General features: G+C 54.5%; 108 protein-coding genes and 1 other RNA gene (2 of these 109 running past the window's edge). 66 read left to right on the top strand and 43 right to left on the bottom strand.

Annotated elements, in window-relative coordinates; genetic code table 11:
- A protein-coding gene (locus tag IQ22_RS00830) for a penicillin-binding protein activator (RefSeq protein WP_145136602.1) crosses the window boundary here: on the bottom strand, positions 1–618 show its beginning. Its footprint begins 1,140 nt before the window's first position; the window shows 618 of its 1,758 coding nt (coding positions 1–618); its start codon is at positions 616–618; its stop codon lies off the left edge, out of view.
- A gap of 125 nt (positions 619–743) precedes the next feature.
- Here IQ22_RS00830 and rsmI point away from each other — a divergent pair, with 125 nt between their 5' ends.
- From rsmI to lpxC, 18 genes are all read left to right on the top strand, one after another.
- Positions 744–1,592, top strand: a complete 849-nt coding sequence (rsmI, locus tag IQ22_RS00835) for a 16S rRNA (cytidine(1402)-2'-O)-methyltransferase (protein WP_145136605.1) — start codon at positions 744–746, stop codon at positions 1,590–1,592.
- A gap of 40 nt (positions 1,593–1,632) precedes the next feature.
- Positions 1,633–1,988, top strand: an RNA gene (gene rnpB, locus IQ22_RS00840) — RNase P RNA component class A.
- A 299-nt stretch (positions 1,989–2,287) separates the two neighbouring features.
- Positions 2,288–2,743 (top strand): division/cell wall cluster transcriptional repressor MraZ, encoded by a 456-nt coding sequence (mraZ, locus tag IQ22_RS00845; protein ID WP_145136608.1) that lies wholly within the window; start codon positions 2,288–2,290, stop codon positions 2,741–2,743.
- Positions 2,740–3,684, top strand: coding sequence for a 16S rRNA (cytosine(1402)-N(4))-methyltransferase RsmH (gene rsmH, locus IQ22_RS00850; RefSeq protein ID WP_145136611.1), 945 nt, complete (start codon positions 2,740–2,742; stop codon positions 3,682–3,684). Before mraZ ends, rsmH begins: the two co-directional genes overlap by 4 nt.
- Positions 3,681–3,974, top strand: coding sequence for a cell division protein FtsL (gene ftsL / locus IQ22_RS00855; protein ID WP_145136613.1), 294 nt, complete (start codon positions 3,681–3,683; stop codon positions 3,972–3,974). Before rsmH ends, ftsL begins: the two co-directional genes overlap by 4 nt.
- Positions 3,974–5,722, top strand: coding sequence for a peptidoglycan D,D-transpeptidase FtsI family protein (locus tag IQ22_RS00860; protein ID WP_145137550.1), 1,749 nt, complete (start codon positions 3,974–3,976; stop codon positions 5,720–5,722). Before ftsL ends, IQ22_RS00860 begins: the two co-directional genes overlap by 1 nt.
- Complete coding sequence (locus tag IQ22_RS00865) at positions 5,722–7,188, top strand: UDP-N-acetylmuramoyl-L-alanyl-D-glutamate--2,6-diaminopimelate ligase (protein WP_145136616.1); 1,467 nt, start codon at positions 5,722–5,724, stop codon at positions 7,186–7,188. Before IQ22_RS00860 ends, IQ22_RS00865 begins: the two co-directional genes overlap by 1 nt.
- Positions 7,181–8,548 carry a UDP-N-acetylmuramoyl-tripeptide--D-alanyl-D-alanine ligase gene (locus IQ22_RS00870; protein ID WP_145136619.1) on the top strand — a complete coding sequence of 456 codons (1,368 nt, stop codon included), beginning with the start codon at positions 7,181–7,183 and terminating at the stop codon, positions 8,546–8,548. The genes IQ22_RS00865 and IQ22_RS00870 overlap by 8 nt, the downstream gene beginning before the upstream one ends.
- Positions 8,548–9,630 carry a phospho-N-acetylmuramoyl-pentapeptide-transferase gene (gene mraY, locus IQ22_RS00875; protein WP_145136622.1) on the top strand — a complete coding sequence of 361 codons (1,083 nt, stop codon included), beginning with the start codon at positions 8,548–8,550 and terminating at the stop codon, positions 9,628–9,630. Before IQ22_RS00870 ends, mraY begins: the two co-directional genes overlap by 1 nt.
- Before the next feature lie 7 nt (positions 9,631–9,637).
- Positions 9,638–10,984: a UDP-N-acetylmuramoyl-L-alanine--D-glutamate ligase gene (gene murD, locus IQ22_RS00880; protein ID WP_145136625.1), complete on the top strand. Its 1,347-nt coding sequence runs from the start codon at positions 9,638–9,640 to the stop codon at positions 10,982–10,984.
- Entirely contained in the window at positions 10,984–12,183 is a 1,200-nt protein-coding gene (gene ftsW, locus IQ22_RS00885) for a putative lipid II flippase FtsW (RefSeq protein ID WP_145136628.1), read from the top strand. The genes murD and ftsW overlap by 1 nt, the downstream gene beginning before the upstream one ends.
- Positions 12,173–13,243, top strand: a complete 1,071-nt coding sequence (gene murG / locus IQ22_RS00890) for an undecaprenyldiphospho-muramoylpentapeptide beta-N-acetylglucosaminyltransferase (protein WP_145136631.1) — start codon at positions 12,173–12,175, stop codon at positions 13,241–13,243. The genes ftsW and murG overlap by 11 nt, the downstream gene beginning before the upstream one ends.
- On the top strand, positions 13,236–14,690 hold the full coding sequence (gene murC, locus IQ22_RS00895; protein ID WP_145136634.1) for a UDP-N-acetylmuramate--L-alanine ligase: 1,455 nt from the start codon (positions 13,236–13,238) through the stop codon (positions 14,688–14,690). Before murG ends, murC begins: the two co-directional genes overlap by 8 nt.
- A complete protein-coding gene (locus IQ22_RS00900) occupies positions 14,687–15,634 on the top strand; it encodes a D-alanine--D-alanine ligase (RefSeq protein ID WP_145136637.1) in 948 nt (315 codons plus the stop codon). The genes murC and IQ22_RS00900 overlap by 4 nt, the downstream gene beginning before the upstream one ends.
- Before the next feature lie 3 nt (positions 15,635–15,637).
- Positions 15,638–16,498 carry a cell division protein FtsQ/DivIB gene (locus tag IQ22_RS00905; RefSeq protein ID WP_145136640.1) on the top strand — a complete coding sequence of 287 codons (861 nt, stop codon included), beginning with the start codon at positions 15,638–15,640 and terminating at the stop codon, positions 16,496–16,498.
- Positions 16,499–16,522: 24 nt separating this feature from the next.
- Positions 16,523–17,770, top strand: a complete 1,248-nt coding sequence (gene ftsA / locus IQ22_RS00910; protein ID WP_145136644.1) for a cell division protein FtsA — start codon at positions 16,523–16,525, stop codon at positions 17,768–17,770.
- 52 nt (positions 17,771–17,822) lie between these two features.
- The gene (ftsZ, locus tag IQ22_RS00915; protein WP_145136647.1) at positions 17,823–18,995 is read left to right on the top strand and encodes a cell division protein FtsZ; all 1,173 of its coding nucleotides are present in this window, start codon (positions 17,823–17,825) and stop codon (positions 18,993–18,995) included.
- Between the two features lie 108 nt (positions 18,996–19,103).
- Complete coding sequence (gene lpxC / locus IQ22_RS00920) at positions 19,104–20,015, top strand: UDP-3-O-acyl-N-acetylglucosamine deacetylase (RefSeq protein ID WP_145136650.1); 912 nt, start codon at positions 19,104–19,106, stop codon at positions 20,013–20,015.
- A 50-nt stretch (positions 20,016–20,065) separates the two neighbouring features.
- On the opposite strand, the gene IQ22_RS00925 is transcribed toward lpxC, so the two are convergent.
- Complete coding sequence (locus IQ22_RS00925) at positions 20,066–20,521, bottom strand: DciA family protein (protein WP_145136652.1); 456 nt, start codon at positions 20,519–20,521, stop codon at positions 20,066–20,068.
- Between the two features lie 206 nt (positions 20,522–20,727).
- On the opposite strand from IQ22_RS00925, the gene secA reads away from it, so the two are divergent.
- From secA to IQ22_RS00945, 4 genes are all read left to right on the top strand, one after another.
- On the top strand, positions 20,728–23,469 hold the full coding sequence (secA, locus tag IQ22_RS00930; RefSeq protein WP_145137553.1) for a preprotein translocase subunit SecA: 2,742 nt from the start codon (positions 20,728–20,730) through the stop codon (positions 23,467–23,469).
- Between the two features lie 89 nt (positions 23,470–23,558).
- Complete coding sequence (gene argJ, locus IQ22_RS00935; protein ID WP_145136655.1) at positions 23,559–24,776, top strand: bifunctional glutamate N-acetyltransferase/amino-acid acetyltransferase ArgJ; 1,218 nt, start codon at positions 23,559–23,561, stop codon at positions 24,774–24,776.
- A gap of 91 nt (positions 24,777–24,867) precedes the next feature.
- A complete protein-coding gene (locus IQ22_RS00940; protein ID WP_145136659.1) occupies positions 24,868–25,506 on the top strand; it encodes a glutathione S-transferase family protein in 639 nt (212 codons plus the stop codon).
- Entirely contained in the window at positions 25,503–26,450 is a 948-nt protein-coding gene (locus IQ22_RS00945; protein WP_145136662.1) for a Nudix family hydrolase, read from the top strand. The genes IQ22_RS00940 and IQ22_RS00945 overlap by 4 nt, the downstream gene beginning before the upstream one ends.
- Before the next feature lie 31 nt (positions 26,451–26,481).
- Here the strand turns inward: IQ22_RS00945 and IQ22_RS00950 are convergent, their stop codons facing one another.
- From IQ22_RS00950 to IQ22_RS00965, 4 genes are read right to left on the bottom strand one after another with little or no spacing between them, the layout of a single operon-like run.
- Entirely contained in the window at positions 26,482–27,531 is a 1,050-nt protein-coding gene (locus IQ22_RS00950; protein WP_145136664.1) for an ion transporter, read from the bottom strand.
- A complete protein-coding gene (locus IQ22_RS00955) occupies positions 27,524–28,114 on the bottom strand; it encodes a cob(I)yrinic acid a,c-diamide adenosyltransferase (protein ID WP_145136667.1) in 591 nt (196 codons plus the stop codon). Before IQ22_RS00955 ends, IQ22_RS00950 begins: the two co-directional genes overlap by 8 nt.
- Positions 28,115–28,127: 13 nt before the next feature.
- Positions 28,128–30,149, bottom strand: coding sequence for an ATP-binding protein (locus IQ22_RS00960; RefSeq protein WP_145136669.1), 2,022 nt, complete (start codon positions 30,147–30,149; stop codon positions 28,128–28,130).
- A 43-nt stretch (positions 30,150–30,192) separates the two neighbouring features.
- Positions 30,193–31,107 (bottom strand): putative 2-dehydropantoate 2-reductase, encoded by a 915-nt coding sequence (locus IQ22_RS00965; RefSeq protein WP_145136672.1) that lies wholly within the window; start codon positions 31,105–31,107, stop codon positions 30,193–30,195.
- 158 nt (positions 31,108–31,265) lie between these two features.
- Here IQ22_RS00965 and IQ22_RS00970 point away from each other — a divergent pair, with 158 nt between their 5' ends.
- A complete protein-coding gene (locus IQ22_RS00970) occupies positions 31,266–31,745 on the top strand; it encodes a YajQ family cyclic di-GMP-binding protein (protein ID WP_145136675.1) in 480 nt (159 codons plus the stop codon).
- 121 nt (positions 31,746–31,866) lie between these two features.
- Complete coding sequence (locus IQ22_RS00975) at positions 31,867–32,709, top strand: mechanosensitive ion channel family protein (RefSeq protein WP_145136678.1); 843 nt, start codon at positions 31,867–31,869, stop codon at positions 32,707–32,709.
- A gap of 45 nt (positions 32,710–32,754) precedes the next feature.
- Here IQ22_RS00975 and IQ22_RS00980 read toward each other — a convergent pair whose 3' ends face one another.
- Both IQ22_RS00980 and IQ22_RS00985 read right to left on the bottom strand, forming a co-directional pair.
- On the bottom strand, positions 32,755–34,485 hold the full coding sequence (locus IQ22_RS00980; protein WP_145136681.1) for an AmpG family muropeptide MFS transporter: 1,731 nt from the start codon (positions 34,483–34,485) through the stop codon (positions 32,755–32,757).
- A 30-nt stretch (positions 34,486–34,515) separates the two neighbouring features.
- Positions 34,516–34,875 (bottom strand): MGMT family protein, encoded by a 360-nt coding sequence (locus tag IQ22_RS00985; protein WP_145136684.1) that lies wholly within the window; start codon positions 34,873–34,875, stop codon positions 34,516–34,518.
- Between the two features lie 179 nt (positions 34,876–35,054).
- Here IQ22_RS00985 and IQ22_RS00990 point away from each other — a divergent pair, with 179 nt between their 5' ends.
- From IQ22_RS00990 to pncB, 8 genes are all read left to right on the top strand, one after another.
- Positions 35,055–36,068, top strand: a complete 1,014-nt coding sequence (locus tag IQ22_RS00990) for a DUF481 domain-containing protein (RefSeq protein WP_145136687.1) — start codon at positions 35,055–35,057, stop codon at positions 36,066–36,068.
- A 251-nt stretch (positions 36,069–36,319) separates the two neighbouring features.
- A complete protein-coding gene (locus IQ22_RS00995) occupies positions 36,320–36,766 on the top strand; it encodes an FxsA family protein (protein WP_145136688.1) in 447 nt (148 codons plus the stop codon).
- Between the two features lie 228 nt (positions 36,767–36,994).
- Entirely contained in the window at positions 36,995–37,288 is a 294-nt protein-coding gene (locus IQ22_RS01000) for a co-chaperone GroES (protein ID WP_145136690.1), read from the top strand.
- 46 nt (positions 37,289–37,334) lie between these two features.
- Positions 37,335–38,975 carry a chaperonin GroEL gene (gene groL, locus IQ22_RS01005; RefSeq protein ID WP_145136693.1) on the top strand — a complete coding sequence of 547 codons (1,641 nt, stop codon included), beginning with the start codon at positions 37,335–37,337 and terminating at the stop codon, positions 38,973–38,975.
- A gap of 562 nt (positions 38,976–39,537) precedes the next feature.
- Complete coding sequence (locus IQ22_RS01010) at positions 39,538–40,221, top strand: response regulator transcription factor (RefSeq protein WP_145136696.1); 684 nt, start codon at positions 39,538–39,540, stop codon at positions 40,219–40,221.
- Entirely contained in the window at positions 40,211–41,509 is a 1,299-nt protein-coding gene (locus IQ22_RS01015; protein ID WP_145136699.1) for a sensor histidine kinase, read from the top strand. Before IQ22_RS01010 ends, IQ22_RS01015 begins: the two co-directional genes overlap by 11 nt.
- 310 nt (positions 41,510–41,819) lie before the next feature.
- Positions 41,820–42,152: a lipopolysaccharide kinase InaA family protein gene (locus IQ22_RS01020; protein ID WP_145136702.1), complete on the top strand. Its 333-nt coding sequence runs from the start codon at positions 41,820–41,822 to the stop codon at positions 42,150–42,152.
- A gap of 330 nt (positions 42,153–42,482) precedes the next feature.
- Entirely contained in the window at positions 42,483–43,682 is a 1,200-nt protein-coding gene (gene pncB, locus IQ22_RS01030) for a nicotinate phosphoribosyltransferase (RefSeq protein WP_145136708.1), read from the top strand.
- A 38-nt stretch (positions 43,683–43,720) separates the two neighbouring features.
- On the opposite strand, the gene IQ22_RS01035 is transcribed toward pncB, so the two are convergent.
- The 6 genes from IQ22_RS01035 to IQ22_RS01060 form a co-directional block, all read right to left on the bottom strand.
- Positions 43,721–44,800 carry a DUF1513 domain-containing protein gene (locus IQ22_RS01035; RefSeq protein WP_145136711.1) on the bottom strand — a complete coding sequence of 360 codons (1,080 nt, stop codon included), beginning with the start codon at positions 44,798–44,800 and terminating at the stop codon, positions 43,721–43,723.
- A gap of 15 nt (positions 44,801–44,815) precedes the next feature.
- Positions 44,816–45,880 carry an imelysin family protein gene (locus IQ22_RS01040; protein WP_145136714.1) on the bottom strand — a complete coding sequence of 355 codons (1,065 nt, stop codon included), beginning with the start codon at positions 45,878–45,880 and terminating at the stop codon, positions 44,816–44,818.
- 10 nt (positions 45,881–45,890) lie between these two features.
- Complete coding sequence (locus IQ22_RS01045; RefSeq protein ID WP_145136716.1) at positions 45,891–47,309, bottom strand: di-heme oxidoreductase family protein; 1,419 nt, start codon at positions 47,307–47,309, stop codon at positions 45,891–45,893.
- A 92-nt stretch (positions 47,310–47,401) separates the two neighbouring features.
- The gene (locus tag IQ22_RS01050) at positions 47,402–48,742 is read right to left on the bottom strand and encodes an imelysin family protein (RefSeq protein WP_145136718.1); all 1,341 of its coding nucleotides are present in this window, start codon (positions 48,740–48,742) and stop codon (positions 47,402–47,404) included.
- A 221-nt stretch (positions 48,743–48,963) separates the two neighbouring features.
- Positions 48,964–49,545 carry a superoxide dismutase gene (locus IQ22_RS01055; protein WP_145136721.1) on the bottom strand — a complete coding sequence of 194 codons (582 nt, stop codon included), beginning with the start codon at positions 49,543–49,545 and terminating at the stop codon, positions 48,964–48,966.
- A gap of 173 nt (positions 49,546–49,718) precedes the next feature.
- Entirely contained in the window at positions 49,719–50,324 is a 606-nt protein-coding gene (locus IQ22_RS01060) for a LysE/ArgO family amino acid transporter (protein WP_145136724.1), read from the bottom strand.
- A gap of 327 nt (positions 50,325–50,651) precedes the next feature.
- On the opposite strand from IQ22_RS01060, the gene IQ22_RS01065 reads away from it, so the two are divergent.
- The 3 genes from IQ22_RS01065 to IQ22_RS01075 all read left to right on the top strand — a co-directional run bounded on the left by IQ22_RS01065 (position 50,652) and on the right by IQ22_RS01075 (position 53,499).
- On the top strand, positions 50,652–51,545 hold the full coding sequence (locus tag IQ22_RS01065) for a LysR family transcriptional regulator ArgP (RefSeq protein WP_145136727.1): 894 nt from the start codon (positions 50,652–50,654) through the stop codon (positions 51,543–51,545).
- Positions 51,546–51,557: 12 nt separating this feature from the next.
- A complete protein-coding gene (locus tag IQ22_RS01070) occupies positions 51,558–52,511 on the top strand; it encodes an NAD-dependent epimerase/dehydratase family protein (RefSeq protein WP_145136730.1) in 954 nt (317 codons plus the stop codon).
- A 94-nt stretch (positions 52,512–52,605) separates the two neighbouring features.
- The gene (locus tag IQ22_RS01075) at positions 52,606–53,499 is read left to right on the top strand and encodes a coiled-coil domain-containing protein (protein ID WP_145136733.1); all 894 of its coding nucleotides are present in this window, start codon (positions 52,606–52,608) and stop codon (positions 53,497–53,499) included.
- Positions 53,500–53,543: 44 nt separating this feature from the next.
- Here IQ22_RS01075 and IQ22_RS01080 read toward each other — a convergent pair whose 3' ends face one another.
- From IQ22_RS01080 to IQ22_RS01090, 3 genes are read right to left on the bottom strand one after another with little or no spacing between them, the layout of a single operon-like run.
- Positions 53,544–54,593 (bottom strand): alkene reductase, encoded by a 1,050-nt coding sequence (locus IQ22_RS01080; RefSeq protein ID WP_145136736.1) that lies wholly within the window; start codon positions 54,591–54,593, stop codon positions 53,544–53,546.
- 26 nt (positions 54,594–54,619) lie between these two features.
- A complete protein-coding gene (locus tag IQ22_RS01085) occupies positions 54,620–55,780 on the bottom strand; it encodes an MFS transporter (RefSeq protein WP_145136739.1) in 1,161 nt (386 codons plus the stop codon).
- 29 nt (positions 55,781–55,809) lie between these two features.
- Positions 55,810–56,106 (bottom strand): ArsR/SmtB family transcription factor, encoded by a 297-nt coding sequence (locus IQ22_RS01090; protein ID WP_145136742.1) that lies wholly within the window; start codon positions 56,104–56,106, stop codon positions 55,810–55,812.
- A gap of 394 nt (positions 56,107–56,500) precedes the next feature.
- Here IQ22_RS01090 and IQ22_RS01095 point away from each other — a divergent pair, with 394 nt between their 5' ends.
- The 7 genes from IQ22_RS01095 (at position 56,501) to IQ22_RS01125 (ending at position 64,093) form a co-directional block, all read left to right on the top strand.
- The gene (locus IQ22_RS01095; RefSeq protein ID WP_145136745.1) at positions 56,501–57,190 is read left to right on the top strand and encodes a YiaD family glycine zipper/OmpA-like lipoprotein; all 690 of its coding nucleotides are present in this window, start codon (positions 56,501–56,503) and stop codon (positions 57,188–57,190) included.
- A gap of 195 nt (positions 57,191–57,385) precedes the next feature.
- Positions 57,386–59,524, top strand: a complete 2,139-nt coding sequence (locus IQ22_RS01100; RefSeq protein WP_145136748.1) for a putative bifunctional diguanylate cyclase/phosphodiesterase — start codon at positions 57,386–57,388, stop codon at positions 59,522–59,524.
- Between the two features lie 202 nt (positions 59,525–59,726).
- Entirely contained in the window at positions 59,727–60,311 is a 585-nt protein-coding gene (locus IQ22_RS01105) for a YceI family protein (protein WP_145136751.1), read from the top strand.
- A gap of 22 nt (positions 60,312–60,333) precedes the next feature.
- Positions 60,334–61,494, top strand: a complete 1,161-nt coding sequence (locus IQ22_RS01110; RefSeq protein WP_145136754.1) for a phospholipase D-like domain-containing protein — start codon at positions 60,334–60,336, stop codon at positions 61,492–61,494.
- A gap of 51 nt (positions 61,495–61,545) precedes the next feature.
- A complete protein-coding gene (locus IQ22_RS01115) occupies positions 61,546–62,817 on the top strand; it encodes an acyltransferase family protein (protein ID WP_145136757.1) in 1,272 nt (423 codons plus the stop codon).
- An 80-nt stretch (positions 62,818–62,897) separates the two neighbouring features.
- Positions 62,898–63,482 (top strand): DJ-1/PfpI family protein, encoded by a 585-nt coding sequence (locus IQ22_RS01120; RefSeq protein ID WP_145136760.1) that lies wholly within the window; start codon positions 62,898–62,900, stop codon positions 63,480–63,482.
- 188 nt (positions 63,483–63,670) lie between these two features.
- Positions 63,671–64,093 (top strand): hypothetical protein, encoded by a 423-nt coding sequence (locus IQ22_RS01125; RefSeq protein ID WP_145136763.1) that lies wholly within the window; start codon positions 63,671–63,673, stop codon positions 64,091–64,093.
- A gap of 70 nt (positions 64,094–64,163) precedes the next feature.
- On the opposite strand, the gene IQ22_RS01130 is transcribed toward IQ22_RS01125, so the two are convergent.
- Positions 64,164–65,687 (bottom strand): fumarate hydratase, encoded by a 1,524-nt coding sequence (locus IQ22_RS01130; protein WP_145136766.1) that lies wholly within the window; start codon positions 65,685–65,687, stop codon positions 64,164–64,166.
- Positions 65,688–65,962: 275 nt separating this feature from the next.
- On the opposite strand from IQ22_RS01130, the gene IQ22_RS01135 reads away from it, so the two are divergent.
- Together IQ22_RS01135 and IQ22_RS01140 are read left to right on the top strand one after the other, a co-directional pair.
- Entirely contained in the window at positions 65,963–67,069 is a 1,107-nt protein-coding gene (locus IQ22_RS01135) for a GGDEF domain-containing protein (protein ID WP_158635393.1), read from the top strand.
- 1 nt (position 67,070) lies between these two features.
- A complete protein-coding gene (locus tag IQ22_RS01140) occupies positions 67,071–68,018 on the top strand; it encodes an iron-sulfur-binding ferredoxin reductase (RefSeq protein WP_145136772.1) in 948 nt (315 codons plus the stop codon).
- A 39-nt stretch (positions 68,019–68,057) separates the two neighbouring features.
- Here the strand turns inward: IQ22_RS01140 and pyk are convergent, their stop codons facing one another.
- The gene (pyk, locus tag IQ22_RS01145; RefSeq protein ID WP_145136776.1) at positions 68,058–69,509 is read right to left on the bottom strand and encodes a pyruvate kinase; all 1,452 of its coding nucleotides are present in this window, start codon (positions 69,507–69,509) and stop codon (positions 68,058–68,060) included.
- A 224-nt stretch (positions 69,510–69,733) separates the two neighbouring features.
- On the opposite strand from pyk, the gene IQ22_RS01150 reads away from it, so the two are divergent.
- Together IQ22_RS01150 and IQ22_RS01155 are read left to right on the top strand one after the other, a co-directional pair.
- Positions 69,734–70,123, top strand: coding sequence for a tetratricopeptide repeat protein (locus IQ22_RS01150; protein ID WP_145136780.1), 390 nt, complete (start codon positions 69,734–69,736; stop codon positions 70,121–70,123).
- Between the two features lie 91 nt (positions 70,124–70,214).
- Positions 70,215–70,574, top strand: coding sequence for a PilZ domain-containing protein (locus IQ22_RS01155; protein WP_145136783.1), 360 nt, complete (start codon positions 70,215–70,217; stop codon positions 70,572–70,574).
- A 12-nt stretch (positions 70,575–70,586) separates the two neighbouring features.
- Here IQ22_RS01155 and IQ22_RS01160 read toward each other — a convergent pair whose 3' ends face one another.
- Genes IQ22_RS01160 through IQ22_RS01185 form a run of 6 tightly spaced genes read right to left on the bottom strand, consistent with a single transcriptional unit; the run spans position 70,587 to position 77,358 of the window.
- Positions 70,587–71,918: a DUF58 domain-containing protein gene (locus IQ22_RS01160; RefSeq protein WP_145136786.1), complete on the bottom strand. Its 1,332-nt coding sequence runs from the start codon at positions 71,916–71,918 to the stop codon at positions 70,587–70,589.
- A 10-nt stretch (positions 71,919–71,928) separates the two neighbouring features.
- A complete protein-coding gene (locus tag IQ22_RS01165; protein ID WP_145136789.1) occupies positions 71,929–72,933 on the bottom strand; it encodes an AAA family ATPase in 1,005 nt (334 codons plus the stop codon).
- Between the two features lie 43 nt (positions 72,934–72,976).
- The gene (locus tag IQ22_RS01170; RefSeq protein ID WP_145136792.1) at positions 72,977–74,140 is read right to left on the bottom strand and encodes a DUF4350 domain-containing protein; all 1,164 of its coding nucleotides are present in this window, start codon (positions 74,138–74,140) and stop codon (positions 72,977–72,979) included.
- On the bottom strand, positions 74,137–75,690 hold the full coding sequence (locus IQ22_RS01175; protein ID WP_145136795.1) for a DUF4129 domain-containing protein: 1,554 nt from the start codon (positions 75,688–75,690) through the stop codon (positions 74,137–74,139). The genes IQ22_RS01170 and IQ22_RS01175 overlap by 4 nt, the downstream gene beginning before the upstream one ends.
- Positions 75,674–76,663, bottom strand: a complete 990-nt coding sequence (locus tag IQ22_RS01180; protein ID WP_145136799.1) for a stage II sporulation protein M — start codon at positions 76,661–76,663, stop codon at positions 75,674–75,676. The genes IQ22_RS01175 and IQ22_RS01180 overlap by 17 nt, the downstream gene beginning before the upstream one ends.
- Positions 76,660–77,358 (bottom strand): RDD family protein, encoded by a 699-nt coding sequence (locus tag IQ22_RS01185; RefSeq protein WP_145136802.1) that lies wholly within the window; start codon positions 77,356–77,358, stop codon positions 76,660–76,662. The genes IQ22_RS01180 and IQ22_RS01185 overlap by 4 nt, the downstream gene beginning before the upstream one ends.
- 297 nt (positions 77,359–77,655) lie before the next feature.
- On the opposite strand from IQ22_RS01185, the gene sbcB reads away from it, so the two are divergent.
- Positions 77,656–79,086: an exodeoxyribonuclease I gene (gene sbcB, locus IQ22_RS01190; RefSeq protein WP_145136805.1), complete on the top strand. Its 1,431-nt coding sequence runs from the start codon at positions 77,656–77,658 to the stop codon at positions 79,084–79,086.
- Between the two features lie 162 nt (positions 79,087–79,248).
- Here sbcB and mvaT read toward each other — a convergent pair whose 3' ends face one another.
- Positions 79,249–79,635 (bottom strand): histone-like nucleoid-structuring protein MvaT, encoded by a 387-nt coding sequence (mvaT, locus tag IQ22_RS01195; protein ID WP_145136808.1) that lies wholly within the window; start codon positions 79,633–79,635, stop codon positions 79,249–79,251.
- 234 nt (positions 79,636–79,869) lie between these two features.
- On the opposite strand from mvaT, the gene purU reads away from it, so the two are divergent.
- Both purU and IQ22_RS01205 read left to right on the top strand, forming a co-directional pair.
- Positions 79,870–80,721 (top strand): formyltetrahydrofolate deformylase, encoded by an 852-nt coding sequence (purU, locus tag IQ22_RS01200; RefSeq protein ID WP_145136811.1) that lies wholly within the window; start codon positions 79,870–79,872, stop codon positions 80,719–80,721.
- A gap of 12 nt (positions 80,722–80,733) precedes the next feature.
- A complete protein-coding gene (locus IQ22_RS01205) occupies positions 80,734–80,913 on the top strand; it encodes a hypothetical protein (RefSeq protein WP_145136814.1) in 180 nt (59 codons plus the stop codon).
- On the opposite strand, the gene gpgF is transcribed toward IQ22_RS01205, so the two are convergent.
- From gpgF to leuA, 7 genes are all read right to left on the bottom strand, one after another.
- Positions 80,876–81,877 (bottom strand): glucosaminyl phosphatidylglycerol flippase, encoded by a 1,002-nt coding sequence (gpgF, locus tag IQ22_RS01210; RefSeq protein WP_145136817.1) that lies wholly within the window; start codon positions 81,875–81,877, stop codon positions 80,876–80,878. The genes IQ22_RS01205 and gpgF overlap by 38 nt on opposite strands.
- Positions 81,874–82,638, bottom strand: coding sequence for an N-acetylglucosaminyl phosphatidylglycerol deacetylase (gene gpgD, locus IQ22_RS01215; RefSeq protein WP_145136820.1), 765 nt, complete (start codon positions 82,636–82,638; stop codon positions 81,874–81,876). The genes gpgF and gpgD overlap by 4 nt, the downstream gene beginning before the upstream one ends.
- Entirely contained in the window at positions 82,631–83,746 is a 1,116-nt protein-coding gene (gene gpgS / locus IQ22_RS01220) for an N-acetylglucosaminyl phosphatidylglycerol synthase (protein WP_244308849.1), read from the bottom strand. The genes gpgD and gpgS overlap by 8 nt, the downstream gene beginning before the upstream one ends.
- A gap of 265 nt (positions 83,747–84,011) precedes the next feature.
- Entirely contained in the window at positions 84,012–84,959 is a 948-nt protein-coding gene (locus IQ22_RS01225) for an aldo/keto reductase (RefSeq protein ID WP_145136824.1), read from the bottom strand.
- Positions 84,956–85,771: an EAL domain-containing protein gene (locus IQ22_RS23485; protein WP_425298830.1), complete on the bottom strand. Its 816-nt coding sequence runs from the start codon at positions 85,769–85,771 to the stop codon at positions 84,956–84,958. The genes IQ22_RS01225 and IQ22_RS23485 overlap by 4 nt, the downstream gene beginning before the upstream one ends.
- 3 nt (positions 85,772–85,774) lie before the next feature.
- Positions 85,775–88,465, bottom strand: coding sequence for a diguanylate cyclase domain-containing protein (locus IQ22_RS01230; RefSeq protein WP_342212443.1), 2,691 nt, complete (start codon positions 88,463–88,465; stop codon positions 85,775–85,777).
- Positions 88,466–88,670: 205 nt separating this feature from the next.
- Complete coding sequence (leuA, locus tag IQ22_RS01235) at positions 88,671–90,329, bottom strand: 2-isopropylmalate synthase (protein WP_145136827.1); 1,659 nt, start codon at positions 90,327–90,329, stop codon at positions 88,671–88,673.
- 280 nt (positions 90,330–90,609) lie between these two features.
- Here leuA and IQ22_RS01240 point away from each other — a divergent pair, with 280 nt between their 5' ends.
- From IQ22_RS01240 to IQ22_RS01250, 3 genes are all read left to right on the top strand, one after another.
- Complete coding sequence (locus IQ22_RS01240) at positions 90,610–91,104, top strand: DUF2946 domain-containing protein (protein ID WP_145136830.1); 495 nt, start codon at positions 90,610–90,612, stop codon at positions 91,102–91,104.
- Between the two features lie 89 nt (positions 91,105–91,193).
- A complete protein-coding gene (locus tag IQ22_RS01245; protein WP_145136833.1) occupies positions 91,194–91,664 on the top strand; it encodes a copper chaperone PCu(A)C in 471 nt (156 codons plus the stop codon).
- Between the two features lie 74 nt (positions 91,665–91,738).
- Complete coding sequence (locus tag IQ22_RS01250) at positions 91,739–93,118, top strand: PepSY-associated TM helix domain-containing protein (RefSeq protein WP_145136836.1); 1,380 nt, start codon at positions 91,739–91,741, stop codon at positions 93,116–93,118.
- Positions 93,119–93,265: 147 nt separating this feature from the next.
- On the opposite strand, the gene IQ22_RS01255 is transcribed toward IQ22_RS01250, so the two are convergent.
- Positions 93,266–93,487 carry a hypothetical protein gene (locus IQ22_RS01255; protein WP_145136839.1) on the bottom strand — a complete coding sequence of 74 codons (222 nt, stop codon included), beginning with the start codon at positions 93,485–93,487 and terminating at the stop codon, positions 93,266–93,268.
- 494 nt (positions 93,488–93,981) lie between these two features.
- Between IQ22_RS01255 and IQ22_RS01260 the strand changes: the two genes are divergently transcribed.
- From IQ22_RS01260 to IQ22_RS01295, 8 genes are all read left to right on the top strand, one after another.
- Positions 93,982–95,121 carry a transporter substrate-binding protein gene (locus IQ22_RS01260; protein WP_145136842.1) on the top strand — a complete coding sequence of 380 codons (1,140 nt, stop codon included), beginning with the start codon at positions 93,982–93,984 and terminating at the stop codon, positions 95,119–95,121.
- Positions 95,118–95,714 (top strand): ANTAR domain-containing response regulator, encoded by a 597-nt coding sequence (locus IQ22_RS01265; protein WP_145136845.1) that lies wholly within the window; start codon positions 95,118–95,120, stop codon positions 95,712–95,714. Before IQ22_RS01260 ends, IQ22_RS01265 begins: the two co-directional genes overlap by 4 nt.
- Positions 95,711–96,559, top strand: coding sequence for an ABC transporter permease (locus tag IQ22_RS01270; RefSeq protein ID WP_145136848.1), 849 nt, complete (start codon positions 95,711–95,713; stop codon positions 96,557–96,559). Before IQ22_RS01265 ends, IQ22_RS01270 begins: the two co-directional genes overlap by 4 nt.
- Positions 96,559–97,485: an ABC transporter permease gene (locus IQ22_RS01275; RefSeq protein WP_145136850.1), complete on the top strand. Its 927-nt coding sequence runs from the start codon at positions 96,559–96,561 to the stop codon at positions 97,483–97,485. The genes IQ22_RS01270 and IQ22_RS01275 overlap by 1 nt, the downstream gene beginning before the upstream one ends.
- 24 nt (positions 97,486–97,509) lie before the next feature.
- Complete coding sequence (locus IQ22_RS01280) at positions 97,510–99,117, top strand: ABC transporter substrate-binding protein (protein ID WP_145136853.1); 1,608 nt, start codon at positions 97,510–97,512, stop codon at positions 99,115–99,117.
- Positions 99,118–100,065, top strand: a complete 948-nt coding sequence (locus tag IQ22_RS01285) for an acetamidase/formamidase family protein (protein WP_145136856.1) — start codon at positions 99,118–99,120, stop codon at positions 100,063–100,065.
- 9 nt (positions 100,066–100,074) lie between these two features.
- Positions 100,075–101,805, top strand: coding sequence for an ABC transporter ATP-binding protein (locus IQ22_RS01290; protein ID WP_145136859.1), 1,731 nt, complete (start codon positions 100,075–100,077; stop codon positions 101,803–101,805).
- Between the two features lie 69 nt (positions 101,806–101,874).
- On the top strand, positions 101,875–102,342 hold the full coding sequence (locus IQ22_RS01295) for a LexA family protein (protein WP_158635394.1): 468 nt from the start codon (positions 101,875–101,877) through the stop codon (positions 102,340–102,342).
- 1 nt (position 102,343) lies between these two features.
- On the opposite strand, the gene IQ22_RS01300 is transcribed toward IQ22_RS01295, so the two are convergent.
- Both IQ22_RS01300 and IQ22_RS01305 read right to left on the bottom strand, forming a co-directional pair.
- The gene (locus tag IQ22_RS01300) at positions 102,344–103,183 is read right to left on the bottom strand and encodes an NAD(P)-dependent oxidoreductase (protein WP_145136865.1); all 840 of its coding nucleotides are present in this window, start codon (positions 103,181–103,183) and stop codon (positions 102,344–102,346) included.
- Positions 103,184–103,195: 12 nt separating this feature from the next.
- Positions 103,196–103,924, bottom strand: a complete 729-nt coding sequence (locus tag IQ22_RS01305; protein ID WP_145136868.1) for a haloacid dehalogenase type II — start codon at positions 103,922–103,924, stop codon at positions 103,196–103,198.
- Between the two features lie 99 nt (positions 103,925–104,023).
- Between IQ22_RS01305 and IQ22_RS01310 the strand changes: the two genes are divergently transcribed.
- Positions 104,024–104,614: an HAD family hydrolase gene (locus IQ22_RS01310; protein ID WP_145136871.1), complete on the top strand. Its 591-nt coding sequence runs from the start codon at positions 104,024–104,026 to the stop codon at positions 104,612–104,614.
- 22 nt (positions 104,615–104,636) lie between these two features.
- On the opposite strand, the gene ypfJ is transcribed toward IQ22_RS01310, so the two are convergent.
- Both ypfJ and IQ22_RS01320 read right to left on the bottom strand, forming a co-directional pair.
- Positions 104,637–105,494, bottom strand: a complete 858-nt coding sequence (gene ypfJ, locus IQ22_RS01315) for a KPN_02809 family neutral zinc metallopeptidase (protein WP_145136874.1) — start codon at positions 105,492–105,494, stop codon at positions 104,637–104,639.
- An 84-nt stretch (positions 105,495–105,578) separates the two neighbouring features.
- On the bottom strand, positions 105,579–106,052 hold the full coding sequence (locus tag IQ22_RS01320) for an OsmC family protein (protein WP_145136877.1): 474 nt from the start codon (positions 106,050–106,052) through the stop codon (positions 105,579–105,581).
- A 120-nt stretch (positions 106,053–106,172) separates the two neighbouring features.
- Here IQ22_RS01320 and IQ22_RS01325 point away from each other — a divergent pair, with 120 nt between their 5' ends.
- The gene (locus IQ22_RS01325; RefSeq protein ID WP_145136880.1) at positions 106,173–107,234 is read left to right on the top strand and encodes an SDR family oxidoreductase; all 1,062 of its coding nucleotides are present in this window, start codon (positions 106,173–106,175) and stop codon (positions 107,232–107,234) included.
- A 111-nt stretch (positions 107,235–107,345) separates the two neighbouring features.
- Entirely contained in the window at positions 107,346–107,627 is a 282-nt protein-coding gene (locus tag IQ22_RS01330; RefSeq protein ID WP_145136884.1) for a hypothetical protein, read from the top strand.
- 51 nt (positions 107,628–107,678) lie between these two features.
- Here IQ22_RS01330 and pdxY read toward each other — a convergent pair whose 3' ends face one another.
- Both pdxY and IQ22_RS01340 read right to left on the bottom strand, forming a co-directional pair.
- Positions 107,679–108,566 carry a pyridoxal kinase PdxY gene (pdxY, locus tag IQ22_RS01335; RefSeq protein ID WP_425298831.1) on the bottom strand — a complete coding sequence of 296 codons (888 nt, stop codon included), beginning with the start codon at positions 108,564–108,566 and terminating at the stop codon, positions 107,679–107,681.
- A 165-nt stretch (positions 108,567–108,731) separates the two neighbouring features.
- Complete coding sequence (locus IQ22_RS01340) at positions 108,732–109,166, bottom strand: DUF411 domain-containing protein (protein WP_145136891.1); 435 nt, start codon at positions 109,164–109,166, stop codon at positions 108,732–108,734.
- Between the two features lie 163 nt (positions 109,167–109,329).
- Between IQ22_RS01340 and IQ22_RS01345 the strand changes: the two genes are divergently transcribed.
- The gene (locus IQ22_RS01345; protein ID WP_208733586.1) at positions 109,330–109,758 is read left to right on the top strand and encodes a DUF4345 family protein; all 429 of its coding nucleotides are present in this window, start codon (positions 109,330–109,332) and stop codon (positions 109,756–109,758) included.
- Here the strand turns inward: IQ22_RS01345 and IQ22_RS01350 are convergent, their stop codons facing one another.
- Entirely contained in the window at positions 109,759–110,910 is a 1,152-nt protein-coding gene (locus tag IQ22_RS01350) for a YbfB/YjiJ family MFS transporter (protein WP_145136897.1), read from the bottom strand.
- 102 nt (positions 110,911–111,012) lie between these two features.
- Between IQ22_RS01350 and ptrR the strand changes: the two genes are divergently transcribed.
- A complete protein-coding gene (gene ptrR / locus IQ22_RS01355) occupies positions 111,013–111,888 on the top strand; it encodes a putrescine utilization regulator PtrR (RefSeq protein WP_145136899.1) in 876 nt (291 codons plus the stop codon).
- 98 nt (positions 111,889–111,986) lie between these two features.
- Positions 111,987–112,907: a Gfo/Idh/MocA family protein gene (locus tag IQ22_RS01360; protein WP_145136901.1), complete on the top strand. Its 921-nt coding sequence runs from the start codon at positions 111,987–111,989 to the stop codon at positions 112,905–112,907.
- A 29-nt stretch (positions 112,908–112,936) separates the two neighbouring features.
- On the opposite strand, the gene trmA is transcribed toward IQ22_RS01360, so the two are convergent.
- On the bottom strand, positions 112,937–114,025 hold the full coding sequence (trmA, locus tag IQ22_RS01365) for a tRNA (uridine(54)-C5)-methyltransferase TrmA (protein ID WP_145136904.1): 1,089 nt from the start codon (positions 114,023–114,025) through the stop codon (positions 112,937–112,939).
- A gap of 213 nt (positions 114,026–114,238) precedes the next feature.
- A protein-coding gene (locus IQ22_RS01370; protein WP_145136907.1) for an NCS2 family permease crosses the window boundary here: on the bottom strand, positions 114,239–115,343 show its 3' portion. It continues 191 nt past the right edge of the window; only the last 1,105 of its 1,296 coding nucleotides appear in the window; its start codon lies beyond the right edge, outside the window; its stop codon occupies positions 114,239–114,241.

The following is a 115,343-nucleotide window of genomic DNA, read 5'->3' on the forward strand; positions in this document are numbered from 1 at the left end:
TGTAAGGCTGACTAAGGCTAGCCAGCCATTGAGTTCGGTGTTTCCAGGGATTGCTTGTAGCTGCTCGGCTGGCAGGGCGGCTACCAAGCCCCAAATGGCTTCATGGTTATCGGCGATCTGCTGAGGGTCTTTTAGCATGGGCGCGATATAGATGCGCTCCTTAGCTGCCGGCAACTGTTGCTGATCCGCCTCAAGGGCTCGAGCCTTAACTAATGATGTACGGATTTGCTGTTCGACAGGAAGTTCGGCAATACGCTCGAAGCCTGGTTGTTGCAATGCCTGCAGAGCCTGTTTGGGCTGATTTTCAGTCAATGCTATTTCGGCACTTAGTGTTCCGGCATATACCTGCGGCACAGGTTTCAATTGCTGGAGCTGGAGTGATGCTAGGATCTGCTTCGCTTGTGTCAGGTTGTGCTGCTTATAGGCTAAGTCAGCTGCAGACAGACGCAACATGTTTGCCTCTTCAGAGGTGCTATTGCCGGCCTTTTCCAAGAGCTGTTGAATAGAGGCTTGAGGCGTCCGGGGCAACTCGCCCAAGGTATTGGACGGTGCATTGGCACAAGCGGCCAAAAGACTGATGAGAGGGACGCTTAACAGCGTACGCAGGCGAACGGTCATGTCGTATGTCCTGACGCAATCGGAATGAAGTGCATGGATTGTAACCAGTGGCAGCCTGTGGCGCGAATGGCAGTAGCTCGAAACGCGTACAATACCTCTGACTTCATTGTTGCAAGAGGCCTTTCATGTCCACTCCTGGCACGCTTTACATCGTCGCGACGCCCATCGGCAACCTGGAAGATATCAGTGCCCGAGCGTTACGTATCTTAAAGGAAGCGGCTCTGATCGCAGCAGAGGATACGCGGCATTCGTCACGATTATTACAGCATTTTGGAATCAATACGCCTTTGGCTGCCTGCCATGATCATAACGAACGAGAGCAGGGCGGTCGTTTTATCAACCAATTACTGGCTGGTGAGAGTGTGGCGTTGATTTCTGATGCTGGAACGCCCTTGGTCTCTGACCCGGGCTTTCATCTGGTACGTCAGGCCCGTGCTGCGAATATTCCTGTTGTACCTATTCCTGGAGCATGTGCTGCGATCGCAGCATTGTCAGCGGCTGGGCTGCCTTCGGATCGTTTCATCTTCGAAGGTTTCCTGCCTGCCAAGACTACGGCCCGGCGGACGCGTCTGGAAGCACTCAAGGAAGAGGAGCGTACGTTGATCTTTTATGAGGCGCCGCATCGTTTGTTGGAAAGCCTGCAGGACTTATCTGCAGTGTTGGGGGGCGCACGCCTGGCAGTCCTGGCCAGAGAGCTGACGAAAACCTTTGAGACGATTAAAGATGCACCGCTGGCTGAATTGTGTTGCTGGGTTGAGGCGGATGCGAATCAGCAGCGAGGTGAGTGCGTCTTGTTGGTAGCGGGATGGGAGCCATTGCAAAAGGATGAGCTTAGTGCAGAAGCTATACGGGTTCTGGAGCTTTTGTTAGCCGAGTTGCCGCTCAAGCGTGCTGCGGCTCTGGCGGCAGATATTACTGGAGCACGTAAGAATGCGCTGTATCAGCATGCACTTGAGAAACAAAACAAAACTTGAGGTTGTTATACGTAAGGCATCTCGTTACCCTTGCGCCTGGAGAGTCGATTGGGCAGTCGCTGTTCCTGCTGTTTACAGTAGGAAGGGAGGAAAGTCCGGGCTCCGCAGGGCAAGGTGCCAGGTAATGCCTGGGAGGCGTGAGCCTACGGAAAGTGCCACAGAAAATAACCGCCTAAGCGCGTAAGCGCCGGTAAGGGTGAAAAGGTGCGGTAAGAGCGCACCGCACGACTGGCAACAGTTCGTGGCTAGGTAAACCCCACCTGGAGCAAGACCAAATAGGAATCCATAGGCGTGGCCCGCGCTGGATTCGGGTAGGTCGCTTGAGGCAGTCAGTGATGGCTGTCCTAGAGGAATGACTGTCCTCGACAGAACCCGGCTTACAGATCGACTCTCCTCCTTTTTCCCCTTCTCCTGTCCATCCTATCCCTCCCATTAGCTTGAGCTTTTGATTCAAGTATTACTTTAAGTAGCGTGGCTAATTGATTGAGTTTATTTCCGTTTGTCGGAAAATTATGAGCCATGCCGTTTCGTTAAATGTATGGAAAAACCTGTAACTCATTCGGCTGTAAGCATTTTTGGCTGGAGGGCTCGCCTTGACGGTGGGGGGAGCGCGTCAATATAGTGTGCCCCTGTGGTACGAAGTGGTTAAAAGTGGGATTTAATGGTAGGGGAAGCCAGCCAAAGGAATCGCCGATTTGTTCCGCGGAGCGAGTGCCATAAGTCTTGACGTTAAAGGGCGCCTCTCGATGCCGAGTCGGTATCGGGATGAGCTTCTTGAGCGTTGTGCAGGGCACCTTATCGTGACGATCGATGCCATTGATCCATGCCTTTGCGTTTACCCCCTTCCTGAATGGGAAATCATCGAAAGCAAACTTCGTGAACTTCCTTCCTTAAGAGAAGAGTCGCGACGTTTGCAGCGTTTGCTCATTGGTAATGCGGTAGACCTGGAGCTTGACGGTAGCGGCCGCTTTTTAATCCCGCCCCGGCTCAGGGAGTATGCCCATTTGGATAGGCGCGCTGTACTAGTAGGACAGCTGAACAAGTTTCAGTTGTGGAATGAGGATGCCTGGAATGGCCTGTGTGAAAACGACCTCAAGGCAATCAAGGAACCCGGCGGTCTGCCGGATGAACTGCGCGATTTAATCCTGTGAATACGACTACTGCATTTACCCATGTTACCGTCCTGCTCGATGAAGCCGTCGAGGCTTTGGCTGTACGTCCCGAAGGGCTTTATATAGATGGTACTTTTGGTCGAGGAGGCCATAGCCGCGCGATCCTGAAACGACTTACCGGCGGGGGACTGCTTGGCTTCGACAAGGATCCACAAGCGATCCTGTCGGGACAAGCACTGGCGGCCGAAGACGGCCGCTTTGTCATTGTGCAAAGCAGCTTTGCTGATATGGGGCTGGCCTTGGCCGAGCGTGGCTGGGCAGGGCGCGTGGACGGTATTCTTCTGGATTTAGGCGTTTCCTCTCCGCAACTGGATGATCCTGAGCGCGGCTTCAGTTTCATGCATGACGGCCCATTGGACATGCGGATGGATCCTACGCAGGGACTCAGCGCAGCCGATTGGCTGATTTCGGCCAGCGAGGATGATATTGCCCGAGTATTTCGTGACTATGGCGAAGAGCGTTTCGCCAAGCGTATGGCTCGTGCCGTTGTGCAGCGTCGCCAGGAGCAACCATTCACGCGTACTGCAGATTTGGCTTTGGTACTGAAAGAAGCCAATCCAGCCTGGGAGAAAGGCAAGCATCCTGCGACGCGAGCTTTCCAGGGGTTGCGCATCTTTATCAATAATGAGTTAGGCGACCTTGAAAGAGGACTCGAGGCGGCTTTCGATGCGCTCGCCGTTGGAGGGCGACTGGTCGTAATCAGCTTCCATTCGCTGGAAGATCGTATTGTTAAGTTGTTTATGCGCCGACTTGCCAAGGGGGAGGCGGATAATCTGCCGCGTAATCTTCCTGTCCGTACCCAAGCGTTTGAGCCTCGTGCACGTTTGGTGGGTAAGCCGATCTACGCATCGGATGCCGAGCTTTCTGTAAATCCACGATCCCGCAGTGCAGTCATGCGTATTGCGGAGAAGCTGCGATGAGTACTCTTTTTGCCAAAAAACTGCCTACAGGCAGTTTCGTCATGTTGGTACTTTTTCTAGCTGTCCTGCTGTCAGCCGTTGCTGTTGCTTACAGTGCCCACTGGAATCGGCAGCTGCTCAATACCCTATATGCAGAAATGAGCGTGCGTGACAAGGCGCAGGCTGAATGGGGCCGTTTGTTGCTGGAGCAAAGTACTTGGACGGCACATAGCCGGATCGAGACGCTGGCTAGCGAGCAATTGAAGATGCGTATCCCAGAGCCAGAAGAGATCAAAATGGTGTCGCCATGATGAAGCTCAATGGGCTGCATCATCCCTGGCGGTTTCGCTTGGTAGTTGGTTTGCTTGCAGTAATGGCCGGTGCTATAGGCTGGCGTATCATTGATCTGCATGTTATCGACCGAGAGTTTCTTAAAGGGCAAGGCGATGCCCGTAGTGTGCGAACCATACCCATCGCGGCCCATCGGGGTTTAATTACCGATCGCAATGGTGAGCCACTGGCGGTAAGCACGCCTGTGACAACCCTCTGGATCAACCCAAAGGAGTTATCCGGCGCGCGTGATAAATGGGCGCTCCTGGCCGATCTGGTAGGACAGTCCAGAGAAGATCTGGCCAAACGCCTCGAGCAAAATGCGAATCGCGAGTTTCTATACCTGGCGCGTGGCATGATGCCGGAGCAGGGCGAAGCGGTCATGGAGCAGGTAAAGCTTCAGAAGATTCCCGGTGTTTATGACATCGAAGAGTTCCGCCGCTTCTATCCGGCAGGCGAAGTAGCTGCTCAGGTTGTAGGTTTTACCGATATCGATGATCGCGGTCGTGAAGGGGTTGAGCTTGCCTTCAACGATTGGCTGGCTGGGGTGCCTGGAAAGCGGCAGGTTCTCAAGGATCGGAGAGGGCGAGTTATCAAAGACGTTCAGGTCGCCAAGAATGCCAAGCCCGGAAACTCCGTCGCCCTTTCGATTGATCTGCGTCTGCAATATCTAGCCAATCGTGAGTTGCGTAATGCCCTGACGCAGTTTGGCGCCGCATCCGGCAGCCTGACCATGGTCGACGTCAAAACCGGCGAGATTCTCGCCATGGTTAACCAGCCGACGTACAACCCCAATAATCGTCGTAACTTGAATCCAGCGAACATGCGTAACCGCGCCATGATCGATGTATTCGAGCCTGGTTCCACTATGAAACCACTATCGATGAGTGCGGCGCTGGAAAGTGGTCGTTGGAAGCCTTCCGACAAAGTAAACGTGTATCCGGGCTATCTGCAAATTGGACGTTATACGATCAAAGACGTCGCACGAAGCCAGGAGCCTCTTGATCTGACAGGCATTCTGATCAAGTCCAGTAACGTCGGCATGAGCAAGATTGCCTTCGATATTGGCGGCGAAGCCATTTACAACACGATGCGGCAGTTTGGGTTGGGTCAGGACACTGGTCTGGGTTTTCCGGGTGAGCGGGTAGGTAATTTGCCTAACTACCGTAAGTGGAATCCTGCTGAGACGGCAACATTGTCCTATGGCTATGGCCTGTCCATTACGGCCATTCAATTGGCGCATGCTTATTCCACCCTGGCAAACAATGGAAGTTTCATCCCGCTGTCGCTAACGCGGGTAGATCGAGCGCCGCAAGGTGATCAGGTCGTGCCAGAGCATGTTGCCAAAACCTTACAGGGCATGCTTCAGCAGGTCGTCGAGGCGCCAAGCGGTGCATTCCGTGCTCAGGTACCTGGCTATCACGTGGCAGGAAAGAGTGGAACGGCACGTAAAGCTTCGGTGGGTACCAAAGGCTATACCCAAAATGCCTACCGATCCTTGTTCGCCGGTTTCGGGCCGACAACCAACCCGCGCATCGCTATGGTTGTCGTGATCGACGAGCCGAGTAAAGGTGGATATTACGGTGGCGTCGTTTCTGCGCCGGTTTTTAGTCGTGTTATGAGCGGAGCCTTGCGTTTGATGAATGTACCGCCAGATAACTTGGCTCCGCTATCTGAGCAAGGCCAAGCAAATGCCAACGAACGACCCGGCAAAGGAGAGCGTGGTTAATGTCCATACCTCTCAATCAGCTATTGCCTCAAACCGATAGCCCCGTGTTGATCGAAGGATTGACGCTGGACAGCCGAAGCGTACAGAAGGGTTACTTGTTTTTCGCTATTCCTGGCGGACGGCAGGATGGTCGCGTGCATATTGCTGATGCCCTGGCACAGGGAGCTGCGGCTGTAGCCTATGAGATTGAAAACGCGCCAGACCTGCCCGCTAGTGGCTCGGTTCCGCTTATTCCTGTGAGAGGTTTGGCTGGCCAGTTATCCGCTATTGCTGGGCGTTTTCATGGTAATCCCAGCCATAAGCTCCGTTTGGTAGGCGTTACTGGAACCAACGGAAAGACCAGTGTTACGCAGTTGATCGCGCAGGCTTGTGATCGATTGGGACAGCGTTGCGGCATTGTTGGAACTCTGGGGACAGGCTTTTATTCGGCTCTCCAAAGTGGGAGCCATACCACGCCGGATGCCTTATCTGTACAGGCGACCTTGAGTCACCTTGAGCGGCTCGGTGCGCAATCCGTAGCGATGGAAGTTTCTTCACACGGCCTGGATCAAGGGCGTGTAGCCGCAGTGAATTTTGAGGTTGCCGTCTTCACTAACCTGTCCCGAGATCACCTCGATTATCACGGTACGATGGAAGCTTATGCGCAGGCCAAGTCTGCCCTTTTCAAGTGGCCTGGGCTCAAGACTCGCGTTATCAACATTGATGATGAGTTAGGGGCGCGTCTGGCCTCCGAGCCTCAACCATCAACCTTGATTACCTATAGTCTCGATAACCCTGCGGCTACGCTGTACTGCCGGCAGGCAGTATTCAGTGATGAGGGTATTCGAGCTGGGCTGGCTACCCCCGCAGGCGACAAGGTCATGAATAGTCCACTGATCGGACGATTCAACCTGAGCAATCTACTGGCTACGGTAGCTGCCTTATTGGGTATGGGGTATCCGTTAGACGATATTCTTCATGTGGTTCCTCATCTGCAGGGGCCAGCTGGGCGTATGCAGCGTTTAGGTGGCGGGAAGGTGCCACTGGTTATTGTCGATTATGCCCACACGCCTGATGCGCTCGAAAAAGTACTTCTTGCCTTGCGGCCTCATACACAAGGTCAACTGATCTGCCTATTCGGCTGCGGTGGTGACCGCGATAGCGGTAAACGTCCCTTGATGGCCCGCATCGCTGAACGCTTGGCAGATATTGTCGTAGTAACTGACGACAATCCACGCACCGAGCCGAGCGAACGGATCATTGCTGATATCCGGGCCGGCTTTGTCATGCCAGAAAAAGCCATATTTATTTCTGCTCGTGATGCCGCTATCGCCTATGCCATCAATATGGCTACACCCCAGGATGTAGTACTGCTCGCTGGGAAGGGGCATGAGGACTATCAGGAAGTCTCAGGTGTAAGAATGCCTTTTTCTGATCTGAAGCACGCCCGTCAGGGGCTGGCCATAAAGGAAGCCGATCATGCTTAAGCCTATGTTTCTTCAGGACTTAGTGGCTCCACTTTCGGCTCGTCTGAAAGGCCATAACGTTTCATTTTCAGCCGTTTCGACTGATAGCCGTACGATTATGCCGGGGCAGCTGTTTATTGCACTGTCTGGCCCTCGCTTCGATGGACATGCCTATTTAAGTGAGGTCGCAGCTAAAGGCGCGGTCGCTGCCTTGGTGGAGCGGGAGCACCCTGCTATCGAGTTACCGCAACTGATTGTTAGCGATACACGCCAGGCGCTCGGGCAAATTGCCGCCCTGAACCGAGCCGGATTCCCGTATCCGGTAGCTGCAGTTACTGGTTCAAGCGGTAAGACAACAGTAAAGGAGATGCTGGCTTCTATCTTGCGCACCTGTGGGCCTACTCTGGCTACACAAGGTAATTTGAACAATGATTTAGGCGCCCCGTTAACCTTACTGCAATTAGGGGAAGACCATCGTTACGCCGTTATCGAGCTGGGCGCTTCTCGGATAGGAGAAATTGCTTATACGGTTGGGCTGACCCAGCCGCACGTTGCCATCATTACCAATGCCGGACGTGCTCATGTAGGGGAGTTCGGAGGCGTAGAGAAGATCATTGAAGCCAAGGGTGAAATTCTCGAAGGGTTGGTTTCAGGGGGGGTCGCTGTACTCAACCGGGACGATAAAGCTTTCGAGCAATGGCAGGCTCGCGCCAGCGGTCATGAAGTATGCAGTTTCGGTTTAAACGAAATGGCTACCTTTCGAGCCGTTGAGCTTGCACGTGATGCCCGTGGCTGTTCAAGTTTTTCTATGATCTGCCCGGCAGGTCAGGCACGTATCCAACTCAATCTACTGGGCGAGCACAACGTACTAAATGCTCTAGCAGCAGCTGCTGCCGCTCATGCCGTAGGGATATCAATTGAATCCATTGTTATAGGGCTCGAGGCGTTGCAGCCAGTCAAAGGGCGCACTGTCGTCAAACGGGGCGCTCAGGGTGCCCGCGTTATTGATGACAGTTACAACGCTAATCCGGGTTCCATGAAGGCAGCAGTCGATGTGCTAAGTGGTTTTACGGGCCGGACCGTTCTTGTCGCAGGCGACATGGGGGAGTTGGGAGAGTGGGCCACCGAGGCGCATGCCGAACTGGGCAGCTATGCCCATAACAAAGTTTCAGCCTTGTACGGTGTTGGGCCATTGATGGCACATGCGGTCGAGGCTTTTGGTGTTAACGCCCGGCACTTCGCTGACCAATCCGACCTGATCAATGCTCTGCTATCTGAAAGCGGCCCGGATTGCACTTTTTTAATCAAAGGTTCGCGTAGTGCAGCGATGGATAAAGTCGTTCTGGCGCTGTGCAATAAAGATGTTGAGGAGAAACACTGATGTTGCTGCTGCTGGCGGAGTTCCTGCAACAGTTCTACAAGGGCTTCGCGGTCTTTCAATACCTGACCCTTCGCGGCATTTTTGGCGTTTTGACAGCTCTTGTGCTGGCACTTACGCTCGGTCCGTGGATGATCCGTACCCTACAGATTCGGCAGATCGGCCAAGCGGTCCGTCATGATGGGCCACAGTCGCATTTGTCCAAATCTGGAACGCCCACCATGGGAGGGGCCCTGATCCTTACCTCGATTGGTATCAGTACCCTTCTCTGGGCCGATCTGACAAATCGCTACGTGTGGACGGTTTTAGCGGTCACCTTCTTTTTTGGCGCCATCGGTTGGGTAGATGATTACCGCAAAGTAATCGAAAAAAACTCTCGAGGGTTGCCGAGCCGGTGGAAGTACTTCTGGCAATCAGTGTTCGGTCTAGGTGCAGCCTTTTTCCTATATATGACGGCAGAGTCGCCTATCGAAACGACCTTTATCGTGCCGCTGTTGAAAAACGTTGAAATTCCGCTGGGCATTTTCTTCGTCGTGCTGACCTATTTCGTTATCGTAGGCTCGAGTAATGCCGTCAATTTGACCGATGGCTTGGATGGGCTGGCCATTATGCCTACCGTCATGGTCGGGGGAGCGCTGGGCATCTTTTGCTACCTTTCGGGTAACGTGAAATTTGCCGATTACCTGCTCATTCCTTATGTCGAGGGTTCAGGCGAGCTGATTGTATTTTGTGGCGCCCTGATTGGGGCTGGCCTGGGCTTTCTATGGTTTAACACCTATCCCGCCATGGTTTTCATGGGCGACGTTGGCGCCCTGGCGCTAGGGGCCGCACTAGGCACTATCGCTGTCATTGTTCGCCAGGAGATTGTGCTCTTTATCATGGGAGGCGTTTTCGTAATGGAAACGCTGTCAGTCATGATTCAAGTCGCTTCCTTCAAGCTCACCGGACGTCGCGTTTTTCGTATGGCCCCTATTCATCATCATTTCGAGCTCAAGGGCTGGCCTGAGCCGCGCGTAATCGTAAGATTCTGGATCATTACCGTAATTCTGGTGTTGATTGGCCTGGCCACGTTAAAACTGAGGTAAAAGCATTATGAGTCTGATCGCTTCTGACCAGTTTCGTATCGTGGTCGGCCTCGGTAAAAGCGGCATGTCACTGGTGCGCTATTTAGCACAGCAGGCCACACCGTTTGCGGTCGCCGATACGCGTGAAAATCCGCCGGAACTGGAAACCCTCCGGACTCATTATCCTCAAGTGGATGTTCGCTGTGGCGAGCTGGACGTTGAATTTCTTGCACGTGCAAGCGAGCTGTATGTAAGCCCTGGTCTGTCTTTGCAGACACCTGCTCTCATGGCGGCTGCCGACCGAGGGGTTCGGCTCTCGGGGGATATCGACGTTTTCTCACGAGCGGCCAAGGCTCCTATCATTGCTATTACAGGCTCTAATGCTAAAAGCACGGTCACAACTCTAGTAGGAGAAATGGCGCGAGAGGCCGGCAAGCGGGTCGCGATTGGCGGTAACTTGGGTACACCTGCCTTGGACCTGCTGGCTGAGGACGTCGAGCTGTATGTTGTCGAGTTGTCCAGTTTCCAACTGGAAACCTGTGAGCGCCTGGAGGCCGAAGTCGCCACGGTACTCAATGTCAGTGAAGACCACATGGATCGCTATAGCGGCATGGTGGCTTATCACTTGGCGAAACATCGTATCTTTCGAGGAGCTCGTCAGGTTGTAGTCAACCGTGATGATCCCTTGTCCCGCCCCCTGATCTCGGACCAAGTGACCTGCTGGACCTTTGGTTATGGGCAGCCAGACTTTAAGGGTTTTGGTATTCGTGAAAGTGGCGGCGAAAAATATTTAGCTTTCGAGTTCGATCCCTTATTACCTGTTAAAGCACTCAAAATTCGTGGTGCACACAATCAGGCCAATGCGCTGGCAGCGTTAGCGTTGGGTCATGCTGCCGGTTTACCGTTCGAACCAATGCTAACTGCGTTGCGTACGTTTGCAGGTTTGCCCCATCGCTGCCAATGGGTCGGCGAGCACAAAGGTGTTAGTTACTACGATGACTCCAAGGCTACAAATGTAGGGGCAGCTCTTGCTGCCATTGAGGGGCTCGGTAGTGATATTGCCGGAAAGCTAGTGCTGCTCGCAGGAGGTGATGGTAAAGGAGCTGATTTCGAACCCCTACGTACGCCAGTCAGTACTTACTGTCGTGCCGTGATTCTTTTGGGACGCGATGCTGCGCGTGTTGCCGCTGCGCTGGATACAAGCGTTCCGCATGTATATGTGGATACCTTGGAGCAGGCAGTTTTGGCTGCGGCAGAACTGGCTCAGTCCGGTGATGCTGTTTTGCTATCGCCTGCCTGCGCCAGTCTTGATATGTTCCGCAATTTTGAAGAACGTGGCAGGTTATTTGCTCAAGCAGTAGAGGCGCTTCACTAATGTTTTCACTGCTGCGTCCTTATCCGTCGCCACTGGCCAGTCGGAATGGTATCGACCTCGACTTTCCTTTACTGGCTGGCTGCCTGGCCTTGTTGGGGCTAGGGCTGGTCATGATTACTTCCGCCTCCTCGGAAGTAGCGGCTGCCCAAGCGGGAAATCCACTGTACTACATGATCCGCCATTTGATTTATTTGGTAATCGGCATTGTTAGCTGCGGTGTTGTGCTCATGATTCCTATGGCTACCTGGCAGCGTTTCGGGGGTATGCTGCTGATTGCTGCCTTCGTTGTGCTGATCATGGTGTTAATTCCGGGAATTGGTCGCGAAGTCAACGGCTCACTGCGCTGGATCGGGTTTGGTCTTTTTAACGTACAACCATCAGAACTGGCCAAGGTATTCGTGGTGATCTATCTCGCCGGCTACCTGGTTCGCCGTCAGGATGAGGTGCGCCATAGTTGGATGGGGTTCTTTAAGCCTTTTATTGTGTTGTTGCCCTTAGCAGGCCTGCTACTTCGGGAGCCAGATTTCGGAGCCACGGTTGTAATGATGGGGGCGGCGGCGGCCATGTTGTTCCTGGGAGGGGTTGGCCTGTTTCGCTTCGTGCTTATGGTCGTAGTGGCTGTTGGTGCTGTATTCGTTCTGGTTCAAACCCAGGAATATCGGATGCAGCGACTGATTACGTTCACGGATCCCTGGGCGGATCAATTTGGATCCGGTTATCAGCTTACGCAGGCCTTGATCGCGTTTGGTCGTGGCGGCTGGTTTGGTTTGGGCTTGGGAAACAGCATTCAAAAGCAATTTTACCTGCCCGAAGCGCATACCGACTTCGTATTTGCCGTATTGGCCGAAGAGTTGGGCTTAGTCGGTGCGCTGGCAACTGTAGGCCTGTTTTTATTCGTTTGCATTCGTGGGTTGTATATCGGTTATTGGGCTGAGCAGGCCAAGCAGTATTTCTCGGCGTATGTGGCTTACGGTTTATCCATGCTGTGGATTGGTCAGTTCTTGATCAACATTGGCGTGAACGTTGGTTTACTGCCTACCAAGGGGCTGACGTTGCCATTTCTTAGTTATGGGGGAAGTTCGCTGATCATTTGCTGCGTCAGCATGGCGTTACTGCTGCGGATTGAATGGGAGCGACGTACCTTACTTGTCGATGAGGAAGTCGAGTTTACCGAGGAGGACTTTGCCGATGTCCGGTAACGTTCTCATTATGGCGGGCGGTACGGGCGGTCATGTTTTCCCAGCCCTTGCCTGCGCCCGCGAATTTCAGGCGAGAGGATTCACGGTCCACTGGTTAGGAACACCAAGAGGTATCGAGAACGATATCGTACCTCAAGCCGGTTTGCCTCTTCACCGCATTACTGTAACTGGATTACGTGGCAAAGGACTTAAATCGCTGCTTAGTGCCCCCTTGCAATTAACCGGCGCCTTGCTGCAAGCCTTACGCATCATGCGTACGCTCAAGCCCGTATGTGTTTTAGGTATGGGAGGGTTCGTAACAGGGCCGGGTGGGCTGGCGGCACGTTTGTCAGGGGTTCCGCTGATCATCCACGAGCAGAATGCTGTTGCTGGAACTGCCAATCGCCTCTTGGCTCCCCTGGCTCGGCGTGTATGTGAAGGGTTTCCCGGTACGTTCTCTGCTTCTGTAAAACGGCTGAGCACAGGCAACCCTGTGCGTACGGAGCTGTTCCTGAACGACTCACGTATGGCTTTAGCTGGCCGGCCAGCACACCTATTGGTTTTAGGTGGAAGCCTAGGTGCAGAACCATTGAACAAATTATTGCCAGAAGCCCTGGCGCAAGTACCGGTCCATCTACGCCCCATCATTCGCCACCAGGCTGGACGCCAGCATGCCGATGTAACAGCTGAGCGCTATGGAGCCGCCGGTATACAGGCCGAAGTTTTGCCTTTTATTTCTAATATGGCGCAAGCGTATGCCTGGGCAGATCTGGTGATCTGCCGCGCTGGAGCATTGACTGTAAGCGAATTAACTGCAGCAGGACTGCCAGCTTTTCTAGTTCCGCTCCCGCATGCCATTGATGATCACCAGACACGCAATGCTGAATTCTTGGTGAATGAAGGCGCCGCTGCCTTGTTCCCGCAAAAGACGACGAGTGCAGCGGAGCTCGCTGCACAGCTAACAGAGGTTTTGATGCAACCCGAACGACTGATTGCCATGGCTGCTCGTAGCCGTGCCTTGGCCAAGCCTGATGCAACCCAAGCCGTAGTCAACGCTTGCTTGGAGGTAACCCATGGTTAAATCCCAGAGCGCTATTCAGGCTGAAGTCCGGCGCATGCGTAGCATTCGGCGTGTTCATTTCGTCGGTATTGGCGGCGTGGGCATGTGTGGTATTGCCGAAGTACTACTTAATCTCGGCTATGAAGTGTCGGGGTCGGATTTAAAAGTATCGGCTGTTACCGAGCGGCTAGAACAGTTTGGTGCTCGTATTTATATTGGTCATAGCGCTGCGAATCTGGAGCGTGCTGACGTATTGGTCGTATCCAGCGCTATCAATAAATCGAACCCCGAAGTGGCTGCTGCGTTGGATCGCCGAATTCCAGTAGTTCCACGTGCCGAAATGCTGGCTGAGTTGATGCGTTATCGGCATGGTATTGCAGTGGCCGGCACGCATGGTAAGACTACTACCACTAGTCTTATCGCTTCGGTACTGGCAGCGGAAGGTCTCGATCCCACGTTTGTTATTGGCGGACGTCTCAACGCCGCAGGTACCAATGCCCAATTGGGTACCAGTCGCTACTTAGTAGCCGAGGCGGATGAAAGCGACGCGAGCTTTTTACATCTGCAGCCTATGGTCGCCGTTGTCACGAATATAGATGCTGACCATATGAGCACCTATGGCGGCGACTTTAACAAGCTGAAAAAGACGTTTATCGACTTTCTACATAACCTGCCTTTCTACGGGTTGGCTGTGCTCTGTGTCGATGATCCGGTTGTACGCGAGATCATTCCTCAAGTAGCACGTCCTACTGTCACTTATGGTACCCATGAAGACGCCGATGTTCGAGCAATCGATATCCGTCAGGACGGGATGCGGACTTATTTTACCGTGTTGCGCCAGGGGCATGAGCCGATGGCTGTATCGGTCAATATGCCGGGTGTTCATAACGTGTTGAACGCCTTGGCTACCATAGCCATCGCGACGGATGAGGGAATCAGTGACGACGCTATCATGGCCGGACTTTCCGGCTTTCAAGGTGTCGGCCGGAGATTCCAGGTCTATGGAGAGTTACCTGTCGAGAACGGTAGTGTCATGCTGGTCGACGACTACGGGCACCATCCGCGAGAGGTGGCGGCTGTTATTAAGGCTGTAAGAGGTGGCTGGCCTGAGCGCCGTCTAGTCATGGTTTATCAGCCTCACCGTTATAGCCGTACCCGTGATCTTTATGACGACTTTGTACAAGTACTGGCCGATGCCAACGTACTACTTCTGATGGAAGTCTACCCAGCCGGAGAAGAGCCGATTCCTGGGGCGGATAGTCGTCGTCTTTGCCATAGTATCCGGCAGCGTGGTCAGCTGGACCCTATCTATGTCGAGCGTGGTATCGAGTTGGCCCCCATAATCAGGCCTCTGCTGAAGGCGGGAGATATCCTCTTGTGTCAGGGGGCCGGTGACATAGGCTCGCTCGCTCCCCAATTAATTAACAGCCCACTGTTCACAGTCGAAGCCGCAGGGAGGCCATTATGAGCATCCTGAGTTCTTTATCGATATCGCCTGCTGATTTTGGGCGGGTCGCTGTACTGTTCGGTGGTCGTAGTGCCGAACGAGAGGTTTCCCTGAAGTCTGGTCAGATGGTGCTATCTGCTCTTCAGGCGGCCGGTGTTAATGTGTTCGGTATCGATGTGGGAGACGATTTCTTACAACGCCTCGCATCCGAGTCCTTCGATCGGGCCTTTATCGTTCTACATGGCCGGGGCGGTGAGGATGGCAGTATGCAGGGCTTGCTTGAATGTTTAGGTATCCCTTACACGGGCAGTGGCATATTGGCTTCAGCGCTGGCAATGGACAAGCTACGTACCAAGCAAATTTGGCTTAGCCAGGGATTACCTACACCTCAATATGCCGTTTTGTGCAGTGAGTCTGATTGTCGAGCCGCGGCCGAGGAACTCGGCTTTCCTCTGATCGTCAAACCGGCTCATGAAGGTTCCAGTATTGGTATGGCCAAGGTGAGCAGTATTGATGAGCTGATCTCGGCTTGGCAGTCTGCCTCGGCATATGACGCGCACGTTTTGGTAGAGCAATGGATAAGTGGCCCTGAGTTCACTATTGCCATGCTCGGCGATCAAGTCATGCCGCCGATTCGACTGGGTACTTCGCACATCTTTTATGACTATGAAGCCAAGTATCTTGCTTCAGATACACGCTATCAGATTCCCTGCGGCCTAGATGAAGACCGCGAAACCGAGCTTAAAGCATTGACCCGACGTGCTTGTGAAGTCATAGGCACGCACGGCTGGGCTCGAGTTGACGTCATGCAGGATGAGCAAGGCCGTTTTTGGTTACTTGAAGTCAATACCGTGCCGGGTATGACTGATCACAGTCTAGTGCCTATGGCTGCCCAGGCGGCAGGGCTAGACTACCAGCAGTTGGTGCTGAAGATTCTAGCTGGCACTCTGGAGTCGAGAGGCTAACTCATGGTCATGACACTTCGACATTCGCAGCCCGGTGTAGGGCGCATGCCGCTACGCAGCAAGGAGCCGCCACGAGGTGCTAGCCGTCTGGTTGAGAAGGAGCCGCTGACCACACGGCTGCCCAAACCCAGTTTTACCCTGTTCAAACGGCTTGCTTGGCCTCTCCTGTTGCTTGGTCTGGGTTACGGAACCTATGAATTGTCTCAGCGCTTGTTGCCTTATGCGGATCGACCAATTACCAAGGTGAATGTCGAAGGTGATCTCAGTTATATCAATCGGGAGGCAGTTCAGCAGCGTATTGCGCCTTATTCGGCCGGAACGTTTTTCTCGATCGACCTGACCGGCATGCGACAGGCTTTAGAACAGATGCCTTGGATTGCTCACGCCGAAGTGCGCCGAGTATGGCCTGATGAAGTTGCTATTCGTCTGGAAGAGCAGTTGCCAGTGGCACGTTGGGGTGATGAGGCTCTTCTGAACAACCAGGGTGAGGCGTTTGCGCCTAAAGATCTGGCCCATTATGACAACCTGCCGCGTTTGCACGGTCCGCAGCGTGCACAGCAGCAGGTCATGCAACAATATCAATTATTCAGCCAGATGCTGAGACCGCTGGGCTTTACCGTGGCGCGTCTGGAAATGCGTGACCGTGGCAGCTGGTACCTGACTACTGCCCAAGGGGTTGAACTAATTTTCGGTCGTGACGACCTTGTGAGCAAAATGCGACGCTTCGTCAAGATGTATGACGAAGTGCTTAAAGATCAAATTGCCAATATCGTCCGCATCGACTTGCGCTATCCAAACGGACTGGCTGTGGCGTGGCGTGAGCCGATCGCCCCAACGACTGTAGCGGCAGCCAGTGCCGAATAAAGAATTGAGGAGAATTCAAAAAACATGGCAAACGTGCAGAGCGGCAAAATGATCGTCGGGTTGGACATTGGCACTTCTAAGGTGGTGGCCTTGGTGGGTGAGGTGTCTTCTGACGGCCAGCTCGAAATCGTAGGCATCGGCACTCATCCCTCGCGAGGGCTGAAAAAGGGCGTGGTTGTTAACATCGAGTCCACAGTTCAATCCATTCAACGGGCGGTTGAAGAGGCTCAACTGATGGCGGGTTGCCGCATTCACTCCGCCTTTGTTGGTATTGCTGGAAATCACATCCGCAGCCTGAACTCCCATGGAATCGTTGCTATCCGGGATCGTGAGGTTAGTCCAGCCGACATCGAGCGAGTACTGGACGCAGCACAGGCCGTGGCAATTCCAGCTGATCAACGGGTCTTGCATACCTTGGCACAAGACTATGTGATCGATAACCAGGAAGGTGTTCGAGAGCCGTTGGGTATGTCGGGCGTTCGTTTGGAGGCCAAGGTCCATGTGGTGACCTGTGCCGTGAACGCTGCGCAAAACATTGAGAAATGTGTTCGTCGTTGCGGATTGGAAGTCGATGACATCATTTTGGAGCAGCTAGCTTCGGCCTACTCTATTCTGACAGATGATGAAAAGGAACTAGGTGTTTGTCTTGTCGATATCGGAGGAGGAACTACTGATATCGCCATATTTACAGAAGGAGCTATACGGCATACGGCGGTTATTCCAATTGCAGGAGATCAGGTTACGAACGATATCGCGATGGCTTTGAGAACGCCTACGCAATATGCTGAAGAAATTAAGATTCGGTATGCTTGCGCTTTGGCAAAGTTAGCGAATGCCGGGGAAACCATTAAGGTACCTAGTGTAGGGGAGAGACCACCACGCGAACTTTCGCGACAGGCATTGGCTGAGGTGGTAGAGCCGCGTTACGATGAACTCTTTACGCTTGTTCAGGCAGAGTTGCGCCGCAGCGGATATGAGGATCTGATCCCGGCTGGGATTGTCTTGACTGGTGGAACTGCCAAGATGGAAGGTGCAGTCGAACTCGCCGAAGAGATTTTCCATATGCCGGTACGTCTGGGCGTACCGCAAACGGTCAAAGGGCTGACCGATGTTGTACGTAACCCGATTTACTCGACAGGTGTAGGCCTGTTGCTCTACGGATTACAGAGACAATCCGACAGCGTGCCGGTCATCACCGGCGGATATAACAGTGATGAACCCAAGAATTCAGTCCTGGAACGCATAAAGCGTTGGGTCCAGGGCAATTTGTAATCAAATTAATCGCGGCAGCAGTAGGCGAAAACCGAGAGGAAGAGAGGGGATTATGTTTGAGCTCGTAGATAATATTCCACAGAGCGCAGTCATCAAGGTCATCGGCGTAGGCGGTGGCGGTGGTAACGCGGTGAACCACATGGTGAAAAGCGGCGTTGAGGGCGTCGAGTTTATTTGCGCCAACACGGATGCTCAAGCGCTCAAGAATGTGAGCTCTCGTACTGTTCTGCAGCTAGGCCCAGGTGTGACTAAAGGCTTGGGTGCTGGTACTAATCCGGAAATTGGTCGCCAGGCGGCGATGGAGGATCGTGAGCGTATCGCCGAAGTGCTCGAAGGCGCTGACATGGTCTTTATTACGACTGGCATGGGGGGTGGTACCGGTACCGGCGCTGCACCGATTATTGCGGAAGTAGCCAAGGAAATGGGTATCCTCACCGTTGCCGTGGTTACGCGTCCGTTCCCTTTCGAAGGCCGCAAGCGTATGCAAGTGGCAGATGAAGGTATTCGCTCTCTTTCCGAATGCGTCGACTCGCTGATTACCATCCCTAACGAAAAGCTGCTGACTATTTTAGGTAAGGATGCCAGCCTGCTAGCTGCATTCGCCAAGGCTGACGATGTATTGGCCGGAGCCGTTCGAGGTATCTCCGATATCATGCAGCGTCCTGGTCTGATGAACGTCGACTTCGCTGACGTCAAGACTGTTATGGGCGAGATGGGAATGGCTATGATGGGAACCGGCCATGCCAGTGGTCCGAACCGCGCACGTGAGGCTACCGAGGCTGCAATCCGCAATCCGTTGCTGGAAGACGTTAATCTGCACGGAGCGAGAGGAATTCTCGTCAATATCACAGCCGGTCTTGACCTATCTCTAGGCGAATACGCCGCTGTAGGTGAAATCATTGAAGATTTCGCTTCTGAGCATGCCACAGTGAAAGTAGGCGCGGTTATCGATCCTGAAATGCGTGACGAATTGCACGTGACTGTAGTTGCTACAGGATTGGGCGCTCGTATCGAGAAGCCAGTGAAGGTCGTGGATAACTCGGCTCAACAGGCTAACCTCACGCCGCGGCAAGAGCATTCTGCCGTAAACTACCGTGACCTGGACCGTCCGACCGTTATGCGTAGCCAGAACCACAGTAATTCTGCGACGGCTGCCAAGATGAATCCGAACGATGATCTGGATTATCTTGATATTCCAGCATTCCTGCGTCGTCAGGCCGATTGATCGGATTTATCGAAACAATGGATGTGATTAGTGGGAAGTAATGGGTCGTTCTGCTATGATCGGCCCACTATTGACAACTATTCGCACCAGCGACGAACGGCAACTGTCATGATTAGACAACGCACACTGAAGAACACCATTCGCGCCACTGGCGTTGGCTTGCATTCTGGGGAGAAAGTATATCTCACCTTGAAGCCGGCACCTGTGGATACGGGGATCGTGTTTCGCCGTATCGATCTCGATCCTGTCGTGGAAATCCGCGCCTGGGCCGAGAGCGTAGGGGAAACCACGATGTCGACTAATTTGCTGCAGGATGGCGTTAAAGTCGGCACGGTGGAGCATCTGTTATCAGCCCTGGCAGGTCTGGGTATCGACAATGCCTATGTGGAGTTGTCTGCTGCTGAAGTGCCGATAATGGATGGAAGTGCAGGCCCGTTTGTCTTTCTGATCCAGTCGGCTGGTATCGAAGAGCAGGACGCAGCGAAGAAATTTATTCGCATTAAACGTGAAGTCACGGTGGTAGATGGTGACAAGCGTGCCACGTTTGTGCCTTTCGAAGGTTTCAAGGTTAGCTTTGAAATTGACTTCGATCACCCTGTTGTAAGCGGTCGTACACAAAAAGCTTCTGTCGATTTTTCGAGCACAGCTTTCCTTAAGGAAGTCAGCAGGGCACGTACCTTCGGCTTCATGCGTGATCTAGAGTTTTTGCGCTCCCATAACCTGGCTTTGGGTGGAAGTGTAGATAATGCCATCGTGGTCGATGAGAACGGTGTTTTGAATGAAGACGGCCTCCGCTATGAGGATGAATTCGTCAAGCATAAAATTCTTGATGCCATTGGTGACCTTTATCTGTTGGGCAAGAGCTTGATTGGTGAGTACCGTGGCTATAAGTCAGGGCACGCTATGAATAACCGGTTACTGCGTGCGCTGATCGCTCAGCCAGATGCATGGGATGTGGTCACGTTTGAAAATTCGAGCGAGGCTCCTATTTCCTATATGCGACCTGCCGCTGCAGTGTAATTGTCACTTGCAGAAAAAAGCCACCAGTACGGTGGCTTTTTTATTGGCTTTTAGGGTTTTCTGTTTGCCCGGCTAGCCAGGCGTTCCAGAGCGGCGCGTAAGGCCGGATTGCTGATCCCTTCTGCTGTGGCCAATAGGCTTTCTGCTGCGACATTTGATAGCTCACGCTTAGGGCCTTGAGCGCGAGGAGTCATGTTGTTGGGTCTTACTTTAAATAGGATTCTCTGCAACGAAGCGAGCTCACTAGCCTGTTGCAGTTGTCTGAGTAGACGACGCTGCTGATAGCGCAAACGGGTAGCCCAATGACCGTCCGTGATAATGAGCAGTAGATATCCGTCACGCCAGGCTGCGACCTTGCAGTGCTCCCGAGCGGCTGGCTGCAGTTGGGCATCGACCAGTCGCTGTAAGTGCTCCAGGCGCTCAGCTTGGTAGAATAGTGATTTCAAAGGTTTCGCCTGGCGAAGCAGCGCGGCAGGCGCGACGGCGGATAAAGGACGAAAAGCCATATGAAAGCACACTCCTGATGAGGCGTTGCATGGTAGCAGATGAGCTGGTCAAGATAGAGTTCAGTTGTGGTGAAAAGCTCTTTCAGTGATGTCAACCTTTTCTCATCGGCGTTTCCGAGTAGAATGCCCTATTGTCTTTTGACGGCGCGGGCGAAGGTACCGATCCGCCGCCCCCCCATTTCTCCGAGTGGAAGACCCAAGTCGATATGTTTGCGCCTTTGTTGAAAAAGTTCTTTGGAAGCAAGAATGACCGCGAAGTAAAGCGTATGGCCAAGGCCGTGCAGGCCGTCAATGTGCTTGAACAACAAATGATTGGGTTGTCCGATGAGCAACTGAGGGGGAAAACGCAAGAGTTCAAAGATCGTGTAGCCAAGGGCGAAACATTGGATAGCCTTTTGCCTGAAGCCTTTGCAGTAGCGCGAGAGGCTGGCAAGCGGGTCATGGGCATGCGTCACTTCGATGTTCAGCTGATTGGTGGGATGACACTGCACGAAGGCAAGATTGCCGAAATGCGTACTGGTGAGGGTAAGACCCTGGTGGGAACCCTGCCGGTCTACCTAAACGCCTTGTCAGGCAAGGGTGTGCATGTCGTAACGGTTAACGACTATCTGGCTCGTCGTGATGCTAACTGGATGCGTCCGCTGTATGAGTTCTTAGGGCTTACAGTAGGGATCGTCATGCCGTTTCAGCCGCCAGAGGAAAAGCGCGCTGCCTATGCGGCTGATATTACCTACGGCACAAACAATGAGTTCGGCTTCGATTACCTGCGCGATAACATGGCGTTCAGTCTCGAAGAGAAATATCAGCGTGAGCTAAATTTTGCAGTTGTCGACGAGGTAGACTCGATCCTTATTGACGAGGCACGTACACCGCTGATCATCTCAGGGCAGGCGGAAGACAGCTCACAGCTCTACATACAGATCAATACCCTCATTCCCCGTCTGCAACAGCAGATTGAAGCTGAAGAAGGGAAGGAAGGAAGTGAAGGGCATTACACTATTGATGAAAAAACTCGTCAGGTCGAACTGACTGAGTTGGGTCATCAGTTCGTTGAGGATTTACTGTCTCAAGCAGGCCTGCTGGCTGAGGGAGAAAGTCTTTATTCGGCCCACAACCTTGCTTTGCTAACCCACGTCTACGCTGCCTTGCGGGCCCATAAGTTATTCCATCGTGACGTCGAGTATATCGTCCAGAATAATCAGGTCTTGCTGATTGACGAGCATACGGGACGGACCATGCCGGGGCGCCGCCTGTCCGAGGGGCTGCACCAAGCCATCGAGGCGAAAGAAGGGCTGCCGATCCAGGCTGAAAGCCAGACCCTGGCCTCAACAACCTTCCAGAATTACTTCCGTCTGTATAAAAAGCTGGCCGGTATGACCGGTACCGCAGATACCGAAGCCTTCGAGTTTCGTCAGATCTACGGTTTGGATGTCATTGTCATTCCTACGCACCGTCCTTTGGCGCGTAAGGATTTCAACGACCTGGTGTATCTGACCCAGGAAGAGAAGTACGCTGCCATCATTGCCGATATAAAGCAGTGCAAGGAGCAAGGGCGTCCTGTTCTGGTAGGTACGGCTTCTATCGAAAGCTCCGAGTATCTCTCGCACCTCTTGCAGAAGGAGGGGATCGAGCACAAGGTCTTGAACGCCAAGTACCACGACAAGGAAGCCGAAATTATTGCTCAGGCTGGCCGGCCCGGTGCGGTCACCATTGCTACCAATATGGCGGGCCGAGGAACCGATATTCTGCTCGGTGGTAACTGGGAAGCGGAAGTGGCTGCCCTCGATTCACCTACGGAAGAGCAGATTGCCCAGATCAAGGCCGAGTGGCAGAAGCGGCATCAGCAGGTCATCGAGTCAGGCGGATTGCATGTGATTGCATCCGAACGGCATGAATCCCGCCGTATCGACAACCAGCTGCGTGGCCGTGCAGGTCGTCAAGGTGATCCGGGTTCCAGCCGCTTCTACTTATCTCTTGAAGATAATCTGATGCGTATCTTTGCCTCTGATCGCGTGAAAAACTTCATGAAAGCCCTAGGTATGGAAGCGGGCGAAGCGATTGAACATCGTATGGTGACCAATGCCATCGAAAAGGCGCAGCGCAAGGTAGAGGGCCGTAACTTCGATATTCGTAAGCAATTGCTTGAATATGATGATGTTGCCAACGAGCAGCGTAAGGTGATCTATCACATGCGCAATACGCTTCTGGCATCACAGGATATTGGCGAGACCATTGACGAGTTCCGTCGGGATGCCCTCAAGCAGTCTGTAGATGCTCATATTCCGCCGCAATCGCTGCCTGAGCAGTGGGATGTGCCTGGGCTGGAGGATGCCATCTACAATGATTTCGGGCTTAGACTGCCGATCCAGCAGTGGCTGGATGAAGACGACAAGCTTTACGAAGATACCTTACGCGAGAAGATTCATGCAGCGTTGGTCGCGGCCTACCATGAAAAGGAAGACATGGCTGGTGCCGAAGCGCTGAGAAGCTTCGAGAAGCAAATGTTACTGCGAGTCTTGGACGATTTGTGGAAAGACCATCTGACAACGATGGATCATTTGCGCCATGGTATTCATCTACGAGGATATGCACAGAAAAACCCGAAGCAGGAGTACAAGCGCGAGTCGTTCAACCTATTCCAAGAGCTGCTTGAAAACATCAAGCGCGACACTATTCGGGTGTTGTCCCACGTTCAGGTTCGCCGTGAGGATCCGGTTGAGGAAGAGGCGCGTATGCGTCGGGAGGCCGAGGAGATGGCCAAACGTATGCAGTATCAGCATGCCGAGGCGCCTGCCATTTCCCAGCCTGAGGTTCAGGAGCCGGAAGAGGGCGAGGCGACTATTGCCCCGCTTGAGCCAGTACGTAACGACCAGAAGATCGGCCGCAATGAGCCGTGTCCTTGTGGATCGGGTAAAAAATATAAGCATTGCCATGGCAAGCTTGACTGATATGGTCTGAGTACCAGGCGTCTTGATCATTTCGCCGCGACCGGCCCTGCCGCTCGCGGCGTTTCATTGATAGCGACAGGAGAATTTACATGGCTGTTGGTCTAGGCCCTTTATCTACGCTTCATCCCGTTCCAGGTTTCGAGCTGGGTATCGCATCGGCTGGTATCAAGCGACCAGGCCGCAAGGATGTCGTGATTATGCGCTGCGCTGAAGGATCAAGCGTGGCGGGAGTGTTCACGACCAACGCGTTCTGTGCCGCGCCTGTAATTGTGGCGCGTAAACGCTTTTCTGGCGAGGTTCGCTATTTGCTGACCAATACCGGTAATGCTAATGCCGGAACGGGTGAGCCGGGCCTGGCTGCTGCTTTGCGTACCTGTGCAACGCTGGCGCAATTGGCCAGTGTTGACGAGACATCTGTGTTGCCTTTTTCTACTGGCGTCATTGGCGAGCCACTTCCGGTTGAAAAGATCGAGGCTGCTTTGCCAGCCGCCTTGGCTGATTTGAGTGAGCATAACTGGGCCCAGGCTGCGGCCGGTATCATGACTACCGATACGCTACCCAAGGGGGCAAGTCGCCAGTTCCAGCACGATGGCGTGACGGTGACTGTAACGGGTATTAGCAAGGGAGCAGGCATGATTCGGCCGAATATGGCCACTATGTTGGGTTACGTAGCGACTGATGCCAAGGTGGCTCGCCCAGTGCTCCAAGATCTGTTACGCGATGCTGCCAATAAATCCTTCAACCGGATTACGATCGATGGGGATACCTCTACCAACGATTGCTGCATGCTAATTGCTACGGGTAAGGCCAACCTTCCAGAAATCACCGAAGCCGAAGGCACATTATTTACGGCATTGAAAACCGCGGTATTCGAAGTGTTCATGGAGCTGGCCCAGGCTATCGTTCGTGATGGTGAGGGCGCGACTAAATTTGTAACGGTGCAGGTCAATGGTGGCGCTACTCAACAAGAGTGCCTGGATGTAGCTTATGCAGTTGCGCACTCACCTTTGATCAAGACAGCGCTGTTCGCCTCCGACCCTAACTGGGGACGAATTCTGGCAGCCGTAGGACGTGCCGGTGTACCGGATCTGGACGTTAGTCTTATCGATGTATTCCTGGGCGAGGTTTGTATTGCCAGCCGGGGTGGGCGTTCCGCTACCTATACGGAGGCGCAAGGCGCAGAAGTGATGGCGCGAGAGGAAATCGGTATTCGTATCGAGTTGGGACGCGGTCAATGCAGCGAGACGATCTGGACGACGGATCTATCTCATGAGTATGTGAAGATCAATGCGGAATACCGTACCTGATCACGAGTTGCCCCTATTAAAGCGAGGAGACGCTGCAACACGCGTCGCTCCTGTGCTCCTATGATGCTATTGAGATAAAAAGGAGAGGCGCGTGTCTCTGACCCTGGTAGTTGGTAACAAGAATTATTCTTCCTGGTCTTTACGTGCCTGGCTCGTGATGGAGTTATCAGGCGCACGGTACGATGATCTGCGTATCCCCTTGTACACGCCGGATAGCCGTGCCCGCTTGAAGCTGCATTCGCCGACCGGCAAAGTGCCGGTCCTGAAAACCGAACATGGTGTTATCTGGGACTCTCTGGCTATTGCTGAGTACATGGCCGAACAGTTCCCGGAGGCTCATTTGTGGCCCACCGATACCCGGGCTCGCGCTTTTGCTCGTGCATTATGTGCTGAAATGCATAGTGGATTTATGGGGCTACGCAATCATCTACCCATGGATATGAAGCGTCGTCAGGGGTTGGCAGCTCTTCCACCAGAGGCGGAAAACGATATTCGGCGTATTTGTGCCCTGTGGGCTGAGTGTCGGGAGCGTTTTGGTGCCGAAGGCCCTTACCTGTTTGGCCGGCCCAGTATTGCAGACGCGTTTTATGCACCAGTAGCCAGCCGTCTGCGCAGTTATGCCGTATCGCTTCCGCCTGAGGCGGAGGCGTATGTGGAAACTATCTATCAGTGGCCAATGTTTCGGCGTTGGTATGACGATGCACTGGCAGAGAAAGAGGTAATTGGATGAATCGAATTCACGTCGTTGCGGCAGTCATTCGAGATGCATGCGGCCGCGTACTTATCGCCAAGCGTGCTCAGGATCAGCATCAAGGCGGGCTGTGGGAGTTCCCGGGTGGAAAAGTAGAAGCAGGTGAGCCCGTGCCTATAGCATTGGCACGTGAGCTTCGCGAGGAGCTGGGTATCCAGGTGGAAAGCAGTCGGCCCTTGATTCAGGTTCGTCATGATTATCCGGACAAGGCTGTTCTGCTCGATGTATGGGAGGTTACTTCCTTTTCGGGCGAGGCCTGTGGTCTGGAGGGTCAGCCCCTAGAGTGGATCGTGCCGAAGCAATTGCCGGATTATGAATTTCCAGCGGCTAATACTCCAATTGTAAAGGCAGCACGCCTACCTGGTTCCTATCTCATTACTCCGGGTGATTTGACAGTAAAGGAGCTGCTTCATGGTTTGCAACGCGCTCTGGATGCCGGTATCGCGCTCGTTCAGCTAAGAACGCCGCCATCGTTCGACCCTCAGTACCGTGATCTGGCCGTGGACGTGCAGGGCTTGTGTGCAGGGCGGGCCCAGTTAATGTTGAAGGGGCCACTCGAGTGGCTAGGTGATTTTCCTGCAGCCGGCTGGCACCTGACCAGTCAGCAGTTACGGCGTTATGCGGCTAATGGAAGACCTTTCCCACCGGACCGTTGGTTGGCGGCATCATGTCATAATGCTGAGGAGCTGGCACTGGCTGCGCAGATGGGAGTTGATTTCGTGACATTGTCACCCGTTCAGCCTACCGAGTCTCATCCCGGTGCGCCTGTACTGGGTTGGGATATGGCCGAGGCGCTTATCAGAAACTTCAACCATCCGGTCTATCTGCTTGGTGGTGTGGGGCCAGAGGATCAGACGAGTGCCTGGGATGCAGGCGCCCAAGGTGTTGCAGGGATTCGGGCCTTCTGGCCGACAATTTCCTGAGACAGCAGGAACACTTATGTTCCAAGCGTGATCAGTTCTCTCTGCGAGCTTTTGATGGCGGCGAGGCAGGTTCGAGCAGAGGGGCAGGGATCAAAAGATCACCTAGTTCTGCGGCACGCCGAGCCAATACTTTTTGCTTGAAAACTTCAAGGATCTCGACCAGTACCTGATCGAGATCCGTCGAGTCCTGAGGCAGGCTTTCATCAAAGCTGCGGTCTGCAATCCGGCTTGCCAGAGCGCGAAAGTCACGTGAACGCATACCGATAACGGCCTCATGAATCAGACGATTGACGATATCACTCAAGGTATTGTCAAGAGAGCGGGCTAGCCGATCACCCATCGGAAGACGCTTGAGCGCCTTGATATCCTCATTTTTAGCGACCGCATTGCTGATCAGCTCACTTACATAACGCTCCAGTGTCACACGGTTTTGTGTATAGCTTTCATCCAGCATGCGTTGCACACGCTTGGCTGTAGCATCGACTAACTGCTGCTTGCGTGGTCGGATAACATCATCGATAACGCCACTGGAAAAATCACTCTGAGTACGTAGTTCATCCTGCAACTCAGCAAAGATTTTGATCATTACACGATCAGATATGTCCTCCATCAGCCTTTGGTAGTAATGGTTGAGGAAGCCATAAAGGCGCCAGTGACGGATATTGATCAAGCCCAGGCGCTGCAGACGAACCAGTAACGTGATGAGACGGAGCGCACGGAGTAAGCGGAAACCGCTCAAGGGGATGCAGCCTAGGACGTCATACCAATGCACGAAAGGGTAATACCACCATTTGGCGTGACAGCGTTCGGCAACAGCAAGGCTCCAGCCGATCAGGACGTCTAGCAGAAAAAAGGCTACAAAGGCTAAATCGATCAGCTGAAAGTGAGCATGGATGGCCTCGGCATAGGCATGATGCATAGACGGGACGGCCGCCTCGAAGGCGCGATTGATCGGGCCGATCGAGAACAGGCTGTCGAAAAGAAGTAGTCCCAGATTGGCGCAGACCAGGATAATGATAAGACTGTCCCAGACGGCATGAAGCCCTTCCCGGCGACGGGTCGTTTGGACCGGCTCAGTCACGAGAGGCTTCCTGATGAGCCGCAGGTTGCCAAAGAATTTCTGCCAGCCCTTGACGACGCCCGATCAGGCGTGCAGCTACAAACAGCAGGTCGGACAGACGATTCAGGTAGGCGAGGCCTAACCCTAATAAGGGCTCATGGCGATTAAGGGTCTGGCAACGCCGTTCGGCCCGGCGGGCCTGGCTGCGGCAGACATGCGCCAAGGCTACGGCGTGCGAGCCGCCGGGCAAAATGAAGTTTTCCAGTGGCCCCAACTCTTCGTTCCAGATATCGATGATCTGCTCCAGGCTTTCCACCTCATGCGTCGTCAGGGCTCGATAGTCTGGCATAGCCAACTCACCACCCAAGTCAAACAGGCGGTGCTGGCAAGGCGCAAGAACGGTAATGACTTCTTTTAGACTTAAGTGCTGAACGGACTGCTGGGCCAGTTCGGCTAAGAGAAGACCAAGCTGACTGTTAAGTTCGTCCACATCGCCAATGGCTTCGATACGAGGATGATCCTTGTCGACTCGGCTGCCATCAGCCAGACCGGTTTGGCCAGTATCGCCGGTGCGGGTATAGATCTTCGACAGGCGATAGCCCATGAAAATGCTCCTTTCAGGTAGAGGTGGCTTCCGTCTGGATCAAGGGCAAACGCAAAGTGAAACATGTTCCTTCGCCCGGCGTAGATTGCACTTCCATCTGGCCCTTATGGTTGTTGGTAATGATGAAATAGGACACGGACAGCCCCAGTCCAGTGCCCTGGCCAACTTCTTTTGTGGTGAAAAACGGCTCGAAAATCCGTTTGCATATGTGCTCAGGAATACCGACACCGTTATCTTCCACCTGAATTTCTGCCCATTTCCCCTGACGCCGAGTCCGGAGAACAATATGACCCATTTCGCCTTCTTCCTCATCGCCTCGCTGATGGATCGCTTGTGCGGCGTTCTTCAACAGATTCAACAAGACCTGTTCGAGTTCATTGGCAATGACCGGAACCGGCCCAAGGTCGGGGTCAAACTCCCGCTCGATGTGCAATGCACGAAAGTCGAAACCTTCGGCTAAATCAAAATCGGTTCCGGCAATTTCAATCGCCTGATCAATTAGCGGAGGCAATTCGCAGGCTTCCATCTTGCGATTGCTGCGACGACTGAAGGCCAGCATGTGGCTGACAATCTTGGCGGCACGGCTGCCGGCTTGGTGAATGCCATCCAGCAGCCGCGGAATTTCACGCCCTTCAAGGTAGCAGTTGATTACGTCCAGCTCGACATTGCATTCAGCGGCCTGATCAAGATTTTTCTGCAGATCAGGTGATAGCCGCCTACGAATGTTCTGCACGTTATGCAGGATGGCGCCCAAGGGGTTATTGATTTCATGGGCCATACCAGCAGCAAGTCCGCCGACGGAGAGCATTTTTTCTGATTGAACCATCAGCTCTTCCATAGTGAGACGCTGAGTAATGTCATCGATACGAATCACGACGCCACGACCGGCTCCACCCATAAGTGGGTAGAACGTCAGCGTGTAATGCCGGGGCGTATCGATCAGGGCCCAGGTAACGCGTTCGACCTTTTCAACTCGCATATGCTCGGCGGCGCGGCTTAATTGAGGCAGAAAGGGCTTTATCGAGGGAAAGGCGAGAAAAATAGGCTGGTTCAGTGCTTCGTCCAGATTAGTTCCGGAAAGGTTGGTAGCTTCCTGGTTCCATTGGGTGACATAAAACTGCTCATCCACTGCAATTAGGGCAGATGGCATGGAGTCGATGATGCTGTTGAGGTAATTCTGAAAGCCGGTAAGTTTCTTTTCGATCTTGCCGCGGACCTGAACTTCCAGCTCCAGTTTGCGATTGGAGCGGCGGGTTTCTTCGGCCAAACTCTGGGCTTGTAAAACGGCAGACTGAGCGTCATCGCGGGCGCGCTTGAGTTGTTGCTCACGACCCTCGATTCGGGTGAGCATGGTATTAAAGGCATCGGCTAGACGACCAATTTCGTCTTCGCTGCCCTTGCCAGCCCGGAGAGCATAGTTTTCCTCGCGAGTAACCTGACGGGAAAGCTCCTCCAGTTGCAGAATGGGGTTTGTGACCAGCTTGCGAATTTGCTGGGCGACAACGAACCATAACAGCAGGCTAAAGACGAGAATGGCGAGACTGGCCGTCAGAGTGCCGGTATAAAAAGCCCCCGGTAGCTCGCTACTAGCGACTAAGAGAAGATGGCCAGATTGTCCTTGAGGCTGCGGAAGTTCGATCAGTACATTTGTACGAAACTCACGTAAACGCCATTTTTCCAAGTCGGAGTAGCGGGTAGGCAATTGAAGTACATCGCCGTTTTGTACTTCTGCTAGCAGGCGCCCGTCGCCATTGTAGATGGCTGCAAGACGTAGCGGGCTATAGTTATCCAGGCGCTGGAGCAAGGCTTCGGCGTTTTCCTTCGAACGTAAAGCTTCCTCACTTAAACTAGGCGTAGCCAAAAGGCGACCGACGGTTTGCAGGGCTTGCGGCGTCATGCTTTCCTGGGAGATCCAGTAAGCCGCCGAAATGAAAGTAATATTGGCAACTAGCAGGACTGCACTTAGCAAGACCAGCAGGGCAGCCAATAACTTCTGGCCGACAGGAAGATTCTTCAATCGCTCGCGCAGGGACATGGTTCGATGTGCCGCAAGGTTAGAGGGGAAGGGTAGCCTGCCCTTAATCTATGGGCAATCCGCGTGTCGCCAGTTGCTCGCTCAAGCGGATATGGAGGCTTTCAAGGCGCGCCAGCTTTAGCGAGTGCCGATGGGCTTCTTCCAGGGCATGACCAAGTAAAAAGCGGATTTCAGTCCGACGACCGCTACGCACGTCTTGTAGCATGGACGATGTATTAGCAGCAGTGGCATCAATAATGGCTAGAACAGCCTCATAGAGGCCTGATGCCTTTTCGGTCTGACCGGTATGCCTAAGCAATTCACAGAGCTCTTCGCACACCGACTGAATCTCGGCCGTATGTGCATTAAGCTCGCCGTTGCGGCAATCGTATAACACGGTCAGAGGATTAATGGCGCAATTGATAGCCAGCTTACGCCAGAGCTGACCTAGAATATCGTCTGTCCATTGAGCCGGTATGCCTGCTTCGCTCAACTCGTTTAGCCAGGCGGGTGGCTCGCCGGGATGGGTAGGATCACCTAACCAAGTGTGCCCTTGGCCAGCATGGACCACACTGAATGTATCGTCCCGAAAAGCGCCTTCAGTGCTACTTGCCAATATTGTACGGGCACGAGGAATCCGGGCGCTGACAGCGTCCTGACTGCCCATGCCGTTCTGCAAAAGAATAACGTCTGCCCCCGATGCCAGACGCGGCGCGATGCTGGCGATGGCTTCTTCCGCATCATAGGCTTTGCAAGCCAACAGAAGGCGACGAATAGGTACGGCATCCTGCGCAGTCTCAGCCGCAAGGGGATACAGGCTGGTATCGTCACCTTCGCGTAGTCGCAGTCCTCCTACTTGGCGATACTGCGCAAGCCGTACGCGATCCCTAAAAATCAGCCTGACTGGTATTCCCGCACGAAATAGGCGGGCGCCCCATAATCCACCTAGGCTCCCCGCGCCCAGAATATGCCAGCTCATCGTAACGTGCCTGATCGATAAGGTAGGGGACGTGATTGTTGCTGAAGTCGTGGCATGACGGAATTCCGGGTCTTTGAGAGTAGTCGTTATAATGCCGCCCCCTTTTCGATCGTCAAGCCGAACGACATAACTGCGTTCGACCTACATGGAGATATGACATGCCTTCGTTTGATGTGGTGTCCGAACTGGATAAGCACGAAGTCACCAATGCGGTGGAGAATGCCGTAAAGGAGCTGGATCGCCGGTATGACCTGCGTGGAAAGGGCTCTTTTGAATTTAAGGAACTAACCGTCACGTTGACGGCCGAGGCGGATTTCCAGCTTGAGCAGATGCTTGAAATCCTCAAGATGAATCTGGCCAAGCGCAAGATTGATGTGCAGTGCCTTGAGATCAAGGACGCCTATGCTTCCGGCAAGGCTGTCAAGCAAGAGGTCATGCTGCGTGAGGGCATCGACAAGGAGCTTGCGAAAAAGATTGTCGCGCTGATCAAGGAAAGCAAGATCAAGGTTCAGGCGGCTATTCAAGGCGAGCAGGTCCGTGTAACAGGCAAGAAACGCGATGAGCTTCAGGAAACCATTGCGATGCTGCGAGGACAGGAGCTCGGTATGCCGCTGCAGTTCAATAATTTTCGAGATTGATCCGGCTCTGTCAGGAGCCAAGAGAGCTCCTGACGGAACCTTCGATGCACCGGTACGTCGCACTTAGCATGGCCAACGGCTATGGGCCGGGCATTTCCATTGACATAAGGAGTATCCAACGATGGATCTAAGTGTGCAGTTCGACCGGTTGCTCGCCTCTTCCGAGGCTTGGTTGCCGGTCATCCTGCAATACGCCGGTAAGCTGACACTGGCACTCATAACCCTCTGGGTCGGCTGGTGGCTGGTCAACAAGGTCACTACTAACATGACGCATCTGCTCAAAAGCCGGCACGTGGATGTGGAACTACTGGGCTTTGTTGGCAGTTTGGCAAATATTGCTTTAAAGATTCTTCTGGTCGTCAGTGTCGCTTCGATGATCGGCATCGCAACAACATCGTTTATAGCGGTCATCGGGGCTGCTGGCTTGGCTGTAGGCCTGGCGTTACAGGGAAGTCTGGCCAACTTTGCTGGTGGTGTATTGATCCTGATCTTCCGGCCTTATCGGGTAGGTGAGTTCATCGAAACCCAAGGCATTCTGGGTACCGTGGATTCGGTGCAGATCTTTCATACCATCCTGCTTACTGGTGATAACAAGACAGTCACTATTCCCAATGGCATTTTATCCAATGGAGTGATTACTAACTATTCACGGCAGGCCAAGCGCAAGGTCATCTATGACATAGGTATCGATTATGACGCTGATCTGCAGAAAGGCCGCGAGGTGTTGCTCAAGCTGGCCGAGGACGAACGCGTACACCGCGATCCTGCTCCAGAGGTTGTAGTGGCCAAACTGGGAGACAGCGCCATTACTTTGTCTCTGCGCTTCTGGACTAACAGTGCCGATTACTGGCCGCTGACCTTCATGCTCAACGAACAAGTGCGTGACCGTCTGGACGAAGTAGGTATTGGAATTCCCTTCCCGCAGCGTGTCCTGCATATGGTTTCGGACGCAAAAACGTCCTGAATCTCGTAGATGAACAAAAAAGCCCACCTTTAAGGTGGGCTTTTTTTAAGACGTTCTGGGCTCACCATGCACTGCTTCAGGCGCAGGCTCTCTGGCCTGCCGTATCCACATAATCATGATGAGTAACAGCGTTGGAATTCCCAACAGGGCGGTAATCGTAAAGAACGACACGTAGCCAACCTGTTCGACCAACGTACCTGAGTAACCTCCTAGTAGCCGTGGTAACAGCAGCATGAGCGAGCTTAGTAGAGCGTATTGAGTAGCCGAAAAACGCAGGTTGGTCAGGCTGGACAGATAGGCGATAAAGGCCGACGAGGCTAAGCCAGCGCTGAAGTTATCGAAGCAGATGGTAATTACAAGAAGCGGAAGACTGGCACCCGTCATGGCAATCAGGGCGAACAGCAAGTTAGTCAGAGCTGAGGCTATTCCACCAATTAAGAGAATGGGTAGGATGCGGATCCGGGCCGTCAGTATGCCACCTGCCGCAGCGCCCAACAGAGTCATGATTACGCCAAAAATCTTGCTGACACTGGCAATGACATCCTTGCTGTAGCCGATGTCGATATAGAAAACGCCAGCCATGACGCCCATTACCGTATCCGAGAGACGGTATGTCGAAATCAGGCCGAGCAGCATTAGGGCTTGCCAACGGTAGCGTTGTACAAATTCACTGACCGGCGTCAGCACTGGCCCCATAAGTCGACGCCCTGGCGTCGACAGGCAAAGCAATGCAATGAGCAGATACATCAGGCCGCGAGGCCAGTAACCTCCATAGAACGACTGGCAGCCGCCCGTCACGGCAATACATAAAATAATAAGAACAATAACCGACACCGCTTGGTGGGCAAAGTCGAAGCGGGGTACTTCATCAACTTTGCTGGCAGCAGCCTGCAAGGCAAAAGGATGCCGGATCTGCTCGAAGAGATCGCGAATGGGCGCGTAGATCCGTCGCCCCCAAGGGGAGAGGCAGCCGATAATGAAGAGTGCATACAGTAAGGCACGTGGCCAGGCCCGATCGATCAAAGCATTAATCATCGCCGGGACTGAAATAAGCATCACGAGCACGAGGGCTACAGACAGTAACTGATGGTTAAAGCCGAACCGGGAATCTGCCAGTCCCATAGGGGCCGCTAAAGGTGGTTCACTGATCAGTAGGCTGGTTAGCAGGCCAGGCAGTACTAGTAGGGCAAACAACATATAAGTTGTCGCCCAAGCGGACTGGCTATAGGAAAGTACGCTTGAGCCTAGCAGGTCAGCGAGAAATAATGCGCCTGCACTCGCCAGTAAAGAAGCTACCCGATAACCCGTCATGTAGCAGGCTGCTAGTGCCGCTTGGCGACTATCTTCAGCAATCTCCAGTCGATAGGCATCTATGGCGATATCTTGCGTGGCCGAGGCGAAAGCAACCATGACCGCCAGGGCAATCAAAGCGCTCAAGTGAAATTGAGGATTACAAAAGGCCATGCCCAGCAGGCCTACACCTACCAGAACCTGCGAAAAGACCAGCCAGGAACGTCGACGGCCTAAGGTGCCAATAATAGGTAAACGCCATTGGTCCAGCATGGGCGACCAAACCCATTTGAAAGCATAGGCAAGCCCAATCCAGCTGGCATAGCCGATAGTTTCGCGAGAAACACCTGCTTCGCGTAACCATACCGACAGCGTGGAGAAAACCAGCATAGTAGGCAAGCCGGCAGCAAAGCCAAGCAGCAGCAACGCTAAGCATGCGGGAGACTTATAAGTTACGAAGGCCTCTCGCCAGAAATTTCTAATCATCAGGCCAGTCAATCGCGAAAAACGAGCACTCTACTCGGAAGGCTCTGCAGGATTCCACCCGTACCGACGCATGTCTACCTTTCCGTTGTGAAAAATGACGCCCTCAACTATCAGGCGTTGCCGTTGCTCTATTGCTGAGGCTGACTCGGCAGGGAGACTGATTTTGCCGTTAGCCGCTAACACTCGGTGCCAGGGAAGACTCGTTCCTTCCGGTAAATGGGACAGCATACGGCCCACCCAGCGCGCTGCACGGCCTAGCCCGGCTAAAGCTGCAAGCTGTCCATAACTGATGACCCGGCCGCTAGGAACCGCAGCTAATACATAATAAAGCCTTTCCTGACGAGTGGGCCCCTGCTCACTTTGGGGCGATTCGTCAAACGCGTCAGTCATGGATTTGATCTGCTCCCCAAAAAAGGAAAGAAAGACAAGTTAAAAGGAATTTTTCTCACTGGCAAAGTCGCATATCCGGCTCGCTTCAAAGTTTCGTACTTTTTGAAGTACGCCCTTGTGCTCTTGACGAGTCAACGGATAATTCGCAACCGCTTTTCCATCCTTCAACGGCATTTTCTATGTTGTCACGAACACTTTTCTATGTTGCTGCCGCTTCTCTGGTTGCCGGTGCCGCCCATGCGGACACTGTCTGGCTGAAGAACGGTGACCGCTTGACCGGGACGATCAAGCTTTTGGACAGCAAGAAGCTATTGTTGCAAACCGAATATGGTGGCTCTATTCCGCTCGACTGGAGCAAAATTTCCACGTTACAGAGCGATAATCCCGTCTTGGTACGGCGCGGCGATTATGCCGATGATGTTGAGGTGAAACGCCTCAAGCCAGCCGGTCAGGGTGAAGTGATCGTTGATACTGACAGCCAGGGCGAGCAAACCATGCCACTGGCCAGCATTACCCAAATTGTCCCACCACGGCCATTTCTTCGTGATTTCACTTGGAAGGGTAACGTCGACGTTGCGCTGGATTACAAGCGCGCCGAAGAAGATACGGACGACTACGATGTCGATTTCAAGACCCAGGCCCGTCATGGCATGTGGCGTCACAATGGGCAAGGTAGCTACAACAAGGAGAAGAGCGATGGCGAAGTATCGACCGACAACTGGTCTTTGGAGTACGCCCTTGATCGCTTTATCAATGAGCAGTTTTTCTGGCAGGGCCGCGTGTCCTATGACCGCGACAAGATAGAAGACATTGCCCGCCAGCGTACGATTGGTACCGGTCCAGGTTATCAGTTCTGGGACAATGAGCTTGGAGCCTTCTCCCTGACAGCATTGTTGGACCGTGCCGACTACAAATACCAGGACGGTACTCAGGATAACTTCTATTCGGTTTCGATGAAGTGGAACTACAACCGTTATTTCTCTGGGAAGACTTTCGAGTTGTTCACAATGGGTGAAATCGGCCGTCCATTAGACAATACGGCCGATTTCAGCCTGGATAGCGACATAGGGTTGCGTTACAAGGTTACCAACTGGGCCTCGCTCAACCTCAAGGCTTCTAAACAGTGGGTCAGTGGCGCCGAAGGACATCTTAATGAGACAGAATACAGTGCAGGTTTTGGTGTGACCTGGTAGGTAGGTCTGGCCTGTGTTGTATTGACAAGGGCGCCTGGAGGCGCCCTTGTCGTATCCTGTATCCATGACTGCCTATAACGGCCTTGTCTACACCGTGTAACATCTCTCTAAAGGTCATTAAAGCCTTGATAATGCTGAGGCGCGCTTCGCCCGAATTCACTATATAAAGTCGGCAGGCTTGAATTGGCGCGCCGGCAACGCCACCTTGGTGGAATTGTTAGCTGGCCCAGGAGGCCATGAAGGAAGCTTCAATGCGCGTATTCTTTTTCCTGTTTCTTTTGTTTCCGCTGCTTGAGCTGGCAGTTCTGATCAAGCTTGGCAGCGCAGTTGGTGTAGGCTGGACGTTGATCCTACTGATTCTAAGCACTTTTGTTGGCATCGGTATGGTGCGGGTCGCCGGCTTTGCCACAATCTGGCGGGCTCGTATGCGTCTTGCTATGGGCGAAATGCCTGAAAAGGAGATTACCCAGGGGCTTACCTTGGGTATCAGCGGGATTCTTTTCATTCTCCCTGGTTTCATTAGCGATGTTTTTGCCTTGCTGATTTTGTTGCCGGTTACGCGAAAGTTGCTGGTAGGAGCCGTTGTTCGTCGATTAAACATTCGTACAGCAGGTCAGTTCCGTTCTGAGCCACACAATTCGTCTCGTCCGGAGGGGCCCAAGGTAATCGAAGGCGAATACGAGCGTCGCGACGATTAAATATGTTTAGAAATGCTATTTGCCGCTCGAATTGTAAAAAAATTTCTAGGTTTGCCCTTGAAATGACGTTGCACAACCTCATGTAGCGGACACCGCAAGGTCCTTGCCAATGGCAGGCTGATTTTGCGTTCCGCTTTGCGGGGCGCACCCGGCATTGCCGGTTAAAACAAAACTGCCGGTGGCTTTCACCGGTGATTGGAAACGCTTACATATTTGGGAGATACGACTATGAAGCTTCGTCCTCTGCATGATCGCGTCGTGATCCGTCGCAGCGAAGAAGAAACCAAGACCGCTGGCGGCATCGTGCTGCCGGGTTCGGCTGCTGAGAAGCCGAATCGCGGTGAAGTCGTTGCGGTAGGAACCGGTCGCGTTCTGGATAACGGCGAAGTGCGTGCTCCGGCTGTCAAGGCTGGCGACAAAGTAGTGTTTGGCCCTTATTCCGGCAGCAATACCATCAAAGTTGATGGTGAAGAGCTGCTGATCATGGCTGAATCCGAGATCCTGGCTGTACTGGAAGGCTAATTGCCGATCCCCTGTTTCCACCGAATTCGTTTAGAGGAAAAAGAACATGGCTGCTAAAGAAGTCAAATTCGGCGATTCCGCTCGCAAGAAGATGCTGGTTGGCGTTAACGTTCTGGCTGACGCGGTAAAAGCGACACTGGGTCCGAAAGGCCGTAACGTGGTTCTGGACAAGAGCTTCGGCGCTCCTACCATCACCAAAGATGGCGTTTCCGTTGCAAAAGAAATCGAACTGAAAGACAAGTTCGAAAACATGGGCGCTCAACTGGTTAAGGACGTTGCGTCCAAGGCCAACGATGCAGCAGGTGACGGTACTACTACCGCTACCGTTCTGGCCCAATCCATCGTCAACGAAGGTCTGAAGGCCGTTGCCGCTGGCATGAACCCAATGGATCTGAAGCGCGGTATCGACAAGGCAACCATCGCCATCGTTGCCCAGCTGAAAGAGCTGGCCAAGCCGTGCGCCGATTCCCGTGCCATTGCTCAGGTAGGCACCATCTCCGCTAACTCCGACGAATCCATCGGCAATATCATTGCCGAAGCTATGGAAAAAGTTGGCAAAGAAGGCGTAATTACTGTTGAAGAAGGCTCGGGCCTGGAAAACGAACTGTCTGTTGTAGAAGGCATGCAGTTCGACCGCGGTTACCTGTCTCCTTACTTCATCAACAAGCCGGACACCATGTCCGCTGAGCTGGACAGCCCGCTGCTGCTGCTGGTTGACAAGAAAATCTCCAACATCCGTGAAATGCTGCCGGTACTAGAGTCCGTTGCGAAAGCTGGTCGTCCGCTGCTGATCGTAGCTGAAGACGTTGAAGGCGAAGCACTGGCTACGCTGGTTGTTAACAACATGCGTGGTATCGTCAAGGTTGCTGCTGTCAAGGCGCCTGGCTTCGGCGATCGTCGTAAGGCCATGCTGCAGGACATCGCGATCCTGACAGGCGGTACCGTGATTTCTGAAGAAGTCGGCCTGAGCTTGGAAAGCACTACGCTGGAGCACCTGGGTCAAGCCAAGCGCGTTGTAATCAACAAGGAAAACACTACCGTTATCGACGGTGCTGGCGTTCAGGTTGATATCGAAGCTCGCGTCAAGCAGATCCGTGCCCAGATCGAAGAAACTTCTTCCGACTACGACCGTGAGAAGCTGCAAGAGCGTCTGGCCAAGCTGGCTGGCGGTGTTGCCGTGATCAAGGTTGGTGCGGCTACTGAAGTTGAAATGAAAGAGAAAAAGGCCCGCGTTGAAGACGCTCTGCATGCGACTCGTGCAGCCGTCGAAGAAGGTGTGGTGCCTGGCGGTGGTGTAGCGCTGGTTCGTTCCTTGCAGGCGATTGAAGGCCTGAAGGGCGATAACGAAGACCAGAACGTTGGTATCGCTCTGCTGCGTCGTGCGGTCGAAGCGCCCCTGCGTCAGATCGTAGCCAATGCTGGCGGTGAGCCGAGCGTAGTGGTTGACAAGGTCAAGGCTGGCCAGGGCAACTACGGCTTCAACGCTGCTAGCGGCGAATACGGCGACATGATCGAGATGGGTATCCTTGACCCGGCCAAGGTAACCCGTAGTGCACTACAGGCTGCTGCTTCTATTGGCGGTCTGATGGTTACTACCGAAGCCATGGTTGCTGATATCCCAGAAGACAAGGCTGCTCCGGCAATGCCTGACATGGGTGGCATGGGTGGCATGGGCGGCATGATGTAATCAGCCTCTCAGCTCCAAGCTAAAAGCCCGGTCTTTATGACCGGGCTTTTTTTTGATTACATTTTTACAGGCTCCTTGCCTCATCGGCTTGTTCAATAAATATCGATCATGCGAGGACAATGCTAAGTCAGCTGCCGAGCGACGCGGACGACGGTCGCCTAAAGAAAGTAAAAGGCTAGCAGGATAAACCCACCTGATAGCCAGTACGCCAACCAAGATGATCATTCGTTTGGCGCGATGATGAAAAATATTTCAAGGAAATCATTATGTCGGCCTATAAAGCCTTGTCCGGCTTCGTAGAAAGGATTGGGCAGGGGACTTGATGCTCAACAGCAGAATGATGATGGCCAGAGTCAGCCCTAGGCCTAGAGAAAATTAATTGGTCGGCATAGGGCTGAAACGGGTTCGTTCATGGTTATCCTAGAAAAAAGCAAGAAAAGGTCGCCAGGTCACTTTAAGGGCAGTGTGGCCACGAGCCTGCTACGGCGTTATGCCTAGGTGAATAGGCAGTGAAAAATGTCAAACCGCGTCTCTGCAAGAGCAGAGTCGATGAGGTCTGTGAATGCGTATTCTGGTAGTAGAAGACAACCGTGACATTCTTAGTAATCTGCTGGACTACCTTAGCCTCAAGGGTTACAGCGTTGATTGCGCTCAGGACGGGCTGTCCGGCCTGCATCTGGCTGCGACCGAACATTACGACTTACTGATTCTTGACGTTATGTTGCCGGGGATCGACGGATACACGTTATGTCAGAGGCTGCGTGAAGATGCCCGCCGTGACACGCCGGTAATCATGCTGACGGCTCGCGATCAGCTTGATGATCGCTTGCAAGGATTCCGTTCGGGTGCAGATGATTATCTGATCAAGCCGTTCGCTTTATCGGAGCTGGCAGCCCGTGTCGAAGCGGTTATGCGCCGTACCCGGGGTGGCGGTCGGCGGCAGCTCCAGGTTGCTGATCTCTGCTACGACTTAGATACGCTGGAGGTCAGCCGGGGCGGTAAAATGCTCAAGCTCAACCCAATCGGTCTTAAACTGCTTGCCGTACTCATGCAAAAGAGCCCGCATGTAATCAGGCGCGAGGTACTCGAAGAAACATTATGGGGTGATGACTGCCCCGACAGCGACAGCTTGCGCAGCCATATACACCAGTTGCGTCAGGTGATTGATAAGCCATTCGAGAGCTCTCTTTTACATACTGTCCATGGCGTAGGGTACCGTCTGACGCAGGATATTCATGGAGTATAAGCAAAGCCTTTCCCGGCGAATCATCATTGCCTTTGTACTGATGACCATGGTGGTTGGCGGGTTGTTTTCCTTTGGAATCGTCGAGGTTGTGCATCTAGTCGAAGAGCAACTGATTTCAGAGGATATGAGCAGTGAGCTCAGTCGCATGCTCCGCCGGGATATGCGCGACGGTGGACAGCCTGACTTGGATCCGGGTATGCGTCTTTATTACGTTCCGAAGAGTGAGTCCGCATCCTTGCCGCCGCATATTGCAAACCTCAGGCCTGGCTTTAGCGAGGTAGAGGAAAACAATCGGTACTACTATGCCTGGGTTCGTATTCAGGATGGCCGTCACTATGTTCTGCTGCAGGACCAGAGTGATTTTGAGCGACGTGAGAAGGCCTTGTACCGGATTGTGTTTAAGGGTTTTCTACTGAGTGTGGCCTTGTCTGGTCTGTTGGGCTGGTTATTGGCCCGACGGGTCATCGCTCCTGTAAGTCGTCTGGCTCGACAGGTTCGTCACCGTGACCAGATGCTGTCAATGGCGCCACCGCTGGCACCTGACTATGCCCACGATGAGGTCGGGGAGCTGGCGGCAGCTTTTGACGATGCCCTGGGCCAGCTACGTAATGCTTTAACGCGCGAGCAGCTGTTTACCAGTGATGTCAGCCATGAACTGCGTACGCCTCTGATGGTGATTGCTACGTCCTGTGAATTGTTAGCCGAGGACCCTACCTTAAGTACACGCGGCAAGGCACAACTGCAGCGTATGGCGGATGCTGCCGAGGAAATGCGCGATTTGGTACAGACCTTTTTGCAATTGGCACGTGCCCAGGGAGATGTCGAAGTCATCGCACCGCGTAATACGCTGCGCCAAGTGGCTGACGAACTGGTCAGTCAATGGAGAGGCCCTATCGAGACTAAAGGGCTTAGATTGGACTATCAGCCAGACCGGGCTGACCTTACAGCAACCTTCAATGCACCTTTTTTACGCTCCGTGATGAGCAATCTGCTGCGTAACGCTTTGCACTACACAGAGGCCGGTACGATTCGGCTCATACTGGACGACATGACTTTTTCTGTAGAGGACACCGGGAGCGGTATTCCGGATGACCAACATCAGGCCGTCTTTCAGCCTTTCGTGCGAGGCCAGGGGCAGCGAGGAGAGGGCTTAGGGTTGGGGCTATCGCTTGTACACCGTATTTGTCAGTTACAAGGATGGACGGTGTCACTTACCAATCGAGTTCCGCAAGGTTGCCGGTTCCAGATCAAGCTGACAGAGCCAGCTTCCATGATCGAGATAACATAATTTTCATACGGCCTTGACTTCCGATTGACGGTAACTTTGTAGCGTAACGCTACCCCATAAGGATTGCTGTCATGAGCCTACGATTGAATTACCGTTTTCTCAAAATATGATTGCGCTAGCCGAGCAGTATCTAAAAAATATCAGAACGGCGTAGCGCGTCGCCTCTCCCGGTAGTGTGGCAAACAGCTTGCCCGTCGCTGGCCGGGCAACCCCATCTGGCCTGTTCTGGCGGAAAAGCATAACCGGGCTATCATTGAGCGGATAAGTCAGCAGATAGGCTGACAGTTGCTCTCTTAGTCCAGCCTCAAATATGGCTGTACGCTGTAATCAGACCAAACGCGATGTTTTTCTGAAACAACCTGGTGCTACCCTGGCCGGCCTACATACAGCGCATTGGCGTATGCATGTTTGTATGACAAGCATATTTTTGTCAGGACAACATGTTGTCGAGGGAGCTTTTTGCTTCGATATCGCGCTTCTCGATCCAGAGAAGAGAAGACGCCCTTTTAGCGCTAGCCGTGCTGTTCAGCGTGACTTTGTTCAATTAAGACGCCACTCGTCGCTCAGTACAGCGGATTGGAAAAGTCTGGTCTACGGTTATCAAGCGATATTTGGCAAGCTCATCAGAGGGTTGCAACCATGAACTTACAAATTACAAGAGGTTTGCTACTGCTCGGCGCACTGGGTGTTACAACAGTGGCTTATTCCGCTTGGCAGGAACCTACTCCTTCCGTTGTTTCAGGGCACGTAGGTTTACCTTATTGCCAGACTCCTGTTAGCGCACGCTCAGAGACAGCCGAACCAGCCGATCAGAATCTTGTTTTGTTTCTTTATAGCTTGGCGCAGGGAACAGCAAGCGCCTCGCAATAAGATTTTCTGCGTAGACATACGCTGCACATGCTGGAAAAGGTTTTTATTCAGTCAAAGCTCGGGCATGCTGTCGGGAAAGGTTTGAATAATTCGAGCAAATTTTATGGCTGATAGCATTTTTTCCCAGTGCAGCGTGCAAAGCCTTCTGGATACGGACTTCTATAAGCTCACCATGATGCAGGCTGTCCTGCACAACTATCCCAATACGGAAGTCGAGTGGGCATTCAAGTGCCGTAATAATGAAGACTTGCGTCCTTACGAGGCCGCTATTCGGGCCGAGATCGAACGGCTGGCCGATATTTGCATCAGTGACGAGCAACTCGACTTTCTCGAGCGTATTCCGTTCATCAAGCCTGACTTCATCCGCTTCCTCCGGTTATTCCGCTTCAACCCTCGGTATGTGCATATTGGTATCGAAAACGATACCTTCAGCTTGCGCCTGAGAGGCCCTTGGTTGCACCTTATTCTTTTTGAAGTACCGATCCTTGCGTTAATCAGTGAAGTACGCAATCGGCATCGTTATCCGCATCAGTCTTTAGAAAATGCCCGCGAACAGCTATACCGCAAGTTCGAATGGCTCAAGCAAGAGGCGAGTCCTGCTGAGCTGGCCGGCTTCAAGATGGCTGACTTTGGTACGCGCCGACGTTTCTCCTTTCCGGTTCAGGAAATGGTCGTCAAGGCGCTTCGGGATGATTTCCCCGGCCGCTTCGTAGGGACCAGTAACGTACATCTGGCGTTAAGCCTGGGCGTCACGCCACTGGGCACAATGGCTCATGAATGGTTCATGGCCCATCAGCAACTGGGACCGCGGCTCATTGACAGCCAGATTGCTGCACTGGATTGTTGGGTGCGGGAATACCGGGGGCTGCTGGGTATTGCATTGACCGATACGGTTACCATGGACGCGTTTCTGCGTGACTTTGATCTTTATTTTGCCAAGCTGTTCGATGGTTTGCGTCATGACTCGGGCGATCCCATCGGATGGGCTGAAAAAGCTATCCGGCATTATGAAAGCCTAGGCATCGATCCTCTGACCAAGACGCTGGTTTTTTCCGACTCCTTGAATCTGGAGAAGGCCCTGAACCTATACCGTTCTTTGCGTGACAGGATCAACGTGAGCTTTGGAATCGGCACCAATTTCACATGTGATCTGCCTAGAGTAGAGCCGATGAATATTGTGCTAAAGATGACGTCCTGCAATGGTCAACCGGTTGCCAAAATTTCCGATGTGCCTGGTAAGACGCAAAGTGAGGATCCGAACTTCGTGCATTATCTCAAGCACGTCTTTCAGGTCTCAGCTTAAGGCACGGCGGGATCAAAGGGTCCCGCCAGTGGTTTTAATCACGCGTGCAGCAACAAGTGGTTGTCCCAGAGACCGGCGGGTAACTCGAGCGGACGCATCGCGATCTTTTCCTGGCGGCAGTCATAATGCCGGCAGCGGCCTTGGCCGGAGGTAACGACGAAACCATCTTCTACCGCACCGACGCCTGCACAGTCGGGTAGGGGCGCGTCCAGGCGCAAGCCACCGCTGTCTAAATCCCAGATGAAGAAGCGGTTACCGCGTGGCGCTGTAAGCGCGACCAGCCGTAGCGTACTGTGTACAGCGACGCTAGCGGTGTATTGCGCCATTGCCTGTCGTTGAGCCTCAGCGACAGGGAAAGCCTCAAAAGCCTGGCCAGGCCGCTTGATACCCAACAAAGCTGCCGGGTCAAGGCTGCCCCCCATGTATTGCTGACAGGCCAGGACGGTACCGTCTTCGGCAATCGCCAGGTGGCGGATACTGTTCATCTGCAGGTCCAGTATTTCCTTGGAAATCAGCTCGCCATTGCGGTGCATCAGAACCAGACTGGGCTCCATCGCATCCAGATTCATCTCTACACGGCTTTCGGCTTCAGTCCGAATACCGCCATTGGCGATTACGAAGGTTTCCCCGTCGGGCATCCAGACAACCTCATGCGGGCCCAGACCATGGGTGCTGAGTTCGCCTTCGCGCACTAACTGCGAACCATCGAAACGATAGCAGCTTAATAACCCACGACCTGGGTCGCTCGTGTCGTTCTCTGTGGCATAAAACCACTCGCCTGTTCCATGAAAGACGCCATGCCCATAGAAGTGACGATAGCGGGGTGAATCCAATGTTTGTACAAGACGTCCGCTACGTAGGTCTATCAGATAGCTTTGCGTGCCAGGCCGGCGTGCTACAAATACCGCGAGAGGCTCTACGGGATGTGTGACGATGGCATGGCACCGCTGAGGTACGGGCGTCATGAAGACTTGTGAGCCATCCAGACGATAGCCGACCGCATAGTGACGGCCCTCCACATCATCGCGTGCAGAAAGCAGCAGTGGCTCATTTTGACCGGGCCCCAGCGTCCAGCGACCCAGACGACGTAAACCGTGCAACAAAGAAGAAAAAGGCATGGCAGGGCCTCGCGATCAGTCGCCGTCGTTGGCATTGAACCCTAGCTGGATCCCCAAGGCCTTGGCCAGCTCGCTTTCATGTAAACGATGCACGGTGTTCAGGCTGTCATAGAAAGCGTTGAGCTTAGCAATGCCGGTGGGCTCGGCCAGCCAGTACTGGAGCGATTGTTGCTGAAGCTCATCAAGGCGCGCCTTACTATCGGCATACGCGGAATCGATGCGTTCGGCCAAAGGCTTTTGTTCACTGGGAAGCAAGGTACGCAGGCCTCTGCCTTCCACACCGTTCCATAGCGCCTGAGCGCCGGCCAGGCTGGCGGCAATGCTCAGCAGCGAGGATTCGCTGCGCCAGGCTTCAGCTTGGAAGGGCTGGGGAATGCCTTTGCTTTGTCGACCTAGCGGTACACCCAGCTTCTTCTTCAGGCTATCCAGCGCTGTGACTTGCACACGTAGCAGGTCGGCGATCGCTTCCTGGGCGTCTGCGTAGCGCTGGTTTGGGAACTTGGATAACTGAGCCAGCATGCCGTCAGTTTCCTTCCACTTGGCCAAAATCGTCTGAGCCAGGGTTTGTTGATGTTCGCCGATAGCCATCAATAAGGGGCAATAGCGAGCTTTCTGCTCGGCATTGGCCAGTTCGATATTGCTGTCGAACAGGATGTACTCGTAGGCGGTTAGCCCCTGGACCACGACGCTGGCTTTGTCTAACGTGGACTTGTCGATCTGCGAGTTGGTTTTGAGCAGCTGCTCGACTTGGCGGGCCACCAGGTTTTTCTTGTCTGGGTAGAACTGTACCTGCCAAGCGGTATTATTCTCAGCGAGGGGGCCGATCAGTAAAGGTTGCAGTTCAGCCCAGGCTTTTTGTGCTGTGAAAAAGGCCGCACGTGCTTTTTCCAAGTCTTCCTGACCGGAGCAGAAGGCTATAGCACTGCTGGACAAAGCCCGGTCAGCATCGGCCCAGCGCGAGTAAGCCGGTAATAAGACCTGTTCGGCTAATGCCGCACTAGTTTGTGCCTGCGGATCCTGCGGGGAGCAGGCGCCCAGTACCAAGGCCAGGCCGGTCAACAGAAAACGGGGACGAAACATCCCTAGCTCCTTATAGCGAATTCAGAAAATCAAGCAGGGCCGAGCGCTCGCCGGCGTTAAAGTCCATTACCTTTTGTTTGGCTACTTCGGCTTCGCCGCCATGCCAGAGAATGGCCTCCAGCAGTGTACGCGCACGCCCGTCGTGCAAAAAATGTGTGTGGCCGCTGACGGTTTGTGTTAACCCAATGCCCCATAAGGGAGGGGTACGCCATTCTCGACCGCTGGCCAGAAATTCGGAGCGATTGTCAGCGAGTCCATCGCCCATGTCATGCAATAAAAGATCGCTGTAAGGATGAATTAACTGATTCGCCAGTTCCGGTTCGGCTGGCGTTGGTCCAGTTTTGAAACTAGGCACATGACAGGCAGGACAGCCAGCGGCGTAAAATAATGTCTTGCCCTTTAATACTTCAGGATTGTCGACCCCTCTGCGCATGGGGACACCCAGATTGCGGGTATAGAACAAGACCTGCTGGCGGATGTTGTTGCTAACTTCAGGCGTACCGCCCGTGGGCATCTGTTTACAAACAATTTGCGCGGGCGTGCAGTCGTCGTTATCAATCAAGCTGGTTGTAAGGCCCATATCGCCTGAAAAGGCGGTGGCGTTCTGCTGGTCTAATGTCGGTTGGCCTGCTTTCCAGCCAAAACGGCCAAGTACGGTCTTGTTCTCAACAAAGCTCCAGACATGATTGGCACGGCCCGAAATACCATCGCCATTAACATCTTCCGGGTCCGCATGGGCCAGGATTTCTTGCTCTGGAATGGCTTCCAGCAAGCCAAGGCCGATCATGGGAGGAGCGATACGAGCCGAGAAGCGGGTCTGCGAGTGAAAGGGACCATAGCCCAGGTTATCAATGCGCAGCTGCAGCTTTTGCAGTTCTACGACCGTCCCGTCTTTTAACATTATAGGAAGGTTCGAATAGTCGAAGCGCACCCGGCCTTCTGGTGTAACGCCTGGAGTGGCATTGTCCTGCAGCTGACCTCCATATACCGGTTCAGGTACTACACCCAGTGTCTTGAGGGTCTCGGCATCGCCCGGCCCTTCGGGTATGGACAAGCGGACCAGCATCGTAAAGGCATTGGTTGCATTCGGCCCCGGCGGATGGCCACGTCCGTCCTTCAGATGGCAGCTTTGGCAGGCGTTAATATTGAAGAGCGGTCCTAGTCCATCCCTCGCCGTGGTTGAGGAGGGCGCAATGACCCAGGGATTACGAAAGAAACTGTTGCCGACGCTAAAGTCCAGGCGCCGTTCCGGCGTTAGGTTGCCCGCTGGCAGGGAAAAGGCATTCACGCTTCTGTCATTGACGCTGGCAGTGCCCCCTGATAATGCTTCACCCGGTTCGGCATGAGTGAATGAGGGCGTCTTCGGATCACAGGCGCTTACCAGAAAAAAGCAGGCTAGCGTAGCGGTGCGTATAAGGGCAGTGTGCATCGGAACCTGTGCGGCATGTGAATACGTCGAAGCCACGACAAGCAACGCTCATCGTGGCTTCGGCATGCCCAACCGGTAAAGGGGGCCTTGGATCAGAACGCGTGATCGGCGTTATCAGGCTTCAGATCCTGGATGCCCAGTTTGGCGGCAGCCTGCTCGATAGAGCCGGTTTGCTTGACCAGCGCCTGAATAGCATCGCGAATCTTCTGCTGATCGGCGGTATTGTCTGGTGCGATCATCTGATCGTAATGCACACCGTCTTTTTCAGCGCGATCGACCAGGGCCTGTAGCTTGGCCTGTGTGTCGTCGAGGTTGGCTTTGAGTATGGCATCGGCCTGGGCATCAACCTTGGCGACCAGTTCAGACAGGCTAGGGCCTTTCACTTCAGTACCGTCGATGCGCTTATACTGGCCCAAATACACATTGCGGATGCCCAGGGCATCGTAGTACAGCGTGTGATGGGTGTCGTCGCTAAAGCAGTCATGCTCGTCTTCAGTAGAGTTGGCTTCCAGCGATACTTTCATGCGCTCGCCTGCCAATTCGCCCAACGACAGACTGCCCATGCCAAACAACATTTTGCGCAGGCCGTTCTCGCCGCTTTCCTCTTCCAGCGTGGCACGATAGTTATCGGCAACACCAGGTTTCCACTGATCAGCCATATACTCGAGATCGCTGACCAACAGATCGGTTACTGCTTTCAGGTAAGTCCGGCGACGGTCGCAGTGACCGCCGGTGCAATCGCTGCCTTCCAGGTAATCACTGGCGGGGCGGTTGCCAGCACCAGGGTCGGTACTGTTCAGATCCTGGCCCCAGAGCAGGAATTCGATAGCATGGTAGCCTGTGGCTACGTTGGCTTCGGAGCCGCCCAGCTCATTCAGGTCGGCCAGTTTTTCGCCGGTAATGTCCTTGACGTCCACCTTGTCCTCGCCCACTTGGATCTCTTCGTTGGCGATGATATTGGCGGCCGCGCCGGGGTTGCCTGTCGCATGTTGGTAGTCCGAGGCGACATAGTCGATCAAGCCTTCGTCCAGGGGCCAGGCATTAAGTTGACCTTCCCAGTCATCCACGACAGGGTTGCCGAAGCGGAACGCTTCCGACTGAGAGTAGGGGGTACGTGCGGCCAGCCAGGCTTCACGCGCTGCCTTTAGCGTCTCGTCGGAAGGAGCTGCAAGAAAAGCGTCTACAGCTTTCTGAAGATTTTGACCCGCCGTCAGAGCGTCACTGAATACGGCCTCGGCGATATCAGCATAGTTTTTAACAACGGCCTTGGCTGCCGCTTCATCCGGAGTTGCCGTCTGGGAAGCGGAGGGTGCGCTGGCGGCAGGCGTTACCGCCTGGTTAGCCGGGGCCTGTTCCTTTTTATCGTCACCACAGCCAGCCAGTGAAATGGCAATGGCGAGGAGGCTCACGCTCGCCCAATGCATACGGGTCATTCCGGAATCCTTTTCTGAAGTAGGGTGCTCGATTATCGAGCGCAGAAAAAAGCGGCGCTAATAATGCGAAAGATTTTCATTTTTGAAAACCCCAGCTTGAAGGGTTTCCTGAATGGCAGACACAGCGGTTGCCAAAAGAGGGTATCTAAAGCCTTGATACATAGGCTATGACAGAACTGAAAACAGGGCTCGGCATGAGCCGGGCCCTGTGGTAACGCAGATTAGGCTGCGAAGTTCTTCGCTACGAAATCCCAGCTCACGGTGTTCCAGAAGGACTCGAGGTACTTCGGACGCAGATTACGGTAGTCGATGTAATAGGCGTGCTCCCAGACATCGATGGTCAGCAGCGGTGTGTCGCCTGACGTAATGGGGTTGCCAGCGCCGATAGTGCTGGCCAGCGCCAGGGAGCCATCTGCTTTCTTGACCAGCCAAGCCCAGCCGGAACCAAAGGTGCCGATAGCCGTCTTGGTCAGTTCTTCCTTGAATTTATCAAAGGAGCCGAAAGCGGCATTGATGGCATCTGCCAGCGCACCGGTAGGCTGGCCGCCGCCATTAGGCGTCATGCAACTCCAATAGAACGTATGGTTCCAGACTTGCGCAGCGTTGTTGAAAATTGCGCCAGACGAAGTCTTGATGATGTCTTCAAGGCTTTTGCCTTCGTACTCGGTGCCTGGCACCAGATTATTCAGCGCAGTAACGTAGGTCTGATGGTGCTTGCCGTGGTGAAATTCCAGCGTCTCGGCGGAAATATGCGGTTCGAGTGCATTCTTTTCGTAAGGCAGCGGTGGCAATTCGAAAGCCATGGTTATCTCTCCATAATGTCTCATCAGGGCGTTGCGCGGCATAGCCGACCGATCAGGCGCCGGTCTGGCTCGCGGTTCGTCGAGTAGGACTCACTACCGCGGATGGGGATCATAGCACCCGCTTCGTTAGCTCGCCATGTAACGCCGGAGCGGATGAGTGATGGACGTTTAGATCACGAAATCACCTGGCGAATCAGGGGCAGAGCTGCCAGCAACATGGCGAGAGCAACGCCCAGGTCGATCAGTCGCCATACTTGGGGCTTGGCTAGGTAGGGCGCAAGCCGCGCGGAGCCGAGTGCCAGGCCAAGAAACCATAGCGCCGAAGCGCAAGCCGCACCCAGGACAAAAGCTGTTGGGACCGGCTGACGTATGCCAAGCGATCCGATCAGTAGAATCGTGTCGACATAAACATGCGGGTTGAGCAAAGTCACTGCCAGGGTAAGCAGTAGGGTTTTTCCCAGACGACGCGGTGCAGCGGCCTCACTATGCAGAGCTTGGGGACGCAACGCCCGGTGCAGAGCCAGCCCGCTATAGCCGAGTAAAAAGATAATACCAGCCCATAAAAGCAGAGTGGTTAATAGAGCACTTTTGGCAAGCAGGGTAGCCAAGCCGAAAACGCCAGCAGTGATCAGCAGGCTGTCACATAACAAGCAGAGCAAGGCAACCGCTAAATGGTGTTCGCGACGAAGGCCCTGGGCCAGTACAAAAGTATTTTGTGCGCCAACCGCAACAATAAGACCGGCCATGGTGAACAAGCCTGTCAGATAACTTTGCCACATGTTAGGCCTGCCTTGTTGTGCGTAATGGTGTAAGTACCCAGATGCGCTCAGCTTGCTTCGTAAGGCAGTCGTTCTGAGGGCACTCAGCCCTAGTCTCATCACGGCTTTTTATATGGTTTCCATGAGTCACTTGACTATGTTCCTGGTTTTCAAAGGCACCGTCCTTATAACGGTTTGCATGAAAGATTGGCCTCCTTTGAGAAAGACCGGTGATGAGACCAGTGAGGGTGGTCATAGCGCTTACCTTTTGCAATCAAGATTGGCGATTCTGGCAAGGAGAGCTATATAAGAGAAACGAATAATACTGATACTGCATTAGGAAAACTGATGTTTGATTACAAATTGTTGATGGCTCTGGCGACGGTAGTGGAGCAAGAGGGGTTCGAGCGGGCAGCATTGACATTGGGCCTTTCGCAATCGGCTATTTCGCAGCGAATTAAGCTTCTTGAGGCGCGGTTAGGCGAGCCAGTGTTGCTTCGGCAAAGTCCGCCGGTTCCAACTGCAGTAGGGCAACGCTTGCTTAACCACATCCAGCAGGTCCGTTTGCTTGAGGGGGATCTCAAGCGACAAGTGCCCACATTGGAAGATGGTACGCGGGAGCGATTACGTGTCGCGCTTAATGCCGATAGCCTGGCCACCTGGTGGGCTCCGGCCGTTAGCGCGTTCTGCCAAAAGTACGCGGTGCTGCTTGATCAGGTAGTAGAGGATCAGGATGTCGGACTCAAGCGCATGCGTGCAGGCGAAGTAGCCGGGTGTCTTTGCGGCAGTCCTCATCCAGTTGCCGGGGCCCGTGCCATTGCATTGGGGGCAATGCGATACCGCAGTGTAGCCAGTCCGGCATTCATAGAGACCTATCTGGATGGGGAGGTGACAGCCGAGCGGCTAGCGGGAGCGCCAGCCATCGTTTACGGGCCGGACGACCGCCTCCAACATCGTTTTATGGCACAGTTAGGGTTCGAAGGTGCTTTTTATCATCACCTTTGTCCATCGTCAGAAGGCTTTTTTCAGATGACGCTCAACGGGCTCGGCTGGGGGCTTTTGCCGGAATTACAGGCTCAGCAAGCCCGTGCACGCGGGGACCTGGTTGATCTATTGCCCGAACCCTACACGATTATCGATGTTCCGTTGTACTGGCATCATTGGCGCAACGGTGGTGAAATCCTGGCCGCCTTAACCCGGCATTTGATCGACCAGGCCGGACGCTGGTTAGTAGCGACTTGACGGAGATATTCGATGCGAATTCTGGTGACAGGTGCCAGTGAGTATATAGGGGCTCGGCTGGCCTTGGATCTGATGGCCAACAACCACTTGGTGCGTGTGCATGGGCAGCCGGGTCCCATGTTGGAGGCACTAGTCAAACAGGGAGCTGAGGCAGCTTCAGGATCCTTAGCGGAGGTGGAGCAGGCCCGTCGGCTCTGTGATGATGTGGATGCGGTCGCCCATTGTACCGATGCAGTCGGAACGCTTTCCGTGGCAGCGCTGGAGGCGAGCAGCACATTCATCGAGGCTTGCCTGCATATGCGTGTGTCCCGCCTGGTCTATGTTTCCTCAAGCAGGGTATACGAGCGAGGCGGGCAGGCTTTAAAAGAAGATCAGGCCCCCGACAAGCCGCGAACACTTGAGGCTCAGCGCCGGCTACAGGTCGAGCGCCTGGCCCTAACGGCCTCCGAGTTTGGTTTAGAGGTAATCGTATTGCGACCTGCCATGATTGTCGGTCTGCCAGATACTGTCTGGGCGCCGCGGTTGATAAGCCTGAATCGTCAAAAGCGGCTTCGTCTGCAGGGTAATGGCCTTAACCGCTGGGACTTCATTAGCATGAGTAACCTGTGCAAGGCCGTTGAACTAGCACTGCTAACCGAACACCCGGACGCCATGAATAAGGTGTATAACCTGAGCGAAGGGCAGTCGCAGCCGGTATGGGACGTGGTCAACTACCTCATGCGCCGACTTAAGCTTCCCATTCTTGGAGATAACGGCCCGCGCTTGTCAACGCGGAGCCTGCTAGCAGGCTGGGTGAGTGCATGGCGGCAGCGAGACCGGCAGGACGAGCCGGATCCGGTTTGGCTGATGACACGCGAGTTCACGCTTGATATCGCACGTGCCCAGGCGCTGTTGGACTATCACCCTCAGGGGTCGCTATGGAAAGCTCTGGATGAATACATTGAACACCGTTCCGCACGCCGCTAAAGCAGCACTGCCGTGTGTTTGGCATGGCTTGTATACTGGCCCGATAGAGTCCTGCCAGTTGGCTAACTCACTTTTCAGCCCATGAAGGTCTGCTATGCGCAACGATTCATTTGATGAATTCGATAATGTTCCCAGTCTGACGCCTGATAAGGATTTGAGTGAGGATTTTGGTCGTGGGCATGGTCGCAGTGCGCGTGGTCATCGCGAGGTATACCAGGATCAAGGAACTCCGGAAACGGTGGAGCCCCTGCGTGCTTCCCGTGGAACAGTGCCGGTAAAAGGCGCCAGTACCGGGCCGCTCTGGGCTCTGGTCGGGGCTATGGTGATCGCATTGGCGGGTCTGGGGTGGTGGAGTCATCAGCAGATCCAAATGATGCAGGAGCAGGTCGTAGCGACACAGGAGAACTTTGCTCGGATCAGTGAGGAAGCAGCCGGTCGGCTACAGGATATTTCCGGCAAGTTGATTTCTAGTGAGTCGAACGGTACCAGCTCGCGCGAAGCTCTCCTGTTGCAATTGAAAGGGATCGAAACCAGGCTGGCCGAGCTGACACGTCAACAGCAGGCAGCCGTGAATGCACAAAATGATCTCGACCGGCGTATCGACCAGCTCGTTACAGAGCTCAAGACGCAGCAGGCTGCATCGTCCGGGTTGGCTGAGCGTGTAACGGCTCTGACCAGTGAGCAGGCTGCGCTCAAGACAGCTCAAGGTGAGCTGAGTCGTTATGGTGAGCAAATCGAGGCGTTGGCCGCTCAGGACAAGAATCTACAGGCTGATATCGCAGCGCTTAAAAAACAGGGCAATCCCGCTAGTGCGATTCAGGAGCTGCAACAAGACCTGCTGGTCCTGCGTAGCGAACTGGATTCACGCAGCAGTGGCGGTGTTGATGCAGCAGTTTTCGATACGTTCAGAGTCCAGATGACACGTAATATCAGTACGATCCAGACGCAGCTGCAGAACATGCAGCAGCAGATCAATGCTCGTCGCTAATCAGAAAGCCCCGCCTGATGCGGGGCTTTTTATTGCCGATGCACTTATAGGCGCGGATAGTCGATATAGCCTACAGGGCCTGTTGTGTAAAAGGTTTCTGGACGCGGCTCGTTGAGCGCTGCGCCCTGCGCTGTACGTTGCGGCAGGTCGGGGTTCGCGATGAATGGAACTCCAAAAGCTATAGCATCGGCTTTGCCACTTTCTAGCCAGGCAGTAGCGCTCGCTTCGGTAAAGCGCTCGTTAGCAATGTAAACACCTCCAAAGGCCTGCTTGAGCTGCGGGCCTAAGCTATCTTGGCCTTCCGCTTCACGAGCACAGATGAAGGCAATGCCGCGCCGGCCTAATTCGTGGACTACGTAGCCAAACGTTTCGGCTGGGTTTTCATCGCCCATATCATGCAGGTCACAACGCGGGGAAAGATGCACGCCGACCCGGTCAGCACCCCAGACTTCGATACAGGCATCAGTAACGTCTAGCATCAGGCGGGCCCGGTTCTCCAGGGAACCGCCGTATTGATCGGTGCGCTGATTAGTACTGCTTTGCAGAAACTGATCTAAGAGATAGCCGTTTGCACCATGAACCTCTACACCGTCGAAACCTGCGGCTTTGGCATTTTCCGCACCCTTACGGAAGGCCGCAATAATCCCGGCGATCTCATCCGTTTCCAGAGCACGAGGGATAACGTACTCCTGCTTAGGGCGTACCAGACTCACATGTCCTTTTGCTGCGATAGCGCTAGGGGCGACCGGCTTTTCGCCATTGAGATACAGTGGAGCGGAAATCCGACCTACATGCCACAGTTGCAACATGATACGGCCCCCTGCCTTGTGTACGGCAGAGGTCACTTTCTTCCAGCCCTCGACTTGCTCATCAGACCAGATTCCCGGAGTGTTCGGGTAGCCTACGCCCATTGGGTCCACTGAGGTGGCTTCGCTCAGCGTCAGGCCAGCGCTGGCGCGCTGGGCATAGTACTCGACCATCAGATTGGTAGGAACACGCTGATTATCTGCCCGGCACCGGGTAAGCGGCGCCATGATAAAACGGTTTGGCAGTTCCAGCGCGCCAATAGTAATCGGGTCGAAAAGGGTGGGCATGGTAAGACTCCGTTTATCGAAAGGGATTAGCCAGCAACCAGCCCGCTTTTGCGTGCTTGGCTGAATGTCAGGTAAGTAAGCACAAGGGCAAGTAAGGCCAAAGCACTGGCAGCCAGAGGCACACGAGTCAGACCGAGCCCTTGGTCAATGACAACGCCGCCAACCCAGGCGCCCAGGGCATTGCCAACGTTGAAAGCCCCGATGTTCAGGGTTGAGACAAGATTAGGCGCCTCCTTGCCAAAGGTTACGACATTGATCTGCAGGGCTGGTACAGCGGCAAAGGCGACGGCAGCCCAAAGGAACAATGTGATTTCAGCGGGAATAAGCCCATGACTAGTCCAGGTCAGAGCCGCAGATACCAAGGCCAGGGCCGCGAAGATGCCTATCAGAGCAGTGGACAAACGCCAGTCCGCCAATCGTCCTCCGATAATGTTGCCAACCGTTAAACCAAGTCCGATCAATAGAAGCGTGCCGGTTATGCCTCGGGGCGACACGCCGGTCACTTGACCCAGTAGAGGGGCAATATAGGTGAACAAAGCAAACATAGAAGCTGAGAACAGGACGGTCATGCCCAATGACATCCAGAAGCCGGCTCCCTTGAGCGCTGCCATTTCACGCCGCAGGTCAGCCTTCTCCTGCTGGGCCTGTCCTGGCAGTACGGACCAGAGGCCTGCAAAGGCAACAATACCAAGTAGCGATACGGCCCAGAAAGTTGAGCGCCAGCCAGCCGACTGGCCGAGCGCCGTACCGAGAGGGACGCCTAAGACATTGGCCAGGGTCAGGCCTGTAAACATCAACGCAACTGCTGATGCGCGCTGGTTAGCAGGCACTAGACTAGCTGCCACTACGGAGCCAATACCAAAGAACGCGCCGTGGCAGAGTGCTGTAACAACCCGCGCCAACACAAGAATGTTGTAATCCGAAGCGGTAGCACATAGCACGTTACCGACGATGAAAATTCCCATCAAAGCCAGCAAGGCCCGTTTGCGGGGCCAGTTAGAGGTAGCCATGGCCATGAAGGGGGCGCCAATGGCTACACCGAGTGCATACCCACTGACCAGCCACCCTGCGGAAGGGATAGATATGCCCAGATCGTTGGCCACATTGGGCAAAAGACCCATGATGACAAATTCGGTGGTGCCGATAGCAAATGCGCTGAGTGCCAGCACAATTAATGAAGGTGGCATTACTGTTCCTGTATTCGAATGAGTAAGCGTTACAACTCGTTGCCGAGTCGTACAAGAAAGGCGCTAATAGTTTCTTCGTTTCGCGTATAGAACACCCACTGACCTACTCGGCGCGTCGTGACTAAGCCGGCACGTTGCAACACCGCTAGATGAGCGGATACCGTCGACTGTGATAAGCCGGTCTTCTGATCGATCAAGCCCGCGCAGACACCGATTTCGACCGGGTGGTCCTGCTGACTGAAGTGAGTGGCAGGGGCACGCAGCCAACCGAGTATTTGACGGCGGACAGGGTTGGCTAATGCCTTAAGAACGTCGTCTATATCCATGAGGTCATATCTTTACATCGCGATAAAACGAACCTTAGATCGTCAATTAACGATATTCAAGGCTGTACCTATTGCAGGGATGAATGGATCTCATAGGAATATTCTATGTATAAAAGCGGGAGGTTTGAGCGTAGGCCCTGTAAAACGTTTCGGCTCTGATTGGGTTTTTTAGAATCCACTACGCTTCATGACCAACCGCACCGTTTTGTAGATATGAATTGATTATTCCTTTTTATCCCGGTACACCACTCAGGCTGTTTTACCATGGGCATGTCCCTTGGTCTGATTGAACGGATTCTACAGGCTATCGGGACGTGCCCATGTTCATCTAATGCAGGCAACTCGGGATTCAGCCCAAGGCTTGCAGTGGTTCGTTCTATGTCTGGAGAAGTTCATGACGTCTATCAAGCGTCCTTTGATTGCAGCATTGGCCGGTGTTTTACTGGCTGGTTGTGCCTCTAACAACTCTTACGAGAACCAGGGCGGCACCGGTACTTCCCGTACTGCTACCTATGGTGGGATTGGAGCTCTTGCTGGTGCGGTCGCCGGAGCGGCAATCGATCACAATAATCGGGGCAAGGGTGCTCTGATCGGTGCAGCGGCAGTCGGTGCGGCAGCTGCGGGTTACGGCTACTATGCCGACCGGCAGGAAGCTGAGTTGCGTAGGCAAATGCAGAACACCGGGGTCGAAGTGCAAAGGCAAGGCGATGACATCAAGTTGATCATGCCTGGCAATATTACTTTTGCGACCGATTCGGCCGACATTTCCGGCAACTTTTATCAGCCCCTCAACAACCTGGCCAGCTCCTTTAAGCAGTTCAATCAGAACAGTATTGAGATTGTCGGCTATACCGATAGTACGGGCAGTCGTACACACAACATGGATTTGTCCAATCGGCGTGCCCAGAGCGTGGCGAACTACCTGATCGCTCAAGGTGTCGATGCTTCGCGGGTAAGTACGCGCGGCGCTGGACCGGACCAGCCTATTGCTTCCAATGTTACTCCGGACGGGCGTGCGCAGAACCGTCGTGTCGAGGTCAACTTGAGACCGTTGCCAGGAGCGACTACGGCCCCGGCGCAATAATAGGTGTGAATACTGCCACCACTCAGCGGAAAGGTGGCAGTATTCCACATGGTCAATTAAATGACGCTGTATTTCTGTTGTCTTGGGTAATAGGCTGTACCAGAACCATCATTTTGCTCACGGGAACGCACGCGGACTTGCGAAGTAAATAAAGGGGAGCTGTATTCAGTGCAGTACGAACTGAAAGGAGAAGATATGGATTATCCAGTTCCTAAGATCAATCAAGGTCCGGTGCTTCTGGTCGTTGATGACCGTATGGAAAACCTGCTAGCCATGCAGGCCTTGCTTGAGATAGGTGACTGGCGTGTTCTGACAGCCAACTCAGGCGAGCGGGCGCTTAAATGCCTGTTGGATGAACCCATTGATCTTGTACTGCTCGACGTTCAGATGCCAGTCATGGACGGCTTTGAAGTAGCTCGTATGATGCGTAGCAATCTGCGTACGCGTTTTACTCCCATTATTTTCGTATCGGCTGAAGCGCATTCCTACGAGGCCGTGTTACGAGGCTATGCCACCGGTGCCGTAGACTATCTGCTTAAGCCGGTCGACCCTAATATTCTTCGGCATAAGGTCAGATCCCTGCTAGAGCATGAGCGTAACCGACGTGAATTACTGCAATTGAGCCAACAACTTGAGTTGGCCAAGGCCTTTAGTGATTCGCTACTCGATAATGCAGCTGAAGGGATTCTGGTCGTCAATGAACAGGGACTGATTACGTTCGCTAATGCCGCCATAGCACGAATGCTCAAGCGCAACATCAGTGATCTGGTCAATTCTGAATTCCTGCATCATTTGAACAGCCCTGAGCTAGGGGATACGTGGCTCGGGTCTACCTTTATGGAGCACTACGATAAACGGGAAACCTATCGGGTACACGATGCGATGCTAAAGACTGCGCGTGGCGGTACGTTACCTGTCACCTTGTCCTGTGCACCCTTACCCCGCTTACAGCGGGCTATGGTAGTAATTGCGCTGGATATGTCGATGATGCGCGAGCTTCAGGATCAGCTTGAGTCTCAAGCGGTGACCGACGCGTTGACCGGGCTACTCAATCGTCGCGGTTTCAACCAGACACTAGAGGCTGCGCTGGCGCGGACCGGGCGCAACGGCAAGCGCATGGCCGTGCTTTATATCGATCTGGACGGCTTCAAGAAGGTTAACGATTCGCTGGGCCATGAAGCAGGTGATCGAGTGTTGTGCATGGTCGCTGAACAGCTCAAGACCTGCATGCGTCCCTACGACATACTTGCTCGTATGGGGGGCGACGAATTCACGGCGCTGCTCGACACGCTGGACCATTTTGAAGATGCGGCTCGGGTTGCGGAAAAGCTATTAGAGCTGATGACGCGAACGCACAGCATCGATGGAATGGAAATTAGCTTGGGCGCGAGTATTGGTATCGCCAGTTACCCAGAGTGCGGACACAGTGTCGACGGCTTGTTGCGCTCGGCGGATATCGCCATGTACGAGGCCAAGCGGGGAGGGCGGCAACAATACCGATTCTTTTCTCCAGAGATGAACGGCCGCGCACGCTCTCGGCTCATGCTGGAAGAAAGCGTGCGTAACGCCATCGATAACAAGGATTTCGTGCTGGCCTACCAGCCTCAGGTCTACCTGCGCACGGGCAAGCTACGTGGGTTCGAGGCCCTTCTGCGGTGGGAGCATAACGTCGCTGGCAAGGTCTCGCCGAATGTCTTCATTCCGCTTCTGGAGGAAACACGCCTGATCAACCGGATCGGCGACTGGATCTTTCGTGAAGGAGCTATGAAGTTGCGGTGCTTGTCCGAGACGTTTGGCAATGACCTCCTGCTTAGCATCAACCTTAGTCCAGTGCAATTTGGCATGCCGCAATTGGCGGAAAGCCTACGGCAGATCATCGACAGCTACGGCCTGCGGCCCGATCAGCTGGAAATCGAGGTGACTGAAACGGCTTTAATGCATGATATCGACTATACCCGTTCTCAACTGGCGCAATTACGTGCGCTTGGCGTGCGTACCGCAGTGGACGATTTTGGTACCGGTTATTCCTCTCTAGCCTACTTGCGCCATTTCGAGCTCGATACGTTGAAGATCGACCAGTTATTTATTGCCAATATGCTGGACTCGCCACGCGATGCGGCGATTGTTAGTACGATCCTGGAGTTGGGTCGTAATCTGGGCTTGGAAGTTATTGCCGAAGGAGTCGAGACTCTAGAACAGCGAGACTGGCTGATCGAGCATGGCTGCGAAATCATGCAGGGGTTTCTGGTTTCGAAGCCGCTTAATGCCGATGTTACTCAGGACTTCCCAAACCACGTGGACTGGTCTGCGCGCCAACCTGATCATACGATTTGAGCATTCGCTCCTACGATCAGGCGCTCTGCCTACTCAGGACGTCTGGCGCGGTTGATAGATAGCCTGATATGTCTGATCTATGGTCAGAGATAGTGGGGGCCGTTTCATCTTTTGCGCATGCTCTCCAGCCAATACTGTAAGTACAAGGAACTCGTCGTTTGCCTGTGGGCCTATAACCAAACGGTTAGGTTCAGGAGCAGTCATGCGCGTCTTTCTTTTGCTGTCGATGCTGGCCTTCAGCTCGCTGGCGCTTGCCGATTGGCAGGTAGATACAAGCTATTCCCGTGTCAGCTTCGTCAGTGTCAAACGAGGCGACATGGCCGACGTGCACTACTTTTCCGAAGTGACCGGTTTGATTGACCAGACCGGTCGGGTTCGTTTGGCATTACCCTTCGATTCTCTTGAAAACACTTTGGCACTTCAGGCCGAGCGGATGCGTGAGTTCGTTTTTAAGGCGGATCGCTTTCCAGAGGCCATTATTACCAGTCAGATCGACCCCTCGACGTGGGAGCAAATGCCAGTAGACGATATCCGTCAGCACAACCTTGATCTTGACCTTGAGCTCAATGGTCAGAAGCAGCGTCTCAAAGCCGAGGTTTCAATCAGCCGTCTGGGCGAGACACTAGTCCAGGTCAATACACTGCAGCCGGTTCTGGTCAAGGCAGTAGATTTCGATCTGCTCGAAGGACTGAAAAAGCTCGAAGAGGTTAGTAGCGTGTCCGGCATTGCACCGGAAGTACCTGTAAATGTGCTGCTGACGTTGCGTCAGGTTCCTTCACCCAGTTGATACGGGCAGTCAGGTGCACAACATGCCAAGAGCGGTTTATCCATGGCGAGAACATAACCAGTATACGTTGTTGGTTGATGGGAACCGGTTCTTTCCGGCAATGCTGGAATGTATCGAGCAAGCCCGGCATGCGATCGCTATTGAACTGTACCTTGTCGAGAAAGGGGCTTGTGCAACAACTTTGATGGAGGCGCTTATTCAAGCGGCGCAGCGTGGCGTAGCAGTGCACTGTCTATTAGATGGGTTCGGTACGCTGCGTATGGATGATACGCATCGTCAGCGATTGGAGGCAGCAGGCGGGCATGTACGCCGATATAACCCGGTAGGTCTGACGCATGGCTGGCGTAACCTCTATCGAGACCACCGTAAATTACTGGTTGTGGACGAGCAGATTGCGTTCGTAGGTGGCAGTGGTGCTACTAACGAATTCTGGGCACCTGGTGAAGAGATATGCCAGTGGCATGAGGTCATGGTACGTATTACCGGCCCTCTCGTTGCTGACTGGCTCAGCCTGTTCCAGCGGCAATGGCAGGCTACGTGCAGCCGTCGCGCCTGGAAGCCACAGGCGAGTCGAGGGCGTGTCCAGTTGCCAACGCCACCCACAGCAACACAGGGCCTGGGCCGAGTGGCCTATGCCGATGCCCGACAGCATCGAGATATTGTATTCTCGCTTGTGCGTGCTCTTATTGGTGCGCGGGAGCGGATTTGGTTGGCCACGCCGTATTTTCTTCCTTCCTGGCGTGTGCGCGGTGCTTTGCGCAAGGCGGCGAAAAGAGGTGTGGACGTACGACTCATCCTGACCGGACGGCATACCGATAACCCCCCTGTGCGGTTCGCCGGACAGCGCTACTACCCAAGACTACTTAAAGCTGGCGTACGAATTTTTGAATACCAACCACGGTTTTCCCATTTGAAGATGGTACAGGTTGACGACTGGGTCAGCGTCGGCTCCTGCAATTTCGATTACTGGAACTTACGCTTCAATCTGGAGGCCAACCTCGAAGCTATCGATCCCACTCTTAGTCGCTCGGTCAGTGAGTGCTTTCTGGCAGATTTTCAGGAAAGTCGCGAGATCACGTTGCAAGACTGGTACAGGCGGCCATGGTGGAAGCGTGCCCGTGAGTGGTTGTGGGGAACATTGGATCGTCTGGTCCTAACAATACTGGGTAAGCGTCATTCATAAGTGCCCTAACGGATTTGCCGCTAAACTACGGCTTCTAGACTAGGACGTTTCATGCATACAGTACAAAAACAACGGTTTATCGGGCTTGAGTGGTTGCGTTTTCTTATGGGCCTGTACGTGGTTATTTACCACACCATTCATTTTTATCCCCAGCGGCAAACCATACCTTTGCTCGATGAGCTGACCAGCATGGGCTTTTTCGCCACCAGTACTTTCTTTGTGCTGTCAGGCTTTCTGTTGGCCCATGTCTATCTCACTGACAACAAAATGCGCGAGCCGGCTACAAGCTTTTGGGTAAAACGTTTTTCCAATCTGTATCCGATCCATATCTTTGCACTATTGTTTTCGATCATCATTGTGACCTGGATCCACTACATGGCTATTCCTCCAGACGGGGCGAAGGCCAGTGTCCGCTTTGTAATCTATGACACCAATGAAGTCCTGGCACGGACCCATCCAGAGCTGTTTCATCACTACATGTCCAATCTGGAGCTGGCGTTCAATGGTTTGCTCCAAGCCAGCATGCTACAGGCCTGGAATCCGTATTATCTGACATTCAATGCACCGCTCTGGTCCATCTCGGCACTGTTTTTCTTTTATCTGACGTTTCCCTTCCTGGCGCCGCGCCTGATGGCAGGTAAGCCATGGCGTCTGCTGCTCCTGGTCTGGGTGCTCTATCTTGTTCCGCCGGTTCTGGTGATCTGGAATCAGGATTACGGCATGCCTTATACGGGGCTCCTGCAGCGTGTCCCCTTATTGAGATTGCCCGAGTTTCTGGCCGGCATCATTCTCTATGGTCTGTTTCGTCAGCAGCAGAATGCTGGGCGGCTACCAGGCTCTGTAATTCGTGTGGGGCTGATCGCCTATCTGATTGTTAGCTTTGGTGTTGCTACGGCCTTGTTCACTCATGGGCCGAAGTTCTGGTACTTCCTGTTGCATAACGGCCTATTGCTGCCTTCGCAGCTTATCCTGGTTTACCTCAGCGCCCTGGCAAGCGACCCGCGCAGTACCTGGTTACAGCACTGGTCTCCTCGGCTGGGTGCTGCCTCGCTGTCCATGTTTGCCCTGCATGTACCGTTGTCCGGGCTGTTCATGACAATGGAGAAATGGCTGGGTGGCGACGTACTGTTGTGTTTTGAGGATTGGGCGGGTTGCATCGACGCGGCAGGGCGTTATCAGAATTCTATCGCCTGGTATGGCGTGTTCCTGCTATTCGTGATTGGCGTGTGCCTGCTTTTTCAGGAACGGGCCGTAGCTCCGACGCGCAAATGGTTGATTGCTCGCTTCTTGCCCTGGGTAGAGCGCTATCAATCAAAGGCGTAACGCGTCGTTCTTACACGAGGGAACTGCGAACAGGCTAGCTGCTCGAACGTCAGGCTTACTCAACCCGGAAGGAGGCAGTCATGGCGGCGAAAAAGATACTTATGCTGGTAGGCGACTTCGTTGAAGATTATGAAGTCATGGTTCCGTTTCAAGCGTTGCAAATGGTTGGGCATCAAGTTGATGCGGTGTGCCCGGACAAGCGTGCAGGTGATACGGTCCAGACGGCTATCCATGACTTTACGGGAGAACAGACCTACAGCGAAAAGCTGGGTCATCGCTTTACCCTGAATGCCGACTTCGCTCAGGCTCAAGTCGAAGATTACGACGCCCTGCTGATTCCGGGTGGCCGGGCACCTGAATACCTACGTTTGAATGATCAGGTGCTGGAGCTGGTGCGTGGTTTCTTTCGGGCTAACAAGCCCGTGGCGGCGCTGTGTCATGGTCCGTTGATCCTGGCAGCTGCCGGTGTGTTGGAGGGAGGTGTCGAGTGCAACGCTTATCCAGCCTGTGCGCCAGACGTACGAGGCGGGGGCGGTCAATACATCGAGCTGCCCTTGGATGGCGCTCATGTCAGTGGTCGTTTAGTAACCGGGCCGGTCTGGACGGCACATGTAGAGTGGCTGCGTAAGTTTCTCGATGTGTTAGACACGCGAATCGAACTATAACGGCAAGTCCCTCATTTCATAGAGAGCCCAATTCCTGGATCAATTTAAGGTTAGATACCAGAGTTCCCGTTCGTCGCCGACGAAGATGTCGTGCTCAAGCGGAGCGTTTATCGTACGCTCCGCTTTTTTTTGAGGTGTCTGTGAAGTCGGTTTTATTCTTATGGCTGAGCCTGTGGACGCTAGTGAGCATGGCGTCTTCCGAGGAGCGCGTTTATCTCGTGGTAAATGGACAATACGGCGATTCGAATCTAGGACTCGTCCTGTTTTTATACGAGCCTTCCATTACTACGCTGGAAGCCTGTCAAGCGGCTCGTGTGCAAGGGCTGCGGGATCGTATCTGGATGCATTACACGCATCGACTGGCACGTGAACGTATCAAGGGGTTTACGGTTCAGCTGAACTACCAGTGCGCCAGGAGCAGCCAAGTGCTAGAACCTTGGTACGAAAAAGACTTCTATGATCTTGTTTATCTGATCCGGGTGGATGCCAATGCTCGGCTTACCTTGCGTCCTTTCGAAAATCAGGCAGCCTGCCAGTATGCGTTGAGACAGTTACCGGAACCGCAACAGGCGGGTTATCGCTGTGCGCGAAGCAATCAGTATTTGCTGTAACCGTAAAGAGAAATAAAAGCCGAAACAAAAAGGCCTGGCGTATGGCCAGGCCTTCAGGCAGTAAAGCGGATTACTGCACTTCAACCGCCAGACTCTCGGCGATTTTCTTTTGCCAGATCGCCGGGCCAGTCTGGTGGACTGACTCGCCATTGGTATCGACTGCGACGGTCACGGGCATGTCTTTGACCTCGAACTCATAAATCGCTTCCATGCCCAGTTCGGGGAAGGCCAGCGTTTTTGAGCCCTTGATCGCCTGAGCCACCAGGTAGGCGGCGCCACCTACAGCCATCAGATAAACAGCCTTGTTATCCTTGATCGCTTCGATGGCGATTGGGCCGCGTTCGGACTTGCCGATCATGCCCAAGAGGCCGGTCTGCTCAAGGATCTGACGGGTAAACTTGTCCATGCGGGTCGCTGTAGTAGGGCCGGCTGGGCCTACAACTTCATCACCGACTGGATCGACCGGGCCAACGTAGTAAATGAAGCGGCCTTTAAGATCTACCGGCAAGGTCTCGCCCTTGTTTAGCATATCCACCATACGCTTGTGCGCGGCGTCACGACCAGTCAGCATTTTGCCGTTGAGCAGCAGGGTCTCGCCCGGCTTCCAGCTCAACACTTCTTCCGGCGTCACGGTGTCCAGGTTCACGCGGCGTGCAGACGGACCGGCCTCCCAGACGATTTCTGGATAAGCGTCCAGTGGCGGTGCTTCCAGGGCAGCAGGGCCGGAGCCATCCAGAATGAAATGGGCGTGGCGGGTAGCGGCGCAGTTGGGGATCATGCACACCGGCAAGGACGCGGCATGGGTCGGATAATCCTTGATCTTGACGTCCAGGACCGTAGTCAGGCCGCCCAGCCCCTGAGCGCCAATACCCAGCTGGTTAACTTTCTCGAACAGCTCCAGACGCAGCTCCTCGATACGGCTTTGCGGGCCGCGGGCTTTCAGCTCATGGATATCGATTTCTTCCATGAGGGATTCTTTGGCCAGTACAGCTGCTTTTTCCGCGGTACCGCCAATGCCAATACCGAGCATGCCTGGCGGGCACCAGCCAGCGCCCATGGTCGGAACGGTTTTCAGAACCCAGTCTACAATCGAGTCAGATGGGTTGAGCATGGCCATCTTCGATTTGTTTTCGGAACCGCCGCCCTTGGCTGCAACGTCTACTTCGACCTTGCCGCCGGGAACGATGCTGTAATGAATAACAGCTGGAGTGTTGTCTTTGGTGTTCTTTCGCGCACCGGCCGGGTCGGCCAGGATAGAGGCACGCAGGACATTTTCCGGCAGGTTATAGGCGCGGCGCACGCCTTCATTGATCATATCGTCCAGGCTCATGGTGGCGCCATCCCAGCGAACGTCCATACCAACCTTGACGAATACGGTCACGATGCCGGTGTCCTGACAGATCGGACGATGGCCGGTAGCACACATGCGCGAATTGATCAGAATCTGAGCAATCGAATCACGTGCGGCAGCCGACTTCTCGCGCAAATAGGCCTCATGCATGGCCTGAATGAAATCGACGGGGTGGTAATAGGAAATGAACTGCAAGGCGTCGGCGACGCTTTGGATCAGGTCATCCTGCTTGATCACGGTCATGTACGCGCTCCTTATAAGGCTATCAGTACTGCGCGGTTCTCGTGCCTGGTCCGTGCGTCGTTTCCCATCAGGGACGGGAAGCGGCGTCCGGGCACACGGTGCGGCTCCTACACTGAGAAAAAGGAGCAGTGCACAGCGTCTACGGTGTAGCCGACACGACAAAGGCGGGGCAGTATAGCGCTATGCAGCTCGCCTGAGAAATCGACTGGCTGTTATGACAGGACTGATATAAGTCGGTAAAATAATAGCCTATTGCTATGCCATGGATGGTCGTCATGCGAGACCGGATTGCTGCGTTTGACCTCTATCGCTATGTAGTGACCCCGTTGGGTCTGCCAGCCCTCACTATGCTGTTGGGCTTGATGCCGGCCATTTTTTCCGCAGGGGTCGGGCTTTACACATTATCATTTGGTAGCTTGCTTCAGGATTGCCTGATCCTGGTCACCGTATTCCTGCTCATCACGTTCGTAATAGTTGTGTTTCGTCAGCGGGCTGAAGCCTGGCCATTAGAGCCTTATGTCATAGGTTCGCTCCTGTTTTTAACCTACTCTCTAACGCATATCCAACATTTGCGTGGCACCTTTCTGGTGTTCTATGCCCTTTTGTTAATGCTGGGTATCTTCCGGATGCAGCTCGGCGCTTTTATCCGTTGCGCGAGTATTGCCTATTTTTCTTATACTGGATTGTGCTTGTGGCTTATGCGCCAGCCCTTGTTGCCCCAGGCAGAAAACATGATGAAGGTTCAGGGGGCGGCTCTGATCGTTACACTGATCTGCCTGATTGCCTTTGCACGTCATCACCAGCGCGTTCGCCAGCAACTGAGCGAGCGTCGTTATGCCCTTGAGGTAAACCAGAACAACCTACGGCATCTCATGCATCAACTGGAGACGCAGGCCATTACGGATGAACTTACAGGGCTGCGTAATCGGCGATACTTCTTACAAGTGGCCAATGAAGCACTACATCGACTGAGCCATGGTCGCATGCATGGATTGGCTTTGATTGATCTGGACTACTTCAAGCAGATAAATGATCAGTTCGGTCATGCAGCAGGCGATGAGGTACTGAAGGCTTTTGCATCCATAGCGACACGCGGGTTGCGTGAGCAGGATGTCCTGGCCCGCTACGGTGGTGAGGAGTTCGTACTGCTGTTACCCTTCAGCGATCCGCAGCAGGTTCATGCCTGTTGTGAACGTTTACGACAAGCCTTTTCACAGGTGACTCTCGATGCTGTACAAGGCGGTTCCTTGAGCGTTTCTATCGGCATAAGTCTCCTCGTGAACGAGCACACGCTGGACGAGGCCTTGCAATTGGCCGATCAGGCGCTGTATCGCGCCAAACGTAATGGCCGCAACCGGTGCGAGGCGGCATGGGAGTCGTGACATGCCAGAAGTTCGGGTCGGGGGAAAAGAGTGGTCCGCGGATGCAGGATCCACGTTACTCGACAGTCTTCTTGATGCAGGGCTACCGGTTGCTTACAGCTGCAGGGCTGGCAGCTGTCAGGCCTGTAAGATCCGCCTGATCCAAGGCGATTTGACCGATCTTCAGCCCGAAGCGTTGACGGCAAGTGCAAGAGCTGAAGGGTGGCGGCTTGCTTGTCAATGTCAGGTACATGCTCCGGTCGAGATTGCCCTGTTCGACCCAGCACGCGATGCGCTTCTAGCGCAGGTCACATACACCCAATGGCTGGCAGAAAACGTACTCGAAATTTGTCTCGAGTCGTCTCAACCGCTGCGCTACCGAGCAGGGCAGCATGTCTTGCTCTGGAATGGAGATATTGCGAGACCTTATTCTTTTGCCAGTGTGCCGAATGAAGATGTCGGGCTCTCCTTTCATCTGGATTGCAGTCGGCCTGGTACTTTTTGCGATGCCGCACGGCGGTTGCGTCCTGGCGACCCGATTCGATTAGGTAACCTGAGCGATGGCGCACTTCATTATCCCGTCGATGCTCAGGAGGTCCCGTTGCTGTTGATAGGGTCTGGAACAGGAATGGCGCCGTTGTGGAGTATCGTACGAGAAGCTCTAAGGCAGGAGCATCTAGGACCGATAAGGTTGGTGCACCGCGCCACCGAGCGTACTGGTCACTATTTGCGTGAACCGTTTGATGATCTGGCAGAGCGCTATGATCACCTAACAGTAGAGTACCTGACGGCTGAGCAATGGCCTGACTGGTTGAAGGGGCTGCGCCTGAGTTCCCGACAAACGCTGGCGCTGGCTTGTGGCGGCCCAAGCTTCATCGAGGCGGTATCGCGCCGCCTGTTCATGGCAGGTTTGCCGAAGGGGCGGCTGCTAACGGACACTTACCTCTCCAAAGCCTTGGGACAGAAATGAAAAAGCCGCCCTAGGGCGGCTTTTTCGTGCATCTGCAGGTTATACCAGCAGATCACCAACACGGTACATCTTCATGGTATTGGTGCCGTCTCGTTTGGTATAGCTGTCGCCCTTGGTCAGAATGACCCAGTCGCCACGCTCAACAATGCCGCGCTTGAGTAATTCATCTACAGCCGCCTGGCTGACTTTGTCGGACGGCATGGACTTAGGATCGAAGGGAATGGTGTATACGTTCCGGAACAGAACGGTACGGGCCTGGGTGATTCGGGAGGACGCAAACGAGAAGATCGGTACCGAGGAACGTAGACGCGACATAATCAGCGGGGTATAGCCGCTATCGGTCAGGCTGATGATAGCCTTTACGCCTGGGAAGTGGTTGGCTACGTAAATGGACGCCAACGCAATACTTTCGTCCCAGCGGGTAAACGTTTGGCCCAGACGGTGACTGGACAGTTTGCTGGTCGGCTGCTTTTCCGCCCCGATACAAATGCGGGCCATGGCCTTGACGGCTTCGACCGGATACTGGCCAGCAGCGGTTTCGGCCGACAGCATGACGGCGTCGGTATTGTCGAGCACGGCGTTGGCCACGTCAGACACCTCAGCACGGGTCGGCATCGGGTTGCTAATCATCGACTCCATCATTTGAGTCGCCGTGATCACGGCCTTGTTGAAACGGCGTGCATGGGAAATGATGCGCTTCTGGATACCAACCAGCTCGGCGTCGCCGATTTCTACGCCCAGGTCACCTCGAGCCACCATCACGGCATCACTTGCCTGAATCAGGCCATCCAGAGCTTCGTCATTGGCTACCGCTTCGGCGCGCTCGATCTTGGCAACTAGCCAAGCCTTGCCACCGGCCTCTTCCAGCAGGCGACGAGCCTCCTGCATGTCGGCCGCATCACGCGGGAAGGATACAGCTAAGTAGTCCACTTCCATCTCGCTGGCCAGTTTGATGTCCTGGCGATCCTTGTCGGTCAACGCCGGTGCGGTAAGACCACCACCACGGCGGTTGATGCCCTTGTGGTCGGACAGCGGGCCGCCAATCAGTACAACAGTATGCAATTCGTTGGCGGTAACGCCCTCGACGCGTAGCACCACGCGGCCATCGTCAAGCAACAATTCATCGCCTACATGGCAGTCGGTAACCAGGCCAGGATAGTCAATACCTACAACTTCTTGGGTTCCCGCATCCCGCGGATGTACCGTGGACAAGCGGAAGGTTTCGCCTTCCTTGAGCTGGATGCGTTTGTCGATGAATTTAGCAATCCGGATCTTGGGGCCCTGAAGGTCGCCCAGCAGAGCGACATGGCGACCATGCTTGGCAGCTAGTTCGCGTACCAGTTGACCGCGGGCCCGGTGTTCATCGGGAGTCCCATGGGAGAAGTTTAGGCGAGCTACGTCAATGCCAGCGATAATCAGCTGCTCGAGAACTTCGGGCGAATTGCTGGAGGGGCCGAGGGTAGCGACAATCTTGGTACGGCGATAAATCATTCAGGTCTTCCTTTCAGAGGGTTCAACCGTGAGGCGGCAGTACAGCAGCCGACTCTGACGTTTAGCTTCAAGACAGGAGCATTGTAGCCTTGCTGAGGCTGCAGGCACATGAAAGGTTTTGTTTCAGCACGTCAATTCATAAAAGTAGTGCTTGAATTCATGGTAGACAGGCGCGCTTCAGGGAATGACGGCGCGGCCGATAACCCGGGCACGGAGGATCAATCATGCGTTATATAGTATTTGCGCTGTTAGCGGCTTTCCTGGCCGGTTGCACTAGTGCTTCAATGAATCGTCATCTCAACAAGGCCTATACGGCTTATGCTAAGGGTGATTGCGAGCGTGTCATGCTCGAGTTGTCCCAGACCGAGCGCAAGAGTCGCGCACGACCCTGGCTGCAGCCGGAAATCTCGATGCTGCGTGGGCAGTGCCTGGAGCGGCAGAAGCTGTACGTAGATGCTGCAGAAACCTATCGTTTCATCGAAGCACGTTATCCATCCAGTGAGTATGCCTACCGGGCGCGGGCGCGTCTGGACACGCTTAGCCAGCTGGGATTGGACGGTACTCGACCGGTAGTCATCCAGGCACAGCCGCTGAAACCGTTGCCTGCTCGGTAATGATGCTGTCTCGGTTGTATCTCGCTATGCTTGTCCACCGACAGGCGTCTTGTGCCAGACGCCTTGGCTGTTAATTCAGGGATAGGGTCCAATGAAACAAAATCGCCACATCGAACGCCATCAGTTGCCTTACTTCCTGAAGGTGTTCAACCGTTTCACGGACAAACCCATGGGGTATCTGGGTAACATCTCTCTGGACGGTATGTTGCTGATCAGTGAGCTGCCTTTGTTGGTCAGTGGCACCTTCGAGCTGCGCCTAAAAGTGCCTGGGCGAGACGGACAGCTCCATTTCATTGATTTTGATGCTACTTGCCAGTGGAGCCGGGAAGACGTTACGCCCGGCTATTACGACTCGGGCTTTTCTCTGGCGGCACCGCCGGCAGACTATATCGACCTGGTCGAATCATTGCGCCACTACTTCAGCTTCAATTCGGCCCATCAGTCTGTATAGATCAGGCGGACGTTACAGAACGCCTGCCTTCTTCCAGCCCAGATAACGTGTCACGAGAGCAGGCCCGAGTTCGCCAGGGAGTGCATCAATCAGTGTAAGCCCTGTATGACCGAGTCGCTCATGCAGGGTCTGCCGGTCGTTGCGGTAGTCCACCGCGCCGCAATACGCCAGAGCTTCTTCATACGTATGCACGTCACGCTCGACCAGCGTATCCAGAATCTCCTCGCGCAAACTGGCTATCAGAACACGATGGTGGGTGCCGAGCCGGTCGAGGGCCAGGCGCAGTGTTTCGTCGTTTTCGTCCTTCAGGTTGGTCACTAGTACGATCAGGGCTCTACGGCGCTGGCGGGTCAGTAGCAGCCGAACGGCACTACTGTAGTCGGGTGGTGCCAAGGTGGGTTGGAGGTCATAAACGGTATTGAGCAAAACGCCGAGCTGTCGATTACCCTTGCCCGGCGCAACATGGCGAGGCGACTCCTCTGCGAATGTACTCAAACCTACGGCGTCGCCCTGACGCAAGGCCACATGGGCGAGGAGCAGACAGGCATCCAGAGCCTGATCGAAATGGGTCAGTTCTCCGTCCTGGCTACGCATGTGCCGGCTGCAGTCTAGTAAAAACAGGATTTGCTGATCGCGCTCCTCTTGGTACTCCCGGGCAATGGGCACGCCTTTACGTGCCGTCGCTTTCCAATCTATCTGCCGCAGTGTGTCGCCTTCGCGAAACTCACGAAGTTGATGGAAATCCTGTCCCAGCCCGCGTCGTGGCTTCTGGCGGACACCCAACTGGCCGAGCCATTGCTCGGCAGCCAGCGGGGTGCTGTCATAGAGGCGGGCAAAGTCGGGATAAACACGGGTCTCACTATGCAGCTCAAGGCGCTGGCGTCGCTGCCACAGAGTAAATGGACTGGGAGTCAATACTTCACAATGAGGATAGATAAACGCGCCGCGCTGCAACGGACGTATTCGGTAGTGGGTCTGGGTAGTCAAGCCTGGCTTGAGCAGTACCTTGAGCGGAAGTGCATCCTGTTCCATACCGCAAGGTACATGGTCGTAAAGTTCGATGAGCACTTCATGCGGGAAGGCATGGTGTACCTTTAACTCAATATCGCTCCAGCGCCCGAGCGGTAACTGGCCTGGCAGGTAGCGCTCGATACGGAGCGGTTTCTGCCGATAGGCCAGCAGTGCATCGATGGCCGCTGCGACAAGCAGAGCCAGCCCCAATCCCCACCAGGCGGTATGTAGGTGCTCCGGCAGAGCGACGGCCAGTGCCTTTAGAGTGCCCAGGAGCATCGCACAGGCCAGCAGTACCACAAGCATGATTAGGAAGCGGCGAGAGGGTTTCATGGCGATTGCTCTACAGGCGCGGGGCCGGTACCTGGTCCAGGAGCTGGCGAAGCAAACGGTCGACCGAAAGGCCGTCGATTTCCAGCTCAGGCGATAAGCGAACACGGTGCCGCAGAACGGGTAGCGCGCACTGCTTGATGTCATCCGGCAACACAAAGTCACCACCGCGCAGCAGGGCACGGGCACGCGCCCCTCGAATCAGGGCAATAGAGGCGCGGGGGCCGGCCCCCAGAGCGAGGCCCGCACCCTGCCGTGTTGCCCGTGTCAGGCGGACGGCATAATCCAGTACCTGCTCGTCAACGGTCAGCTCGGCTGCGATCTTCTGCATGGCCAGAATGTCCTTGGCTTGCAGTAATGGGCGCAGCGGAATGATATCGAGCATGTCGCTGCGGGTAGAACGTGTTACCTGGCGGACCAGCAGGCGCTCGTCCTCTTCGCTGGGGTAGTCGATGTACAGCTTGAACATGAACCGATCCAGTTCGGCTTCAGGCAGCGGATAGGTGCCTTCCTGCTCAATCGGGTTTTGAGTAGCCAGAACCATGAACGGCTGCGGAACGGGAAGGGCCCGGCCTTCAAGGGTGATCTGACGCTCTTGCATCACCTCCAACAGCGCGGCCTGGGTCTTGGCAGGCGCACGGTTGATTTCATCGGCCAGAAGTAGATGGGTGAACGCAGGTCCCTTGCGCAGTTTGAACTGCTCGGTGGTCAGGTCGTACACCGCATGTCCAGTGATGTCGCTGGGCATCAGATCAGGAGTGAATTGGATCCGAGCGAAGCTACCGTCAAAGCAGCGAGCCAAGGCACGGACCAGGAGCGTTTTACCCAGGCCGGGAGCGCCCTCGATAAGCACGTGACCGCCAGCAATCAGGGCGGTGAGCACGTCGTCAATGATTGAGCTCTGGCCAATAAGCGCCTTGCTCAAGGCTTGACGCAGGGCCTGGGCAAGTTGACTCGCCCGCTGGCGTTGCGCCGCTGGATCAGGAGGCGTAGACACAGGGGAGGTGGAGTCGGTCATTGAACGGTCCTTACAGGGGGATGCGGTAAAAGAATCATGCGGGTCATAAGGCTCTTCTTATCTGTTGAAGACGCGCTACGTGCCGGATGAAATCAGCAGTTTTTAATCGGCCGGGAGGGAGAGGTCGCATTGCCTGAATAATTTCCTGAGGGGCGCGCCGGGTCAGGCGACTCAGGGTTTGCCATTGCTCGGCAACAGCCAGTCGCTCGAAGCCAGGATGGCGTCGACGAGCGCGTTGCTGGATATCACGTTGCAGCAGATGGATCAGCGGTGCGAAGCCGGCCTGTCGGCGAATGAATTCGGCGCTGGCGCGCAGGTGCTCGGCCAGCTGGCGCCGGTCTCGCGGCATGGCAGGAAGGACAGGGCCCTGGCGTAAGGCCACGTGCCACAAGGCCAACACAAGGAGAAGAGCAAGAGCAACCAGCGCCTCGGGATAATAAGTTACCAGTAGCGTGGCCAGGTTATCGTTATCTATTCGATAGAGCAATGTGACATGGCTATCCTGGGTCAAGTACCAGAGTAGCCAGGCATTGTCGTACTGGTCGATCTGAGTGTTCTGCCAGATCCAGGGATCGGTGAGTACAGTAATGAGACCATTGCCCCAGGCCAGCTGTACCATATGGGTGGCCGCAGCACTATTGGCCCAAGCCAGCGCCCGGTTCTGTGAGTCGTTCAGATGATAGTCGTCATCAAAACCGATGTAGGCCGGTGCTTGTTCGTTCTCCAAATACAGCTGGGTCAGATGTGCCCAACGCTCCTTCGCGGTGGCCTCATCAGGCGGCTCGAGGTCTTTGGTCAGGTGCTGCTCTATACCCAGCGGGTCAAGGATCGGGTCGCCGCTCTTGCCAAGATTGTCATCCCAGAGCCGGTCTGCCACGACGACGAGGTGCCCGCCACGATGTGCCCATTCCAAGGCCTGCTGGCTTTGCAAGGGTGTCATGCGTTGCCGATCAGACAAGATCAGTACGGTATGTCCTGCTGTAGGCAGGGTATCGATGATATGGAAAGAATCGCTGTGCTGCACATCGACATGTTGGCGACGCAAAAAATGCTCGGCAGCAAGATAAGGATTGTGCCGGGCTTCTGGACTAGGACCACGGTCCTTGAGCGTTTCCTCGATTGTGATGGCGCGTGAGCCCCACAGACCTAGCGCTGTCAGGGTTGCCAGCATAAGAACCGCGGCCAAGGCATAAGCGCGACGCGTCATGCTCTGGCCTTCGTTGCGAACAATGCTCGCCAAGAGGCGCAGAGTGCTTTCATTGCTTCTGTGCTCGGAAGACGATGGCCATAGGCAATGCCCTGCCAGTGTCGAGTAACCTCATGCAGATAACGTTGGGTTTCGGCCGGTATGCGTTGCTCGCCCAGCGAGAGTATTTCCCCTTCGGTATGAGCTTCTCTCAGGGGCAGTTGGAAATCGTGTAGTAATCGACTGAGCAGACCGCGATAAAGCAGGCCCAGCGCCTCACGAGGATGAGTGGGCCAAAGTCGCTCCACCTCGGCGGGTAGATCGGCCGGTAAACTCTCCGGTGTGACATCAAGGCCAAACAGGTGTTCTGGCATGACATGAACGACAGGACGGGCTTTTCGGGTGCGCGGAATGAAGTGGGAAAGCCCGGCGCGGTAATGCCACAGAATCCAGAGAAGGCCCAAGCCCAGCAGCGTCCAAAGCATGACTTCAAGTAGCTGCGCGGTATGGCGGATAAACCAGAGTAAGCCGCCAGGGAGGGTGAGATCCTGAGAAGAAGAGGTCTGGGATGAATTATGGCCGAAGTGCCATTCAAGATGCTTTTCTTCGTTTCTAAATGGTGGCTTTTCCAGTTCGGCCTTGATCTGCTGCCGGGCCGCCTCGCTGGTCAATGGCTGGTTTAGCAGGCGTGGGGTATCTGGTCCGCTGCTCTCAGACGGAGGCAACGGGCAAACTGCCGTTTCTTCGTCAGCCAGGGCTGGTACGGGTTGAATAGAGAGCAGGCCGGCACAGCTTGCAAGCACTAGGGCATAGGCCGTACCCAGCAAGCGTTGACGTAAACGGCGGAACGCCAGTTCGATGTCCCAGCCTTCCAGAATTGTTCGACGATTAAGATAAAGGGTGAAGCCACAGGCAACATACACCGGCTCCCAAATCAGCAGAACCAAGGCATAAATCAGGTTTGTCAGGTGTTCTATCCAGAGCAGGCCGTGCGCTTCGACATCGAGTAGCTTGAACCAGTCCAGCTGTTCGACCATTTGTGCTGGAATAAAAAGATAGACTAGTCCAAGGCCGCCCAGGTACAGCGCTAATTCGATATGAACACCAATCAACGTTAGTGCACGGGCCGTACGGCTGCTGTGCTGAGTTAGCAGGCGTACCCGGGTTAATCGAGGTGTACCGGAAAGACCTTCCAACTGTTGGACCGGTAGCAGGAAGCTACGTTGCAGGCTGAAGCGGCGCCAGGTAAGGCTAGCGATAAGTTGCCCTTTTGCGAGGCGCAGATAGGCCTGTAGCGCTTGCCGAACGCTAGGCGTATCGCCAAAAAGGCCCTGTGCCAGAACGTGCAGGGGAAGCCGATCGAACAACGGTTTCAGCCACCAAAACAAGAGAAAGACCAGGGATGGGTAGTCCCAGAGTAAAAGGGTTAGCAGGGCAAGAAGCGGGAGAGTGAGCAGGGCCCAGCTTTTGAACAGTATACCCGCATGGGTACGCGCCAGGTGCACGCCAAGATCGAGTGCTTCCCAGGGGCTCCGGGGGCGAATCACTGCCTGGCTATCGGTCAGACGCATGCGAGTCTCTTCCCAGGCATATGAAATAGGCACCGACGGCCAGCCAGAGCAAGGCGCCTACACTGTATTTGATCCAGACTGAAAGAGCGGCCGAGGAAGACCAGTAGGCTTCGGTAAAGGCGGCCAGTACCAGCAGTATGGTTACGCCAATGACCAGGCCAACGCAGCGCCGGGCGGCCAATCGCAAGGCTTCGCTACGGCGTTGACGGCCAGGAGCGACCAAGGCAGCCCCCAGCTTGAGCCCTGCCGCGCCGGCCAGCGTGATCGCCGTGAGCTCAAACGCGCCGTGACCAATGACAAACGGCCAGAACGTCACGCCAGAGCCTAGTTGAGTCAAGTAACCTGCTACCGCGCCAATGGTCATGCCGTTGAATAACAGGAAGAACAGACTACCCAGGCCATAAAGCAGTCCGCCGGCGAAGGTCTGAAAGGCGATGCCGATGTTATGGCGGATGTAATAGCCGAACATTTGCCAATCCTGGCTGCTGGCTCGTTCCGGCAGGGCGCCGATGCGCTTGGCGTCAGGTGCATACATGCTTTCCATGTCGGCTACCTGAGCAGGGTCGAGCAGACTATAGACAAGGTCGGGCACGTAATAAATCAGAACCCCCATTACAAGAAGACTGCCGTAAAAAAGCAGGCTGGCGGCAGCGACGGCGCGCCATTCTTCACGAACGAGTTGGGGAAAGTCCGTTAGCAGAAAGCGTATGAGGCGCTGGCCGGGGTTTCCACGGTGACGGTACAACTGCTGATGCCCACGCAGGGTCAATTGGCGAAGCCGATCTACCAGGCCGGGGCTGTAACCACGTGCCTGAGCAAGTGCCAAGTGCTGGCAAAGGCGTCGGTAATTAGCGGCGAAGCGCTTGATGTCCTCGGGTGATGCCAGCGGACGACGTTTCTCAAGCAAGCCAAGGTGCTCGTCGAAGCGTACCCACTCGGCTTGATAGCGATGTTCGAACGGAGACTGTTTCATGACGTTGAACCCATCAAGCCGCGTGCAATGCGGTCTAGGCGAGTACTCGCGTCCCGGGAATCGGTACCCAGCGGCTCGGTCAATAAACTAGCCAGCTCTTCGCGTCGTGCTGACGTAAGGGTTTCACGCCGCTCGCTAAAGGCCAGGATAGCCTGCTGGTCCGCAAGATTAAGCAGAAAAGGAGGTGTCAGCGGAATCACGTCCAGCGGTGCCGCTGCCGGCTGAGGCGTTTCGTCGTGTACGACTAAGGTGCCTGCTGCCAAATCGCCCAGCCTTTTGAAAGCCGGATGCAGCAAACTGCTCAAAATGCCCAGCGTATAACCAAAGGGAAGCAGATCAATTACACGCAACAGATTGCGTAGCAACGAAGCTGACCAGCCGACAGGTGTGCCATCGTCATGCAGAACGCGCAGTTTCATGTAGCGTTTTCCAGGCGAGCGTCCTTGCGCTAACACTTCGAATAACACCATGTACCACCAGCTGACCAGAAAAGTCAGCAGGGCGATTAGACCAACACCTAGTGCACCGAAAAAGCTTAGTACTCCATAAGCAGCGCCCAAGATGACGCCTCGAATAGCCAAATCGATGGCATAGGCCAGGGCGCGCGGCAAGAGGCTGGCCGGGCGTAATGCCAAGTCGATGGATTCTGGGGTTTCGACCCGGTACAGCGTATCCAGAGGAAAAGGGGCAGACATGAACGCGTTAAAATCCTTTCTAGGTACGCAGTCAGAGCGAACGGAGCCAGGGCATCAAAGGCCTTGCCGGCAGAGTATTAGCCGCTGCGGTACGGCATTCTTCCGCGAAGAATTAAAGTTGGACCCTTTCGACATGCAATCACTCCTTGATGATGTCGTTTCCCCAGCCGGTACAGTAAACGCTTCGCTGGTTGTATAGCTTGAGGGGGCAAAGCCTAGCGATCAGATGACCCACAAGGCAACAACAAATTCGACAGTGGTAGACTCGACGCGCTTTTTGGCTAGGAGAGCTTTAGCGTGAGCCAGACTCTTTTTTGGTATGACTTCGAAACCACGGGCACCAACCCCCGGTGTGATCGACCTCTTCAAGTGGCAGGCCTGCGCACGGACGAAGATCTCAACATCATTGGCGAGCCGCTTAATCTTTATTGCCGGCTGGCTGACGATATTTTGCCGAATCCAGCAGCATGCCTGATTACGGGCATCACGCCAGAGAGATTATTACGTGAAGGGCTATCCGAGGCGGCCTTCATGGCCCGGCTGCATAGCCATTTAAGCCATCCCGGTACCTGCTCTGCGGGCTACAACACCTTACGTTTCGACGATGAAGTAACCCGACACAGCTTGTATCGTAACTTTTACGATCCTTATGCCCGCGAGTGGCAAGGCGGGAACACGCGGTGGGATCTGATCGATGTATTGCGTGCGGCGTATGCTCTGCGTCCAGACGGGATCGAATGGCCTCAGGAGGGCGGACGAGTAACGCTCAAGCTGGAGCGCCTGACAGAGGCCAACGGGCTTGATCATGGCCAAGCACATGACGCCTTGTCTGATGTTCAGGCTACGATTGCCCTAGCCCGCCTAATTCGTGAGCGCCAGCCACGGCTGTATCATTTTCTTTATCAGCTGCGCCACAAACGCTCCGTCTTGGAGCACATTACTTTAATGAAGCCTTTGGTACATGTTTCGGGACGCTTTTCAGCAGAGCGTAGTTTTCTATCACTCGTACTTCCGTTGGCTTGGCATCCTCGTAATCGCAATGCCTTAATCGTCTGTGATCTGCATGAAGATCCTGTTCCTTTGATCGAACTGGATGTGCCTACGCTACATCAGCGTCTTTATACCCGGCGCGATGAACTAGCGGCGGGAGAATTACCGATACCCCTCAAACTTATTCAGATTAACCGATGCCCGGTTTTAGCTCCGTTGAGTGTATTGCGCGAAGTTGACCAAGAGCGGTTAAGTATTAACTTGAAACTTTATAAGCGGCGGGCAGCCTGGCTGCAGGATAGAAAGTCACTTTGGAAGGACAAATTGTCGCAGCTTTATCAAATAAGCAGAGACGCAGCTCATTTTGATCCTGAACAGCGACTGTACGAAGGCTTTATATGTGAACAGGACCGTAAGTTGTGCGATCGAATTCCTAAGTGTGAAGAGGCAGTACTGGGACACGATAGCTGGGTATTTAACGATAGCCGTTTACCTGAGTTATTTTTTCGTTACCGAGCCCGTAACTTTTTCCATACATTGAAAACCGATGAACAGGAACGATGGACCCATTTTTGCCGGCAACGGTTAAGTGATGCAGCCATGGGAGCGCCAAACACACTAGCCTCCTTTGAAGAAAGCTTGCATACATTGGCATTGACGGCCAGCGAAGCTCAGCAGGCATTACTGGAGTCCTGGCGTATGCATGCTCAAGCGTTGCGAACGCGTTTTCAGCTTTGAGCCGTTAACTTTTTTAGCCGCAGGTATATAGGCCCCGTTGTACAGGGATTAGTGATGCAAAACTAACTTTTGCATTCTCTTATGACGGTATAAATCTCAAATGTTTTACCCCCTTAAATAGAAAACGCCAGCAAGGCTGGCGTTTTGGGTCTTCTGCTGAAATCAATCCAGCAGCGAGGCCCAGCTTTCTACATCATTGGCGCCCCACTTAGCCTTCCACTCTTTCAATGTCTTGTGGTTGCCACCTTTAGTTTCGATGACTTCACCGGTGTGAGGGTTCTTGTACTGCTTAACTTTACGCGCACGCTTGGTGGCTGAGCCTTGATTGGCTTTGTTTGAAGTGCGGGAAGCGCGGCTGTTTTTAGCGTCGATATCGAGAATAGCGATGATATCGCGCAGAGACTTTTGATATTCACCCATCAGTGCGCGAAGTTTTTCTTCGAATTCGAGTTCTTTCTTCAGCTTTTCGTCTTGAGAAAGATTGTGCAGGCGCTCTTGTAACTCTTTGATAGCTTCTTCTGTAGCGCGGTATTCATTAATAAGGGACATGCTATTACCTGCAATGCAAGGACTGGGCTATTTTTAGTTATGATAGTGGGGCGTTAAGATCAAGTAAACCCGACCTTTGAAGTTTTATTTAATTTTAAATTGAAATAGTGCTTGGCTATTTAACTAATAGTTAAAGCCATGGCTCTGTTAAAATGCAGGAAAGACTATTCACAGGCTGAAGTTTTTCACGCGTACCGCTAGAATAGCGACTTCCGCTTTTGTCGAGGTTTTGTTATGCGCACTTTTCGTCTGGTGATTGCCTGCCCGGACGGCGTCGGTATCGTTGCGAAAGTTAGTAATTTTCTAGCAACTTACAATGGCTGGATTAGCGAAGCTAGCCATCATTCCGATACCGAAAGCGGCTGGTTTTTCATGCGTCATGAAATACGAGCCGACTCATTACCCTTCGATTTGAAGGGATTTCATCAAGCGTTTGCGCCTATTGCTCGCGAGTTTTCCATGCAATGGCGTATTACCGACTCGGATGTTAAAAAGCGCGTTGTTTTAATGGCGAGTCGGGAGTCCCATTGTCTGGCCGATCTGCTGCACCGCTGGCACAGTGGCGAACTCGATTGCGAGATTCCCTGCGTTATTTCTAACCACGATGCCTTACGCAGCATGGTGGAGTGGCATGGCATTCCTTATATTCACGTTCCGGTAAATCCAGCTGACAAGTCGGTGGCTTTCGCCGAAGTATCTAAACTGATCGATGAGTACCAAGCCGATACCGTTGTGCTGGCGCGCTATATGCAGATTTTGCCTCCCGATCTTTGCCAGCGCTATGCCCATCAGGTGATCAATATCCATCACAGCTTCCTGCCTTCTTTCGTAGGGGCCAAGCCCTACCATCAGGCAGCCCAGCGTGGAGTAAAGCTAATCGGTGCTACGTGCCACTATGTTACCGAAGAGCTGGATGCCGGCCCGATCATTGAGCAGGATGTAGTCAGAATCAGCCACCGCGACAATGTCGAAGACCTGGTGCGCTTAGGCAAGGACGTAGAAAAGATGGTGCTGTCGCGTGGCTTGCGTTATCACCTGCAGGATCGTGTAATCGTACATGGCAATAAAACAGTCGTATTCGACTGACAGGAGGCCTTTATGGCCGATCCTTTCGAGCGAGCCACTGCTGCTCTGCCGCCGGTGATTGGAGAGGGCTGCACGCAACGCTTCGATCTCGACGCTCTTGGAGAAAACAGCGGCACCGATTTTCCAGGTGCCACTGAGTTATGGGCCAGCCTGACTAGGGCTGTGGCCGACGAAAGCGAATCAGGCGTTTGAGCAGAGGCCGTCCGGCTAAGTGGATGAATACCGGGGCGCCTGCGATCAGATAGAAGTAATAGGTCACGAAGCGCCAGATTAGAATGGCAGCACCCGCGGTCGCCGTACCGACCATGGGCGTAAGCAAAGCGCCTGAGGCCAGCTCTGCGCTTCCTGCACCACCGGGAAGCAGACTGGCCTGACCGGCCGTCATGGCCAGCATCTGAACCAGGAAGGTCCATGCCCACGGAATAGTGGAGCCCAGTCCGATCAGGGTCATATAGAGGATGCTATTTCGCAGCAGCCAATGTAGCGAACTCAAGAGGAATACGCTCACGAGTACGGTCTTGGGCATTCGCAAGCTGTCTTGCAGGGCGTTGCGGAAGCGTAAGACCTTGCGTCCCCAGTGCAGTCGCTTAAGCGGCTCCATACCCAGCAGTCGAAGCAACCGCCCGTTGGTTCGTAGAACCGTACGGTGATAACGCGCCACGCCTAGGACTACAATGATCACGCCTGTCAGCAGTGCTGCGCTGCCTCCCAGCAACCAGCCTACATGCGGACTAAGTGCATGGAAAACGGCATAAATCAGAATACCGATCAGGGCGAAAACAAAAAACAGTAGGTCACTGAGTTGGTCCACTGCGAACACAGCAGTCGCTTGGGCAGGGCGTACACCACGACGTGCCAGGAGCGCCATTAATGTCAACGGACCGCCTGCACCGCCGGGGGTGGCGCAAAAGGCGAATTCACTTGCCATAACGATTCCCAGCGCACGCAAGTGTGTGGTGCGATGTAGCCGGCGCAGCAGCAGTCGCAAGCGGATGGCATTGATATTCCAGCACACCAGAATCATGCCCAGCATCAGCGCCAGTAAATCCAAGGGAAAATCGAGTAGACGTCCTAGAAGACCGGTTCCGCCCAGTAAAAGGGGAATCAATACGGCTGCGATGAGGGCACTCACTAGCAGCCAGAAGCCTCGGGTCATGCTGCCTGCCGCTCGTGTAAATAATGCCGGTTGAGCCAGTTGATCTTGTTAATCGGAACACGTCCTTCATTCATCAGGCGCTTTAATAGATCAAGCCAGTAGCGCCGTGAAAAATCGTGGCGCATGTCTACAGGGTGCAAGCCAAGACGAAGTAGGGGGGCCTTGCGATGGCGGCGCGCCGCTTGCTCACTAAAGAGCCACGACATGCCCCGACGCCAAGGGCTACGTGCACTCCAGACAAGGCCAGGTGCGTCGATTCGGGTATGGTCGGGCAGTAGATAGAAATGCTGAGGGTCGCTGGTATAGCGCAGCGGTGTTTCACTCAGGGCGCGGCGTGTACCTTCGCTCATCAGCCAGGCAGGCGCTACGAAACCGTGCAGAGGCCAGCCGAAACGTTGAAACAACGCCATGCCGTGGTTCAGTCGCTCGCGAGCCTGTGCTTGGTTCAGTGTGTAGAACTCACCTTCCCATGTGTAAACCCGGCGCATGAACCAATCCCGAGGAGTAGATGGCGATGAAGCGTCGTCACAATGAAAGTAACCATGTAACGCCAGTTCATCGCCTCGGGTGAGGCGCTGATCCATTAGTTGAATGAACGCCGGATCCTTGTCAATGGAATTGCGATGATGAAAATCAGGAACGACCAAGAGCGTCATTGGAATGTTGCCCAAGGCGTCTACCGCTTCCACGAAGGGGCGATAGTCGTTCCAGGTTTCAGGTGCTACGTCATGTAGTACCAGCATTACGTTACGTTCAGCCATGTGCGGCTACCGGAATCTCTACTGTGCCGAGGACGGCATGATAATGTGCCAACAGCCCGGCGACCACGGTATCCCATGCATGATGTGCTTCAACATGCTGCCGAGCCTGACGGCCCACCAAGCGAGCATCATCCTCGAACAGTTCGCATATGGTCGTAGCCATGGAAGCAGGGTTGTGTGGCTGGCAGAGCCGACCGGTATTGAACGGAACGATTTCCGCCAAGGCACCTGCTCGAACCGCTACGACAGGAACACCACAGGCCATGGCTTCGAGTGCTACCAAACCAAAGGTTTCCTGGTGGCCAGCGTGTAGCAATACATCACTGCTAGCGATCAAGCGGGCTACTTCATGGGCCGGACGAAACTCATTGATGATCGAGACGTTATCTGGCACATGGCTTGGCATGTTCGAGCCAACCAGCAACAGATGATAGGGTTTTCCCAATTGGCGGGCGGTTTCCAACAGAACAGGTAGGTTTTTCTCTCGCGAACCGCGGCCGGCAAAGATCATTAGTCGTGTCGACTCGTCCAGGCCTAGCTCCCGTTTGAGATTGGGGTCGCGTAGCGTGGGAGTGAATGTTTCTAGATCCACACCCAGCGGCTGCACATAAACATTCCTGACGCCCATGCGCTCGAGTTTTTCAGCCATGACTTTGCTTGGAGCAAGGACCCGGTCAAAACTGCGGTACAGGCGCGAGATGTAGGTGCTCATATTATTGCCGAACCAGTTACCCAAACGATTACTGGCCAGGAGCGGCAGGTCTGAATGATAGAAGCCGATCACAGGGACATCCAGACGGCGTCCTGCATCCAGCGCAGCCCAAGCTGTCATGTAAGGGTCGCCTACCTCGATTAAATCAGGCTGTAACTCGTGCAGCACGGTGCGCCAGGGCCCACGGCGGACCGGAAACCGGTAACCTTTGCCGAAAGGTAGTGCCGGAGCGGGTATTTCATGAATACCCCCATTCTGGCGATAGGCGTGCCCCGGGATGAGCACGCTGTGCTGTACCCCCGGATAACGACGCAGACGTTTGTGTTTGGCATCGATATAGGTACGCACGCCACCACTGGCGGGTGCATAGAACATGGTCATATCTGCGATATGCACGGTGGAGCTTCCTCCGTTCGGCTTCTAGTAAGAACCATCCGATACTGCTGGCATGAGTAAGGTGAGCAAAGTTGGATAAGAAGAGCTCATGCGCTCAGACGTTCTCTCCCTGTGCCCTCAATGGACCATGACAGTAAAAAGACGTTCGCCGGAGGGCTTATTCCAGAGCATCACGCCTTCGCGCTAGGCGAAGGTCGTCGAGTCTTACAGAGGGAGGAAAGCGGGAGCGCCAGGAAAAATCACGCTTGGCGCTCCCAGGCGTTAATCAATAGGCGCTGGCCTGATTCAACATGGTGATATCGTCGTCGCTCAGGGTCAGGCGGGTAGCTGCGGCAAGATCATGTAGCTGTTCGAGCGAGGTGGCACTTGCAATAGGCGCTGTGACGCTGGGGCGTGCGATCAGCCAGGCCAGGGCGACCTGAGCCGGGGTGACATTGCGCTCTTCGGCAATCTCGTCCAAAGCTGAGAGAATAGTCACGCCCCGTTCGTTCATGTATTTCTTAACAGCTTCACTGCGTGCGCCTTTGAGATCATCGCCCGTCCGGTACTTGCCGGTCAGGAAGCCACTGGCAAGCGAGTAATAGCTGATCACGCCTAAACCTAAATCCTGTACGGTGGGCTCAAGATCCGTTTCGTAGTCCTTGCGCTCGTACAGGTTGTAATGCGGTTGCTGGCTTATATAGGTGGGAATTCCCAGGCGTTGACAGACCTCATGGGCTTCGCGCAAGCGGGCAGCGCTGTAATTGGAGGCACCAATGGCTCTCACTTTGCCTTGCTCTATCAGGCGAGCAAAGGCTTGCAGGGTTTCCTCCAGTGGTGTGTCCGTGTCGTCGATATGGGCCTGATAAAGATCGATGCAATCAATTTGCAGCCGCTGAAGGGAGTCGTCTACGGCGCGCTGGATATACTCGGCCCGAAGCCCTTTTTTGCCGTCGCCCATCTCCATGCCTACTTTAGTGGCGATCACGACGTGGTCGCGCTTGCCGCTTTTCTTCAACCACTTGCCTATGATGGTTTCCGATTCGCCGCCCTTATTGCCTGGGGCCCAGCGCGAGTAGGTATCGGCGGTGTCAATAAAGTTAAGCCCGGCGTCTACCAGGCCATCAAGTAATGTAAATGAAGTGGCTTCATCCACAGTCCAGCCGAATACATTGCCACCAAAAGCCAGAGGCGAAACGCGTAATTCGGAGCTGCCCAATTGACGCAGGCTCATAGAGTCCTCCCGTGTGTGAAGAATGACGGTCCGGCCTGGATTGAACCGGTTCCTGACCATGTGTGACTGGAGGAGCGCTTGATCGTTCGCGAGGGTAAAGCGGATGAAGCTGCAGCTTTGGTGGAGTGCAAGCGCTGCAAGGTCTCTGTGAACGGTTCGGGTCTGCCAATGGCATAACCCTGAGCATAGTCAACACCAATGGCCTGTAGCTGTTCAAAGGCGGCCTGAGACTCGACGAATTCGGCTACTGTCTGAGCGCCGAGATGCCGGGCGATATGGTGGATGGATGCGACAATGGTTTGATCCAGGGGATTGGTATCCAAATGACGGACGAAGCTGCCGTCGATTTTGATGATGTCTACGGCAAAGTTTTTAAGGTAGTTGAACGAGCTGAGCCCCGATCCAAAATCATCCAAGGCAACCTTGCAGCCTAACTCCCTCAGACGATTGATCAGACGCGAGGCGATGCTGAGCTTGCTGACTACAGCGGTTTCGGTCAGTTCGAAATGAAGACGCTCCGGTGCCAGGGGGGAGCATGCGATCAGGTCAAGCAGATAGGGCAGGAACAAGGGGTCGTCCAGGCTATTGCCGGAGAGATTAATACCTACTGAGAGTCCTTCTATAGCTTGAATGGCTGTGGCCTGTTCGCAGAGCACTTGGCGTACTACCCAGCGATCCAGACTGGACATTAGTCCAAAGCGCTCAGCTGCGGGAATAAACGTACCGGGCGAAATCAAGTGGCCTTCACTATTGTGTAAGCGCAGCAGTAATTCGACATGCGGACCCTGGGTCGACTCGCGGGTCGGGACGATAGGCTAGGCATACAGGGTAAAACGATCATGCTCAAGAGCATCCCGCAAACCACTGGCGAGAAGAATTTCCCGGTGCTGCTTTTCCACTTCTTCCCGTCCTGCCTGGTATAGCTCGGCACGGTTGCGTCCGCTGTGTTTGGCTGCATAACAGGCGACATTGGCCTGGCTCATCAGCTCCGCTGTGCTGCGGGCCTCAGCCGTAATGGCGACGATCCCGGCGCTGGCGCCAACGTCATACAGCCGATCTTCCCACTGAAAGCGCATTGCAGAAATAGCGGCGATCAGCTTGTTGGCCACCGCTTCGGCCTGAGGCAAGTCACAGTCATACAAGAGAAGCCCGAATTCGTCACCGCCCAGGCGCGCCAGGGTGTCGGATGCACGTAATGTGTCGCGTAGCAAGTGACTTAACTCGCGTAAGAGCGTGTCGCCTGCAGCATGACCGGCCGAATCATTGACAATTTTAAAGCGGTCCAGATCGATAAAGCACAGGGCGTGAACTGCATGCCGTTCCTTTGCGCTCTGCCAGGCGCGGTTTAACTCCTGCTCGAACTTGAGGCGATTGAAAAGGCCGGTCAGGGCATCGTGCGAGGCGTTGTAACTTAACTCGCGTTGCAAGGCACGCGCGCTGGTCACGTTCTGAAAGACCAGAACCGCACCGATAACAGCTCCGTCGAGGGTGCGGACCGGCGCTACTGAGTCCTGAATGTCGTAGCGTTCCTCCTGACTGTTAACCAGAGTTGCCGACTCATTGGACGATAGGATCGTTTGGGTTTCGAGGCAGCACGTCACGGGGCTGGGCAGCGGTTCAAGCGTCTCGCTGTTAAAGATGCGAAACACATCCTGACGGGGGCAGCCCCGAGCCTCTGAGAGCATCCAGCCGGTCAAGGCTTCGGCCGCTGGATTCAGGAATGTAATACGGCCTTCTATATCAGTGGTCAGTACCGCATCGCCAATCGATGCGAGCGTGACCTGCAGGCGCTCCTTTTCTTCATGCAATGCCTCGGTCAGTTGTTTGTATCCCGTTACATCCTGGAGGCTGCCCACAATACGCACTGCTTTTCCCGAGTGGCTGATAACAATGCCCTCAGCACGCACATGACAGATAACACCATTAGAGCGGACGATCCGGAACTCGGTATCGTAGGTTGTACATTGGGTAATGGCAGCTTTGAGTTGATCATGTACAGCAGTACGGTCTTCGGGATGGACGGCATTAAGCCATGCGTACATATCGATCGGCTTGTCATGCGGAGGAACGCCATACAGTTCGGCCATTTTGGCGTCGATGATAAACGTGAGCGACTCAGGGTCTAGTTCCCAGATACCAACCTGCGCGGCCTGGGTCGCTAATCGCATGCGCTCGTTAAGCCGGTTCGTTTCAAGATCAAGGCGTTTCTGCTGATCGATATCTTGAGTCTGCAATAGCAGGTAGTACAGCTGCCCTCCATCTTCCACTATTGGCGACAGCGTGGCACGTACCCATATAGGGGAACTGTGCTTAGGCAGTATTCGTATATCGAGCGTGAAGTCTTCAATTTCCTGACGAAGCAATTGGCCGATAAGACTTAGAGCCTTGCTCAAGTCCTCTGGGTGAGTTAGGGCTGACATGGCGCGGTTCTGCAGGTCTTCGCGGGAGTACCCCAACAACCGGCAAAAGGCTGGGTTTGCCTTATAGATGTCTCCGGATAAGGTCGGTACCGCCATGCCGGAAGGTGCCGAACGCATGGCATTGCGAAAGCGTGCCTCGCTCAGCGCGAGCCGCTGTCGTTCGTCACTGCTCTGCTGCAGCGCTACAGACAGTAGCAGCGGAGGAATCTGCATCAGCGCGAGCGGAATATACAATGCTGTTTGTTGGAGGAGGGAGTTAACAGGCGGCAAGTGAATCAGTCCTGCTGTCAATGCCAGGCTAGTCAGGCAGATCGCTAGCCCGCCGATCAAGGTAATCCCAAATGGTTTAATTCGAATCGTCAGCAAAAGTAATAGTGTGACGGTATAACTATAGGGGTAGGGTAGATAGCGAAACGCCAGAACTGTCAGGATGAGGGTTAGTATTGTCAGCCCAACAAATTCAGTGGGCGAATGCTGAGTAAAGTCACGCCACGTCAGCGAGCCACTCCTCATACTGATAGGCAGCAAGGCCAGTAACCCCAGTACGTCGCCCGTATACCAGTGCATCCAGAGGATAGATAAGGGTTTGCTCGATTCTGTCGGCAGCAGGGTAGATAGGGTCAGGCTGCCTACGGTAGCGCCTACCACTGCCGGAATGAAGATACCGAGCACGAGTAATCGCATGACGTTACCCATGTTGCGAGTAAACGCACCTTTAGGAAGGTAGCAACGTAGCAACCAGGCCGACAGGGTAGCCTCAAGTAACGTGGCAGGCAGAAGCTTAAGACTGTTCAGTACGAGTTGGCCTGAGCCTGCCGAAGCGGCCATTTGCAACACGACGGCACAAGCAATAAGCAATGGCCAACAGGTATAGCGTGAGTGAATCAGAAAGGCAGCCAGGACGGCGCTGGGTGCCATGGAGCAGCCATCGTATCGGCCACCTGTTGCCAGGCTAGACAGAAAAACGTTGCCGCAAAATACAAAAGGCAGAACAGCAGAACGAAATGCGCAGGCTGCTTTTGTTGTGGGGTTGCTGTCGTGTTGTCTCAGGGCAGTGAAAAGGCCTACCGGTGTATCGGCCGTTATGAGGCTATGCTGTAGTTCAGCAAAGCAAACTCATTCCTTGTTGAAAAGGATAAAACTAATTCTCTGGCTTGCTGCATACAGCATGCGGAGGGAGAAAAGAGAAAGGGCTGCGTAAGGTGGGACGAGGGAGAGGAACAACTGCGGATGCGCTTGCCTTTTATATCCAAGGTCGGCCTATCAGCGAGGCCGACCTTGGACGCCTAGCTTACTGAGCTTGGCCTAGTGCGCGGTTCAGCGCACTAAACAAGGCGCGGAAGCTGGCTGTAGTGAGGTTTTCATCGATTCCGATGCCATGCAGCGGACGACCGCCCTCCAGGCGCACTTCAATATAGGCAGCTGCCTTGGCATTGGCACCTGCGCCAATGGCATGCTCGTGATAGTCCATCACTTCAATCGGTACGGGCAACGCCGAAACGAGTGCTTCCAGGGAGCCGTTGCCCGAGCCCTGCCACTGCTGGGTTTCACCATGCGCGGCTACTTCCAGGTTCACGATACTGGTACCGTTCTCTTCCTGCAGGCGGTGGCGCTTGAGCTGATAAGGCGTACTGGCTTTCAGATATTCCTTATCCAGCAGGCCGTAAATCTGCTCGGCTGTCATTTCCAGGCCCAGACGGTCAGTTTCCTTTTGAACGACTTGGCTGAACTCGATCTGCATGCGACGGGGCAGGCTGATGCCGTATTCCTGTTCAAGCAAATAGGTAATACCACCTTTACCGGACTGGCTGTTGACACGAATAACTGCCTCGTAGCTACGACCAATGTCAGCTGGGTCGATTGGCAGATAGGGCACTTCCCAGAGCGCATCTTCTTTCTGCTGGGCAAAGCCCTTGCGAATGGCATCCTGGTGGGAGCCAGAGAAGGCGGTATGAACCAGGTCACCTACGTAGGGGTGACGTGGGTGGACCGGCAGTTGGTTGCATTCTTCAACCGTCTTACGAACGGCATCGATGTCGGAGAAGTCCAGCTCGGGATCCACACCCTGGGTGTAGAGATTCAAGGCCAGGGTCACCAGATCCACATTGCCGGTGCGCTCGCCATTGCCAAACAGGCAGCCTTCTACTCGATCAGCGCCCGCCATCAGGCCCAGTTCGCTGGCTGCAACGCCAGTGCCGCGGTCGTTGTGGGTATGCAAGCTGACAAGAACGCTGTCACGGCGATCAACGTGACGGCAGAACCATTCGATCTGGTCAGCATAAATGTTGGGTGTAGCGGCTTCGACAGTAGCCGGCAGGTTGAGAATCAGACGGTTCTGCGGAGTTGGCTGGAATACTTCAATTACCGCGTTGCACACTTCGACGGCAAAGTCGGTCTCGGTGGAGCTAAAGACTTCAGGTGAATACTCGAAGCGCCACTGAGTTTCCGGACGGGCATCCGCGAGACGCTTGATGACACGACCAGCTTCTACGGCAATGGCCTTGACGCCCGCTTTATCCTGACTGAAGACGATGCGGCGGAAGCTCGGCGCGCAGGCGTTGTAATAATGAACGATAGCTTTTTTAGCGCCCTTGAGTGATTCGAAAGTGCGCTCGATCAGGTCTTCTCGTGCCTGGGTCAACACCTGAATGGTCACGTCATCGGGAATATGCCCGTTCTCGATCAGCTCGCGAACAAAGTCGAAATCGGTTTGCGAGGCCGAGGGAAAGCCTACCTCAATTTCCTTGATGCCTACCTGCACCAACGTCTTGAAGAAGCGCATCTTCTTTTCGCCATCCATTGGCTCGATCAGCGACTGGTTTCCGTCACGCAGGTCAGAGCTGAGCCAGATTGGGGCCTTGTCGATGGTTTTGGAAGGCCAGGTCCGATTGGGCAGATCAATGGCTGGAAACGGGCGATATTTCTTGGATGGGTCTTTAAGCATGGCCATAAAGCAAATCCTTGTTAACGAGCAGCGGCAAATGAAGTCGATGCGAAGGGTCGAGTTCAGGGACGCAGTCGCGGACTGACCAGACGAAGACAGACGTGTTGTCGCAGCAGAATAAGTGTATGAGGTATAGGCATACCCACAACACTAGAGAGGATTAGGGTGAATGGCAAGCATCTATGAAAAATTGAGATTTTTAGTCTTTTAACAAGGATATTTAATTTTTTATTGCTTTGAATCGTATTTATTTGAAATTTTAAGGAATGGTTGTTGGGGTCTTTATGTGGGCTATGCTTGTACAGGGTCGCACCGGTTGCTCAATCGTGCGACCATACCTGATCCTCTTTTGCTGGAATCGGCAGTAGTGATACCACGCAGGCGTTGGCGTCGTTTCGCATGGCTTGGCCTGTTTGCCATGGTCATGGCTTTTGTCGCGCCCGTGGTTTCTCAGGTGCTGGCTGTTAACAAAAGCCATGCGAGCGCCATGTCTCCTGTCATGGTGTCGGTCTCTTCGTCCACCCATGGGCATGATCACCATGCGATGGTGCCGGGGCAGGGGGCGGCGTCGAGCTTGCAGGCACATTGGGCCGCAGTGTGGGAAAAGTGTGGGTATTGCGACCTTTTGTTCAGCAATCCTCCACTGTCCTCTTCGATTACTCTGCCTTTTGCCCTGCCGCTGCCTTTGGGCGAGCCTTTCGTTGTGCTTACCCACCCGGGATATGCCGCTTCCACTGTTTATCTAGGGGCCTTGACGCGCGCTCCACCCGTACTGGGCTGACATATTCATCGTTCTGTCGTCTATCAAACACTAGACGGCTTATTCCTATGTTCAGCTCAGGCGCTTATGCGCCGGTCGAAGGTTATTTTATGCGAATTCTTTTCAGTCTGATTGCTGCCCTATTATTCACTTCCCATGCCGTGGCTCATGAGCACGAGACTGAGCAGCTGCATATTGATCATCCCTGGTCACGGGCGACACCGCCCAATGCGCCGACTGGTGCCGTGTATTTCATTATTTACAATCATGGCTCTCAGGTTGACCGGCTGGTTAGTGCTGAAACTCCTGTCGCTGAAAGTGCACAGTTGCACGCTACGGTCGAGCGCAACGGCATGTTGGGTATGCAGCATATGGAAGAGGGTACCGATATTGCCGTAAAGGGTGAGTTGCGCCTCGAGCCCCAAGGCAATCACCTGATGCTTATGGGATTAAAGCAACCCTTGGTCGCAGGACAGCAGTTCCCACTGACTCTGCATTTCGAGAAGGCCGGCGATGTGCTGGTGCAGGTAAGCGTTCAGGCCGATGCGCCTGATGCGTCTGCGCATAAACACCAGCACTGATCCAAACCCGCGTGTGGCAGGGCGTTCACCGTTCTACGCATACGCTCGCCTTCGAAAATATTCAGGGGTTCTCTATGACGTCCGGCTCAAAAAATGACTTTTATAGTCTGGCATGGCGCTGGCATTTTTATGCCGGTCTGTTCGTTGCGCCTTTCATGATTTTGCTGACCTTGACCGGCATTATTTATCTGTTCAAACCGCAACTCGATCCGTTGCTCAATTCGCAGCTGGAGGTGGTCCAATCTGCGGCTACCCGTGTGTCCATCGACACCTTGCGAATGAATGTCCAGCAGCGTTATCCGCAGGGAGCGATCAGTCAGTATATTTCGCCGCTAGCAGATGACCGCAGTGCCCAGTTCATGGTCAGTTGGGAGGGACGCGATCATACCGTATTCGTCGATCCGTACCGAGGAGACGTGCTGGGTGAGCAGGATGCCAAACTTAATCTACAGGCTATTGCCCGTGCGTTACATGGCGAGCTTATGGTCGGCACGGTTGGCGACCGCCTGATCGAATTGGCGGCCGGATGGGGCATCGTTCTGGTGGTTTCCGGCCTTTATCTATGGTGGCCTCGCTCGCCTAAACTGGCTGGAGCATTCTGGCCGCGCTGGAGAATTCACGGGAGGCCGCTTTGGCGCGACCTGCATGGTGTAGCAGGCTTCTGGAGTGCTTTGGCGCTTTTGTTTCTCTTGATCAGTGGCATGACGTGGACCGGGTTTTGGGGCAAGCAGTACGCTGATCTCTGGAATCGCTTTCCTGCAGCGATGTGGAATGCGGTGCCCAAGTCCGACCAGCAGGCAGGCAGTCTCAATCACAGCCATCATCAGACCGTACCCTGGGCCATGGAAAACACACCGATGCCCGTATCCGGTGGAGCCCATTCCGATCATGCCGGAATGGGCTCTATGTCCAGCATGCCCGCTGCGCCCTTGATCGGGTTACAGCAGGTGGTAGAGATCGCCGAGGCGCGTAAGGTGGAGCCAGGCTATAGCATTACCGTACCCACTACAGCGGATGGTGTGTTCACAATCTCCGTGTTTGCGGATGATCCGCGCCGGGACGCGACCCTGCATATTGATCAGTACACGGGCAAGGTGTTGGCCGATGTGCGCTGGCAGGACTACAGTCCGGTCGCCAAAGCCACAGAGCTAGGCGTTATGCTGCACGAGGGACGGTTTTTAGGGCTGATTAACCAGTTGATCGTTCTACTGGCCTGCCTGCTCGTCCTGCTCTTATCAGTCAGCGGGCTTGTCATGTGGTGGAAGCGCAAGCCGGTCGGCCGCCTAGGCGTACCACCGCTACGGCATGAATTACCACGATGGAAAACCGCTGTGGCCATCATGTCGGCCATCGGCCTGATTTTTCCACTGGTCGGTCTGTCCATGATCATGCTTTGGGCGTTGGACCGGCTGGTACTTATACGCTGGCCACTGGCGCAACGAATTTTAAGCTGACCAGTAAGGATGATGGCGTCCTGAAGGGATGTCATCATCTACCGCGCGCACGAGCTCATTCGGTAAAGCGCCGATAACTTCATTCAGTCGGCAAGACGCATGTTCAAGCGCAGCTCGAACAGACACTGTCGTACAGCAGTTTGAATCTTATGTTTCGTCGCTGGGTGTGTCCTGTTCGGCCTTGGCTTTCTGCTCGGCAATCTTCTGCACTTCGGCTTCGAAGACACGATCAAGCACGCTGGGCCGTTTTTTCCACGGTTTGCGATCGGGTGTAGGTTGGGCAGCATAGGTAATGACTTCGCCACCATAAACGGTTTTAAAGCGCTGGGCCTGGCGCTCCAGTTCTGCGCGGAGTTCTTCTTTAGTCACGGTTTTTTAGACTTCACTATTTGTTTTGATCGAGGCGGTTAGTACGTATTCAAGGGCGAACACGCAAAATTGCTGACCGCAAGGGATGATGGCAAGGTCCTGTAGAGAGCAGGCTCCATCAAGCCGAGCGATAGTTATATAACGCTCGAGTAGCCTTGTCACCTGTTACAAAGCGATTACGTGTGATCGTTTCAACTATCGCATAGCCAGCAAGTAGATATCACAAGCGAGGCATTCAACTTCAGTCTACGCTCTTTTGAGGTGCGTATTTAAGTAAAAATGCCTGCTCTTGGTGCCCTAGTCAGAGCTTATGAAGGGTTCCATGCCGTATTGGCGTGTGCTGTCGAGTTGGCATCATTTTTTCTTGTATTTTGGCAAAGCTGGGCGGAATAGCCTGTAAGTCTTGCTCATATCAGCGCCCTGATGCGCATAGGTAACGAAGCCTGAACGAACCTTTTATGAGGGGCGTTCAGGCTTTTTTTTGGAGTGAATAAATGCGCGATACGGTTTCGATCGGCGCTCTGTTGTCTACCGATGGCACCTATCACTGGATGGGACACAATGCGCTAACTGGTGCAAGGCATGCAGTGATCGAGCTCAACGAGCAAGGGCATCTGGATTTTGAGTTACGTCTGGAGCATGTCAATCCCAAGGGGAGACTTGAATGCTATGGCAAAGCATTGGTTGCTTTACAGAGCAAGGGCATACGGCATGTCTTCGGTCCCATCACTTCAGCCAGTCGCAAAGACATCATTCCGAATTTGGAGCAGGGCGGCAGTTTACTGTGGTACAGCTGTCCTTATGAGGGCTTTGAAAGCAGCGAAAGTGTTATTTATAACGGTCCTTGTCCTAATCAGACGTTACTTCCTTTGCTTCGCTATGCCCTGGACGCCTTTGGAGGCCAGGCGTTTTTGATAGGCTCGAATTATGTGTGGGGTTGGGAAAGTAATAGGCTCGCCCAAGAAGTGTTAGATGCAGCAAGTGGAGTTGTCTGCGGCGAAAAATACGTCAACCTCGGTGTAACTGCTTTTGCCGAGCTGATTGATGCCCTTGTAAGCCAGCCACCTGCGTTCGTTCTCAATACATTGGTAGGCGAGTCTTCCCATGCTTTTCTTCGCCAATTAGATAGGGCCTGCACCATCCGAGGGTTAGCCCTGCCAGTGTTGAGCTGCAACCTGACAGAAGGAGAGCTGGCGGGCATCGGAATCATGCAAACCCTGCGCTTATTGTCCTGTGGGCCTTTCTTCGAAGCGGTAGATCCAATTTTCATTCAACAACAATACCTGCGCCATGGGCCGCATCCCTATTCGCACTACTACGCCAGTACCTACGCGGCAGTACATTTATTTGCCGAGGCGTACCAGCGAAGCGGCAGTGATGCTCCTGAAGCGATCTGTGCAGCGTTATATACCGCACCGGTTCAGACGGCATTAGGTGATTTGGAGGTTTCACCACGCAACAACCATACGAGCTTGCCGTGTTACATCGCCGAGTTACAGGGTAGCCAATTCATTATTTTGCATGCTGAGCCTGGTATGCAACCGGCCGATCCCTACCTGACAGCCACTGACCTGAGTGAATTTCGGACCTGCCGGAAGTTGACGCCGGCCCGTCATCTGAGGATCGTCAAATGATTCTGCTCAAGCGTCCCGATTTCGATAACGGCCAGTTGTTATTAGTGGATTGTGATGAGCGCGCCCTGGCAAGTCTGCAAAAAAGTCTGCAACGGCTGGGTATCGCGTCCTCGGCCGTCCATAGTGATGCTTCGGTAGGTCTGGTAGATGTGCTGGCCTTGGTCGTCGAGCTGGACCACTTTGCCAGCCCTCAGTTGGTCAGCGAAGCCAATGCTGCCGGTGTCCCGATCATCGCACTGTCGCAGCATGAAACGCTGTCGCAAATTCAGCGTGGGCTCGATTTGGGCGCAACGGCATTGCTCAATAAGCCAATTACCCAAGGCTCAGTGTATTCGACCCTGATGATGGCGGTTGGTTTGCGAGAGCGTTTGGCACATGCGGAGGCTCAATCCGCTGCGTTGCAGGAAAAGGTAGCCAGCCGGCCACTTGTAGCCCAGGCGTTGGCTTGGCTGATGGTGGAGCTGGATATTGATGAAGTCGAGGCGTATGAGCGGATTCGTAGCCTGTCGATGACCCTCAACAAAAGTCTAGAAGAGGTCTGTCATGATCTGACTCAGGCGCATAGGGTCGGGCAGCAAGGGGTCGGTTCATGAAGATATTGCTCGGGCTATGTTGTCGGCCTGTAGTAGCAATGGCGCTACTGTTTATTCTGGTTGTGATGTTGCTTGCTCTTTTCGCCCCTTGGGTCGCGCCGTATGACCCATTTGAACAGTTTGTCGAGGGGCTTTCCCTAGAGGGCGCACCATTGCCGCCAGATGCGACGTACCACTTGGGTACGGACCTGCTGGGGCGCGATTTGTTGTCCCGCCTGCTCTATGGCGCCCGGACCTCACTACTGATTGGGCTGATAGCTAACGGCATTGCCGTTCTGATCGGTACGTTGGTAGGGCTGACGGCCGGCTTCGTGCGCGGCTGGATAGGTACGATCTTGATGCGCTTCACCGATCTTATGATGGCATTTCCGGCGTTGCTTTTGGCCATCGCCCTAGCAGCTATCTTCCAGCCCAGTGTATGGATCGTGGCGCTAGTAATCTCTATGGTGAATTGGGTACAGATCGCTCGGGTGATCTACTCGGAAACAGTGGCCTTGTCTGCCCGGGACTTCGTGGCGGTAGAACGTACCCTAGGCGCGAGTGCCCTACGTATTCTGTTCTCGCATCTGTTGCCACATTTGGTACCAACCATCCTGGTCTGGGCCACGCTGGGGATTTCTACCACGGTGTTGTTGGAGGCGACTCTGTCCTTTCTCGGCGTGGGGGTACAGCCGCCGACGCCGAGCTGGGGCAATATCATTTTCGAGAGCCAAACCTATTTCACCTCTGCTCCTTGGCTGGTGCTGTTTCCAGGCGCAGCCATTGTACTTCTGTCGCTGTCCTTCAATCTGGTTGGGGACGCGCTACGCGATGCCTTGGACCCGACGCTTAAAGGGAGAAGCTGATGCTGGCCTTTATGACCCGCCGGGTCGCCTATTCCTTATTGATCCTGCTTGGGGTCACGCTAATTACCTATCTGCTGCTATATATGCTGCCGGCTGACCCGGCCCGTCAGATTGCTGGGCGCAGCGCCACACCAGAAGTTATTGCAAATATTCGTCATCAGCTTGGCTTGGATCTACCGTTCTATCAGCAGTATTTCAACTACTTGAAAGGTTTGCTGCAGGGCGATCTAGGCCGTTCATTCATTCAGCGTTCCGAAGTTTCGGAGCTGATCGGCGCGCGCCTGGTGCCCTCCTTACAACTAATGGGGATGGGTATTCTTTTCGAACTCATCATTGGTGTTGGAATGGGGATTATCGCTGCACTCAAGCGGGATTCCTTTGCGGATCGGTTGCTGATGGCGCTTTCTTTTGTTGGCGTATCTTCTCCCCAATTCATCGCAGCCATGTTGTTTCTGTATTTTTTCGCCGTAAAGCTCGGTTGGTTTCCGATGGGGGGGTACGGCGAGTTCCGCCACATCCTTTTACCGGCGCTCACGTTGGGGCTACTAGGCAGCGGCTGGTATTCGCGGATGGTGCGCTCATCAATGATCGAGATCCTTCACCAGGACTTCATTCGTACCGCACGGGCCAAAGGACTAAGCCGGGCGCGTGTGGTTTTTCGTCATGTATTGCCCAACGCCATCGTGCCGGTGATTCCCATGATCGGTATCGATATCGGCATCTTCATGGGCGGGCTTGTGGTTGTGGAGTCGGTATTCGGTTGGCCGGGCATTGGTCAACTAGCGTGGCAGGCTATTCAGCAGGTCGACATTCCCGTCATCGTCGGCGTAACCACTGTCTCGGCCGTGGCTATCGTGCTGGGTAATCTTCTCGCCGATCTGACGATCCCTCTAATCGATCCGCGTATCGATGTAAAAAAACACTGATAACACTAAAAGAGGCAGGAGCATATGAAACGGAAGGCACTTTCTCTGGCCCTTACGGCCACGCTGTTCACTGGCAGCCTGCTAGCAGCTGAGCCTAAGACGGGGGGCAATATTGTCATCACCTATCAGAACGACGTAGCAACACTGGACCCGGCTATTGGTTATGACTGGCAAAACTGGTCGATGATCAAGAGTCTGTTCGGGCGGCTAATGGATTACAAACCGGGCACCACCGAACTGGTTCCATCCCTGGCGGAGCGCTATACCATTTCGGATGACGGTACCGAATACACCTTCGCTTTGAAAAGAGGAGTGAAGTTCCATAATGGCCGTGAATTGAAGGCCAGCGATGTAAAATATTCTCTTGAGCGTACGGTTAACCCTAAAACCCAAAGTCCAGGAGCCGGGTTCTTTTCCGCTATTGCCGGTTATGAGGACGTAACTGCCGGTAAAACGCAGACATTGAGCGGTGTTGCTACACCAGGCGACTATACCGTGACGATCAAGCTAAGCCAGCCCAATGCTACCTTCCTGCATGTTATGGCGTTGAATTTCGCTTCAGTAGTGCCCAAGGAAGCAGTACAGCAGTGGGGAGCTGATTTTGGAAAACATCCGGTAGGATCAGGCGCCTTTGAATTGGCTGAGTGGAAGCTGGGCCAGAGTCTGGTTTTCAAAAAGAATCCGGCCTATTTCGAGTCGGGCCTGCCGTACCTAGACAGCATCCGGTTCGAAATCGGTCAGGACCCGACCGTTTCTCTGCTGCGCCTGCAAAAAGGCGAGGTGGACATTGCCGGAGACGGAGTGCCACCTGCGCAGTTTCTACAGTTCAAGAATAACCCGCAGCAGAAGAGCTTGATCGTCACAGGCGAACAGTTGCAAACCGGCTACCTGACCCTCAAGACTACGATGCCGCCCTTCGACAAGCTGGAAGTTCGCAAGGCGGTGAATATGGCAATTAGCAAGGACCGGATCGTCCGCATTATCAACGGACGCGCCACGCCAGCTAACCAGCCGTTGCCGCCATCTATGCCAGGGTATGACAGCACCTACACGGGCTATCCCTACGATGTGGAGGGCGCCAAGAAGCTACTGGCCGAAGCCGGCTTCCCAAGCGGCTTTGACACCGAGCTGTATGTGATGAATACCGATCCGCAGCCGCGTATTGCTCAGTCTATTCAACAGGATTTGGCCAAGGTTGGCATTCGTGTACAAATCAAGTCCCTGGCCCAGGCCAATGTGATTGCAGCAGGTAGTGAAAAAAAACAGGCACCAATGGTCTGGTCGGGCGGCATGGCCTGGATCGCCGACTTTCCCGATCCGTCCAATTTCTATGGCCCGATCCTAGGCTGCGAGAGCGCTGTACCAGGCGGCTGGAACTGGTCGCTGTATTGCAACAAAGCAATCGATGCCGAAGCGAAAAAGGCCGACGCAATGGCCAAGCCGGAAGAGCAGGAGGCCCGCACGGCACTATGGCGTAAGGTCTTCACCGACATCATGGATGATGCGCCATGGGTACCTATTTTCAATGAGAAACGCTTTACCGTTCGCTCTGCGCGGATGGGCGGTGACGATGCGCTGTATGTCGATCCCGTCCACATTCCGGTCAACTACGATTACATCTGGGTGAAGTGAATGTGCCAGACCTGCTTGGTTAAAACGATCCATAGCATCAACAGCCATTTCGGCTGGGACAACAGCTTCGAGCCCACCGCGCGGGTCGCACCGGGAACCACATTGGAGTTTCAGTGCCGTGATTCCTCCAGCGGCTACTTTACACGCAGCTCGGTAGCCGCAGACGTGGCAATCATGCCGTTCGACAAGATCAATCCAGTCACTGGACCGATCTTTGTCGAGGGTGCTCAACCGGGGGACGTGCTCAAGGTTACCCTTGACAGCTTCAAACCCAGTGGTTTCGGTTGGACGGCCAATATTCCAGGTTTCGGGCTGTTAGCGGACCAATTCAAGGAGCCAGCCTTGGCCTTGTGGAGTTATGACAAGGACAACCTGACACCTGCAGCCTTCGGAACATTCGGTAAGGTCCCGCTCAAGCCTTTCGCCGGTACGATTGGTGTCGCTCCGGCGGCACCGGGATTGCACTCTATCGTGCCTCCACGCCGAGTGGGCGGTAATCTGGATATCCGAGATCTAGCCGCAGGAACAACGCTGTACCTGCCGGTAGAAGTAGAGGGTGCGCTGTTCTCTATCGGGGATACCCATGCTGCACAGGGAGATGGCGAGGTATGTGGCACGGCTATCGAGAGTGCTATGGATGTAGTGGTCACGCTGGACCTTATCAAGTCCACACCGCTTGCTGCGCCGCGATTCAGCACGCCGGGACCAGTGACGCGTCACTTGGATGTTGACGGCTATGAGGCCTTTACTGGCGTCGCGCCGGATCTTATGGAGGCCGCTCGCCAAGCCGTGAGCAGCACTATCGACTGGCTCTGTCGCGAGCAGGGTATGCCGGCCGAGCAAGCCTACATGCTGTGCTCGGTTTGTGGCGACCTGCGTATTAGCGAGGTGGTAGACCTGCCGAACTGGGTGGTGTCGTTCTATTTCCCTAAAGTGGTTTTTAATTGAGGTAATGCCATGACTGCCGAGACGTCCCGGCCTTTGCTGTCGGTTGAGCGCTTGTCTATCGAGTTTGGAGAGAAGCGTGTAGTAAGCGACCTCAGCTTTGCCCTGCATAGCGGTAAAACGCTGTGCATCACCGGGGAGTCCGGTAGCGGCAAGTCCCTGACCTCGCTGGCCATCATGGGTCTGCTGCCTAAAACGGCCCGCTTGCCTAGCGGGGCTATTATGTTTGATGGGAAGGACCTGCTGCGCCTGCCCGAGAGGCAGATGCAGCACTTACGTGGACAGGCGATCGGTATGATCTTCCAGGAGCCGATGACCTCGCTTAATCCGCTCATGACCGTAGGGCAACAGTTGGAGGAAACGGTCCGCCGTCACGAACCTCTAAGCCGCCGTGAATCGAAGCAGCGTGCGCGGGCGATGCTTGATGCGGTACGTGTACCAAACGTGGACAAGCGTCTTGGGCAATATCCGCATGAGTTGTCCGGTGGCATGCGTCAGCGCGTCATGATTGCCATGGCAATGCTATGTCAGCCTCGGGTGTTAATTGCGGACGAGCCTACCACGGCGCTGGATGTAACTATCCAGGCGCAGATTCTTGAGCTCATGCGCGAGCTGCAACAGGCGTTCGGCACCACGCTGTTGATGATCACCCATGACATGGGGGTGGTAGCGGAAATGGCTGATGAAGTCGTCGTAATGAACCAAGGGCTGCTGGAAGAGCGGGCGCCAGTACGCACGCTGTTCAAAACGCCCCAGGCTGCCTATACGAAAAAGCTGCTGGCAGCGGTGCCGGTATTGGGCACGATGGGCAAGCCGGTATCCAAAACTAAAGAGCCGGTAGTGCTGGAGGTAAAAGACCTGAAGGTGCATTTTCCCTTGAGGGGAGGCTGGTTCGAGGAGGCACGCGCAATCCATGCAGTAGAAAACGTCAGCTTTACCCTACGTCAGGGCGAAACGCTAGGCATCGTGGGGGAGAGCGGTTGCGGCAAGTCCACAACAGGCAAGGCCTTGATGAATATGCTGCCCTATGAAGGCAGCATAAAGTTGCTTGGCCGCGAGCTGAACGGCTTAAAAGGCGAGGCGCTTAAGCCGCTGCGCCAAGACATTCAGATGATTTTCCAAGACCCGTACGCGTCCTTGAATCCGCGCAAGACAATCCTAGATTTGGTTGGCGAACCGCTGCTCATCCATGGCATGAAAAACCTAAAGCTGCGTACCGAACGGGTTGTGGAATTATTGGAGCAGGTTGGCCTGTCAGCAGAAGCTATGGAACGCTATTCACACATGTTTTCTGGTGGGCAGCGTCAGCGTATTTGCATTGCCCGTGCCTTGGCACTTAACCCTAAAGTGATCATCGCTGACGAGTCCGTGTCAGCGCTAGACGTCTCGGTGCAGGCGCAGGTGCTAGAGCTACTGGAGCGTCTCCAAAAGGAGTATCAGCTGAGCTATGTCTTCATTTCCCATGACATGGCGGTAGTCGAACGCCTCTGTCATCGGGTAGCTGTAATGTTCAGCGGACAGATCGTTGAGATTGGACAGCGCGATCAGGTACTAGGCAATCCGCAACATCCTTATACGCAGCGGCTGTTGTCTGCCGTACCGATGCCGGACGTAGATCGACGTAAAGATTTCAAAAGTCTGCTGCGCGATATTGAAGTACCCGATCCAGTTAAACCCCGGAATTATCAGATCCCTAGGCAGGCCTACAAGGCGATTGGAATTGATCATTTCGTTGCGGTGTAAGGAATGGATTGACCGGGCGAAGCAGCTTTGGTATCTGTATGCATATACAGTTTATTGATGAGGCTTGGCATGTCGATTACCGTGCTCGGGCGGAATGAGCGTCTTCGTCATTTACTGCCTGATGTAGGGCAACTACGGATTAGCGGTTTTCGTTCCGCAGCCGGGGTATGGGAAGACCATCCAGTGCCGCTGGAGCGTTTGGCGGCCCGTGCGGCATTGCCGTTATGGGTGATTCGTGTGGATGACGACAGCCTGCTTAGTTTTGGTCTTTATCCAGGGGATCGACTGATTGTCGATCGAGAGGTGGCTTACCGTCCGGGCCATTTGGCTGTTACGGAAGTAAATGGTCGTTATGAGGTTCGTCGATTGCAGGAGGACCAACAAGGCGGCTGGCTGCTAAGGGGCGGAGCGAGGCATATCCGACCAATCGACTGCACTCATGACGAGGCATTGGATGTTTTTGGCGTGGTATTGTTTGTGGTGAGCTATAAACCTCAGCCTGATGGCACGCTATCTACAGCGCGTTTGGCTGGTTAAGTCAGCGCGATAGCCACCTCTCCAACGCCGCGATATCGTTGCCTGAGCCAGCCGTACGGTTCTCGGCGAGCCGCCAGTAGAGTTGGGCCATGGCGAGATAGATGGCTTCGCTGGGACGATCCTTCTGGCTGAAGGCTGCAATCTCTTCCATTTCGGCTACCCAGCGATAGGCCTTGGGGTACATTTCAGGAATCTTTTCATGAGCCCATTCGAGCAGGGCGGGCTGGCTACAGGCAAGTTCGTCATGCAGGGCCTGTCCAGCGCCGTTTCGTTCGGCGGAAAGGATCATTGCTGTTATAAGACCGGTCAGCCCCTTGGTTATACCGGCATAGCTCATTTTCAATCCAGACGCAGCCCCGATTGGCTTGTTGAGTACCTTAATGGGCAGGCCGTACTCGCTAAGCTGGGCAAAGCGTCCAGCATGCTCGCCACTGACATAAAACGATGGACAACCCCGGTCCGCTGAAGGCGGCGCGCCAAAAATGGCAGCGTCGGCAAAAGGGCAACCGGCATCCATAATGACTTGCCCGACCTGCTCAACCGTAGCGGGAGCGATGGCGTTGCAGTCTACATATAGCGTTTTTCTAGTCCTGGCGAGGACTGGAGCGAGTTCCTGTGCCAAGGGTAAGGCTTCGGACGGTGGAACGATGGAAAGCAGAATGTCCGCTTCGCCCAGTTGCTCCGTCTGTACCTCACGCAGGCCAGCCGCGACCGCGCGCTCACGAGTTGCTACGCTGCGCCCTGCCAGAGTTGTGCAGACATCGAGTCCATGATTGCGCAAGTAGCGACCTACGGACGAGCCCATGGCACCGGGGGCGATCAGAGCAACGGTAAGAGTCATGACTCATCCTCGTCATCGGTAGTCAATGATTTCAGGTCCTAGCTGATCGGCCAAGTCTTGCAAGTCGCTGGCGATCAAATCCCATGACCCGGTTGGTGACTCGAAAGGTCCGCCCGGACCTTTTTCCATCGGTCTTTGAATGAAGGCCGTACGCAAGCCCAACTCGCTGGCGGCTTGCAGGTCATCGTTATGCGCGGCGCATACCATGACCTGTTCCGGCTCATGACCCAGGAGCGTACAGGCACGCAAATAGAACTCAGCATCAGGCTTATAGTGATTGAAAAGGTCGGCCCCAAAGATCATGTCCCATGACAGTCTGGCGTGGCGGGCCATGTCGACCAGCAAGGCCACATTTCCATTGGAAAAGGCACTCACGCTGTAGTGCTGCTTAAGACGAGAAAGACCAGCCAGCGTGTCTGGCCATGGTTCAAGACGATGCCAGAGCCGGTGGATCCAGGTGACTTCGGCGTCGGTCAGCCCGACCAGGCCGTAACGGGGCAGGACCTCCTGCAAGGCCAGGCGGTGAACATCATCGAGTGGATGCCAAGGGAGCGTCCGTTCACGAATCTGCTCTACCAGTTGGCCATGAGCTTCGCTTTGCCAGGCATCGACCAATCCTGACCAGTCGGCGGTTATCGTATGCTTCTGGCCGAACGCCTCAAGATTCTTGATCAGGCTGCCACGCCAATCAACTACGGTGCCGAACACGTCGAATAAGAGAGCATGTACTGTCGTCTTCATGGCTTAACTGTTCTTGTTAGGGCTCACTGTCTTGACGAACAGCAGGGCAAGCCAGTTCCCATTTACTGCTGACCGGTCATGGCCGGCTTTGGAAGAAAGATGAAGCTCAACGATTACACCCATTGGGTCTTTGATATGGACGGCACGCTTACTATTGCCGTACACGACTTTGCCGCCATCCGCCGAGCACTGGAGATTCCAGCAACGTCCGACATTCTCCATCACCTGGCCTCGCTACCCGAGGCTGAACGGCAGGCCAAGCATGCCTGGCTGCTGGAACACGAGCGTGAGCTGGCCGTAGGGGCCCAGCCGGCACCGGGCGCAGTGGAACTGATCGAAAGGCTACGACGGCAAGGCTGCATGCTTGGAATCTTGACCCGCAATGCTCAAGAGTTGGCCTATATCACGCTGGAGGCCGTAGGGTTGGGTGATTGTTTTGACAGGAGCGATGTACTGGGCCGGGATGAAGCTCCGCCCAAACCGCACCCTGGCGGGCTGCGCCATTTCAGTGACTGCTGGCGGGTCGAGCCCTGGGAGATGGTAATGGTGGGCGATCACCGGATGGATCTGGAGTGCGGCCGGGCCGCCGGGACACGAACGATTTTAGTCAACAGTCCAACCAATTCCTGGCCGGAATTGGCGGACTGGCATGTTCAGGATTGTTTCGCTCTGGCGTGCCTGCTGGACTAACTACCCATTACTACCGGATCGCTTACAGTGTGGGGGCTGCAAAGGTATCGCAGCGCTCCACCGCACCGGTATCGAAGCCGGTTTTGAACCAGCGTGCCCGCTGCGCAGAGGTGCCATGGGTGAACGAGTCTGGCACGGCGTGTCCCTGGGACTGCTCTTGAAGACGATCATCACCAATGGCATGCGCCGCATTCAAGGCTTCCTCAAGGTCGCCAGGTTCCAGCCACTGCAAGCGTTTTTGGGCCCGGTTGGCCCAGACGCCGGCAAAGCAATCCGCCTGCAACTCCATCCGTACTGAAAGCCCCTGGGCACCTTGCTCCGGAATGCCGCGTCGCTCGGCGGCACGCATCTTATCGGTCGTGCCGGCTAGATACTGCACGTGATGGCCAACTTCATGAGCTATCACGTACGCGCGGGCAAAGTCCCCAGCTGCTGTGAAACGCTGCTCCATATCGCTGAAAAAGGATAAATCTAGGTAAACCTGATGGTCCGCCGGGCAATAGAAAGGGCCGGTAGAAGATGTTGCAGAACCACAGGCCGACTGGACCTGACCATTGAACAGGATGAGCTTGGGTTGCTGGTAAGTAGCGTTATGTTCGGAGAATATCTGCCCCCACGTATCCTCGGTATCACCCAGAATTGCACGGACGAAATCGACTTGTTCGGAGTTTGCATCCGGTGCCTGGGTTTGTTGTTGAACAGGCGCATTGCCGGAGCCGGACAGCATACTGATAAGCTGTAAGGGGTCTTGCCCCGTTACCAGACCAAAAACGACAACCAGCAGGACACCGCCTACGCCCAGCCCACCGCCGATTTGCAGGCCACGCCCTCTGCTGGCCTGCTCCACGTTGTTACTGCGTCGCCCTTTACCCCAATCCATCTATATCGCCTCGCTAGTTGCTTTGAGGCTCTGACCGCAGCGGAGAGGCGGAGTGCTTTGCTTGGCTCGTCTTCTGCTATGGCTTTACGCCTCAGTGACCACCGTGCCTTCACACATCACCGGTACGTTCAACGAATTAGCAATAAAACACTGGCGGTGCGCCTCATGATGCAGTGCCTGAGCCTGCTCGTGGTCGCTGCCTGAGCGTACGGTTACCTGCGGGCGAAGGGTGATCTGGGTAAAGCGGCCCCCCTCCGGTGATTCCTCCATACGGCCTTCGGCATAATCCTCGTATGCCGTGATGATAATGCCGGCTTCGGCGCAGAGGTGCAGATACCACAGCTTGTGGCACGCTGAGACGGAGGCCAGGAGTAGATCTTCCGGGCTCCAGCGTGCCGGATTGCCACGAAAGGCCGGATCGGAAGAGCCTGATAGGTCAGGTTTACCCTCGGCCTGGATAACATGGTCACGGTCATAGGCCCGATAATGCTCCGTGCCTTGGCCACGGTTTCCGGTCCAGGTCGTTCGAACATGATAGGTATGTTGTTTGCCGGCCATGCCTCATTCCTTGTGAGTTCATAGAACGCTTATGGAACCATGGCGACACCTTTCCGTCAGTAAACCAATAGGCCTGCCGTAGCGACAGGCGACATCTGATAGCGGTTACAGGAGACACCTATGCTCAAAGGTACTGCTCTTATTGTCGGGGTAACCGGTATTTCTGGGTATAACCTTGCCAATGTAATGATTGCCAGCGGCTGGACGGTCTATGGATTAGCACGTAACCCGACGGTACAGGAGGGTGTGATCCCAGTAGCGGCGGATCTGCTGGACGAGCAGTCCGTTGTGACTGCTCTACAAGGTCTGCCGATTACGCATGCTTTTTTCTGCACCTGGACACGACGCAATACCGAGAAGGAAAACGTCGAGGCAAATGGCACGATGATGCGCAACCTGTGTAAAGGACTAGAGGGGGCACCGCTCAAGCATCTGGCACTGGTCACCGGTACCAAGCATTACCTAGGCCCGTTCGAAAATTATGGGCAGCGCTCGGCTGAAACGCCGTTTCGTGAAAGCGAACCGCGTCTGCCAGGGGAAAACTTCTACTACACGCTGGAAGATATTCTGTTTGAAACTGCCGAGCGTCGCGGCTTTACCTGGAGCGTGCACCGCTCGCATAGCATGATCGGCTTGGCCCGTGGTAGTAATGCCATGAATATGGGCGTTACGCTGGCCGTCTACGCCACGATTTGTAAGGAAACGGGTCGTCCATTTGTATTTCCCGGCTCGAAGGTGCAGTGGGATGGGCTGACCGATATTACTGATGCCGCTTTGCTGGCTCGCCAAATGGAATGGGCGGCTTTATCGCCTAGCGGACATAACCAGGCACTCAATACAGTGAATGGCGATGTGTTCCGCTGGCGTTGGATGTGGGCTCAGATTGCCGACTATTTCGGCTTGAAGCCTGCGCCTTGTCCTGATCAGCCTTTGCCGCTCGAAGAGCAGATGAAAGACATAGGGCCCGTGTGGGAAGAAATAGCGCGCCGATATGAGCTCGTTGAATCTGACGTTACCAAGTTAGTGTCATGGTGGCATAGCGATGCCGACCTGGGCCGCGAAATCGAATGTTTGAACGACATGACGAAGAGCCGCGACCTTGGCTTTTTGGGCTACCAGGACAGTCGCGCGTCCTTTATCGATGTGTTCAATCGGCTACGTGCTGAGCGATACATTCCTTAGAGCAATAATGTCCATTCGTCGGCAGGTGGCGAGGCGCTAGCAGGATTTTCGCACCTCTTGCGATTGGCAATGCCCAATCTTGTACGGACATAACAACCCAGGAGTGTTGTGATGAAAACTAAGCTTGCGGTACTGGCCTTAACCGGCCTGCTTGCTTCTTCTGCCTTTGCTCAGGTCAATTCTAGCGATTCCTCTATGCCAGCTACGCCGGCAGCGCCACGTGACAACTCTAACGATGCGCAGCCGCAGGCGGATGAAGGTCCTTCCTTGAATGGCGGGAAAGGTGCTCGCACGACTCCAGGGAGCGAGGTCAATAACCCGGATCGTGATGGAAAATCCATGAAGCATGACTCCCATGGAACCCATGGATCGGGTAGTGACAGCTCCAAGTAAGGATCTGATAAAAAGCCCGCATTAGCGGGCTTTTTTCGGAGTATCGCTCAGTTAAGCGGTCAATCGAATAGCCATAAAGGTTTCACTCGGCGCCATGATCTGGTCGCGTGCCGCAATAAGAGGTAAATCACGGCTCCCGTGTGGGGTTCGCGACACAAGTGCATATAGACTGCTGACCGTTTTGGCGACAGCATCGGCAGTGCTTTGCCCATTGAGCAAATGCCCGAGCAAGACGGACGAGAACACATCGCCCATGCCGTTGGGTAGCGGTTGAAGCTCGATGTAAGGAGTCTGAACCATCCACGCTTCCTGTGCTGTGACAGCTAGCGTGCTCAGTTTGTCGAGCGGAAGATCCGCGGTCCGCAGGCTGGTGATAACAATGGTTTGTGGCCCCGGACACTGATCTGTAGCTAATAGCGCTCGTGCTGCCTTGATCGCTTCCTGAGTCGAGGTAAGCGGTGCGCCGTGCAACAACTCGAACTCGTATTGGTTAGGCGTAATCAAGCTTGCCTGCTCAATGGCCCGGCGGCGCAGAAATTCCGGAATGCCCGGGCGTACGAATACGCCGCGGCCTACATCACCCATTACCGGATCGCATAAATAACACAGGTCCGGCTTGTTCCGCCGTAGTTCCTGAACGACGGAAAGGATCACTTCGCCAATGGCTGCATCGCCCAGATACCCCGACAGCACCGCATCGCAGCGCGCCAGGATCCCTCGGGCTCGTAGCCCCTCCAAAACATCGTGGATATGTTCTGGCGGAAATACCTGGCCCTTGAACTCGCCGTATCCGGTGTGATTAGAAAACTGCACCGTATTGATCACAACAGGCTGTATGCCAAGTAGTTGCAGAGGCAAGGTCGCTGCTGCATTACCAACATGGCCATACGCCACATGGGATTGAATGGATAACACCAGGGGCGGTGTACTTGGTGCCATTGAGGTCATGAGAGGCATCCTTCAGATCAGTTCCAGAAACTATACAGCTCCGAAGCTCAGGATAAACCTTTGAGCCTGCTTACGACCTGCTTGCCAGAGTGTTATTGCGTTTGCTGGCACCAAGAGGCTATTACCTCACTTTGGTTTTGGATCATAAACAGACTTTTAGTGCCCCGGATGATGCGTAATGACACCTTCCTGGCCTGTTCGTGTTAATCCAATAACATCGTACGCATCCTTGCGGTCGCCTACTTCCATACCCGGCGAGCCCACTGGCATGCCCGGCGTGGCCACGCCCAGTAGGTCAGGTCTCCGGCGCATCTTAAGGATGTCATTGGCCGGAACATGCCCTTCGACAAATTGCCCGTCTATCACGCCGGTATGGCATGACGCCAGGCGGGGAGGCACACCCAGGCGGCTTTTAACAGCGCTCATGTCGGTCTCTTCGTGATCACGTACGTCAAAACCGTTTTGTCGGAGATGTTCCAACCACTTGGTACAACAACCACAATTAGGGTCGCGATAAACATCGATCGTCAAGGGTTCAGCCGCTTGAACTGTGCACCCCAGCAAGGCTGTGAGCAGAACTAGATAACGCATAACAAGGTCTCTTTCGAGTTGACAGGTAGACAGCATAAACTCAGCGCCGCTTGAGGAGCAGAGGCGGACAGGCTGTTTTCAGCAGCAAAATGCTTCTGATTGTTTAATTCAGGTTCCGCCTAGGGAACATACCATCCCAAAGGAGAGACAGGGGATGCTTCACATGCGTTTCGCTCGTTTGGTTCTACTGATACAGGCGCTCGTTTGGGCCGGGCTAGCTATTGCCTACTGGCTCAAGCCCTATGAAATGACCAGCGCTAATGGCGTCCTGTTAATGGACATTGCATCGGTGACCGAAACCCAGGTTTTCTATGGCGGTATGCAGTTTGGGCTTGCCTTGTTTACAGGGCTGGCCTTCTTTCGCCAAGAACTGGTACGTGCGGCGCTGGTCTTGATTGTTTTCTTGCAGCTTTCTACGACCAGCGTTCGCTTCATCAGCGTGCTCTTCGCTGAGGCGGCTAGCTTTGATCTGCTTAGTCACCTCTACGAAGTCACTATTGTTGTTCTAGCCATCGTTGCACTGCGCTTGTTAGATCGTTGGGAGCGCGACCAGCGTGAGCGCTATAGCGATGAGGATGAGGATGAGGACTGATCAGCGGCGTCCTGTAGCCGGCTTCGGTAACGGCTGATGGCTAGGCTGCAACAGAAGTCCGCCGGCCACCACCAGGCCTGCACCGGCACTCCACAAGGCTGGGCTAAGCCCATTGCTATAGTGGCTGCTTATGGCGGCCAGCAGCGGACCAAGAAGCTGGCCTGTGGCAAAGGCAGCGGTGAGAAGACCGGCATTACGGTGCGGTGAGTCCGGCGCCAGTTCACGGCTGTGTTGCATGACGAGTTGCATGCTGGCTAGGAAGGGGCCTCCGCACAGCAGAACGCCCAGGAGCAGGGCGCTTACCCCGGGCAGCAGGCAGAGCAGAACGCCGGTCGCTTGTAACCATAGCGTAGCGATCAACCAGCGGCGTGTGGCGCCGGGGCGTTGCTGACGAAAGCTGACTATGACCACGCCCAGCGCCGCTGCAAGACCAAAGGCAGGCCAGAACAGGTCGGCAATCCACTCGCCTTGAAAGCGCTCCGTGGCCATCTGCGATAGAAAAGTAGCGGGTACGATGTAACCCATGCCTACCAGCGCATATGCGATGGCAAGCCGATATAAGCGCGGGCTCAGACGTCCTGATGGCACCGCGACGGTGCTAGTGGGCGCGGAAGGCAAGGCAGGCAATGTAACCACTACAAGAACGAGCGCAACGGCGGCATAAATCAGCCACAACAGAGCGGAGCTTCCACCGATACGGTTGACCGCCAGCGCTACCAACCCGCTCATGACGATACCAACGCCCGGCCCGGCAAATACCAAAGCCCCCAGGCGTGGCCGGCCTGCCTGAACGGCGAGCGGCTGGCTGAGGCCGGTTACCATTACCAATACCCATGCGCTGGCCAAGCCGGCGCCGAAACGCAGCACGGCATGGGTCCAGAAGCCCGTCGCCCAGACTGAAAGCAGCGTTAGGCCTACGCATAGCCACAATCCACCAATGAGCCGACCACGGGGACGGCGGGCAAAGAAGGCATCCAGCGCACCGACTAGATACCCTAGATAGTTGGCAGCAGCCAGGAGGCCTGCTGCCGTCAGGTCGACTTGACCTTCCGCAAGTAAATGTGGCAATTGAGGCGTCAGGGCGAAACGGCCGATTCCCATTGCCACGGCCAAGGCAATGAGACAGGCAAACAAGCGGTGCGTGGTAGTCATGTTATACGGCTCCTTTGGTGCAATACCGCTAGCGTAGAAGTTGCCTTCATTCTTTTAAAATGAATAATAAAGAATCACTTGTTCATGAAAAGAGAATGAATAATGGAGCTTGCCGAACTTCGAATCTTTCAGGCGATAGCCGAGACCGGCTCTATTGCCCGAGCCGCCGAACAGTTAAACCGAGTACCTTCAAATCTGTCGACCCGTTTGCGTCAGCTAGAGGAAAAGCTGGGCGTTGAGCTCTTCCAGCGTGAGCGTCAGCGTCTGCATGTATCACCGGCAGGCACCGTCTTGTTGGGCTACGCCCACAAGCTGTTCGCTTTAGCCGACGAAGCACGAGCGGCAGTGCAGGGCGGCGCACCAGCGGGTACTTTCGTACTAGGCTCCATGTACAGCACGGCAGCCATTCATTTGCCGGCCATGATTGCGGCTTATCATCAGCGTTACCCAGCTGTAGAGCTGCGAGTTCAAACGGGGCCCAGCGGAGAGCTGATTGATAGCTTGGTACATGGGCGGTTGGATGCTGCGCTGGTAGACGGTCCGGCGCGTCACGAAGGGCTTGATGGTCTGCCTTTACTTCAAGAGCCAATGGTCTTGGTCACCGAAGCGGATCATCCCCCCGTCCGGTCAGCAGCTGATGTGGCTGGTCGTCCTGTCTTTACCTTCCGAGCCGGTTGCTCCTACCGATTGCGTCTGGAGGCTTGGTTTGCCGCTACGGGCGGAGCCATGGGACCCGTCATGGAAATCGAGTCCTATCACAGCATGCTGGCCTGCGTTATTGCTGGCGGAGTCGCCATGATGCCGCAGTCCATGCTTGATAGCCTGCCGGGACGTAATCGAGTCACCTGTCATGTGTTGCCGTCGCGATTCGGCACTGCCACTACCTGGCTGATGTGGCCTAAGGGCCGAGAGGGTGTAAATCTCAAAGCCTGGATTGCATTGCAAAACGAGCCTCCCGTAGAGGTGCATAGCGCATAGTGCTTGAAATTAGTATGACTAATGCGACACTGATCAGGCGAAATGACAACAACATGCGCCTATAGGCCTGCGCTCCCTGAAAGGATTGAGGACACCGTATGATCAAAATCGCCCTCGTCAGCTTTGGCAAGATTGCCCGGGATCAGCACCTTCCTGCCCTGCGTAATAATCCGGATTATCAGCTCTTGGCTATTGCCAGTCGCAATGCCTCGCTCGACGGTGTTGCACATTACAAGACATTGGAAGAGTTGCTTGAGGCCATGCCGGAACTGGATGCCGTTTCCCTATGCGCACCGCCCTCGGTACGTTACGAGCAGGCCAGACTAGCCTTATCGAGAGGCAAGCATGTATTTCTGGAAAAACCGCCGGGCGCGACCTTAAGTGAGGTGGAAGCACTGACGAAGCAGGCCAAGACCGCCGGTGTAACCCTGTTTGCCAGCTGGCATTCCCGCTATGCACAAGGCGTAGCCCCTGCCAAGGCTTGGCTGGCCGAGCGCACGATCAAGGCAGTCCAGATCAATTGGAAAGAAGACGTGCGCGTCTGGCATCCTGGCCAGGCCTGGATCTGGGAGCCGGGTGGCATGGGCGTCTTCGATCCAGCCATCAATGCCTTGTCCATCGTCACACATATCCTGCCCAAGCCGTTTTTCCTGAAAGAGGCAGCCTTGCAAGTGCCTAGCAATTGTCAGATGCCAATCAGGGCGCAACTCGCTTTTGATAGCGACGGCGTACCGATCCAAGCCGATCTCGATTTCTTGCAAACCGGTCCGCAGACGTGGGATATCCATGTGGATACGGATGCTGGGCGCCTGACCTTATCCAAGGGAGGCAGCCAACTGTATATCAACGGCCAACTTGAACAAGAGGGGCCGGACGAAGAATACCCGGGCCTCTATGTGCGGTTTGCCGAACTGATCAGAAGCGGCCAGTCCGACGTGGATGTCGCGCCGCTGCAGCATGTCGCGGATGCGTTCATGTACGGGCGACGCGAACTGGTAGAACCGTTCGAAGACCAATAGTGCCATAGGCACGAGCGGTTGATTGTGCCTTAGCGGCGTTCGAGCAGGACGCCGCTTTCCATGTGATGCGTCCACGGGAATTGATCAAACAACGCACAGCGAGTGATGCGGTGCGTGTCGTTCAGCTGAGCGATGTTCTGTGCCAGCGTTTCCGGGTTGCAGGAAATGTACAGGATGCGCTCGAAGCGACGGGTGAGCTCGCAGGTATCCGAGTCCATGCCAGCCCGGGGCGGGTCGACAAACACGGTTCCAAAGTCATAACGTTTCAGGTCGATGCCAGCCAAGCGCCGAAACGGGCGAACCTCGTTCAAGGCCTGCGTCAGTTCTTCGGCAGATAGCCGTACCAGGGTCACGTTATCAATAGCATTATTGGCTAGGTTTGCCAGTGCGGCGTTAACAGAGGACTTGCTGATTTCAGTAGCCAAAACCTGACGTACGCGAGTAGAAAGTGGCAGAGTAAAATTGCCGTTTCCGCAGTAGAGCTCCAAAAGGTCATCGTTACGCTGACCAAGAGCGTCATAGGCCCAGCTCAGCATTTTCTCATTAACCGTTCCGTTCGGCTGCGTGAAAGCGCCTTCCGGCTGCCGGTAACGGTAGACACGGCCCGCCACGGTCAAGGCTTCTTCGGCAAAGTCGCGCCCGACTACGATGCGCTTACCGCGTGAGCGGCCGATAATGCTGACGTTCAATTCAGCCGCCAGGCATTCAGCAGCCGTTTCCCAGGCATCATCTAGCGGACGATGATAAGCCAACGTAATCAATGCATCGCCGGAAAGAGTTGTAAGAAACTCAACTTGGAACAGCCGGTTTGAGATCTGATCACAGACCTGCCAGAACGCTTTCAGACGCGGCATCAGTTCATTGATCAGCGGACTGGCAATGGGAAAGTCTTCGATCAGGATAGGGGTGTGCTTGTCGCCTGGCTCAAACATCGCATAGTGCCGCTGACCGTCCTCTCGCCAAAGACGAAACTCGGCGCGCAGGCGGAAGTGCGATAGCGGAGAGTCGAAGACTTCAGGGGCAGGCGCCCCGAACGGAGTCAACAGCTCGATCAGGCGGTTCTTTTTCGATTCCAGCTGGGCGGTATAGGCGGCAGGCTCGAAGGAGGATGCATTCATGGTCAGCTCGTTGATACGTCAGGAGAGCATGTCGGGAGAAAAGCCTGACAGACTCGAATCGTTAGCCAATCCCAATAGTGTGGAAAGTTTCCTTAGCCGCAACCATAGGGAAATTACCTAGGGGAAACGATGTGTCCTTACGAGACCCTAGTCTATTCAAGTGATCGGCATCTCGTAGAGAAGGCGGGCCAAGGCCCGCCTCATGCAGACTACTTAGGCGTTAAACCAGCCTAGTTTGATGACGAACAGGATGGATAGGATGATCAAAGCGGCGTTCAGGTCACGGCTGCGACCGGACAAGAGTTTGATAGCTGTCCAGGAAATGAAGCCGAAAGCGATACCGTTGGCGATGGAATAGGTCAGCGGCATGGCAAGTGCAGTAATCAATACGGGCGTGGCCGTGGTTAGATCACTCCACTCAATTTCTGCCAAACCCGAGGCCATGAGCACGGCGATGAATAGCAGGGCAGGGGCTGTGGCGAAGGCCGGCACACTGCCTGCCAATGGGGCGAAGAACAGGGCAAGCAGGAACAGGACGGCTACGACCACGGCAGTTAGGCCGGTACGGCCGCCCGCACTGACACCTGCCGCAGACTCGATATAGCTGGTGGTCGTGGAAGTGCCTAGCAAGGAACCAAACATGGCGGCGGTGCTATCTGCTATCAAGGCGCGGCCCATTTTAGGGAGATGGCCATCCGCTCTCATCAGGCCGGCGCGCTTGGCTACTCCGATCAGAGTGCCTGAGTTATCAAACAGGTCTACGAACAGAAAGGCAAAGATTACGCTGACCAGCCCAATATCCAAAGCGGCCTTGATGTCCAGCTGCAGGAAGGTCGGAGCAAGGGAGGGAGGCATCGATACCACACCGCCGAATGGCGTAATCCCAAGTGCGATAGCTGCGACCGTCACGGCCAGAATGCCGATCAAGACCGCGCCCGTGACCCGGCGAGCTTCCAAGGCCACGATTAGGAAAAAGCCGAGGACAGCAAGGATCGGACCGGGCTTGGTCAGATCACCGAGCCCTACTAGCGTAGCGGGGTTATCCACTACAATGCCGGCACCTTGCAGGGCAATCAGAGCCAGGAACAAGCCGATTCCGGCTGCGATGCCGGAGCGCAGCTCCAGCGGAATGCTATTAATGATCCATTCACGGATGCGGAAGATCGAAAGCAGAAAGAACATGAGGGCCGAAAGAAATACGGCCCCAAGGGCCGCCTGCCAGGTATGCCCCATATGCAGCACGACGGTATAGGTAAAGAAGGCATTGAGACCCATCCCAGGGGCCAAGGCGATCGGGTAGTTGGCGATAAGGCCCATG

It is taken from the genome of Pseudomonas duriflava (assembly GCF_007830155.1).
Classification (GTDB): domain Bacteria; phylum Pseudomonadota; class Gammaproteobacteria; order Pseudomonadales; family Pseudomonadaceae; genus Chryseomonas; species Chryseomonas duriflava.

Coding starts and splice junctions, on each gene's coding strand:
- IQ22_RS00955 (WP_145136667.1), bottom strand. CDS start 28,114: ATGGGCTATCGCCTGTCGAAGATCTATACCCGCACCGGCGATACTGGC.
- IQ22_RS00970 (WP_145136675.1), top strand. CDS start 31,266: ATGCCTTCGTTTGATGTGGTGTCCGAACTGGATAAGCACGAAGTCACC.
- IQ22_RS00905 (WP_145136640.1), top strand. CDS start 15,638: ATGGTCATGACACTTCGACATTCGCAGCCCGGTGTAGGGCGCATGCCG.
- IQ22_RS01000 (WP_145136690.1), top strand. CDS start 36,995: ATGAAGCTTCGTCCTCTGCATGATCGCGTCGTGATCCGTCGCAGCGAA.
- IQ22_RS01110 (WP_145136754.1), top strand. CDS start 60,334: ATGCCAAGAGCGGTTTATCCATGGCGAGAACATAACCAGTATACGTTG.
- rsmI (WP_145136605.1), top strand. CDS start 744: ATGTCCACTCCTGGCACGCTTTACATCGTCGCGACGCCCATCGGCAAC.
- IQ22_RS01105 (WP_145136751.1), top strand. CDS start 59,727: ATGCGCGTCTTTCTTTTGCTGTCGATGCTGGCCTTCAGCTCGCTGGCG.
- IQ22_RS01060 (WP_145136724.1), bottom strand. CDS start 50,324: ATGTGGCAAAGTTATCTGACAGGCTTGTTCACCATGGCCGGTCTTATT.
- IQ22_RS01055 (WP_145136721.1), bottom strand. CDS start 49,545: ATGGCTTTCGAATTGCCACCGCTGCCTTACGAAAAGAATGCACTCGAA.
- IQ22_RS01070 (WP_145136730.1), top strand. CDS start 51,558: ATGCGAATTCTGGTGACAGGTGCCAGTGAGTATATAGGGGCTCGGCTG.
- gpgD (WP_145136820.1), bottom strand. CDS start 82,638: ATGGCTGAACGTAACGTAATGCTGGTACTACATGACGTAGCACCTGAA.
- murC (WP_145136634.1), top strand. CDS start 13,236: ATGGTTAAATCCCAGAGCGCTATTCAGGCTGAAGTCCGGCGCATGCGT.
- IQ22_RS01115 (WP_145136757.1), top strand. CDS start 61,546: ATGCATACAGTACAAAAACAACGGTTTATCGGGCTTGAGTGGTTGCGT.
- IQ22_RS01100 (WP_145136748.1), top strand. CDS start 57,386: ATGGATTATCCAGTTCCTAAGATCAATCAAGGTCCGGTGCTTCTGGTC.
- IQ22_RS01170 (WP_145136792.1), bottom strand. CDS start 74,140: ATGACGCGTCGCGCTTATGCCTTGGCCGCGGTTCTTATGCTGGCAACC.
- gpgF (WP_145136817.1), bottom strand. CDS start 81,877: ATGACCCGAGGCTTCTGGCTGCTAGTGAGTGCCCTCATCGCAGCCGTA.
- IQ22_RS01290 (WP_145136859.1), top strand. CDS start 100,075: ATGACTGCCGAGACGTCCCGGCCTTTGCTGTCGGTTGAGCGCTTGTCT.
- IQ22_RS00945 (WP_145136662.1), top strand. CDS start 25,503: ATGAATCGAATTCACGTCGTTGCGGCAGTCATTCGAGATGCATGCGGC.
- IQ22_RS01295 (WP_158635394.1), top strand. CDS start 101,875: ATGTCGATTACCGTGCTCGGGCGGAATGAGCGTCTTCGTCATTTACTG.
- IQ22_RS01090 (WP_145136742.1), bottom strand. CDS start 56,106: ATGGATATAGACGACGTTCTTAAGGCATTAGCCAACCCTGTCCGCCGT.
- lpxC (WP_145136650.1), top strand. CDS start 19,104: ATGATTAGACAACGCACACTGAAGAACACCATTCGCGCCACTGGCGTT.
- IQ22_RS01150 (WP_145136780.1), top strand. CDS start 69,734: ATGCGTTATATAGTATTTGCGCTGTTAGCGGCTTTCCTGGCCGGTTGC.
- IQ22_RS00975 (WP_145136678.1), top strand. CDS start 31,867: ATGGATCTAAGTGTGCAGTTCGACCGGTTGCTCGCCTCTTCCGAGGCT.
- IQ22_RS01160 (WP_145136786.1), bottom strand. CDS start 71,918: ATGAAACCCTCTCGCCGCTTCCTAATCATGCTTGTGGTACTGCTGGCC.
- IQ22_RS01310 (WP_145136871.1), top strand. CDS start 104,024: ATGAAGCTCAACGATTACACCCATTGGGTCTTTGATATGGACGGCACG.
- IQ22_RS00865 (WP_145136616.1), top strand. CDS start 5,722: ATGTCCATACCTCTCAATCAGCTATTGCCTCAAACCGATAGCCCCGTG.
- IQ22_RS01325 (WP_145136880.1), top strand. CDS start 106,173: ATGCTCAAAGGTACTGCTCTTATTGTCGGGGTAACCGGTATTTCTGGG.
- IQ22_RS01125 (WP_145136763.1), top strand. CDS start 63,671: ATGGCGTCTTCCGAGGAGCGCGTTTATCTCGTGGTAAATGGACAATAC.
- IQ22_RS01280 (WP_145136853.1), top strand. CDS start 97,510: ATGAAACGGAAGGCACTTTCTCTGGCCCTTACGGCCACGCTGTTCACT.
- IQ22_RS01155 (WP_145136783.1), top strand. CDS start 70,215: ATGAAACAAAATCGCCACATCGAACGCCATCAGTTGCCTTACTTCCTG.
- IQ22_RS01300 (WP_145136865.1), bottom strand. CDS start 103,183: ATGACTCTTACCGTTGCTCTGATCGCCCCCGGTGCCATGGGCTCGTCC.
- IQ22_RS00995 (WP_145136688.1), top strand. CDS start 36,320: ATGCGCGTATTCTTTTTCCTGTTTCTTTTGTTTCCGCTGCTTGAGCTG.
- IQ22_RS01265 (WP_145136845.1), top strand. CDS start 95,118: ATGATTCTGCTCAAGCGTCCCGATTTCGATAACGGCCAGTTGTTATTA.
- pyk (WP_145136776.1), bottom strand. CDS start 69,509: ATGATTTATCGCCGTACCAAGATTGTCGCTACCCTCGGCCCCTCCAGC.
- ftsZ (WP_145136647.1), top strand. CDS start 17,823: ATGTTTGAGCTCGTAGATAATATTCCACAGAGCGCAGTCATCAAGGTC.
- argJ (WP_145136655.1), top strand. CDS start 23,559: ATGGCTGTTGGTCTAGGCCCTTTATCTACGCTTCATCCCGTTCCAGGT.
- IQ22_RS01330 (WP_145136884.1), top strand. CDS start 107,346: ATGAAAACTAAGCTTGCGGTACTGGCCTTAACCGGCCTGCTTGCTTCT.
- ypfJ (WP_145136874.1), bottom strand. CDS start 105,494: ATGGATTGGGGTAAAGGGCGACGCAGTAACAACGTGGAGCAGGCCAGC.
- IQ22_RS01175 (WP_145136795.1), bottom strand. CDS start 75,690: ATGCGTCTGACCGATAGCCAGGCAGTGATTCGCCCCCGGAGCCCCTGG.
- trmA (WP_145136904.1), bottom strand. CDS start 114,025: ATGAATGCATCCTCCTTCGAGCCTGCCGCCTATACCGCCCAGCTGGAA.
- IQ22_RS00870 (WP_145136619.1), top strand. CDS start 7,181: ATGCTTAAGCCTATGTTTCTTCAGGACTTAGTGGCTCCACTTTCGGCT.
- IQ22_RS01185 (WP_145136802.1), bottom strand. CDS start 77,358: ATGTCTGCCCCTTTTCCTCTGGATACGCTGTACCGGGTCGAAACCCCA.
- IQ22_RS01180 (WP_145136799.1), bottom strand. CDS start 76,663: ATGAAACAGTCTCCGTTCGAACATCGCTATCAAGCCGAGTGGGTACGC.
- IQ22_RS01140 (WP_145136772.1), top strand. CDS start 67,071: ATGCCAGAAGTTCGGGTCGGGGGAAAAGAGTGGTCCGCGGATGCAGGA.
- IQ22_RS00985 (WP_145136684.1), bottom strand. CDS start 34,875: ATGACTGACGCGTTTGACGAATCGCCCCAAAGTGAGCAGGGGCCCACT.
- IQ22_RS01130 (WP_145136766.1), bottom strand. CDS start 65,687: ATGACCGTGATCAAGCAGGATGACCTGATCCAAAGCGTCGCCGACGCC.
- IQ22_RS01035 (WP_145136711.1), bottom strand. CDS start 44,800: ATGCCTTTTTCTTCTTTGTTGCACGGTTTACGTCGTCTGGGTCGCTGG.
- IQ22_RS01250 (WP_145136836.1), top strand. CDS start 91,739: ATGACGTCCGGCTCAAAAAATGACTTTTATAGTCTGGCATGGCGCTGG.
- IQ22_RS01285 (WP_145136856.1), top strand. CDS start 99,118: ATGTGCCAGACCTGCTTGGTTAAAACGATCCATAGCATCAACAGCCAT.
- murD (WP_145136625.1), top strand. CDS start 9,638: ATGAGTCTGATCGCTTCTGACCAGTTTCGTATCGTGGTCGGCCTCGGT.
- IQ22_RS01340 (WP_145136891.1), bottom strand. CDS start 109,166: ATGCGTTATCTAGTTCTGCTCACAGCCTTGCTGGGGTGCACAGTTCAA.
- groL (WP_145136693.1), top strand. CDS start 37,335: ATGGCTGCTAAAGAAGTCAAATTCGGCGATTCCGCTCGCAAGAAGATG.
- purU (WP_145136811.1), top strand. CDS start 79,870: ATGCGCACTTTTCGTCTGGTGATTGCCTGCCCGGACGGCGTCGGTATC.
- secA (WP_145137553.1), top strand. CDS start 20,728: ATGTTTGCGCCTTTGTTGAAAAAGTTCTTTGGAAGCAAGAATGACCGC.
- IQ22_RS00860 (WP_145137550.1), top strand. CDS start 3,974: ATGAAGCTCAATGGGCTGCATCATCCCTGGCGGTTTCGCTTGGTAGTT.
- IQ22_RS01360 (WP_145136901.1), top strand. CDS start 111,987: ATGATCAAAATCGCCCTCGTCAGCTTTGGCAAGATTGCCCGGGATCAG.
- IQ22_RS01020 (WP_145136702.1), top strand. CDS start 41,820: ATGGCTGTACGCTGTAATCAGACCAAACGCGATGTTTTTCTGAAACAA.
- ftsL (WP_145136613.1), top strand. CDS start 3,681: ATGAGTACTCTTTTTGCCAAAAAACTGCCTACAGGCAGTTTCGTCATG.
- IQ22_RS01165 (WP_145136789.1), bottom strand. CDS start 72,933: ATGACCGACTCCACCTCCCCTGTGTCTACGCCTCCTGATCCAGCGGCG.
- IQ22_RS01065 (WP_145136727.1), top strand. CDS start 50,652: ATGTTTGATTACAAATTGTTGATGGCTCTGGCGACGGTAGTGGAGCAA.
- IQ22_RS01050 (WP_145136718.1), bottom strand. CDS start 48,742: ATGACCCGTATGCATTGGGCGAGCGTGAGCCTCCTCGCCATTGCCATT.
- IQ22_RS01045 (WP_145136716.1), bottom strand. CDS start 47,309: ATGCACACTGCCCTTATACGCACCGCTACGCTAGCCTGCTTTTTTCTG.
- IQ22_RS01120 (WP_145136760.1), top strand. CDS start 62,898: ATGGCGGCGAAAAAGATACTTATGCTGGTAGGCGACTTCGTTGAAGAT.
- IQ22_RS01075 (WP_145136733.1), top strand. CDS start 52,606: ATGCGCAACGATTCATTTGATGAATTCGATAATGTTCCCAGTCTGACG.
- ftsW (WP_145136628.1), top strand. CDS start 10,984: ATGTTTTCACTGCTGCGTCCTTATCCGTCGCCACTGGCCAGTCGGAAT.
- mvaT (WP_145136808.1), bottom strand. CDS start 79,635: ATGTCCCTTATTAATGAATACCGCGCTACAGAAGAAGCTATCAAAGAG.
- IQ22_RS01225 (WP_145136824.1), bottom strand. CDS start 84,959: ATGAGCCTGCGTCAATTGGGCAGCTCCGAATTACGCGTTTCGCCTCTG.
- IQ22_RS00900 (WP_145136637.1), top strand. CDS start 14,687: ATGAGCATCCTGAGTTCTTTATCGATATCGCCTGCTGATTTTGGGCGG.
- IQ22_RS01040 (WP_145136714.1), bottom strand. CDS start 45,880: ATGTTTCGTCCCCGTTTTCTGTTGACCGGCCTGGCCTTGGTACTGGGC.
- IQ22_RS01245 (WP_145136833.1), top strand. CDS start 91,194: ATGCGAATTCTTTTCAGTCTGATTGCTGCCCTATTATTCACTTCCCAT.
- IQ22_RS01095 (WP_145136745.1), top strand. CDS start 56,501: ATGACGTCTATCAAGCGTCCTTTGATTGCAGCATTGGCCGGTGTTTTA.
- IQ22_RS00980 (WP_145136681.1), bottom strand. CDS start 34,485: ATGATTAGAAATTTCTGGCGAGAGGCCTTCGTAACTTATAAGTCTCCC.
- ftsA (WP_145136644.1), top strand. CDS start 16,523: ATGGCAAACGTGCAGAGCGGCAAAATGATCGTCGGGTTGGACATTGGC.
- leuA (WP_145136827.1), bottom strand. CDS start 90,329: ATGGCCATGCTTAAAGACCCATCCAAGAAATATCGCCCGTTTCCAGCC.
- IQ22_RS01350 (WP_145136897.1), bottom strand. CDS start 110,910: ATGACTACCACGCACCGCTTGTTTGCCTGTCTCATTGCCTTGGCCGTG.
- IQ22_RS00990 (WP_145136687.1), top strand. CDS start 35,055: ATGTTGTCACGAACACTTTTCTATGTTGCTGCCGCTTCTCTGGTTGCC.
- IQ22_RS01270 (WP_145136848.1), top strand. CDS start 95,711: ATGAAGATATTGCTCGGGCTATGTTGTCGGCCTGTAGTAGCAATGGCG.
- IQ22_RS01205 (WP_145136814.1), top strand. CDS start 80,734: ATGGCCGATCCTTTCGAGCGAGCCACTGCTGCTCTGCCGCCGGTGATT.
- IQ22_RS01080 (WP_145136736.1), bottom strand. CDS start 54,593: ATGCCCACCCTTTTCGACCCGATTACTATTGGCGCGCTGGAACTGCCA.
- IQ22_RS01345 (WP_208733586.1), top strand. CDS start 109,330: ATGCGTTTCGCTCGTTTGGTTCTACTGATACAGGCGCTCGTTTGGGCC.
- pdxY (WP_425298831.1), bottom strand. CDS start 108,566: ATGGCACCAAGTACACCGCCCCTGGTGTTATCCATTCAATCCCATGTG.
- IQ22_RS01320 (WP_145136877.1), bottom strand. CDS start 106,052: ATGGCCGGCAAACAACATACCTATCATGTTCGAACGACCTGGACCGGA.
- murG (WP_145136631.1), top strand. CDS start 12,173: ATGTCCGGTAACGTTCTCATTATGGCGGGCGGTACGGGCGGTCATGTT.
- mraY (WP_145136622.1), top strand. CDS start 8,548: ATGTTGCTGCTGCTGGCGGAGTTCCTGCAACAGTTCTACAAGGGCTTC.
- IQ22_RS00960 (WP_145136669.1), bottom strand. CDS start 30,149: ATGTCCCTGCGCGAGCGATTGAAGAATCTTCCTGTCGGCCAGAAGTTA.
- IQ22_RS01305 (WP_145136868.1), bottom strand. CDS start 103,924: ATGAAGACGACAGTACATGCTCTCTTATTCGACGTGTTCGGCACCGTA.
- IQ22_RS01275 (WP_145136850.1), top strand. CDS start 96,559: ATGCTGGCCTTTATGACCCGCCGGGTCGCCTATTCCTTATTGATCCTG.
- IQ22_RS00965 (WP_145136672.1), bottom strand. CDS start 31,107: ATGAGCTGGCATATTCTGGGCGCGGGGAGCCTAGGTGGATTATGGGGC.
- IQ22_RS01015 (WP_145136699.1), top strand. CDS start 40,211: ATGGAGTATAAGCAAAGCCTTTCCCGGCGAATCATCATTGCCTTTGTA.
- IQ22_RS01085 (WP_145136739.1), bottom strand. CDS start 55,780: ATGCCACCTTCATTAATTGTGCTGGCACTCAGCGCATTTGCTATCGGC.
- pncB (WP_145136708.1), top strand. CDS start 42,483: ATGGCTGATAGCATTTTTTCCCAGTGCAGCGTGCAAAGCCTTCTGGAT.
- IQ22_RS01010 (WP_145136696.1), top strand. CDS start 39,538: ATGCGTATTCTGGTAGTAGAAGACAACCGTGACATTCTTAGTAATCTG.
- IQ22_RS01260 (WP_145136842.1), top strand. CDS start 93,982: ATGCGCGATACGGTTTCGATCGGCGCTCTGTTGTCTACCGATGGCACC.
- IQ22_RS00925 (WP_145136652.1), bottom strand. CDS start 20,521: ATGGCTTTTCGTCCTTTATCCGCCGTCGCGCCTGCCGCGCTGCTTCGC.
- ptrR (WP_145136899.1), top strand. CDS start 111,013: ATGGAGCTTGCCGAACTTCGAATCTTTCAGGCGATAGCCGAGACCGGC.
- IQ22_RS01135 (WP_158635393.1), top strand. CDS start 65,963: ATGCGAGACCGGATTGCTGCGTTTGACCTCTATCGCTATGTAGTGACC.